The organism is Azospira sp. I13 (assembly GCF_003112695.1).
Classification (GTDB): Bacteria; Pseudomonadota; Gammaproteobacteria; order Burkholderiales; family Rhodocyclaceae; genus Azospira.
The window spans coordinates 14022-96811 of sequence record NZ_BFBP01000004.1; the positions used below are offsets into that span (position 1 = coordinate 14022).

Consider the following 82790-nt stretch of genomic DNA (forward strand, 5'->3'; position numbering starts at 1 on the left):
AAAGCCCGCCGCCAAGGCTGCTGCAAAGAAGGCTGCGCCGGCCAAGGCTGCTGCAAAGCCTGCCGCCAAGCCCGCCGCAAAGAAGGCTGCGCCGGCCAAGGCTGCTGCAAAGCCTGCCGCCAAGCCCGCCGCAAAGAAGGCCGCGCCGGCCAAGGCCGCTGCAAAGCCTGCCGCCAAGCCGGCCGCGAAGCCCGCTGTCAAGGCTGCTGCTCCCAAGGTTGCTGCGAAGCCCGCTGCCAAGCCTGCAGTGAAGAAGGCTGCACCGGCCAAGGCTGCTGCGAAGCCTGCCGCCAAGCCCGCTGCGAAGAAGGCCGCGCCGGCCAAGGCCGCTGCGAAGCCTGCCGCCAAGCCGGCCGCGAAGCCCGCTGTCAAGGCTGCTGCTCCCAAGGTTGCTGCAAAGCCCGCTGCGAAGCCGGCTGTGAAGAAGGCCGCTGCACCCAAGAAAGAGGCCGCCAAGGTCGAAGTGACAAAGGTCGAAGCCCCGGCTGCTCCCGCCGCCGAGCCCGCTCCGGCTCCTACGCCTTCCACCGCGGCCACCCCGGGTCTCAAGACCGCCTTGAACCCTGCCGCTGCCTGGCCTTTTCCTACCGGCTCCCGCCCGAAGTAATCGGCCTGCAAGGCACAACGGACAACGGTCCCCCTGACGGGGGGCCGTTGTTTTTTTTGTCTCTGTTTTTTGGGTGGGCGGGATGTGGCGAAGCCAGGCCCAATGGTCTTCTGCCGGGTGTTCTGCCAGCAGCTACGATGTTGCGAAGCCAGGGGAATTGACAGCAGCCGGGTCGGCAGCAGATGGGGTGGCTAGGGCCTTAGCGGCTGACCAGGCGAGGGATTAACCAATGAGTTGGCGAATGCGTGCGACGCCTTCGGCCAGCCTTTCCCGGCTATTGGTGTAGGCAAAGCGAACATGGCTGGCGGCCAGGTGTTGGCCGAAGTCGATGCCGGGAGTAATGGCGACACCACTTTCTTCCAGTACCCGGCGCGCGAAGGTGAAGGAGTCGTCGGTGAGGGCGCTGCAATCGGCGTAAAGATAGAACGCTCCCTGGGGGCGGGCGGTGATGCGGAAGCCGATGGCCTCCAGGGCCGGAGCCAGGTAATCCCGGCGGGCCTTGAATTCGCTGCGACGGCTTTCCAGCAGGGCAATGGTCTCGGGGTGAAAGGCCGCCAGAGCGGCATGCTGGGCCGGGGTGGAGGCGGAGATGAACAGATTCTGGGCCAGCTTCTCCACATCCCGCACGAAGGCTTCGGGAATCACTAGCAAGCCCAGGCGCCAGCCGGTCATCTGGAAATACTTGGAGAAGCTCTGCACCACGAAGATGTCGTCACCGGCGGCCAGGGCCGTGGGAGCATCGCCTTCGTAAGTGAGGCCGTGGTAGATCTCGTCGATGATCAGCTGGCCGTTGCGCTGCCGCATGAAGTCGGCCATGGCCGCCAGTTCGGCGGCGCTAAGCATGGTGCCGGTGGGGTTGGCGGGGGAGGCGAAGAGGGCGCCCCGGGTCTGGGGCGTCCAGTATCTTTCCAGATCACCCAGGGTCGGCTGGAAGTTGCTTGCCGGGCCCACCGGAATATTCACCGGTACTCCTTCAAAGGCGCGCACGAAATGGCGGTTGCAGGGGTAGCCCGGGTCGGTGAGCAGCCATTCGCTGCCGGGGGCGGCAAGGCAGGCCAGCGCCAGGGTCAGGGCGCCGGAGGCGCCAGCGGTGATGGCGATGCGCCGGGCCGGTACTTCGACGCCGTAGCGTTCCCGGTAGAAGCGGGAGATGGCTTCCCGCAGTTCCGGCAAGCCCAGGGCCGGGGTGTAGAAGACCTTGCCGTCCTCCAGAAAATTGCGGGCGGCGGCGAGGATGGGCGCCGGGGTGGGGAAGTCCGGTTCGCCCACTTCCATGTGGATGATGTCCCGTCCCTCGGCCTCCAGTTCCTTGGCCCGGGCGAGCAGTTCCATGACGTGGAAGGGGGCAATGTCGGCAAGGCGGGGGGCGGAGACGGGCATGGGATATTCCGTGGGGCGGTTGGGGCAAAAGAGTGGGGCAAAAAAGAAAGGCCGCCCGGGGGCGGCCTTCCATCCTAGCGCAGCTGTGCCGGCTTAAGCGACGTCCTTGAACAGGCCCAGTTCAAACAGTTCGCGCTTCAGGGTCAGTTCCTTGGGCAGCTTCTCGCCCAGCTTGTCGAACCATTCCTTGTGCAGTTCCAGTTCCTTCTGCCAGGCATCCGCATCCACGGTGGTCAGGGCATCGAACTCGGCCTTGTTTACGTCGGTGCCGGTCCAGTCGATGTCCTCGAAGCGGGGCATCCAGCCCAGCTTGGTTTCCTTGGCGGCGATGGTGCCCTTGCAGCGTTCGACGATCCACTTCAGCACGCGCATGTTGTCACCGAAGCCGGGCCACATGAACTTGCCTTCTTCGTCCACGCGGAACCAGTTCACGCAGAAGATCTTCGGGGTGGCTTCCACCGTGTGGCCCATCTTCAGCCAGTGGTTGAAATAGTCACCCATGTGGTAGCCGCAGAAGGGCAGCATGGCGAAGGGGTCGCGACGCACCACGCCCTGGGCGCCGAAGGCGGCAGCGGTGGTTTCCGAGCCTAGGGTGGCAGCCATGTACACACCGAAGTTCCAGTTGAAGGCCTGGTACACCAGGGGCACGGTGGTGGCGCGGCGGCCGCCGAAGATGAAGGCGGAGATGGGCACGCCGGCGGGATCTTCCCAGGCCGGGTCGATGGAGGGGCACTGGGCGGCGGGGGCGGTGAAGCGGGAGTTGGCGTGGGCAGCCTTGCGACCGGCCTTGCCGTCTTCCGGGGTCCAGTCCTTGCCCTGCCAGTCGATCAGGTGAGCCGGGGCTTCCTTGGTCAGACCTTCCCACCACACGTCGCCATCATCGGTCAGGGCCACGTTGGTGAAGATGATGTTTTCCTTCAGGGTGGCCAGGGCATTGAAGTTGGTCTTCTCGCTGGTACCGGGGGCCACGCCGAAGAAGCCGGCTTCCGGGTTGATGGCGTAGAAGCGGGTGACGCCGTCGGCATCAACGCGGGGCTTGATCCAGGCGATGTCGTCGCCGATGGTGGTGATCTTCCAGCCGTTAAAGGACTTGGGCGGGATCAGCATGGCAAAGTTGGTCTTGCCGCAGGCGGAGGGGAAGGCGGCAGCTACGTAGGACTTTTCGCCTTCGGGGGATTCCACGCCCAGGATCAGCATGTGTTCGGCCAGCCAACCCTGGTCACGGGCCATGGTGGAGGCGATGCGCAGGGCGAAGCACTTCTTGCCGAGCAGGGCGTTGCCGCCGTAACCGGAACCGTAGGACCAGATTTCCCGGGTTTCGGGATAGTGCACGATGTACTTGGTGGTGGGGTTGCAGGGCCACTTCACGTCTTGCTGACCGGGTTCCAGGGGGGCGCCCACGGTGTGCACGCAGGGCACGAACTCGCCGGAGGTGCCCAGCAGTTCGCTGACGGCCTTGCCCATGCGGGTCATGGTGCGCATGTTCACGACCACGTAGGCAGAGTCGGTGATCTCGATGCCGATATGGGCGATGGGGGAACCCAGGGGGCCCATGGAGAAGGGAATGACGTACATGGTGCGGCCCTTCATACAGCCCTTGAACAGGCCGTTGAGGGTCTCGCGCATCTTGGCGGGCTCTTCCCAGTTGTTGGTGGGGCCGGCGTCTTCCTTCTTCTCGGAGCAGATGTAGGTGCGGTCTTCGACGCGAGCCACATCGGAAGGATCGGAGAAGGCCAGGTAGGAATTGGGGCGCTTGGCTTCGTTGAGCTTGATCAGGGTGCCGGCCGCGACCATTTCGGCGCACAGGCGGTCGTATTCCTCCTGGGATCCGTCGGCCCAATAAACACGGTCAGGCTGGGTAAGGGCGGCGATTTCGGCAACCCATTTCTTCAGGCCCTCGTGTTTCACGTAGTCGGGAGCGTTGATCGGGGCGACGGTGTTGGAAGTACTCATGGTCTCCAGGTCTCCAGGAAGAGGTAAAAAATCCAGAAAGGGGAAAAGAGAAATCAGGACGGGTAAAACGAAAACGCCCGACCTTGGTGAGGGCGGGCGAGTCGAGCGCGTGGTGCGTAGTCCTGGTTTTCCTGAGTGCGGCTCTTCTTGAGGAGCGACCGTTTGTTCGCTGTAGGGCACGCGCGGCGACACACGGCGCAGGAGGCGCCGCTGTCGACGATCGCAGGTGCGTGGAATTTCTCCGCTCTGCGAGGATTTGCCGTGAGAAACATGCTCGGCTTGGTTGTGGCGCGGTGAGCCCTTGACTACAGTGAATGAATCGGCGGGATTCAGGAAAGCGCGGGATTATGCCACAGGATCAGGGCAATAGAAACTCGACTATGGGGGATTACCCTGATATATTCTTTCGTATCGTGAAATCATTTTTTGCATAGTGGATCGAGCCATGGACAATAAGCAGCTGCGCGAAGCCGCCCTCTACTACCATCGGAATCCCAAGCCGGGAAAAATTTCCGTTCAGCCCACCAAGCAGCTGACCAACCAATACGACCTTTCCATGGCCTATTCCCCCGGGGTGGCCGCCGCTTGTGAAGAGATCGTCGCCAACCCTGCCGAAGTCTCCACCGTCACCGCCCGGGCCAATCTGGTGGGCGTCATCACCAACGGCACCGCTGTGCTGGGCCTGGGCAACATCGGCCCCCTCGCCGCCAAGCCGGTGATGGAAGGCAAGGGCGTACTGTTCAAGAAATTTGCCAACATCGACGTCTTTGATCTGGAAATCGAACAGCGCGACCCGGACAAGCTGATCGAAACCATCGCTTCCCTGGAGCCCACCTTCGGCGGCATCAACCTGGAAGATATCAAGGCGCCCGAGTGCTTCTACATTGAGAAGAAGCTGCGGGAACGGATGAAGATTCCCGTCTTCCACGACGACCAGCACGGTACCGCCATCGTGGTCGGCGCTGCCATCCTCAACGGCCTGACCTACCTGGGCAAAGACCTGAAGGACGTCAAGCTGGTCACCTCCGGCGCTGGCGCGGCTGCCCTGGCCTGTCTCGACCTGCTGGTGATGCTCGGCGTGCCGGTGGAGAACATCTGGGTCACCGACATCAAGGGCGTGGTCTATGAAGGCCGTGTCGAAGAGATGGACGAGATCAAGGCCCGCTACGCCAAGCACACCGACGCCCGCACCCTGGGCGAGGTCATCGAAGGTGCCGACGTCTTCCTCGGCCTGTCCGCCGGCGGCGTGCTGAAGCAGGAGATGGTGGTGAAAATGGCCAAGAATCCCCTGATTCTGGCCCTGGCCAACCCCACCCCGGAAATCCTGCCGGACCTGGTGAAGGAAGTGCGCAACGATGCCATCATCGCCACCGGTCGCTCCGACTACCCCAACCAGGTAAACAACGTCCTCTGCTTTCCCTTCATCTTCCGCGGCGCCCTGGACGTTGGGGCCACCACCATTACGGAAGAGATGAAGCTGGCGGCGGTGAAGGCCATTGCCGAACTGGCCCGGGCCGAGCAGAGCGAAGTCGTGGCCGCCGCCTATGGCGAGAAGGTTTCCGCCTTCGGCCCTGAATACCTGATCCCCAAGCCCTTCGATCCCCGCCTCATCGTCAAGATCGCTCCCGCCGTGGCCCAGGCGGCCATGGATTCCGGCGTCGCCACCCGGCCCATCACCGACTGGCCCGCCTACCTGCAGAGCCTCAACGAGTTCGTGTACCACTCCGGCCTGATCATGAAGCCGGTGTTCGCCCAGGCCAAGGCCGCCCCCAAGCGCATCATCTATGCCGAAGGCGAAGACGAGCGGGTGCTGCGGGCCGTCCAGGTGGTGGTGGAAGAGCGCATCGCCCGCCCCATCCTCATCGGCCGCCCGGCCATGATCAACGCCAAGATCGAAGCCGCCGGCCTGCGCATCCGCGAGAGCCTGGACTTCGACATCCTGGACCCGGACAACAACCCGCGCTACGACGAGTTCTGGCAGGAATACCACCGCCTCATGGAGCGCAAGGGCGTCTCCCTCGATTACGCCAAGCGCGAAGTGCGCCGCCGCCACACCCTCTGCGGTTCCCTGGCGGTCAAGCTGGGCATGGCGGATGGCCTCATCTGCGGTACCTTCGGCCGCCACCAGTTGCACCGCTACTATGTGAAGCACGTCATCGGCACCCGCCAGGAGGCGAGCAGCTACTACACCCTCAACCTGCTGATGCTGCCCGGCCGCACCGTGTTCATCGGCGACACCTATGTGAACTACGACCCCACCGCCGAGCAACTGGCGGAGATGACCCTGCTGGCCGCCGAAGAAGTGCGCCGCTTCGGCATCGTCCCCAAGGTGGCCCTGCTTTCCCATTCCACCTTCGGGACCGACGACTCCCCCACCTCCATCAAAATGCGTAAGGTGTTGCAACTGCTCGAAGAGCAGGCGCCGGACCTGGAGGCCGAGGGCGAGATGCATGGCGATGCGGCCCTGGACGAGCAGATCCGCCTGCAGGCCTTCCCCAACTCCCGGGTCAAGGGCCAGACCAACCTGCTGGTCATGCCCACCCTGGATGCGGCCAACATCTCCTTCAATCTGCTGAAGACGGCCGCCGGCGACAACCTGACCGTGGGGCCCATCCTCATTGGTACGGCCAAGCCGGTGCACATCCTCACCCCCACGGCCACCGTGCGCCGTATCGTCAATATGACGGCCCTGACGGTGGTGGATGCCGGCACCGCGCGCTGAGCGCAGCGTCCCGGTTCTTCCCTCGCGCCCCGGAGTGATCCTCCGGGGCGTTTTCATGGGGGCTGCCCCCTGTCGTTCAGTACCTGAAACCGCGGCTGGCCGGAGAGGCCCGTCCCTGCTGCATCGCAACGTGATCCCACGCCGGGGCCGCTTTACACTGGGCCCATGGCTGATGCAGACCCAAACCCCCCGTCCCTATTGCCTTCCGGCGGTGCCGACCCGGCGGGAAGCACCGCCCTGGTGCTCTCCGGTGGCGGCGCCCGGGCGGCCTATCAGGCTGGGGCCCTGCAGGCCATCGCCGAGTTGCTGCCCGATGGCACCCGCAATCCCTTCCCCATCATCTGTGGCACCTCTGCCGGGGCCATCAATGCCGCCACCCTGGCCTGCGGCGCCGAGAACTTCCGCGGTGCCGTGCATCGCCTGGTGGAGGTCTGGCAGACCATGGAGGTGCAGCGGGTCTATCGCAGCGACGCCCTGGGCATCGGCCTGGCCGGCGCCCGCTGGCTGGGCGCCCTGGCCCTGGGCTGGCTCATCCGCCGCAATCCCCGTTCCCTGCTAGACAACGCTCCCCTGGCCGAGCTGCTGGCGGATCTGGATTTTGCCGGCATCGACCGGGCTGTCGGCTGCGGTGCCCTGCGGGCGGTGAGCATCACCGCCTCCGGCTACGGCTCGGGGCAGAGCGTCAGCTTTTTCCAAGGACAGTCCGCCATCGAGCCCTGGCAGCGAGCCCAGCGGGTCGGGGCGCGGGCGCGCCTGAGCGTCTCCCATCTCATGGCCTCCTGCGCCATTCCCTTCATCTTTCCCGCTGTGCGGCTCAACCGGGAATGGTTTGGTGATGGTTCCATGCGCCAGCTGGCCCCCATCGCACCGGCCATCCACCTGGGGGCAGCGCGCATCCTGGTGGTGGCGGCGGGGCGCCTGGGGCAGGAGCAGCAGGCCCGGGGCGGCGGCGACGATTACCCCTCCCTGGCCCAGGTGGCTGGCCATGCGCTGTCCTCCATCTTCCTCGACGGCCTGGCGGTGGATATCGAGCGCCTGACCCGCATCAATCGCACCCTGGCCCTCATTCCCGAGGCCCAGCGCCGGGAATCGGGTTTGGCCCTGCGGCCCTTGCGGACCCTGGTGCTGGCGCCCTCCGAGCGCCTCGACCATCTGGCGGCCCGCCACGCCCGCAGCCTGCCCTGGCCGGTCAAAGCCCTGCTTTCGGGGATTGGCGCCCTGCGCCGCAACGGTGGTGCCCTGACCAGCTATCTCCTGTTCCAGGCCGAATACACGCAGGCCCTGATGGCGCTGGGCTACCGGGACACCCAGGCCCGGGCCGGGGAGGTACGGGCTTTCCTTGATCTGGATTGAAACCTGTTGAATCGCTTAAGAAAAATGCGCCATCCCATTATTTTTCTTGAAGTATTAAGTTCCTTGATTAAACTGGCGTAAAATCTCGGTAACCCGACACCTCGCAGGAGATCCAGATGCGGAAGACGTTCATTCCCGCACTGCTGCTGGGCTTCGCGGCTGTTTCCCTGGCCGTTCCCCCGGCTGCCGAAGCTGCCCAGCCCAAGGCACGCAAAACCCAGAAAAGCACGGCTGGCGCCAAGCCCGCCAAATCCCTCAAGCCTGCCAAGGCGGCTCCCGCTGGCGCGGCCAAACCCAAGGTCGTTTCCCAGGCTGTCCCGTCTTCCCGCGCCGCCAGCGTGCATCGTGCCTCCGCCGTGCCCGCCGACTTCGGCGAAGCCCAGCGCCTGGCCGTGCAGTCCAGCGCCGCCCTGGTGCTGGATCAGGGCAACGGCGAAGTCATCTACCAGAAGAACGCCTCCGCCGTGGTGCCCATCGCCTCCATCACCAAGCTGATGACGGCCATGGTGGTGCTGGATTCCCAGCCGAATCTCGCCGCTTCCGTGACCATCGGCGAAGAGGATATCGACACCCTCAAGGGCAGCCGCTCCCGTCTCTCCGTTGGCACCGTGCTGACCCGGGAACACGCCCTGCTGCTGGCCCTCATGTCGTCCGAAAACCGGGCGGCCCACACCCTGGCCCGGCATTATCCCGGCGGCCTCCATGCCTTCGTCGAAGCCATGAACCGCAAGGCCCGTTCCCTGGGCATGATGAACACCCATTTCGAAGACCCCACGGGTCTCACCAGCAATAACGTCTCCACCGCCAATGACTTGGCCAAGATGGTGGCGGCCGCTCATACCTATCCCCTGATCCGGGAATTCTCCACCACCTCCGGCGCCCTGGTGGAAACCAGCGGCCGCATGCTCGAGTACCACAACACCAACGCTCTGGTGAAGAGCAGCACCTGGGATATCGGCCTCTCCAAGACCGGTTACATCCAGGAAGCCGGCAAGTGCCTGGTGATGCAGGCCCGGGTGGCCGAGCGGCCGGTGGTCATCGTGTTGCTGGATTCTGCCGGCAAGATGACTCGTATCGGCGACGCCAACCGCATCAAGCGCTGGATGGAAAGCGCCTCCCTGGGGCGTCGCACCAGCCGCGCCTGATGCTTGCCTCATGATCAGCTGATCCTCCACCGGATCAGCTGTCCAGCAAAAAGGCCGCGCAATGCGCGGCCTTTTTCTTTGCCTGTCTTCCTGCTTGGCGTTCCCGCCGGCGGGGCCGGTGTTGTCCGGAACCCCGCTCGCCCAGATGGGTGCAGGGCAGGGCGCCGGCCGCGACCAGTTACTTGCGCGGCTTGCTGTAGCCCAGGGCCTGGGCGATGGTGTCGGCGGTTTGGCGCACTTCGTCTACCCAGTCGGGCTTGTGGCGGTCCGTCGGGGCGGAGACCGAGAGGCAGGCGACCAGATGGCCTTCGTCGTCGTGGATGGGGGCGGCGACGCACTTCAGGCCGATTTCCGCTTCCTCATTGTCGAAGGCAATGCCATGGCGGCGGATCTTCTCCAGTTCCTTTTCCAGGGCGGCCAGGGTGGTCAGGGAATGGGGCGTCTTGCCCGGCAGGCTGGTGCGCTTGGCGTATTCCTTCACTTCCTGGGCGCTGGCTTCGGCGAGGAAGAGCTTGCCGACGGAGGTCAGGTGCAGGGGGGCGCTGCCGCCCACCAGATAGACCACCCGCACCAGGGAGCGGCCGCTGGAGGTGCGTTCGATATAGACGATTTCGTCGTCGCGGCGCACGCCCAGGTTCACCGCCTCGCCAATGGTCTCGTGCAGGGTCTGCATATAGGGCAGGGCCACTTCCCGCAGATTGATGCGGGACTTCACCAGATTGCCCATTTCCAGCAGGCGGATGCCGAGGCGGTAAGTGCCGGGCTCCTGGCGCTCGACGAAGCGGGCCTGGGTCATGGCCGCCAGGATGCGGTGGGCGGTGGAAGGGTGGAGCTGGGTGGCCTGGGACAGCTGCTTCAGGCTGGCCGGATCCGGCTGGGCCGCCAGGGCATCGAGCAGGGACATCATGCGCTCGATCACCTGGATGGAGTTGCGGCTCTCCGGCTTTTCCGTGCCGGCCTTGGTGGCCGGGCGGGTCTTTCCTGCGCTGCTGCTAGCATTTTCTGCCATGTTCTCTCGGTCGCTTTCTTTTTGCACCCTGTGGTTGCTGACCAGGGGCACTATAATTCGGCTTTTGTTGCCGTGACGACCAATTTTCGCATTATGGAATTGTGCGCCGCAATATTTTTTTAACTGTCGGGAATTTTCCCCGCTTCTAGAAACGCCTGCCGTGGAAGTCAAATCCCTCCAATTCAAAGCCCGGGCGGCCGAACGCCTGGCCGATCCCGCCCTGCAATCCAAGCTCAAGGGAGCCAAGCAGCTCTTCGTTGGGGGCCGGGCCCGGGTCGTCGCCGAGTTTGATCAGGTCGGCCAGGCCGGCGATTTTGAAACCCTGCGGGGCGTCGGTGCCGATATTCGCGATACGGTGCTGGATGACCTGGATGCCTGGCTGGAGATTTTCGAAGCCCGCGCCACCGCCGGCGGTGCCACCGTGCTGTGGGCCCGGGACGGCCGGGAAGCCCAGAAGCTGATTGTGGACATCGCCAAGCGTCACGGCGTGAAAAAGGTCATCAAGTCCAAATCCATGCTTTCGGAAGAGGCCGGCCTCAACGAAGGCCTGGAGGCTGCCGGCGTGCAGTCCGTGGAAACCGATCTGGGCGAGTACATCCTGCAGCTGGCCAAGGAGCCGCCCTCCCACATCCTGGCGCCGGCCATCCACAAGAACAAGGAAGAGGTGGATGAACTCTTCGCCCGCTACCACGGCCGGCCCGTGACGCCCGCCGGGCAGATCGACATTCCCGCCCTGACCCGAGAGGCCCGGGTGGCCCTGCGGGAGCACTTCCTCTCCGCCGACATGGGCATTTCCGGCGGTAACTTCCTCATTGCCGAAACCGGCTCCGTCGCCCTGGTCACCAACGAGGGCAATGGCCGCATGGTCACCACCCTGCCTAAGGTGCATGTGGCGGTGGTGGGTATCGAAAAGCTCATTCCCAGCCTGGAAGACCTTTCCGCCCTGTTGCGCCTGCTGCCCCGCTCCGCCACTGGCCAGACCATTTCCAACTACGTTTCCCTGCTCACCGGCCCCCGGGCCGAAGCCGCAGAGGAGGGCCCCGAGCACATGTATTTCGTGCTCATGGACAACGGCCGTTCCAGTCTGGTGGGCAGCGACTTTCAGGAAATGCTGCGCTGTATCCGCTGCGGCGCCTGCATGAACCACTGCCCGGTGTACCAGAGCATCGGCGGCCACGCCTACGGCTGGGTCTACCCCGGCCCCATGGGCTCGGTGCTGACGCCCCTCTACAATGGCCTGGAGAAGGCGCCGGACCTGCCCCAGGCCGCCACCCTGTGCGGCCAGTGCAGCGTCGTCTGCCCGGTGAAGATTCCCCTGCCGGAACTGCTGCGCAAGCTGCGGGAAAAGCAGATGGAAGGCGGCCTGCGCTCCTGGCAGGAAAAGTGGTCCCTCAAGGCCTGGGGCTTCTTCGCCGCCCGGCCCCGGCTTTATGCCCTGGCTACCGGCATCGGCGCCCGGGTGCTGAAGGTCATGGGTGGTGACGAGGGGCGTATCGAGAAGCTGCCCGGCCTGGCCGAATGGAGCCGCGGCCGGGATTTTCCGGCGCCCCAGGGCAAGACCTTCCGCGAACTGTACGCCGCCCGCAAGGATCTCCATTGATTTCCCGCACCTCCGTAGTCCCCGCATTCCGCCGTGCCCTGGGCCCAGCGATGCCGGGCACGCCCGGTGTTCCCCCGGCCTTGAAGGGGATCAAAGGTTTCCCCGCCGGCCCGGGCTATGCTGCGGGGCCTGCGCCTGAAGCCGGCCGTGAAGCCGGCTGCCCCCACCCTGAAACCCTTGCCGCTCACTGCGGCGATCCAGATTTTTGAAAATTTCCGAGGACTGCCTCCATGATGACCTCCCCCAACGAAGCCCCGGCCCTGCCCCTGTGGATCGGCGGCCGCGCCTATCTGACCATGGCCCCGGTGTTCCGCGACATCCAGAATCCCGCCGGCGAAGTGGTGCGCAAGGTGCCCCTGTGCGGTGCCGACGAGGTGGCAACGGCGGTGGATAACGCCCGCCTGGCCCTGGCTGCCTGGTCTGCTGCCGATGTGGAAACCCGGCGGGGCTGCCTCAACACCGTGGCCGACAGCCTGGATCGCTATACCGGCCACTTCGCCAAGCTGCTGGTGGAAGAAACCGGCTGCGACCCGGCCGTGGCCCAGGCCGAAGTGGCCGCCACCATCGCCTGCCTACGCCAGATGCCGGCCCCCCACGGTGCCGCCCGCCTGGTGGCCGCCGTCAGCGACAACGTGGCGCCCCTGCTGTCGCCCGCCGCCCTGGCCGCCTCGGCCCTGGCCGCCGGCGCCGTGGTGGTGCTCAAGCCCAGCCCCCTGGCGCCGTCCTGCGCCCTGGCCGTGGCCGAACTGTTCACCCGCGCCGGCCTGCCCGATGGCGCCTGCAACCTGGTGCAGGGCGACGAGGCCGTGCTGAAGGCCATGGCCGAACACCCCGGTGTCGACCTGCTGGCCTTTGCCGGCGCTGCCGATCTGGCCGAGAAGGTGCAGGGCGTGGCCGGCAGCCGGCCTGTGGTGGCCCTGGCCCCGGCGGCCGTTACCGCCACCCTCCAGGCTGCCCTGCAGGGCTGAGGGGCGGCATGCAGCGCATCGTCTATCTGGAGCGGGAATCCATCCGCGCCGAGGTGCGGCGTCCCGCCTTTGCCCATGAGTGGGTGGAATACCCTCGCACCACGGTGGACGAGTTGGAAGCCCGGCTGGCCGGCGCCACCATCGCCATCGTCAACAAGCTGCCCTTCACCGACGGGCTGATGTCCCGCCTGCCCCAGTTGAAGCTGGTGGCGGTGGCCGCCACCGGCACCAACAATGTGAATCTGGACGCGGCCCGCCGCCTTGGCATTGCCGTCACCAACATTCGCGGCTATGCCGCCCATACCGTGCCGGAGCATGTCTTTTCCTTGCTTCTGGCACTCTCCCGCAACCTGCTGGCCTATCGCCAGAGCCTGGCCGCGGGGCGCTGGCAGCGTTCCGAACAGTTCTGTTTCTTCGACCACCCGATCCGCGACCTGCACGGTGCCACCCTGGGCATCGTCGGCAGCGGTAGCCTGGGCCAGGGCGTCGCCCGCCTCGCCGCCGCCTTCGGCATGAAGGTACTGCTGGCCGAGCGCAAGGGCGCCGCCACGGTGCGCCCCGGTTACGTGGATTTCGCCACGGTGCTGGCCGAAGCCGACGCCCTGAGCCTGCATTGCCCCCTGACCGATGCCACCCGCCACCTGATCGGCGCGGCGGAGCTGGCGGCCATGAAGCCCACCGCCCTGCTCATCAACACCGCCCGGGGCGGTCTGGTGGACGAGGCGGCCCTGGCGGCCGCCCTGCGTGAAGGACGCATCGCCGGCGCCGGCTTCGACGTGCTGACGGCGGAGCCGCCGACGGACGACAACCCGCTGCTCTCGCCGGACCTGCTGGCCGCCCCCAACTTCCTGCTCACGCCCCATGTGGCCTGGGCCAGCGCCCCGGCCATGCAGGCCCTGGCCGACCAGCTCATCGACAATCTGGAAGCCTTTGCCCGGGGCGATCTGCCCCCCGGCGCCGGCAACCGCGTCGCCTAAAGGATTCAGGAGTTTTCATGTCTGCCCGCAACGACATTCTCAACCGCCTGGGGCAACGCCTGGGCGCCGACCAACTGGCCGCCCGCCGTGCCCGGGCCGAAGCCGCCCTGGCCGCCCACATCGGCCAGCCCCAGGGCCCCCGGCCGACCCCCGGCGCCGATCTGCTGGCGGAATTCCGGCGCCGCGCCGAATCCCTGGCCAGCACGGTGGAGGTCGTCTCCACCTGGGCCGACGCGCCGGCTGCCCTGGCCCGTTACCTGGCGGAAAAGGATTTGCCGCGCCAGGGCGTGGCCTGGCCTTCCCTGGGTCATCTCGACTGGGCCGGCGCCGGCCTGGAGATCCGCCTCGGTGCTGCCCGGGGCGACGACCGGCTGGGTATCACCAGCTGCTACTGCGCCATCGCCGAAACCGGCACCCTGATGCTGCTGGGGGAGAGCGACACCCACGCCGTTACCAGCCTGCTGCCGGAAACCCACGTGGCCCTGGTGCCCGCCTCCCTGCTGCTGTGGGGCATGGAAGAGGGCTGGGCCAAACTGCGGGCCGAACGGGGCACGCCGCCCCGGGGCGTCAATTTCGTTTCCGGCCCTTCCCGCACCGGCGACATCGAGCAGACCCTGGTGCTGGGTGCCCACGGCCCCTACCGGGTACATCTGATCCTGCTGCAGGATTGCTGAAGCGGCAGGCTGCTGCGTCGGCCTGCGGGATGCTCAGGCCTCCCCGCCGGGTGCCGTCGTTCCTGAAAATCAAATGGGGCGTGCCCGGAGGGGCAAGCAGGGCGCGGCTCTTCCTGGTATTGCCGCGGAGAGCCAAGCAGGACGCCACGCTCCTGGGATGTCCGCGCCCCTGTTGCCGTTCCGGCCGGTTTTGGGGCGGCCCCTGAGCGTCTGCCGAGCGTCCGCGGGCTGACCCGCCCTGAGGCTTGGGGGCGCCCGCTTGGGGCGCTGACCTTGGCACGGTGCCGGTGTGGCGCCGTTATGGCGCTGGTGTGGTGTTGGCGTTGATGGCGCCGCCAGTGGGGCTGCCTGCCCCGCATTCCCTGTGTTCCCCTTCCCCCACCGTGCTTCTCTCTGCCACCCAGGCTGGCGACCCCGTCCCGCCCGGCCTGGGCCGGATGATTTCCCGCATCCGCGGCGTCGGCCTCAGTCCGGGTTGCCGCTGCCGTAGAACTGGTAGTTGTCGCGCCCGGCGGTCTTGGCCTGGTACATGGCGGTGTCCGCCCGTTGCAGCAGGGTGTCGAGGTTTTCCCCATCCCGGGGGAAGAGGCTGATGCCGATGCTGGCGCTGCTGTGCAACTCCAGTTCCCGCAGGTGGTAGGGCGCCGCCAGGGCCTCCTCCAGCCGCGCCGCCATGCGCCCGGCGTCCATCGGGTCCCCCAGCTGGGGGGCCAGCACCACGAATTCGTCACCCCCCAGGCGCACCGCCAGATCCATCTCACGCACCGTGGCCTGGATGCGCCGGGCCACTTCCATGAGCAGGGCATCCCCCAGGTCGTGGCCGTACTGGTCGTTGATGGCCTTGAAACGGTCCAGGTCAATGAAGAATACGGCGGCACCATCGTGGCCCCGCCGGGCCTGGGCCAGCAGGCGCTCGGCCTCGGCCACCAGGGCGGCCCGGTTGGCCAGGCCGGTGAGGGGGTCGTGGTGGGCCTGGTGGGTGATACGGTTTTCTGCCGCCTTGCGTTCGCTGATGTCTTCCAGGGTCCAGATGACGCCCTTGGCCGGTTGCTCCGGGTCGGCCCGGGTGGCGGTCATGCGGCTCCAGAAGCAGTGGCCATCCTCCCGCCGCCAGGGGGCCTCCATGCGGAAGGGGCGGCCGGAGCGCAGGGCCTGGGCGAGGTTTTCCCGCAGTTCCGGCAGGCGTCCCAGATCTTCCAGGGCCGGTTCCCAGGGCTGCTCCAGCAGCTCCCGGCGGTTGCCGCCGATGAGGGCGAAGAAGGCGTCGTTGCCCCAGATCAGGCGGCCATCCTGGGTGAGGAAATGGCCGTCCGGGGCGGTGCGCAGGATGGTCTCCCGCTCCTGCAGGGCGTCGTGCAGGCGCTGGGCCTGGAGCCGGGCGCGGATGGCGCTGGCGGCTAGGCCACCGAAGAGCAGGGTGGCGGCAATGCCGGTGATGAGGAGATACCAGGAGAGGGCGAGGGCGGTGCTGTCCTCCGGGGCGGTGAGGGCGCTCACCTTGAGCCGCCACAGGCGGCCGCCGTATTCGATCTGCTCCTCGTAGGTGTGGGCGCCGGGGGGGCTGCAATTGCGGCCCTGGCGGCAGTTGCTGTAGAGCAGCTGGGGCGCCGCCCGTTCATTGATGCTGCCCATGTCCTCCGCCGTCAGTTGCAGGGGCTCCCGGGCGTCGAGCACCTGGTCGAAGAAGGTGTCGAGGACGAAGGAGGCGGAGACCGTGCCCTTGAGCCGTTCGATGCGGCGGGGGCCGCCCTGGGGCGGCGGGAAGACGGGCATGTTGAGCAGGATGGCGGGCCGGCTCGGGTGCTGGGCCAGGTTGATCGGGCCGGTGGCGCTGAAATCGTGGCGCAGGGCGTAATCCACGGCGTTCTGCCGGGGCCGGTCGGTGTAGAGGTCGCGCCCCAGGGCCCGGGCGTTGTCGATCAGGGGCTCGATGTATTCCACCACCAGATGGTGGGGGGTGTCGCCGGGCGGAAAGACCTGGAAGGGCGGCAGGTGGGGCGCGCTCTGGGCCAGGGATTTGGCGGTGCGGGCGGCGAAGGCCGGCAACTGTTCCGGGGTGACATAGCGGTTGAAAGCCATGGCCCGCAGGCCAGGGTAGTTGCGCACCAGATCCAGGGCGTTGATGTAGCCGGAAAATTCCTCCCGGGTGACCTCGTCGGAAGAGAGGAAGAGGCCGCGCACGGAGTTGAGCCCGGCCCGGTAGAGGTTGAGGTGGAACTGGGTCTGCCGCACCAGGCGCTCGGCCTGTTGCTGAAATTCCAGTTCCTCGTTGTGGCGCAGGCGGTCTGCGGCGGTTTGCCAGAGCAGCAGGGAATAGACGATGCCGACGGCCAGGCCGGTGGCCACCAGGGTATAGGCGAGGGCAGGGCGGAGGATGCCGCGAATGTGGCCGGGCAGGCGCGGAGTGGCGGGCATGGGCGGGCCGGCGAAAGAGATGCCCCATTCTAGGAACGGCCAGGGGCGTGGACAATATGCGAAAGGGCGTACGTCGGCTTTGCTACACTGCCCCCTTTTTTCGACGGGGTTTTGCCATGCGTGTCGTGCTGCAACGGGTACGCTCCGCCGCCGTGCGGGTGGAAGGCGCGGTGGTGGGGGAGACCGGCCCGGGCCTGTTGCTGCTGGTCGGCGTGGAAGCGGCCGACGGCGAGGATGCCGAAGTAACGGCCGCCGGCATGGAGTGGCTGGCCGGCAAGCTGCTGCGCCTGCGCATTTTCTCCGACGCCCAGGGCGTCATGAACCGCAGCCTGGAGGAAACGGGTGGTGGCATCCTGGCGGTCAGCCAGTTCACCCTCTTTGCCTCCACCCGCAAGGGCAACCGGCCTTCCTGGAGCCGGGCGGCGCCGCCGGAGGTGGCCCGTCCCCTCTTCGAACGCTTTGTCGCCCTGCTCGAAAGCCGCCTGGGGCGTCCCGTGGCCTGCGGCGTCTTCGGTGCCGACATGCAGGTGGAACTGGTCAATGACGGCCCGGTGACCCTGCTGCTGGACAGCCGGCAGCCAGAATGAGGCCGCTGCGGGGAGAAGTGGCAGCGCCCTTGATGTTCATCAGAAAAGCCCCTTGGGGGGGCGGTGTTATAATCCGCCCCAGTTTCTGAGCCGCCTGCTTCCCGCCTACCTTTCCCGCACAGCTCCTGCCCATCCCCATGTCCCTGGCCCTCTTCACGCTCGGTATCAACCATCACTCGGCACCCGTTTCGGTGCGCGAGCAGGTGGCGTTTCATGCCGAGACCCTGACCGAAGCCCTGGCCGGGCTGGTGCAGGCCAAGCCGGTCAAGGAAGCGGCGATCCTCTCCACCTGCAACCGCACCGAGCTGTATTGCGCCACGGATACGCCGGAAGCGGCCGCCGACTGGCTGGCCGAGTACCACCGCCTGCCCCGCAGCACCATCCAGCCCTACTTGTACACCCTGCCCCAGCCCGAGGCTGTGCGCCACGCCTTCCGCGTCGCCTCCGGCCTCGATTCCATGGTCATCGGCGAGCCCCAGATCCTGGGCCAAATGAAGGATGCCGTGCGGGTGGCGGAAGAGGCGGGCACCCTGGGCACCATGCTCAACAAGCTGTTCCAGCGCTCCTTCGCCGTGGCCAAGGAAGTGCGCAGCACCACCGCCATCGGTGCCAACATCGTTTCCATGGCCGCCGCCGGCGTGCATCTGGCCGAGCGCATCTTCGAATCCGTGGCCGACCAGCGCATCCTCTTCATCGGCGCCGGTGAAATGATCGAGCTGTGCGCCACCCACTTCGCGGCCCAGAAGCCCAAGCAGGTGACTATCGCCAACCGCACCGTGGAGCGCGGCCAGGCCCTGGCCGACCGGCTCCAGGCCGACGGCATTGCCACCACCGCCATCCGCCTCGATGCCCTGGCCGAGCACCTGCCCCAGTTCGACATCGTGGTTTCCTGCACCGCCAGCCCCCTGCCCATCATCGGCCTGGGTATGATGGAGCGCACCGTCAAGGCGCGCCGCCACAAGCCCGTCTTCATGGTGGATCTGGCCGTGCCCCGGGATATCGAGCCCGAGGTGGGCGAGCTGGACGACGTTTTCCTCTACACCGTGGACGATCTGGCTCAGGTGGTGGAAGCCGGCCTGGAATCCCGCCAGGCCGCCGTGGTGGAAGCCGAATCCATCATCACCACCCAGGTCGGCCAGTTCCTGCACTGGCTGGATACCCGGGACAGCGTGCCGGTGATCCGCGCCCTGCGCGATTCCGCCGAGCGCATGCGCCGCCATGAAATGGAACACGCCCTGAAGCTGCTGGCCCGGGGCGAGAACCCGGAAAAAGTGTTGCAGGCCCTCTCCCAGCGCCTGACCAACAAATTCCTCCATGCCCCCACCCAGGTCCTCAGTCAGGCCGGGGAGGAGCGGGGCGACCTGCAGCATCTCATCACCCGCCTCTTCCACCTGCACCACGGCGAATAGGGCCGCGGGCGCCCGGCGCCCGGCCTGCTGCCGTGGGTGGCTGTCGTCTATTGATTGCCCAGAATGAAACCCAGCATCCGCGAAAAGCTCGAACAACTGACCCGCCGCCTCGAGGAGGTGGATGCCCTGCTGTCCAGCGAGGAAGCCACCAAGGACATGGACCAGTTCCGCAAGCTGACCAAGGAGCGGGCCGAACTGGACCCGGTAGTGGCCCTCTACGCTGCCTTCCGCCAGGCCGAAGGCGACCTGGCCGCGGCCCAGGAAATGCTGGCGGACCCGGACATGAAGGAACTGGCGGAAGAGGAAGTGGAAGCCGCCAAGGCCCGCCTGCCGGAACTGGAAGTGGACCTGCAGAAGCTGCTGCTGCCCCGGGACCCCAACGACGAGCGCAACATTTTCCTGGAAATCCGGGCCGGTACCGGCGGTGACGAATCCGCCCTGTTCGCCGCCGACCTTTTCCGCATGTACAGCCGCTACGCCGAGCGCCAGCGTTGGCAGGTGGAAGTGGTTTCCGCCAGCGAATCCGACCTGGGCGGCTACAAGGAAGTGATCGTGCGCATCGCCGGCAACACTTCCACCGGCCTGGGCGCCTATTCCAAACTCAAGTTCGAGTCCGGCGGCCACCGCGTGCAGCGGGTGCCGGCCACCGAGACCCAGGGCCGCATCCACACCTCCGCCTGCACCGTGGCGGTGATGCCCGAGGCGGACGAAGTGGCCGACGTGGACCTCAATCCCGCCGACCTGCGCATCGACACCTTCCGCGCCTCCGGCGCCGGCGGCCAGCACATCAACAAGACCGATTCGGCGGTGCGCATCACCCACCTGCCCACGGGTATCGTCGCCGAGTGCCAGGACGGTCGCTCCCAGCACGCCAACAAGGCTTCCGCCATGCGGGTGCTGGCGGCTCGCATCAGGGATGTGCAGGTGCGCGAGCAGCAGGCCAAGGAGGCTGCCACGCGCAAGAGCCTGGTGGGCAGCGGCGACCGCTCCGAGCGCATCCGCACCTACAACTACCCCCAGGGCCGCATCACCGACCACCGCATCAACCTGACCCTGTACAAGCTCGACTACGTCATGGACGGCGACCTGGAGGAACTGACCTCCGCCCTCCTGGCCGAGCATCAGGCCGAACAGCTGGCCGCCCTGGCCGCCGAGCAGGGCTGAGATGGCCGCCGGTAAAGCCGCTCCGGCCGCCGCCCCGGGCGACAGCACCGGCCTGACCCGCCGCCAGGCGGTGGAGCAGGTGCGTCGCCGCATCGCCCCCCTGGATGCCCGGCTGCTGCTGCAATACTGCCTGGGTATCAACCATGTGGAGTACCTGACCCGGCCCGACGCACCCATGGCCGCCGCCGACGGCGAGACCTTCATGGCCCTGGTCATGCGCCGGGAACGGGGCGAGCCCCTGGCTTACCTCACCGGCGAGAAGGAATTTTTCAGCCGCAGCTTCAAGGTGACGCCCGATGTGCTGATCCCCCGGCCTGACACCGAGCTGCTGGTGTTGCTGGCCCTGGAACGCCTGAAAAGCCTGACCTGGCCCCGGGTGGCCGACCTGGGTACCGGCAGCGGTGCCATTGCCGTGAGCATCGCCTGCGAATGGCCCGAAGCCAAGGTGACGGCGGTGGATGTGTCCCCTGCGGCCCTGGCCGTGGCGGCCGAGAATGCCGAGCGCCTGGGCGGCCGGGTTGAATTCCGGCAAAGCGACTGGTTCGCCGGCCTGGCCGGTGAGCAGTTCGAGCTGATCGTCTCCAACCCGCCCTATGTGGCGGCCCAGGACCCACACCTGTTGCAGAACGGCCTGCCCTTCGAGCCCAACGGGGCCCTCACCGATGGCGGCGACGGGCTCTCCTGCCTGCGCGCCATCATTGCCGGGGCGCCGGCCCATCTGGTGCCCGGTGGCTGGCTGCTGCTGGAACACGGTTACGACCAGGCGGCCAGCGTGCGCGAACTTCTCGCCGCCGGCGGGTTCCAAGAAGTCGGTTCCTGGCGCGACCTGGCCGGCATCGAGCGGGTCAGCGGCGGCAGGCTCAAGGATTAACCCTCTCAATCAACACTGATCAACATTGAATCATCGACTGGAGTAAGTAGCGTGGACGTACAAGATCTGATCAAGGAACAGGTAACTGGCAACCCGGTAGTGCTCTACATGAAGGGCACGCCCCAGTTTCCCCAGTGCGGCTTTTCCTCCACCGCCGTGCAAATCCTCAAGGCCTGTGGCGTGAACAAGTTCTTCAGCGTGAATGTGCTGGAGAACGCCGATATCCGCCAGGGCATCAAGGATTACGCCAACTGGCCGACCATTCCCCAGCTCTACATCAAGGGCGAATTCGTCGGTGGCTGCGACATCATGCGCGAGATGTACCAGGCCGGCGAACTGCAGCAACTGCTGGAAGGCGTGGCCGAGGCCTGAGCGCCTCCCGCTGCACCGCATCCCCTGAAAACGCCGCCTTCGGGCGGCGTTTTCTTTGCTGTCTCGCCGACGGCATAGGTGATTGTCATGAAGTTTTGGTTTTTACTGCCCGGAATTGATCTGGATTATGTTTTTGTACTATGCCCAGGCGCCAAATGGCCGGCTTGTACAAAAAGAGCAGGAAAACAACATGGCGCTGCGAATGTCGGTCGGAGGACGCCTGACGCTGGGCTTCGGTCTATTTACGGTCATGCTGGCCCTGGCGGTGGTGGTGGCCCTGCAAGCTCTGGCCGATGTAAACAGCCAGGTAGACAAGATGGCGGAGAAGGACTGGCAGAAGGTGGTGATGGCCAAGGACATCGCCAACGCCGCCAACGACGTCGCCCGCACCATGTTTTCCCTCTTCCACGACACCTCCCGTCTGGCGGAGCAGAAGCAGAAGATCGCCCAGTACCGGGACCTGGTGACCCAGCGCCTGGATACCCTGGAAAAACTGCTTTATCGCCCCAAGGGCAAGCAACTGGTGGCGGAGGTGCGGGCTCGGCGCCAGGCCTTTGCCGATACTTACCCCCAGGTCCTGGAACTGCTGGAGGCCGGCCGGCGGGAAGAGGCCACCAAGCTGTTCGCCAGCGAGGGCATGCCCCGGCTGGAAGCCTATGTAAAGACCGTGGATGCCTTTGTCGCCTTCCAGGGCGAGCTGTTCGAAGAATCCGTCGTTGCCGCCCGGGAAACCTATGCCGACGCCCGCAACCTGATGCTGGGCTTTCTGGCTATCGCCGTGGCCCTGGCCACCGGGCTGGCCTTGTGGATCATTCGCAGTGTGACCCGCCCCCTGGGCGGCGAGCCGGAGGAGGCCAAGGCCCTGGTGCAGCGCCTGGCCGAAGGCGATCTGACGGCGGAGGTGCGCCTGCACCACGGCGACCGGGGCGACAGCCTGGTGGGCGCCTTGGCCGCCATGCGGGACAGCCTGCGAGCCCTGGTGGGGGAAATCCAGGACAACGCCAGCCAGGTATCCGACGCCGCCCGGAACCTCTCCGTCAATTCCGTGCAACTGGCCCAGAGTTCCGCCACCCAGAGCGAAGCCACGGCGGCCATGGCGGCGGCGGTGGAAGAGGTGACGGTCAGCATCGCCCAAGTCAGCGATAGCGCCAGCCATACCCATGCCATTTCCGACACTACCGGCCAGCTTTCCGGCGACGGCCACGAAATCATTCATCGCACCGTCGAGGAAATGCGCGGCGTGGCCGAGGCCGTAGGGGGCGCCGCCCAGTCCATCGAGGCCATGGGCAGCCGTTCCGACGAAATTTCCAGCGTCGTGCAGGTGATCCGCGCCGTGGCGGAACAGACCAATCTGCTGGCCCTCAATGCCGCCATCGAGGCGGCCCGGGCCGGCGAGGCCGGACGGGGCTTCGCCGTGGTGGCCGACGAAGTGCGCAAGCTGGCCGAACGNTGCCCTGGCCACCACGGAAATCAGCGAAATGATTGCCGGCGTGCAGGAAGCGGCGCGGCAGGCGGTGGCCGCCATGGGCGGCGCCACCGCACGGGTGGAGCAGGGAGTGAGCATGGCCGAGAAGGCCAGTGGCTCCATGCAGGCCATCCGCGCCAGTTCGGCGGAAGTGGTGGCGGCGGTGAATGTCATTGCCGATGCCCTGCGGGAGCAGAAGCACGCTGGCAGCGACATTTCCGCCAATGTGGAGAAGGTGGCCCAGATGGTGGAAGAGAACAGCGCCGCCACCCACGAAGCGGCCGATACGGCCCAGCGCCTGGAGGAACTGGCCCAGTCCCTCCACGGCTCCCTGCGGCGCTTCCGCCTGGAGGGCGGCCGTGCCTGAGGGGCGTGGGCAGGAGCAAGGCGCGTAAGGCGAAGGTTGGGGAAAAGTAGGGTGAACAGTAAGACGGGAATTCAGGCCGGGAGCGCAGCAGAGGCGGCTTAGGCCTGCAGGCGGGCCGTCAGCTCTTCGTAGGCCCGCACCGCTTCGGCGGCATACATCAGGGTGGGGCCGCCGCCCATGTAGGCGCAGATGCCCAGGGTTTCCATCAGCTGCTCGCGGGTGACGCCGAGGCGGATCAGGGCCTTCACGTGGAAGCCGATACAGGCGTCGCAACGGCTGGCGATGCCGATGGCCAGGGCGATCAGTTCCTTGTGCAGTTCATCGATGGCACCGCCCTTGAGGGCGGCCTTGGCCAGGGCGTTGAAGCCCTGCATGGTGTCGGGGATATCTTCCCGCAGGGTGCCAAGGGCCTTGGATACATCGCTGGTAATGGTGACGAAAGACTTGCTCATGGGGTTCTCCTCAAATATTAGCGTTTGCTGAATTTGAGAATAGCGCCGCCTTTCCAGGCCTGTCTGTGACCTGGGTCACCTTGGCCCCGCCCAGCCTTCCCGGGGAGGATCGAATCTGGTGCCTGTTCACCGTCGCCCTGCACCAGAGCGGGGCTGCCATGGCGGCGGCATCAGGGGTTGGGGCGCCCTGAAGTTGCCAGGGCGGGAAAAAGCAGGGTGGCTAATTCCTTGATGCAGCGCAATAAAACCATATTTTCCCCGCGCTGAAATTGACTTGGCATACGTTGGCATGGGGCTTGCAGAGGAAGGGCATTCAAAAAATAAATCTAGGAGAGCACATGGGCCCGTCCAAACGCCACCTCGCCGCCGTCACCCGGATATCCGTCGCCCGCCTGTTGCGGCTGGTCATGTCCCTGGGGTTTTTCCTGCTCTGGGGCTCGCCGGCCCTGGCCCAGTATTCGGACACCGTGGGCCTGGCCCCCAGTGCCCTGCTGGCCCAGGCGGCGGAGCGCGATACGCCGCCCCCCGCCACGGCAGCGCTGCCGGAAATTCCGGTGCCGCCCAGCCCTGTCCACAGCCAGGCCCGCCAGATTGATGGCGCCAACACCGCCTGGATGTTGACCTCCTCCACCCTGGTGCTGCTCATGACCCTGCCCGGAGTCGCTCTCTTCTACGCCGGCATGGTGCGCAAGAAAAATGTGCTGTCCACCATGACCCAGGTCTTTGCCGTGGCGGCCATCGTTACCCTGACCTGGATGGCCATGGGCTACACCCTGGCCCTGCGCCCGGGCACGCCCTACCTGGGCGGCATGGATCGCCTGCTGCTGCACGGTCTGGGCCTCGACGGCCAGGCGGGCCTGCCTACGGCGCCGGTGCCGGAGACGGTGTATTTCATGTTCCAGCTGACCTTTGCCATCATCACCACCGCCCTGGTGGTGGGGGCCTTCGCCGAACGCATGCGCTTTTCCGCCCTGCTGCTGTTCGCCGCCCTGTGGTCCCTGGTGGTGTATGCCCCGGTGGCCCATTGGGTGTGGAGCGACGACGGCTGGCTGGCCCGCATGGGGGTGCTGGACTACGCCGGCGGCACCGTGGTGCATGTCAATGCCGGGGTGGCCGGTCTGGTGGCAGCCATCGTCGTCGGCAAGCGCCTGGGTTACGGCAACGAGCCCATGATGCCCCATAGCCTGGCCTTTTCCGTGGTGGGGGCTGCCCTGCTGTGGGTGGGCTGGTTCGGTTTCAATGCCGGTTCCGCTCTGGCGGCCGATGCCCGGGCCGGCATGGCCATGGTGGTGACCCAGGTGGCCTCCGCCGCCGCGGCCATGGCCTGGATGGTGGTGGAATGGGTGGTGCGGGGCCGGCCCAGCGCCCTGGGGGTGATTTCCGGCGCCGTCGGCGGCCTGGTGGCGGTGACCCCTGCCTCCGGCTACGTGGAGCCCAGCGGTGCCTTCTTCATCGGTATTGCCGGCGGGCTGACCTGCTATGTGGGAGCCACGGCCTTGAAACGCCTGTTCGGCTATGACGACTCCCTGGACGTGTTCGGCATCCATGCCGTGGGCGGCATCGTGGGCGCCCTGCTGACGGGGGTGTTTGCCAGCCCGGCCATCGGCGGGGTACGGGGCTCGGTGTTCAAGCAGCTGGTGGGCATCAGTGCTACGGCCGCCTTCAGCGTCGTCGCCACCATGCTGGTGCTGATGGCGGTGAGCCTGGTGGTGGGCCTGCGGGTGGATGAGGAAGACGAGCGCCAGGGCCTGGATATCTCCCAACACGGCGAGCACCTGGAATAAGGAGGGGCGGCCATGAGCAGCGAGAGCGAAATCTTCGCCCTGATCGGGCGCGTGCATGTCCTGATGCGCCGCAATCTCAACCGCATCACCGATGTGGACTACATGCAGGCCAACCCGGAATATGCCCGCACCATCCTGACCCTGGCCGAACAGTCAGGGCATGAGGAACTGGCCTTACTGGCCGAGCGCCTGCGGCTGGCCATGGGGCTCTTCGACGGCGTAGCGGAAGAGGCGCCACCGCCGGCGCCGAAGTATCTGTTTACATTGCGCTGAGGCCGGGCGGGTGCCGGGGCCGTTGCATCCCGGCGCCGCCTGGTTCATCCTTGCGCCATGAAACGCCTATTTTCCCCCTTGCTCCTGGCCCTGGCGGCCCTGCTTGCCGGCTGTGCCACCCCTCCTGCCAACCCCTATACCCAACGCGAACAGGTCCTGCGCGCCTGGGGTCCCCCGGCCCAGCGCCAGACCGAGGCCGATGGCGGCGAGCGCCTGTTCTACCCGACAGCGCCCCAGGGCTTCATCACCCGGGTGGTGAGCGTCGCCCCGGATGGCCTGGTGCGGAGTGTCAGCAACGTGCTGGTGGAAGAGGAATTCGCCAAGGTGCGGGCCGGCGATACGGAAGAAGATATCCGCCAGCGCTTCGGCCCTCCGGGCTGGGTCCAGTATTTTGCCCAGCGCGACGAACGGGTCTGGGAATGGCGCTTCTGCGATGCCTGGATGCATCCTTCCCGCTTCAACGTGCTGTTCGACGGCCAGACCCGGCTGGTGCGCAGCACCATGATGTTGCGGGAGGATTACGGCCAGTGGCGCAACTACTGCACCCGCTGACAGCGTGAGGTGAAACAGCGGTCGCCCGGGCAGCCCCGGCAGCCGCTCCCGCCATGAAAAAAGCCGCCCTTGGGCGGCTTTTGCTTTAGCGGCGTCCGAGGCCGCCGAGGAGGGCGGCGACCATGGGCTTCTTCGGCTTGTGGGGGTCGTGCGTGCCGACCGGAGTGTGAGCCACTTCTTCCTTGCTCGGCACGCTGGCCGGCGCGGCGGTGGGCTCGTAAGGCTTGGAAAAATCGAAGCCGTCGGCGGCAATCATCTTGCTGCGCTTGGCCGGAGGCTGGCTGCGGCCGGCCACCGGCTGGGACTTGGCGTGGGTTTCGTGGGCCTTGCGCTTCTTGCCGCTGCCGGGCGGGTACTCGTAGTCGTACTCCGGCTCGTAGCCCGTCACCATGACCTGCTCGATCTGCATCTTGATGAGCTTCTCGATATCCACCAGATAGCCCACTTCATGGGCGCAGACCAGGGAAATGGCGTTGCCCTGGCGGCCGGCGCGGCCGGTGCGGCCGATGCGGTGCACGTAGTCTTCCGGCGTGTGGGGCAGTTCGAAGTTGATGACGTAGGGCAGGTGGTCGATATCCAGGCCGCGGGCCGCCACGTCGGTGGCCACCAGCACCTTGCAGCCGCCGTTCTTGAAGGCATCCAGGGCCTTGATGCGCTCGTTCTGGGACTTGTCGCCGTGGATGGAATCGGCGGCGATGCCGGCCCGCTCCAGTTCCCGGGCCAGACGGCCGCAGCCCTGCTTGGTACGCATGAAGACCAGGGTCTGGGTAATTTCACCGGACCGCAGCAGCTTGATCAGCAGATCCTTCTTGCGCGTCTCGGCCACCGGGTGTACCCGGTGGGTGATGGTGTCGTTCACCTGGTTGCGCCGCGCCACTTCCACCAGGATCGGCGACTGCAGCATGGTGTCGGCCAGGCGCTGGATCTCGTTGGAGAAGGTGGCGGAGAAGAGCAGGCTCTGCCGGGTCTTCGGCAGCATGTTGAGGATGCGCTGGATGTCGGGGATGAAGCCCATGTCCAGCATGCGGTCGGCCTCATCCAGCACCAGGGCCTGGACCTGGTTGAAGGAGACGCTCTTCTGTTCCACGTGGTCCAGCAGGCGGCCCGGGGTGGCAACGACGAACTCCACGCCCTTCTTCATCTCGGCGATCTGGGGCTTGATATCCACGCCGCCGAAGAGGCAGATGGAGCGGAAGTGGGTGTGCTTGGTGTAAGCCTTGACCGACTCGTATACCTGCAGGGCCAGTTCCCGCGTCGGGGCCAGCATCAGGGCCCGCACCGGGTGCTTGGCGGGGGAGGGGCTGGGCGTATCCAGGTGCATCAGGCGCTGGATCAGGGGCAGGGTGAAGGCGGCGGTCTTGCCGGTACCGGTCTGGGCGCAGGCCTTCAGGTCCTTGCCCTGCAGGACCAGGGGAATGGCCTGCTGCTGAATCGGGGTTGCTTCGGCGTAACCCATCTCGGTCACAGCCTTAAGAATTTCGGGCGCCAGGCCCAGTTCGTCAAAACGCAAAGGGAGCGTCTCCGCAGAAAAGTAAATGTGGCATCAAGGACATAGGGCGGGGATTATACACCCTTGAGCGGACCGGGCCGGTTTGGGGAATGGGGCGCTTGCAGGCATTCACCAGGGAGGCAGGCGGGGCGCCATTCTCCGGCATGGTAGGGGTGGGGAAGGCATGGGGATTGGCTTGCAGGGCAGGGGCTTGGGTCGATTCCGGCAGCGCTTGTGGCCGTGGCGGTGCTCACGCCATCCTGGGCTGATGGTGCGGCGCTTTGATGTGGTTACTCGACATAAATCGAGTGGCTCATTATGCTCATGGGCTGAATTTTGCTGGCTGCTGCCATGCCATGTTTTCACTTCTGTTATCGACGCCCATAAATGTTCATGTCGCGGAAAAGGTGGCAACCAGGTGGTGTGTTGCCGGTGTTATACGGCAGTGCGACGACTTATATGGCAGATTGTCGTCTACTTCACATTAGAGCTATGCCTTTTATACCCTTGCTTATCGGCTGTGTCGCTGTGGTTCTCGGGGTTGTTGGCTATGTAGCGATCATCTTTTGCTCACCGATGCCATTCAACGTGATGGATCGCGATAATTCAGGTGTCGTATCCTTGATCGAAGCAATCGATTCTTTAGATGTTGGCCAGAGAGTTGTTACTGGCAAAGAAAGCTGCACTGAGTATTTTTGGTTAAAAGATGGGCTGCCTGCGTATGAAGTCTGCGCTGAAAAGCTCTAACAATTCTGTCGAGAGGTACGTACAAAGCTGCACTTTGGCTTCCCTCCGCACTTCGCACTGCGGCGCCCCTCACATCAAACGTTAGTCCACTCAAAACACCATGTCGAACATCCGGCAATACTTCAACACCGACTTTGATTATGCTCTGAGAGTTAACGTTGCTTTTCCGGATATTGCTTTGCCGTGCGAAGCGGTAATCCTCTACGACGCAAATGCTAGTTCCGCCTTTTTGGCTTGCTACGTTGAGAACCCTACGCTAACACCCCTTGATTTCGAAAGGTTTCTTGGACAACTGAAGTACGGTGAGACGCAGGTATCTCTCAAGGGAGGCATTGTGCTTCCAACCGCCCGAACCTTCCACGGGGCACTGCGTGTGCACAATGTGGATCCCTTCAGAGTTGAATACCAACTTCATGGAGATCCATCTTGGCGTGAACTCCTTCAGATTTCTCCATCTCGAAGGGTTTTCCTCTACGCGGAGACATGCCTATCCGCAGAACAGGTCGCGGCGCTCCAGGTTGCGGCTGCGTCGCTCGGGCACGACCTTCAGTTCCGCGACGTCACCTACGCAAAGGAGCGCGCAATGCGCGAGAAGCCTCTTGCCTTCATCAGCCACGACTCACGCGACAAAGAATCGGTGGCTCGTCCTATCGCGTTAAACCTTCAGAGAAAGCTTTGCCCCGTCTGGTACGACGAATTTTCGCTACCCTTAGGTGCGAACCTTCGTGAATCAATCGAACGCGGCCTGAAAGAGTGCAAGCGATGCGTACTCATCTTGAGTCAGAACTTCATCAATAATCGCGGTTGGGGCAAGAAGGAGTTCGAATCAATCTTCACGCGCGAAATCCTCGAAGATCGAGCCCTTGTTCTTCCCATCTGGTACGGCGTTACGAAACAACAGGTGTATGACTACAGTCCCTCTTTACTCAACATCAAGGGTATTGATTGGGAGGCTCTTGGTGAAGAGGAGGTGTGCCGACAAATCTATCTCGCCACAACAAGTGCTGCCTAACCCTGCGCTCAACCTGACGCCCAACCGCTGAGCCGTTGGGTTCCCTCCGCGCTCCGGCGCAGGTTAGCTCCACGTAACCCCATCCCCCGAAAGACCATGTACTCCTCCACCTTCATTTTCCAGAAGAAGCAGTTTGACGATGCTTTCTATCGTCTCGATAACGCCATTGCCGTGGCGGCCAAGGAGATTCCCGGGTATCTGGGGGAAGAGGCTTGGGAGAATCCGGCGACGGGCCTGGTTTCCAATGTCTATTACTGGGAATCCCTGGAGGCCTTGCAGGCCCTGATTCATCATCCGGCCCACCGGGAGGCCAAGGTGGCCCAGGAGAACTGGCTGGATGGCTATCAGGTGGTCATTGCCCAGGTCATCAAGACGTATGGGGATGGCAAGTTGGTGGGGTTGCCGACTTCCGCCATTCTGGCTTGAGGCCGGATACTGCCACTTCATCCGCGAGCCCCTTCACCCGCGCGGGCAGCGCCAAGGGAATGGCTCGCCTGAGGCTGAACTGCCGCCGACATCGCCAGAACAAAGGGCGCTCCCGTGGGAGCGCCCTTTTGCTTGGATGCCTCATCCAGGCATGGCGGCAGCTATGGCATCTACCGCCGGCCCTCAGCGATGGGCAATGTCCGGCAGGAAGACGGTGAGCAGGCCGATCAGGGGGAGGTAGGCGCACAGTTCATACACCATGCCCAGGCCGGCGCTGTCGGCCAGTTGGCCGAGCAGGGCGGCGCCGATGCCGGCGAGGCCGAAGGCCAGGCCGAAGAAGAGGCCGGAGATGGCGCCCACCTTGCCCGGCACCAGATCCTGGGCGTAGACCAGGATGGCGGAGAAGGCCGAGGCCAGGATCAAGCCGATCAGCACCGACAGTACGCCCGTCCACAGCAGATCCACATGGGGCAGCAGCAGAGCAAAGGGCGCCACGCCGAGAATGGAACCCCAGATTACCCGCTTGCGGCCGATGCGGTCGCCGATGGGGCCGCCGGCCACCGTGCCCACCGCCGTGGCCAGGAGGAAGGCGAAGAGATACATCTGGGCCTGCTGCAAGGGCAGGGCGAACTTCTCCATCAGGTAGAAGGTGTAGAAGGTCTGCAGGCTGGCCATGTAGAAGAACTTGGAGAACATCAGGGCCCCCAGCACCAGCAGTGAGACCGCCACCTGGCGCCGGGTCAGGGCGTGGCCCGGGTGGGCCCGCATACGGGTGCGGAAGCTGGCCACATGGTGGGCCGACCAGTGCCCGACCCGGCTCAGCACCAGCACGCCGGCCAGGGCGGCGAGGGAGAACCAGGCGGCGCTGCCCTGGCCGTAGGGCACGATGATGAGGGCCGCCAGCAGCGGGCCGAGGGCCGTGCCCAGGTTGCCGCCGATCTGGAACAGGGATTGAGCCAGGCCCGGCCGAGCCCCCGCCGCCATGCGCGCCACCCGGGAGGATTCCGGGTGGAAGACGGAAGAGCCGATACCCACCAAGGAAGCCGCCAGCAGCACCAGGCCGAAGCTGTGGGCCTGGCCCAGCAGCAACAGCCCCACCAGGGTGAAGCCCATGCCCACGGGCAGGGAGTAGGGCTTGGGCCGATGGTCGGTGTACAGGCCGATCAGTGGTTGCAGCAGAGAGGCCGTGAGCTGGTAGGCCAGGGTGATCAGGCCCACCTGGGCAAAGGACAGCACCAGGTCCTGCTTGAGCATGGGGTAAATCGCCAGCAGCACCGACTGCATCATGTCGTTGAGCAGGTGGGAGAAACTGATGGCGGCGATGATGGCGTAGGCCGTGGGCGGCACGGCCAAGGGGCTGGCCGGTTGGCCCGCGGGGCTGCCGGGGGCGGTCAGGGTCTTTTCCATGAAATGCCTTATCAAATCAAATGGCTTGGGGGCAGAGGGTTGCGTGTGGGCTGCTGTGTGTTGCACGTGCTTGCCCGTGATGAATCGCTCCTGCCTGTGGGGTGAGGCGCTGCGCCGTTGATCGCCGCAGCACCAACCTGTGGCAGGGGAAAGCAGTCTAGAATGGCGGGATCAAAAATGTCCCGACAACAACTATCGTGAATCAGCCAAGCGCAACCGCCCCGGCGTCGCCGCCGCCCGGTGTGGCCAGCCACGACGATCTGCATCAGACCCTGCCCCATCCGGTCACCGCCAAGGCCCGGGACTACCAGGGCGGCGCCACCCCGGTGCATCGCCACCCCCGGGCCCAGCTCATCTACGCCGGCCGGGGCGTCATGCGGGTGGAAACGGCCGCCGGCTGTTGGGTGGTGCCGCCGGTGCGGGGCGTCTGGATTCCGGCAGAAACCGACCACAAGGTGGTGATGCTGGGGGCGGTGGAAATGCGCACCCTCTACATTCGCCCCGACGCCGCCCCCGCCCTGCCCACCCACTGCTGCCTGATGGAAGTGGGGCCCTTGTTGCGGGCCCTCATTCTCGCCCTGCTCGAAGAGCCCCTGGCTTACGACCTGAGCGGCCGGGGCGGCATGATCGCCAGTCTGGCGCTTCAGGAACTGCGCTTTCTCCAGATTCCCGCCCTGCACCTGCCCATGCCCAGCGAGCCCCGGCTCCTGCGCCTGTGCCGCAGCCAGCTGGCCCGGCCGGATCAGCAGGACACCCTGGAAGCCCTGGCCGAGCGCCACGCCGCCAGTACCCGCACCCTGGCCCGCCTCTTCCAGCGGGAAACCGGCATGAGCTTTCGCCAATGGCGCCAGCAGGCCCGGTTGGTGGAAGCCCTCGGCCACCTGGCCAACGGCCTGCCGGTGGCGCGGGTGGCGGAGCAGCTGGGCTACCGCAGCCCCAGCGCCTTCACCGCCATGTTCCGCCGCGCCCTGGGGGTTGAGCCGCGCCGCTATTTCGACGGCGGCACCTGAGGCCGTCGTTGGTTTTCCGCTTTCCTTTCATTTCCCCGACGTCGCCCCATTTCCTCTTCCTTCCCCATCCTGCGACGCCCAGGCGCCCATGGGCGACGGTGCCCCCGCGCCGGACGGGCAGCTTCGGGCTTGCCGCCTGCCCGGCGGGGATGATGCGGAACGCCTGAAAGTGGATGCCCCGGAGAGGCAATAGGGGCGCCGTTCTTCCTCGTAGCGCCTCTGGCAACAAGCCAGGATGCGGCGCTCCAGGGTGGCCCGCGTCCCTATTGCCTCTCAGGGCGGTTTTACCGGTATTTCGGCTGTGGCCGGAAGATTGGAGGCGGGGCTGGTTTGCCGCAGGCTGCTCTGCCCGAGGATCGGGCGGAGGCCGCTCGACAGGGGGAGGGGCGCTGTTTATGCTGTGCGGGTAACGGCGACGGCTGCGCAGCCAGGTTCGCCCGGGCCTCCGTTAGCCGAGGCTCCTGCCCAGCGGTTTTCGCATTGCCCCCATTGCCACCGTGCCCCGCGCCTATCAAGGAGAAAGCATGTCTGTTGCGTATTACGTGGTCCTGGATGTTGACGATCCCGGCTTCGAGACCTTTGTCAATGGCAAGGCCGTCGCCCGCGCGGCCGATCGGCTGAATGCCCTGTGCGCGGCCCAGGGCCTGCCGCCCCTGGATTCCTTCCTCGGCCAGCCCATGGACGATTTCGCCGATTTCCTCGATGAGGACATTCCCCTGCCCGAAGGGGAGGACGGTGCCGAAAAGTGGTTTGACCCCCAGGAGGGCATCCGCCTCATCACCGCCCTGATTGCCGCCATCCAGGCCAATCCGGCCGCTCTGGGCGGGTCAGCGGAGGCGGTGGAAGAGGTGCTGGAAGACCTGGCGGAATACCAGGCGGTGCTGGCGCAGGCCGCCGCCATCAAGGCCCGCTGGTATCTGGCGCTGGATATCTGATGCCCCTCGCCGCGCCCGTGAGTCACCCCTGAATCGCTGAACCCCGCCGGGACGCGGCTGCGCCCCGGCCCGCAACCCGGAAAGGAATTCCCATGGCAGCAACGCAGCAAACCGAGTCGCCGGCAGCGGCACAGACGGCAGTGGTGGATGGGGCGGAGGTGGAATACACCCTGGAATACGCCGGCTTCTGGGTGCGGGTGGGGGCCAGCCTCATCGACACCGTGCTGATGCTGCTGGTGACCTTTCCCCTGCTGCTAGCGATCTACGGCTGGCAGTATTTCAGCGCGGAGGAAATGATCGCCGGCCCAGCGGATTTCCTCATTTCCTGGGTATTTCCGGCGGTGGCGGTGGTGCTCTTCTGGGTGCATCGGCAGGCCACCCCGGGCAAGGCGGTATTTTCCCTGCGCGTCGTCGATGCGGATTCCGGCGAAAGCCTTTCCGTCGGGCAGAGCATCGGCCGTTACCTGGCCTATTTCGTTTCCTCCCTCCCCCTCGGCCTTGGCCTGATCTGGGTCGGGCTGGATAGCCACAAGCAGGGCTGGCATGACAAGCTGGCCAATACGGTGGTGGTGCGGCCGAAAAAGCGCGGCCCCCGGCCGGTCAATTTTACTGCCCATTAGGGCTGATTTGGCCGGGGTGAGTCGGGCTGTATTGGGTTGTATTGGGTTGTATTGGGCTGAGCCGGGCCGTTCCGCTTTCCCGTAATCCAGCCGAACCGCCGCCGTGTTTGCCGGCAGCGGAAAGGGCCGCCGGCCCCGCAGCCGACACCCCTAGCCGTCATCCGCCGCCGTCATGAAAAAGCCGCCAGGTCGCCCCGGCGGCTTTTTCATTGGCTCCGGCACCCGTCCGGGGCGCCGGGGTTGCGGCGTGGCGCCGTGTCAGCCCTTGAACACCTCGTCCCACAACGCCCGCACCGCGCCGATGCGGTCGGCTACGGTTTCCCGGGGGACGCGGCTCTTGGGGTTGCCGTTGAGGCGCTTGGCGTGTTGCAGGCGGCGGTAGTCCCGGTAGGCGTTCTGCACCGGCTCGGACAGGGCCGCGGGAATCAGGCCGAGGCGGGCGGCGATGCCGAGCAGGGCGATGTTACCCAGGTTGCCGGAAAGTTCCGGGTGGGCGTGGGCGTGGCCCAGCACCAGGTACTGGACGATGAATTCCACGTCGATGATGCCGCCCGGGTCCTGCTTGATGTCGAACTCGCCCCGGGCCACGGTCTCGGCGTCGGAGGCGTTGTTGTCCACCATTTTCTGGCGCATGGCCAGCACTTCTTCCCGGAGCTTGGGCAGTTCCCGCGGCTGGCGCAGGATTTCCTCGCGGATGGCGTCGAAGCCCGCGCCCACGTCCGCGTCGCCGGCAACGAAGCGGGCCCGGGTGAGGGCCTGGTGTTCCCAGACCCAGGCATTCTTCAGCTGGTATTCGCGGAAGGAGGCGAGGGAGCAGACCATCAGGCCCGAATCGCCGTTGGGGCGCAGCCGCAGGTCGGTCTCGAAAAGCAGGCCGGCGGGGGTCTGGGACGATAGCCAGGTGTTCACCCGCTGGGCCAGGCGGGCGTAGACCTCCTCGGCTTCCAGGGCGGTGTCCTTCTTCTCGTCGTAGAGGAAGATGATGTCCAGGTCCGAGGCGTAGCCCAGTTCCTTGCCCCCCAGCTTGCCGTAGCCGATGACGGCGAAGACCGGTTCCTCCCGGTGCCGGGTCTTCAGCTTGCCCCAGCACAGGCGCACCGTCTCGGCCACCAGGATGTCGGCCAGCTCGGTGAGGTGGTCGGAGATTTTCTCGATGCTGTGCAGGCCCGCCAGGTCCTGGGCCAGCAGGCGGAAGACCTGGGCGTGGTGCAGTTCCCGCAGCAGGTCCATCTCCCGTTCCGTGTCGCCGGCGCATTCGTCCAGGGCCCGGCGCAGTTCGCGGCGGAAGCGTTGCCAGTCGGTAGCCACCTCCAGCAGGCGCGGGTCCAGCAGCTCATCGAGCAGGATGGGGTGGCGGGTCAGGTATTCAGCGGCCCAGCTGGAGCCGCCGATGAGTTCAGCCACCTTCTTCAGGGCCTGGGGATACTGCTGCAGCAGGGCCAGGTAGGCGCCGCGGCGGCCGATGGCCTCGAGGAAGGCGAGGCAGCGGGAAAGGGTCAGATCCGGTGTCGGCGTGGCGGCGGCGGCTTCGATCAGGCGCGGGCCCAGGGCGTCCATACGTTCCCGGTTGCTGGCGGGCAGCTGCTGGTAGCGGGCGCCGTCGCGGAAAGCCTGCAGCCGTTCCAGGGAGGCCTGCACGTCGGCAAAGCCGAGGCCGGCGAATTTCTCCTGGGCGCCGTCGCATTCCAGGGCGCCCTGCCACAGGGCGGTGAGGGTCTCGGCCTGGGCGCTGGCCTGGTCGGGCTCGGCGAAGACGGCTTCGAAATGCAGTGAGACCCGCTGGCGATGGCCGTCGAGCACGGCCAGCAGGGCCGGGTAGTCGGCAAAGCCCATGGAACGGGCGATGCGGGCCTGACCTTCCGCATCTTCCGGCAGGCTGTGGGTCTGCTGGTCGGCCACGTATTGCAGGCGGTGTTCCAGGCGGCGCAGGAAATCGTAGGCGGTGGTCAGCTCGGCCACCGCCTCCTGGGCCATCAGGCCCCGTTCCGGCAGCAGGGCCAGCACTTCCAGGGTGGGGCGGATCTGCAGGGCGGTGTCGCGGCCGCCGCGGATGAGCTGGAAGACCTGGGCGATGAATTCGATTTCCCGGATGCCGCCGGGGCCCAGCTTGACGTGGTTGGCCATGTCCTTGCGCGCCACCTCGCGGCGGATCTGGGCGTGCAGGTCGCGCATGGCGTTGATGGCGCCGAAATCCAGGTACTTGCGGAAGACGAAGGGCCGGCCGGTCTGGCTCAGCACCGGACCCCAGTTATTCACATCGTTGGCGCCGGCGTTCATCACCCGGGCCTTGATCCAGGCGTAGCGTTCCCACTCCCGGCCCTGGGTGATGAAGTAGTTTTCCAGGGCGTCCAGGCTGCATACCAGGGGGCCGGAATCGCCGTTGGGGCGCAGGCGCATGTCTACGCGGAAGACCTGGCCGTCGGCGGTGAGGTCCCCCAGGGCGATGATCAGGCGCTTGCCCAGGCGGTGGAAGAAATCATAGTTGTCCACCTGGCCGCCGCCGTCGGCGCGGCCGGCGGTCTGGCCTTCTTCCGGGTAGACGAAGATGTAATCCACGTCGGAGGAAACGTTCAGCTCCCGCCCGCCCAGCTTGCCCATGCCTACCACCAGCAGGCGCTGGGGTCGGCCCTGGCTGTCCAGGGGTTCGCCGTACTGCTGCACCAGGCTGCGGTGCACGAAGTCCAGGGCGAAATTGGTGGTGATGTCGGCCAGCAGGGTCATGGTTTCCACCACCTCCTTGAGGGGGGCGGCGGCCGCGATATCGCGGATGATCAGGTGGGCCATGACGCGCTGGCGCAGGCGGCGTAGCACCGGCTTGAGGGCTTCTTCATCCGCCGGGGCGGCCTGGGCGATCCAGTCCTCCAGGTCGGCGGCGGTGAGGGCCCGCTGCCAGGATTCGATCAGGATGGGCACCAGCTCGCTGCGGCAGGCCAGCAGCTGGCGCAGGTAGGCGCTGTGGTCCAGGGCGGGCTGCCAGGCGGCGGGGAGCGGGGCAGGGCTGGTGGCGGTGTCGGCGGCGTGATCGTTATGCGTCATGGATGGCAATCGGTTTACATCCGTCTTGCGACAGTGGCAGGAGTGGGTGGGAGTGAAGGGGAGTGGGTTAAAATCCCTTCCATCACACCAAGAACCGACCATTGTAGTGACCCCCCCGACTCCTTTGCAAAGCACCGGCGGCTAAGCCATGGCTGAACCCGCTGACTCTCCTGCTGATTCTCTTGCGGACGCCTCCCTGCGACCGGCGCTTTACCACCGCTTGCATCGCCTCCTGCCGTTCGTCGCCAGCCCCGGTGCCCGGGTCTTCTGGCGGCGGGCCGGGCGTCTTTCCCTGTGGGCCGGCGTGGTGGGCTATTTCGCTTTCGCCTTCCTGGTCCTGGCCCTGCGCTACTGGGTGCTGCCCCACGTGGGCGACTACCGGGGCGATATCGAGCGGGCCGCCAGCCGGGCCCTCGGCCTGCCCGTCACCATCGGCCACATTGACGCAGGCTGGCGCGGCCTGCGCCCCGAACTGACCTTGGCCGATGTGCGGGTGGCCGACCGTCAGGGCAACCCGGCTCTGGCCTTCCAGCAGGTGGATAGCGTCCTCTCCTGGTGGAGTGTCCCCAGCCTTTCCCTGCGCCTGCACCTGCTGGAAATCCAGGAACCCACCCTGCTGGTGCGGCGCAACGCCGACGGCAGCTTCGAAGTGGCCGGCATTCCCGTGGAAAGCAGCGGCAGCGATGACGGCGGTGCCCTCAACTGGGTGCTGGCCCAGCACCGCATCCACATCAAGGACGCCACCATCGTCTGGGAGGACCTGCAACGGGGCGCCCCGCCCCTGACCCTGGAGGCGGTGAACCTGCTCCTGGAAAACAGCGGCAGCCGGCACCGTTTCGGCCTTTCCGCCCTGCCGCCGCCGGAACTGGCCTCCCGCCTCGATGTACGGGGCGACCTGCGGGGCGGCGACCCCACCCGCCTGGAAGACTGGAGCGGCCAGCTCTACACCCAGTTCGACAGCACCGACCTGGCGGCCTGGCAGGCCTGGGTCGATTACCCCGTTTCCCTGCCCAAGGGCCATGGCGCCCTGCGCCTCTGGCTGGAGGTGGATGAAGGCCTGCCGGTGGCGGCCACCGCCGACGTGGGCCTGCGGGACCTGCGCCTGCAACTGGCCAAGGACCTGCCCGAACTCGACCTGCTGCACTTGCAAGGCCGCATCAGCGGCCAGCGGCGCAAGGGCGATACCCGCCTCAACGGCCGCCAGCTGAGCCTGGCCACCCGGGCCGGCGTCACCCTGGAGCCCACCGATTTTGCCTTCACCTGGCAGGAAGGCGGCCTCTTCTCCGACCGCCGGCGTGGCAGCGGCAGCGCCAATACCCTCGACCTGGGCGCCCTGGCAGCCCTGGCCGGCCACCTGCCCCTGGGCCAGGAAGTGCGCCAGTGGCTGGAGGAATACGAGCCCCGGGGCCAGGTGCAGGACCTCAAGGCCGTCTGGTCCGACAAGGACGGCGCAGCCCAGGAATACAACCTGAAGGCCCGCTTCAGCGACCTCGGCATCAAGGCCAGCACCCACTTCCCCGGCTTTGCCGGCATGAGCGGCAGCGTGGACGCCGGGGACCGGGGCGGCAGCCTGACCCTGCGGTCCCAGAAAGCCACCCTGGATTTGCCCCAGGTCTTCCCCGAACCCCGCATCGCCGTGGATTCCCTCACCAGCCAGGTGAGCTGGAAGATCGAAGGGCCGAAGCTGGAGGTGAGCCTCGACAATTTCGCCTTCACCAGCCCCGACGCCACCGGCTCCGCCCAGGGCACCTACCGCCTCGGCGGCGAAGGCCCCGGCACTATCGACCTCACCGCCGGCATCAGCAAGGCGGATGGCACCGCGGTGTGGCGCTACATGCCCCTGGCCGTCTCCCAGGACGCGCGGGATTGGCTGAAGACCGCCATCACCGGCGGCACCGCCAGCGAGGCCAAGCTGATCCTCAAGGGCGACCTGGCCCGCTTCCCCTTCCTGGACCCGAAGGAAGGGCAGTTCCTCGTCACCGCCCGCATCCACAACGCCACCCTGGATTACGGCACCGGCTGGCCCCGCATTGACGATATCCAGGGCAGCCTGCGTTTCGAGGCGGCGCGCATGTTGATCGAAGCCAAGAGCGCGCGGCTGCTGGGGGCCCGCCTTGCCGCCGTGAAGGCCGAAATCCCCGACCTGGATGCGCCGGAGGAACTGCTCAAGATCACCGGCAAGGCCGAAGGGCCGACGGCGGAATTCCTCAAGTTCATCGACCAGAGCCCGGTGGGCAACAAGATCGACAACTTCACCGAGGACATGCGGGCCGGTGGCGAAGGGCGCCTCAACCTGGCCATCGACATGCCCCTGCGCCATCTCGTCGATACCAAGGTGAAGGGGGAATTCGAATTCCTCAACAACCAGGTCACCGTGGAACCGGGCCTGCCGCCCATCACCCAGGTCAATGGCCGCCTGCACTTCACCGATGGTGGCATCAGCATCAAGGAAGTCACCGGCCAGTTGCTGGGCGGCCCCCTGCGCCTCTACGCCAGCAACGAAGGCGACAAGGTGCTGGTCAATGCCTCGGGCAACCTCACCGCCCTGGCCCTGCGCCGCCAACTGGATCTGCCCCTCTTCGACAACCTTTCCGGCAGCGCCGCCTGGAAGGGGGAGGTGCGGGTGCGCAAGAAGAGCGCCGAGATGGTCATCGAATCCGACCTCAAGGGCCTGGCCTCCAGCCTGCCCGAGCCCTTCAACAAGCCGGCCTCCCAGACCCTGCCCCTGCGCCTGGAGCGGGCCGCCCTGCCCGACGCCCCGGCCCGCAAGGGGGCGCCGCCCCCGGTGTCCCGGGAGCAGGTCAAGTTCAGCCTGGGCAAGCTCGCTGCCGCCCAGCTCATCCGCCGCCGCGAGAGCGCCGGCCTGGTGCTGGAGCGGGGCGCCCTGGCCCTGGGCGAACCCCTGGTGTTGCCGGAGCGGGGGCTGACACTCACGATTGCCCAGCCCAGCGTCGATGTGGATTACTGGCGCCAGGCCCTGTTGCCGCCCAACGGCAGCAGCAATGGCAGCAGCAATAACAGCAACGCCAGCGGCAGTGCCCAGGAGGCCAGCCTGCCCCTCAGCCAGGTGCTGCTCAAGACGCCCCTGCTGGATGCAGGCGGCCGCCGTTTCCACGACGTGGTGCTGAAGGCCAGCCCGACGGGCACAACCTGGCAGCTGGACCTCCTGGCCAAGGAAGCCTCCGGCCAGATTCAGTGGGACGGCAGCGGCCAGGGCCGGGTGCGGGCGCGGCTGAAGCACCTGATCCTGCCCGAAGCCACGCCCCAGCAGGCCGCCATGGAAAAAATGGGCGAAGCCGAGCGCCAGGATGAACTGCCCGGCCTCGACATCACCGCCGACAGCTTCACCCTGGGCAGCCGCCGCTTCGGCAAGCTGGAGTTGCTGGCCCGCAACGAAGGCCGGGTGTGGCGCCTCGACAAGGTGGCCCTCAACGCGCCGGAAGGCACCATCAACGGCAAGGGCCTGTGGCGCACCGACCCCCGGGGCGCCCACCGCACCGACGTGGAGTTCCGCCTGGAGGCGGGGGATGCGGGCAAATATCTGGACCGCCTGGGCTTCCCCGGCACCCTCAAGCGGGGCAGCGCCACCCTGGCCGGCAAGCTGGCCTGGAACGGCACCCCCACCGGGCTGGATGTGCCCAGCCTCTCCGGCGACCTCAAGCTGACGGCGGAGAAGGGGCAGTTCGCCAAGATCGAGCCGGGCATCGGCAAGCTGATCGGCCTGCTCTCCCTGCAAACCCTGCCCCGGCGCATCACCCTGGATTTTCGCGATGTCTTCTCCGAAGGCTTTGCTTTCGACAGTATCGAGGGCACCTTCAAGGTGCAGAACGGTCTGATGAAGACCTCGGACCTGGCCATCGACGGCCCGGCCGCCAAGGTGGGCATCAAGGGCGACATCAACCTGGACCACGAAACCCAGAACCTGCGGGTGCGGGTGCAGCCGGCCCTGGGTAGTTCCGTGGCCCTGGGCACGGCGGCCCTGGTCAATCCGGTGGCCGGCGTGGCCGCCCTGATCGCCCAGAAAATCCTGCAAAATCCGGTGGACCAGATTTTTGCCTTTGAATACGCCGTCACCGGCAACTGGGAAGATCCCAAGGTGGACAAGCTTTCCGGCGGCGACAAATCCGGGGATAAATCCCCCAACAGCCAAGGTGCCAAGACCGATGAACCCGCCAAGCCCTGAGCGCTCCTCCCCCGAAAACGCCCTCATCGCCGCCGTGCAGATGGTGTCCGGCCCCCGGGTGGCCGACAATCTGGCCGCCGCCGCCCACGGCGTGGCCGAAGCCGCCGCCCAGGGCGCCCGCATCGTCGCCCTGCCGGAGTACTTCCCCATCATGGGCATGGCCGAAGGCGACAAGGTCAAGGTGCGGGAGACCGACGGCCACGGCCCGATCCAGGAATTCATCGCCGCCACGGCCAAGCAGCACGGCATCTGGCTGATTGGCGGCTCCATTCCCCTGGAGGCGAAAGACCCCCACAAGGTACTCAACTCCACGGTGGTCTACGACCCGGCCGGGCAGCGCGTCGCCCGCTACGACAAGATCCACCTCTTCGGCTTCCAGAAAGGCCTGGAGCGTTACGACGAGGCCGCCTCCATCGAGGCCGGCAGCGAACCGGTGGCCTTCGATACGCCCTACGGCCGCATCGGCCTTTCCATCTGCTACGACCTGCGTTTTCCCGAGCTGTACCGCCAGTTGGCGCCGGTGGACCTGATCGTGGTGCCCGCCGCCTTCACCGAGACCACCGGCCGCGCCCATTGGGAAATCCTGCTGCGCGCCCGGGCCATCGAAAACCAGTGCTACGTGCTGGCCGTGGGCCAGGGCGGCAAGCACGAGAACGGCCGTGAAACCCACGGCAACAGCATGATCGTGGACCCCTGGGGTACCCTCGTGGACCGCAAGCTGAAAGGCCCCGGTGTGGTGCTGGGCCTGCTGGACCACGGCTTCATCGCCGAAACCCGCGGCAACCTGCCGGCCCTCAAGCACCGGGTGCTGTGACGTATCCTTTTTCGACGCAGAGCCAGGACTTCACCGGTAAAAGCTCTGTGATCTCTGTGCCCGCTGTGGCAAAAGTTTTTTAAGGCTTTAGGTTTCCCCATGAGCAAGATCATCAAGCAAGCCGAATCCCTGTTGCTGACGCCCTACGACCTGGATCAGAAGCGCCTTTCCGACGTCTTCGGCCAGATCATGAAAAACGGCGTGGATTATGCCGACCTCTACTTCCAGTACAGCCGGGCCGAGGCCTGGAGCCTGGAAGAGGGCATCGTCAAATCCGGCAGCTTCAACATCGACCAGGGCGTCGGCGTGCGCGCCATCTCCGGCGAGAAAACCGCCTTCGCTTACTCCGACGACATCAGCCGCAAGGCCCTGGGCGATGCCGCCGCGGCGGTGCGCGCCATCGGCGCCGCCGGCCAGTCCGGCAAGGCGCCCAAGCTGAAGGGGCGCAAGGGCCACGGCCTCTACCTGGCGAAGGACCCCATCCCCTCCCTCGGGGCGGCGGAAAAGGTGCAACTGCTGGAACGCCTGGAAGGCTATGCCCGCTCCCTGGACAAGCGGGTCACCCAGGTCATGGCCTCCCTCGCCTGTGAATACGACGTGGTGCTGGTGGCCGGCAGCGACGGCCGTCTGGCGGCCGACGTGCGGCCCCTGGTGCGGGTCTCCGTTTCCGTCATCGTCGATGGCGGCAAGGGCAAGCGGGAGCAGGGCTCCTCCGGTGGCGGCGGCCGCTACGACTACGGCTATTTCAGCGAAGAAGTGCTGCAACGCTACGCCCGGGAGGCGGTGCACCAGGCCGTCACCAACCTGGACGCCCGTCCGGCCCCCGCCGGCACCATGACCGTGGTGCTCGGCCCCGGCTGGCCCGGCATCCTGCTGCACGAAGCCATCGGCCACGGCCTGGAGGGCGACTTCAACCGCAAGGGCTCCTCCGCCTTCTCCGGCCGCATCGGTGAGCGGGTCGCCGCCAAGGGCGTCACCGTGGTGGACGACGGCACCCTGCCGGACCGCCGCGGCTCCCTCAACATTGACGATGAGGGCAACCCCACCCGCCGCACCGTGCTGATCGAAGACGGCATCTTGAAGGGCTACATGCAGGATTCCCTCAATGCCCGCCTGATGGGCGTCGAGCCCACCGGCAACGGCCGCCGCGAATCCTTCGCCCATCTGCCCCTGCCGCGCATGACCAACACCATCATGCTGGCCGGCGACAAGGACCCGGCGGAAATTCTCAAGTCCGTGAAGAAGGGCCTCTACGCCGTCAATTTCGGCGGCGGCCAGGTGGATATCACCAGCGGCAAGTTCGTCTTCTCCATGTCCGAAGCCTACATGGTGGAAAACGGCAAGATTCTCTACCCGGTGAAGGGCGCCACCCTCATCGGCAACGGCCCGGACGCCCTGACCCGGGTGAAAATGATCGGCAACGACCTGGGCCTGGACCCGGGCGTCGGCACCTGCGGCAAGGAAGGCCAGTCCGTCCCCGTGGGTGTGGGCCAGCCCACCCTGCGCATCGACGGCCTCACCGTCGGCGGCACCGCCTGAGTACCCGGCCCGGGGGCCGCGGGCGTTGTGGTGTCGCCTGGCCGTACTTGCGTACTGCCTGCGGCGACACGCCTGGCACGCCGCCCCGGGCCTGACGCTCAGGCGGCGTGCCCGGGGTTCCGTCGCTTGGTGTCCGCCGGGCCGGTTCCGCGGAACCTGGGGGCCAGCCATGGGGTCTTCCCCTGATCCTGGCCCCGTAATGGAGGAGAAAGCATCATGACCGTGCATCGCCGCCTATTCCCGCTCCTGCTGCTCCTGGCCCTGCTGGCCGGCTGCGCCACGGCGCCTCCCGACGGCACCGCCACCCCCAGGCTGGCCCGCCTTTCCCCCGAACAACTGCAACGCCTGGCGCCGGATGCACCCAAGATCGGCCTGCCCGAACTGGTGGCCATGGCCAAATCCGGCATGAAGGCCGAGGCCATGATCGAGCGCCTCAAGGAAACCCGCACCCGCCTCGACCCCAGCCCCAGCCAGGTGCTGGACCTGACCCGTCAGGGCGTGCCGGTGGCGGTGCTCGACTACCTCCACGAAGCCCGGGAAAAGGCCCTCCACGACGACGTGGCGGCCATGCTGGCGGAACGGGACCAGCAGCAGGCCAAGCAGGTGGAAGAGGCCCGCCAGCAAGAGCGCCTGCGCACCGCCCCGCCCGTGCTTTACGACCCCTTCTGGGGGCCGCGCTGGAGCCCCTACTACCGCCGGGGCGGGGGGCTTTTCTACGGCTGGTGAGGCCGGGGGTTTATTAGAAATTGGTGGCGCACTGCCGGTGCGCCAGGAGGCAATAGGGACGGGGGTTTCCATCGGGATACGGTGGGGATGCCCGTCCCTATTGCGTTGTGGCGGGGGTGAAGGAGGGAGCCGAAGGGATCTTTGACCGGTTGCCGGCCAACAGCAGCCGGTGACTAGCGGGCTTTCAGGAGTCTTCTTTTCAGTTTTTTCACCCACTCGAGCAGTATTGCTTTTTAGCAGTCGTTTTACCTTACGAGGTGACTGATGCCAGCTTTGTAGGGGGGGACGTAATGGTCTGCGCCTTGATGGACTGATGACATGCCCAAGATCGATATCCGGCTCCTTTTCCCCAACGGAAATCTTAGGAAACGCTATTCTCGGCTTCTGCGACCATCTTAATGTGCCAAAAAAGACGTTCCCTTGAAAAGACATCAAGTGCGCGTTGTCCAGTCAGCATCCCCGAAAAAAATACCGGAACATCGTTGCTGCCGATTTTGTCCATATAGCAACCCTTAGCATTATCGAATCGGGGGGTTCGGTATTGCGAATAGATGTGCGAGGCTAGCGCGTTAGCTACCACAACGACGCGAGGTTTAGCCAATTCAAGCATCTTTTCGAATAAACGATATTGCTTCTCACCGAGGTCGTTGAGCTGGTAATCCTTGCTGGGTTTGAGAAACTTGTCTTTCGCAGTCGATTGATTTGTTTCTCGGTAGGCAAAAAGATCGATATGCTCCCAATGCAAATTCAGGAGGTCGGACAGTTTTCGATGTTGCTCAAAAAACGCGTAGTGTGAATGGGCTAGTCGGTCCAGTTCATGCGCTAGGTCAGCTTTGAAGTCAAGCGGTCTAGGCCAACTGAAAAAGGTGCGTGGGTCGATATCCCGGTGACGAGTGTTTTTGAGATTGTTTTTCCAGCCCTCATCCGAAAATGAAGGATTTAACCCTACAAATACAATTCCGCGTAGTTTTGGTAGGTTGAAGAGAACAGGGGCATATTTCTGCGAATCACTTTGTACGACATCATTCCACATACGCTCCAGTTCTGCATTTAGCTCGTTCAGCTTATTTTCCATGCTTACTCATTCTTATATTGAATCGCCTTGCCGATTGTAGCCACCTAGATCGACTGCTTGTGATTCAGATAGGGCAGTCCTTTGAGTGAAATAAAGCGTTAGCTACGGCCGCCAAGCGAACCTACACCAGTGTCTGATCGAACTTCTCAAGTTCGAAGAAAGGCAATTACCGTTCTGTACGGGTCCAAACCGGGCTTACCTTCTTCTGTCAAGTGCGGACCCTAGTGGTCAAAGCACCCACTACGCCAGAAGATTGTCGACAAGCTCCCCCGCAACCTTAGTCCTGCTAGCAGGAACATTCCTCTTGTCTTCCAGGCCTGGTGTATGGCTGGTTCCCCCTTACCCATCACTGCACCGATTGCTTCACCCCTAGGGCAGCGCTATGATTCGCGTCCTGCCCGGCAAACGGGCAAGCCCATTCCATTTGAGTTAGGTCTGTATGTTGGAGATTGCCGCAATCCGATAACTCCGTCTGGCCCCGCCGGCCGCGAGTTATCGATATGCCCATAGCGTCGATGGCGCCTCTCGGAGGCTGCCGTCGTGTGTGCATTTGATTGCGGAACAATCCAACATGAATCTTTCCAAGCCCGAGCAGCGGACGTTGCACGTCCTCGCCAAAGGCGGCCATATCGAACATCACCGCGATGCTTCCGGCCGCATTACCCACGTCGATTGCTATACCCGCGAAGGTTTCGTCCTCAGCGACTGCACCTTGCCGGTGTTCAAGAAGCTGAAGGCCAAGCGCCTCATCGCCTCCCTGGACGGCCGGCCTTACCGGATCAACCGGGCCGGCCTGGGGGCCGTGCGCGGCCAACTCGACAACCAGTAGTCCGCCCGCGCCTCTGCCCGGTCGCTACTGGAGGCCGGGCGGCACGGCGCCTGCATTGCCGAAAGGAATTCACAGCATGACCATCACCATTCGTTCCGAAGCGCCGGCCGACAGCGCCGCCATTTTCGACCTGACCCGCCTGGCCTTTGCCACGGCGGCCCACAGCGCGGGCACCGAGCAGTTCATCGTTGGCGCCCTGCGAGATAGCGGCAGGCTCAGCCTTTCCCTGGTGGCGGAGGAGGGCGGGCGTCTCCTTGGCCACGTTGCCTTTTCGCCGGTGACCCTGAGCCCGGCTGTTCCCGGCTGGTTCGGGGTCGGCCCCGTCTCGGTGCTGCCGCAGCATCAGGGCTGCGGCATCGGCAGCCGGTTGATGCGGCACGGCTTGGAGGAACTGCGTCGGCGCGGCGCCGCCGGCTGCGTGCTGGTGGGGGAGCCGGCCTTCTACGGCCGCTTCGGCTTCGTCCATGCGGCGCCGCTGCTGCTGCCGGAGGTGCCGCCCGAGTACTTCCGGGCCCTGGTTTTCCAGGGCCCGCTGCCGGCGGCCAGCGTCACCTTCGATCCTGCCTTCTTCGCCACCGCCTAGCCGTAGCGATCCGCCGCCTGGCAGCGGCACCATCGCCACCAACAAGAAGGGACGGGCTTCTCCACCGCTACCGGGTAGGGAGGCTCGTCCTTTTTGCCTTGTGGGGAGGCTGACTATTCTTCTGTCACTTCCCCGCCTGCCGCCGCCTCCACCAGCCCAAGAAAGGCGAGGGCAGCGGGAGTCGGGTGGCGGCCCCAGGCGAAGTAGACGCGGCGGCGGGGGGCGGACTGGACCGGAAGGGTGACCAGCCCCGGGTAGTGGGACGCCGTCGCCAGGGGCACCAGGGCGATGCCGACGTTTTGCCGCACCAGGGCCTCCAGCCATTCCACGTGATTGACCTCCACCGTCACCCGGCGCTCGATGGCGGCGGCTTGGAAGGCGGCGTCGGTCTGTTGCCGGGGGCCGGTGCCGGCCTGGTAGTCCACCAGGGTTTGCCGGGCCAGTTCGGCCAGGCTCAGGCGCTTGCGAGTGGCCAGAGCGTGGTCCGGGTGGAGCAGGGCCACCAGGGGTTCTTCGCTGAGCAGGCGGGCGTCTACGCCGGCCACCGGTTCGCCGGGCCAGACGCCGATGAAGGCGGCGTCGGTTTCCTGCTGCCGCAGTTCCTCGAGCAGGCGGTCGCTCATGCCGGTGTGCAGGCGGATGTCCACCTGGGGGTGGCGGCGGTGGAATTCGGCGAGGATCGCGGGCAGGTCCACCACGGTGAGGGTGGAGATGGTGCCCAGGGTCAAGGTGCCGCGAATTTCGCCGGTGGCGGCGGCCATTTCGTCTTCCAGGCGGCGGGCGGCCTCCAGCACTGGCCGGGCGTGGGTGAGAAAGGCCCGCCCGGCCGGGGTGAGGGCGACCCGGCGGGAGGTGCGCTCGAAGAGGCGGGCGCCCAGTTGTTCTTCCAGGCGGGAAATTTGGTGGCTGAGGGCGGATTGCACCGTGTGGCAACGCTCGGCGGCCCGGGTGAAGCTGCCTTCTTCGGCCACCGCCACGGCGTAGTCGATCTGGCGCAGGTTCATGGCGTTGATCTCGTTTTGATGTGGATTCAATGATAACAATGCATTGGTGTCATTGATGCAAGGGGCCAATACTGGCGGCCATTCGTTTCTGGGAAATCCACCGTGTCTTCTGATGCTCCCCGCGCTGCGGCTGCGCCTGGCCCTGCTGCCGCGACGTCCTGCACCCCCTCACCTCCGCCCGCCCCGGGCCTCTCCACCGGCCTGGTGGGCCTGATGTCCGTGGCCACGGGCCTGGCGGTGGCCGGCAACTATTACGCCCAGCCCCTGCTGCCTTCCATCGCCGCTGAAATGGGCATTTCCGCCGCCACAGCCGGCTCCGTGGTCACCACCGCCCAACTCGGCTACGCCCTCGGCCTGCTGCTCATCGTGCCCTTGGGTGATCTGCTGGAACGGCGCCGCCTCATCGTCATCATGACGCTGCTGGCGGCCGTCGGGCTGCTGGTCACTGCCCTCGCTTCCTCCATGGCCGGCATTTATGTCGGCACGGCCCTGGCCGGGCTGTTCTCGGTGGTGGCCCAGGTGCTGGTGCCCCTGGCCGCCACCCTGGCGGCGCCGGAGCGCCGCGGCAAGGTGGTGGGCACGGTGATGAGCGGCCTGCTCCTGGGCATTCTCCTCGCCCGCACCGTGGCCGGCGGTCTGGCGGGCCTGGGGGGCTGGCGCACGGTGTATTGGGTGGGGGCGGCGGCCATGGCCCTGATCGCCCTGGTGCTGGCCCGCTGCCTGCCCCGCTACCAGCAGAGCGTCGGCCTCTCCTATCCCCAGTTGCTGCGTTCCGTGCTTGGCCTCTTTGGCGAAGAACCGGCCCTGCGCCTGCGGGCCTTTCTCGGCGCCACGGTGTTCGCCGCCTTCAGCGTGTTGTGGACCTCCATGGCCTTCCTGCTGGCGGGGCCGGATTACGGCTACGGCGAGGCGGCCATCGGCCTCTTCGGCCTGGCCGGCGCTGCCGGCGCCCTGGCCGCCAATGCGGTGGGCCGCCTGGCCGATGGCGGCCGGGGGCGTCAGGCCACCCTGGGCGGGCTCCTGGCCTTGCTGCTCTCCTGGGGCGCCCTGTGGTTCGCGCCCCAATCCCTGGAGGCCCTCATCGTCGGCGTGCTGGTGCTGGATCTGGCGGTGCAGGGCGTCCATGTGAGCAACCAGGGGGCGCTCTACGGCATCCGCCCCGATGCCCGCAACCGCCTCACCGCGGCCTACATGACCAGCTATTTCATCGGCGGTGCTTCCGGTTCCCTGGCCTCTGCGGCGGCCTTTCAGCAGGCGGGCTGGGCCGGCGTGTGCGTGGTCGGCGCCCTGGTTTCCGCCGCCGCCCTGGCCGCCTGGTGCCTGGTCCGGTTGCCCGGGGAGGCCGGCTAGTGGCCTAATGGCGCTTTTCCAATGTCATGGATGGCGCCATGGGCCTGCCGACTTTTTCTGCTTCTGTCCTTGCCACGTGCGTCGCCGCCTGGTGTTGCCTGAGCGGGCCCTTGCAGGCGGAGGAGGCGAAGCCGGGGGCTGCCGTCGCCACGGCGCCCGCTCCCGCCGCGGCCGACAGCGCCTTGCGGGCCCAAGGCGAGTGGATGGCCCATTACTACCAGCGGCCCGATCCCGCCGGGGTGGCGGATTGGGTGCGCCAGGGTTCGGCGGCCGGCATGTTCGAGAAGCCCGGCTCCCGCTTCCCGGTGATGGTCTTTCTCGCTGAAATCATGAAGCAGAACCCGGCCCGGCATTCGGCCTGGTGCCAGGCCTGGGGCGAGCTGCCGGCGGAACACCGCCTTTATCTGGCCTGGGCCCTGCGCAATGCGGCTTCGCCCTCCCTGGAGGCGTGCCTGGGCGCCGGGCTGAAGCTTACGGAAGAGCAGCGCCGCAAGCTGCAGGCGGCGCCTCGTTTCGACGCCCTGGCGCGGCCCGCCGCCAGCCCGACGGACCTGGACATGCTGTGGGCCGTCTTCATGGCCACCGGCAATGGCGACGCCGTACAGCGCATCATTGATGTGCTGGCCGGGCCGGAGCCCCGCCAGGGCGAGCCGGGGGCCGTCAATGCCCTGCTGCTGCGGGGCGCGGCCCGCTGGTCCCTGGGTTCCAACATGCGCCAGCACGCCCGGGTGGCGGCCCTGGTGAAGGAACGCCGGGCGCGGGAATCCGGCCCCCTGGCGGCGGTGCTGGATGAACTGCTGGCCCGTCTGGCCACCTCCGCCAGCTAAAGAGGAACGCAGCCAGGGAATGTGACAGCGCCGGGGAGCGGGCACCGCGCACCGTGCCCTGTCCGCCCCATGACGGATGGAGGCGAAGGGAGGATTGGGTGACAATGCAAATATCCTGAACCTGCATTGCCTGCCATGCGCCACGCCGCCCCCCCTTCTTCAGCTTCCCCCGCATCCCCGTCTGCCGCCCAGGCACAGGCGGCGCCCCTCTGGCACAGCCTGCCGGGGGAGGCGGTGGCCGAGCATTGGCAGACGCCCCGCGACTGCGGCCTGGACGAGGCCGAGGTGGAACGGCGGCGCCTCATTCACGGCGAAAACCATCTCACCCCCAAGCCCGGCAAGGGCCCCCTGCTGCGCTTCGCCCTGCAGTTCGCCCAGCCCCTGGTGCTGGTGCTGCTGCTGGCCGGGGCCATCACCGCCTTTCTCGGCGAATGGGTGGATTCCGGGGTGATCCTCGGCGTCACGGTCATTAACGCCCTCATCGGCTTCATCCAGGAAGGCAAAGCGGAGAGCGCCCTGGCGGCCCTGGCCCGCTCCGTCGCCAGCGAAGTGACGGTGCTGCGGGGCGGCGAGAAGAAGCGTCTGCCCTCCCGCGCCCTGGTGCCCGGCGACGTGGTGCTGCTGGCCGCCGGCGACAAGGTGCCGGCGGACCTGCGCCTGATCCATGCCCGGGAGCTGAAGGCCATGGAGGCCGCCCTGACCGGCGAATCCACCGCCAGCGACAAGCACAGCGACACCCTGCCGGCGGCGACCCTGCTGGCGGACCGGGGCAACATGGCCTACGCCGGCACCATGGTGGTGAGCGGCCAGGGCACGGGCATCGCCATCGCCACCGGCGACGCCACCGAGACCGGTCGCATCTCCAAACTGATGGGCGAAACGCCGGACCTGATGACGCCCCTCACCCGCAAGATGGCCGCCTTCTCCAACTGGCTGCTGATGGCCATCGGCGCCCTGGCGGTATTCACCTTTGGGGTGGGCCTGTGGCGCGGCGAAGCGCCCTTCGACATGTTCATGGCGGCGGTGGCCCTGGCCGTGGGCGCCATTCCCGAAGGCCTGCCGGCGGCCATGACCATCACCCTGGCCATTGGCGTTTCGCGCATGGCCAAGCGCCGCGCCATCATCCGCAAGCTGCCGGCGGTGGAAACCCTGGGCAGCACCACGGTGATCTGCTCCGACAAGACGGGCACCCTCACCGAGAACCAGATGACGGTGCGGGAAGTGGTGGCCGGCGGCATCGCCTACCCGGTGAGCGGCAACGGCTACGCCCCGGAAGGGGAGATCGGCGGCCGCCGCCTCGGCGCCGAGGCGCCGCCGGAACCGGCCCTGCGGGAATGCCTGCTGGCCGCCGCCCTGTGCAACGACGCCGGCCTGTTCAAGGAAGGGCGCCATTGGCAGATCAGCGGCGACCCGACGGAAGCGGCCCTGCTGGTGGCCGCGCGCAAGGCCGGGCTGGACGAACACACCCTGCTTACCCTCTACCCCCGTGTGGATGAACTGCCCTTCGACTCGGCGCGCCAGTACATGGCCACCCAGCATGGCCGTGAGCCGGGGGAGGGCGGCGACGTGGTCTACGCCAAGGGCGCCCTGGAAAAGCTGCTGCCCCATTGCCGACGCCGCTGCAATGCGGAAGGCCAGCCGGTGCCGCTAACCCCAGCCGACGCCGCTGCCATCGAGCGCCAGGCCCGGGAAATGGCGGCCCGGGGCCTGCGGGTGCTGGCCGTGGCCCGCCGGGGCTGGGCCGCCGGGACGGTGCTGGATGCGGATTCCCTCATTGCCGGTGAGGGGCTGGACTACCTGGGCCTCATCGGCATGATGGACCCGCCCCGGGCCCAGGCGGTGGCGGCGGTGAAGGCCTGCCGCAGCGCCGGCATCCGGGTCAAGATGATCACCGGCGACCACGCCGTCACCGCCCTGGCCATCGCCCGCCAGATCGGCATCGCCGCCGAAGGGGAGCAGGCCTTGAGTGGTGGCGAACTGGCGGCCCTGGATGATGAAGGCCTGCGGGCGGCGGTACGGAACGTGAACGTCTTCGCCCGGGTCGAGCCAGAACAGAAGCTGCGCCTGGTGCGGGCCCTCCAGGCCCAGGGCCAGGTGGTGGCCATGACTGGCGACGGGGTGAACGATGCCCCGGCCCTGAAGCAGGCCAACATCGGCATTGCCATGGGCATCACCGGCACCGAGGTGGCCAAGGAGGCCGCCGCCATGGTGCTCACCGACGACAATTTCGCCACCATCGAGGCGGCGGTGGAGGAAGGCCGGGGCGTCTTCGACAATCTGGTGAAGTTCATCACCTGGACCCTGCCCACCAACTTCGGCGAAGGCCTGGTGATTGTGGCGGCCATCGTCTTCGGCGCCACCCTGCCCATCACGCCCCTGCAAATCCTCTGGATCAACATGACCACGGCGGTGTTCCTGGGCCTGATGCTGGCCTTCGAGCCCATCGAGAAAGGCGTCATGGCCCGCGCGCCCCGGGCTGCCGATACTCCGGTGCTGGACCGGGCCCTGGTGGGGCGCATCCTGCTGGTCAGCCTGTTGCTGCTACTGGGGGCCTTCGGCCTCTTCCTGCGGGAGCTGGAGCAGGGCCATACCCTGGCCGAGGCCCGCACCGTGGCGGTGAATGTGTTCGTGCTGGTGGAGGCGGTCTATCTCTTCAATTGCCGCTCCCTCTCCCACGCTTTCTGGAGCATGGGCCTGTTCACCAACCGCTGGTTCTGGGGCGGCATCGCCACCATGGCGGTACTGCAACTGCTCTTCACCTACGCGCCGATCATGAACCGGCTCTTCGCCACGGCCCCCATCGGCCTGGAGGAATGGCTGGAAATCGGTCTCTTTGCCCTGTTCTGTGGCGGCGTCATCGGCCTGGAAAAGTGGCTGCGGGAGCGTCTGGCGCGGCGGGCCGGCAGGCTGCGCTGAGCCTGCCCAGCCCTGAAGGTCAGGCTTTCAGGGCGACGTTCACCATTTCGAGAAACTCCAGGGCGACCTGGGGCCGGGTGGTGGCGAATTCCCGGGCCAGGGTCAGGGCGCAGGTGGGCACCAGCTCCTGGGGAATGTAGTGCTTGAAGATCAGCCGTGCCGGTTGCACATGGCCGTCGATCAGGCATTGGCGTATGCCCGCCATGGCCCGGTCGAACTGCTCCTGATCGCTTTCCCGGCGGCTCAGCACGGCATAGAAGGAAGACTGGTTTTCCTGTTGCTCCCGGGGCAGGGCGGCAAAAGTGGCTTCGTTCTCCTGGTGACGCTGGCGAAAGTTGGCCACGTTTTCCGGGGTGCTGGCTACGCCGTTGTTGACGAAGCAGTCGTGTTCGAGAACCGCCATCGAATAGCGGCCGAGCAGCTCGTCCAGCACCTTGAAACGCTCGGTGGTCAGCAGAAAGCGCAGGGAATCCGGCGTGTGGGCGTTGATGTGGCCGTAGCTGGGGCCCAGGAGATGAAAGGTCTCGTTCTTCAGGTTGAAGAACTCCATGGGGATTTCAATCACCTGATGGCGGGAGACCCGCTGAATCTCCCGCAGCAGGGCCCGTTCATATTCCACATGCTCCAGCACGTGGGAGAGCACCACCAGATCAAAGAAATCGTCGGGGAAGGGCAGGCGGTAGCCATCGAACTGCTGGCAGGAAACCAGCCCGGGGATGGGCTGTTGCAGGGTGATGTCGATGCCCGATTGGGAAATTTCCACCCCGTAGAGTTCAGGGCTGAAGCCGCTTTCCCCCAGGCAGCGCAGGATGGCGCCATCGCCGGAACCCACTTCCAGGGTGCGGCCGGGCTTCAGGCCGTTGCGTCGACACAGTTCCACGATGTGCCCCACCTTGTCCTGGGCGCCCAGCAGGCGCCATTGGGTGGGGGTTTCGTAGTTGGTTTCTTCGACGTGGATTTCCAGGGCCAGGGTGGTCATGGGGGCTTTCCTTGCGGGAGTTTCCAGCTGCCTGACCAGGAGGGCCCGGGCCGGGAGATGCTGGGAAGAGGCGGTGGAGTATATACGGGAGCCGACCATCGGGATGAGGCGGGATGAAGCTGGGAAATGGCAGTTGAAGCGGCGGGTGAAGCCTGCCCGTTGCCCCCCGCCGGAATGGCTGCTGGCAGCAGCGCCCGTACTTTCGTTGCCAGGACGTACGGAACTTGCCGGGGAGCGGCAGACTCTGACCTGAAGTAACCTACGGCCTCCAGCATCCCTGCTCCGGGGACGTTTCTGGGGCGCCTTCATGGCGCCCGTCTCGCGACAACAACACAGGCTGTGCGCTGACCGCAGTCCGCTCCCATGAGCGGCGGACCGCCCGGGCGCCGCATTGTGCACTCTGCATGTATTGCTCCGCAGCCGCTCCATGGGAGAACTCTCTATGGACGGAAATGCCTTCCCGTCTTTCCTGCCGGCCCTGCCGCTGGCTCTGGGGCCCGCCGCCCTGTTCGGCAGCCTGCTGCTTGCCGGCCTGCTGGGCGGTGAAATCGCCCAGCGTCTGAAACTGCCCCGCCTGCTGGGCTGGCTTCTGGCTGGCTTGCTGCTGGGCCAGGGGGCGGCCGGTCTCTTCCCCGGGAATTCCCTGGAACCCTTGCTGGGCGAAACTCGGCTGTTCTTCGATGTGGCGGTGGGCCTGATCCTTTTTGACCTGGGCCGCCGTCTTGATCTTTCCTGGTTCCGCCGGGACCGTTCGCTATTGGCGGCGGCGCTTCTGGAGTCGGCCCTGGCCTTCGCTGCCATGGCCGGGGTGCTCTGCCTCTTCGGCTTCAGCCGGCTGGAGGCGGGCATGGCAGCGGCCATCGGCCTCTCTTCGGCCCCCGCCGTGGTCTGGCTGGTGGCCCGGGAATCCCGGGCCGAGGGCCAGGTCACCGAGCGTTGTCTGGCCCTGGTGGCCATCAACACCCTGATGGCCTGCCTGGTCGCCACTTCCCTGCTTTCCGCCGCCCACGCGGAATACCAGGCGCCCTGGCGCACCGCCCTGCTGCATCCCCTCTACCTGCTCCTCGGCTCGGTGCTGCTCGGGGCCGTGGCGGCCCGGCTGGTGCTGTGGGGCGCCCGTCTGCTGGGCAAGGGGCCCCAGGCCCGGCTCTCGCAGTTCGTGCTGCTGGCAGCCTTTCTCCTGGCGGCGGTGGGGCTGGCCCATGCCTTGAAGCTCTCGGTCTTCCTGGCCCTGCTGGTGTTCGGTCTGGCCTGCCGCCAGTGGGACCGGCGCTACGTGTTGCTCAGCGTGGATCTGGGGGGCGCGGCCCAGCTCTTCTACATCGTGCTTTTCGTGCTTACCGGGGCCAGCCTGCCCCTGGCCGCCGTGACCGCCGCCGGCCTGCCGGCCCTGGCCTATGTGGCGGCCCGTAGCCTGGGCAAGACCGCTGGGGTGATGCTGACGGCGCCCTTTTCCCATATCCGCTGGCAGCAGCACGGCTGGCTGAGCCTGGCGCTGCTGCCCATGTCCGGGGTCGCCATCGCCCTGGTGCATGACCTCACCAGCCTCTTCCCCCAGTTTGGCGAGCGCCTGGGCAACCTGGTGCTGGCGGCAGTGGTGCTGCTGGAATTGCTGGGCCCCCTGGCCGTGCATACGGCCTTCAAACGGGCCGGCGAAACCCGCCAGGAAGGAGCGGAACATGCTTGATTTCAAATCCGTGAGCCCCTACACCCTGGGGGTGGAACTGGAGCTCCAGGTCATCAACCCCCATACCCAGGATCTCACCCGGGGCGGCCCTGATCTCTTGCAGGCCCTGGAAAAGGTGGCCCATCCCGGCGAGGTGAAGCCGGAGATCACCGAGAGCATGATCGAGCTGAACAGCAGCCCCCATGCCCGCCACGACAGCCTGCTGGAAGAGCTGCACGCCATGCGCGATGCGGTGGTGCACACGGCCGGCAGCCTCAACCTGGCCATTGCCGGAGGCGGCACCCATCCCTTCCACCGCTGGCACGACCGGCGCATCTTCCCGACGGAGCGCTTTCTCCAGCTTTCCAGCCTCTACGGCTATCTGGCCAAACAGTTCACCGTTTTCGGCCAGCACATCCACGTGGCCTGCGAATCCGGTGACGACGCGGTGTATCTGACCCACCAGCTGTCCCGCTACATTCCCCACTTCATCGCCCTTTCGGCCGCCTCGCCCTTTTCCCAGGGGGAGGACACCTCCTTCGAGACCTCGCGCCTACACGCCGTCTCCGCCTTTCCCCTCTCCGGCCACATGCCGCCGGTTAGCAGCTGGGCCGAGTTCGAGGACTTCTTCGCCAAGATGCTGGGCTACGGCATCATCGGCGGCATCAAGGATTTCTACTGGGACATCCGCCCCAAGCCCGAATTCGGCACGGTGGAGGTGCGCATCTGCGACACCCCCCTGGAGGTGGATACGGCCGCCGCCCTGGCCGCCTTCGTCCAGGCCCTGGCCTTCTGGCTGCTGGTGGAGCGCCCCTACCCGGCGGACCGGGTGGAGGAGGGCCTGTACCTGGTCTACGGCTACAACCGCTTCCAGGCCACCCGCTTCGGCTTCGACGCCACCCTGGTGGACCCGCGCAGCCAGCAGAGCCTGGTGCTGCGGGACGATCTGCTGGCCACCCTGGAACGCCTGCAGCCCTTTGCCGACGTGCTCGGCAGCCAGGCCCCCCTGGCCCGGCTGGCCGCCATGACCCGGGGTGAAGGCAATGGCAGCACCTGGCTACGGGCCTGCCACGAGGAAAGCGGCGCCCTGGAGGATGTGGTGCGTCGCTCGGCACAACGCTGGGCGGGGGGCGCCTAGGGTCGCGACTGAATACTTTTGCCACAGAGGGGGCAGCGTTCACAGAGAAAGTGTTGGGAGTATTCCCCGGTGCTTCTCCGTGCTTTTGCCCTCGCTGTGACAAATTCTTGAAACTCGGATCGAGAGGAGTCATCCATGGCCAAGCGCACCGTCAAGATCGGCATTTCCGCCCGCCTTTACCACCCCCGGCCCGAGAGCGTCGGGCTGCTGGGCAAGACCCTGCAATACCTGGAACAGTCCGTCGCCCACTGGGTCATGTCCCGGGACGTGCTGGTGTTCATGGTGCCCTCCATCGTCCAGGACAGCCCCATGCAGCGCAGCAACATGCGCCTGGCCGACTACGTCGGTGCCCTGGATGGCCTGGTGCTGCAAGGCGGTACCGACCTTTCCCCCTTGAGCTACGGCGAGGAGCCCCTCTCTCCCGAGTGGGCCGGCGACCGGGTGCGGGACGCCTACGAGATGGAGTTGCTGCACGAGTTCATGGAGGCGGGTAAGCCGGTGCTCGGCATCTGCCGCGGCCTGCAACTGATCAACGTGGCCCTGGGCGGCAGCCTGCACCAGGACATTCCCAGTCTGGTGGCAGGCGCCATCGCCCACGAAGCGCCGGAATACGACCGCCACAGCCACCCCGTGCAGTTCACCGAAGGCGGCCTGCTGGCCCGGCTTTACCCGGAGCAGACGGGCGGCCAGGTGGTTTCCATCCACCACCAGGCGGTGAAGGTGCTGGGCAAGGATCTGGCGGTGGAAGCCAGTGCCGCCGACGGCATGGTGGAAGCTCTGCGCTGGACCGGCAAAGGCTTCGTCGTCGGCCTGCAATGGCACCCGGAATTCCACACCCCGGGCAAGGGCGAACTGCTGGATGGGGAGCCGCTGCTGCAGGCGTTTCTGGACGAGGCGAAGAAGCGGCGGTGGTAGGGGGCTGGTGCGGCGACGGCGACTCCTTGGCGGGGCTTGGCCAGGTCTACACGGCCTGGCGGTGGCAATTCCTCTATCCTTGGCGCTTTGGTCATTGCCATTGAGGACAACACGCCATGCCTTATCTGCTGCAAGTCGATTTTCCCTACCCCGGCCCCTGGGGCGACGAGATGACCGCCGCCCTGCGCGGCCTGGCCGAATCCATTGCCGGGGAGCCGGGGCTGATCTGGAAGTTGTGGACCGAGAATCCGGCTGCCAACGAGGCCGGCGGCATCTACCTGTTTCAGGATCTGCCGAGTGCGGAGGCCTATCTGGCCATGCACACCGCGCGGCTGAAGGGTTTTGGCGTCCCCCAGGTGAATGGCAAGATTTTTCAGGTCAATGAGACCTTGTCCCGCATTGACCGGGCGCCCCTGTAGTCCAGCCGGGGATCAGCCAGGGCAGGCCGGTAATGGCCCTTTGTAACCCTGGGTGCGGTACTCCCGGACCTTCCTGACTAGAGGGGTAGCTGTCCCTGAACGGCTTCCCTGCGGGCATCGTGTTCCTCCCGGGGCAGCAGGGTGCTGGCCCGCACCCCCAACAAGCGCAGGCGCTGTTCCAGGGGCACCCGTTTCAGGCATTCGCCGGCAGCCTTGCGGATGGTGCGGGGATCGGCGGTGGGGGCGTTCAGGGTGAGGTCCCGGGTGACGCTGCGGAAGTCGGCGTAGCGTAGCTTGATGCCGATGGTGCGGGCGACGTAGCCCTGGCGTTGCAGGTCGTCGGCGACCCGCCGGCAGAGGTCGGTGAATATTTCCGAGAGTTCGGCCCGGTCCTGCCTGGCGTGGAGGTCCCGCTCGAAGGTGCTTTCCCGGCTTAAGGACTTGGGTTCCCGGCGGGTGGTGAGGGGGCGGTCATCGAGGCCGTGGGCGGCCCGGTGCAGCCACAGGCCGGTGCTGCGGCCGAAGTGTTCCACCAGCAGTTCCGGGGCGGCCGCCGCCAGTTCGCCGACGCTGTGAATGCCCAACCGGGCCAGCTTTTCGCTGGCTTTGGGGCCGATGCCGTTGATCTTTTTGGCGGCCAGGGGCCAGATGCGGCTGGGGATATCCGCCATGCCCAGCAGGGTGATGCCGTCGGGCTTGTCCAGGTCGGAGCAGATTTTTGCCAGGAGCTTGTTGGGAGCGATGCCGATGGAGCAGCTGAGGCCGGTGGCCTGGTGCACTGCGGCCTTGAGGCGCCGGGCCAGGGTGAGGCTGTCTTCCTCGTGCCGGCTGAGGTCGATGTAGATTTCGTCGATGCCCCGGTCTTCGATTTCCGGCGCGATGGTGCGGACGGCGGCCTTGAAGCGGCGGGAGTAATCCCGGTAGGCCTCGAAATTGGCAGGCAGGAGAATGGCGTCCGGCGCCAGGGCGGCTGCCTTCATCATGCCCATGGCGGAGAACACGCCGAGGGCACGGGCCTCGTAGGTGGAGGTGGTGATGACGCCGCGCCCCACGTAGTCCCGCAGGCGGGCGAAACGGAAGCTGCCGTCGGCCAGGCGCTGGGGCCGGTCGGCGCTGCGGCCTCCCACCACCACGGGTTGGCCCCGCAGTTCCGGGTAATGCAGCAGTTCCACGGAGGCGAAGAAGGCATCCATGTCGAGATGGGCGATGCGCCGGGGTATGGCCGAATCGGGAGCTGCAGCGGGCAGGGCAGGCACAGGGGAGGGCATGGTGCGTCGGGCGGCCCTGGGGTTGTCCCAGGTCGCCCCGGTATCAGGGAACGGGGTGGCGGATCGCCATTGTACTGTATAAAAGACCAGTTAATGGATGTGGGGAGGCCGGTGTGCCCGATGGGCCTTTCCCGCCGTTCCCCCTGCGGCGGCCCCAGGGCAGGGGGCTAGCGGTTGATGGGGGTGCAGATTTCCACCAGGGTGCCGTCGGGGCAGCGGACAAAGGCTACGGTTTGCCCCCAGGGCACCTCTTTGGGCGGGGTCACGGCCGTGGCGCCGGCGGCCACGGCCTTGGCGTAGGCGGCGGGCACGTCATCGGTGAACAGGCCGATTTCGAAGGTGGGCACCTGGGCAGTGGCGGCGGAATGGGCCTGGTCGGCCGGCAGCAGTTCGGCGATCAGGGAATGGGCGGCAAAGGCGATGCAGGTGGCGCCGGTCTCCAGTTCGCCATAGACCGCCGTGGGGTCGAGAAAGCGCTGTTGCAGGCCGAAGGCCCGGGTGAAGAAGGCGAGGGAAGCCGGAACGTCGGCAACGTAAATGATGGTGTAGCCGAATTGCATGGCGGTCTCCTGGGGTGGGAAAGCAGGGGGAAGTCAGGGGCGGGGAAGGCTGCGGTAGGTGCTTTGCACGAAGCCGTTGGCGTAGCTGCGGGTTTCCTGGTGAGTCAGGGGGATGTCCTGGGGCGTTGGGCCGAAGAGGGGAATGCCCTGGCCGAGGAGGAGGGGAATGCGGGTGAGGGTCAGGGTGTCGATGCAGCCGGCGGCGAGAAAGCGGCGGATGGTGTCGCCGCCGTCGATGTAGAGGCGGCGATGGCCCCGTTGTCCCAGCCATGCCATCAATTCCACTGGGTCGGCGAGCTGGCTGCCGAGAGCCATGATGCTGTCAGGCAGGCCCGGTGGCAGAGGCAGGGGGTTGCGGCTCAGCACGAAGACCGGCAGGCGGCCGTAGGGCCAGGCGCCAAAGCTGAGTACCTTGTCGAAACTGTGCCGCCCCATGACGAGGCCGTCCACCGTGGCCATGAAGGCGGCGTAGCCGAAGTCTTCCTCCCCCTGCTGCCCATTGGCATTGGCGTCCTCCAGCCAGTCCAGGCCGCCGTCGGGGCGGGCGATGAAGCCATCCAGGCTGGTGGCGATGAAGACGGCGCCGCGGGCAGTGCCGGTGGGCGGGGGAGTGTCGGGCATGGGCGTCAGGCATCAAGGCGGGGAAACCCATTGTAGTCGGCCTGCCTGGGCCTGAAACCCTAAGTGTTTTCCCTACGGAAAGGGCCTAGGGGCGGGTGATAAAATCCGCCGCACAAAAATCAGGAGCAAACCATGCTGTCAACTTCCTCTCGCTTAGGGGTGCGCCCCCTGGCCCTGCTGGCCGCCGGCCTGGCTTTTCCCCTGTCGGCCCTGGCTGCCGGCCCGGTGATGGTGGGGAGCATTCCCCTGGATTTCATCCTCTTCGGCCTGACCTTGCTGGGCGTGGCCCTGTTCCACAACTACACCCTCTACGTCGGCCTCACCGGCGTGACGGTGATCAGCCTGTACAAAATTTTCATCGCCGGCTTCAAGACCGGCGTGGGCTTTGCCGGTTTTGCGGCCCACCTGGGCCATGAGTTCGTCACCCTCTCCAACCTGCTGTGCCTGCTCATGGGCTTTGCCCTGCTCTCGCGCCACTTCGAGAAAAGCCACGTGCCGGTGATCCTGCCCAAGTATCTGCCGGGGGAGTGGAAGGGCGGCTTCGTGCTGTTGGTGATGGTTTTCGTGCTGTCTTCCTTCCTCGATAACATCGCCGCCGCCCTGATCGGCGGTGCCATGGCCCACCAGCTGTTCAAGGGCAAGGTCCATGTGGGTTACCTGGCCGGCATCGTCGCCGCCTCCAATGCTGGTGGTTCCGGTTCCGTGGTGGGGGATACCACCACCACCATGATGTGGATCGCAGGCATCCCACCCCATATCGTGCTGGATGCCTATGTGGCGGCCATCGTCGCCCTGCTCATCGTTGCGTTCGTGGCTTCCAAGCAGCAGCACGCTTACTCCCCCATCATCAAGGGCGGCCACCAGCACACCAAGATCGACTGGGCCCGGGTTGGCATCGTCGGCATGATTCTGGTGTTCGCCATCAGCGCCAACGTGCTGGTGAACATCAACTTCCCGGAAGAGGCGGACCATTTCCCCTTCATCGGCGTTGCCGTGTGGCTGGCCATCCTGATTTCCACCGCCATTCGCCGGCCCGACTGGGAAGTGCTGCCGGAAACCTTCAAGGGCTCGGTCTTCCTGCTCTCCCTGGTGACCTGCGCTTCCATGATGCCGGTGGAAGAACTGCCCGGCGCCTCCTGGCAGACCGCCCTGGGCCTGGGGTTCGTCTCCGCCGTCTTCGACAATATCCCGCTGACGGCCCTGGCCCTGAAACAGGGCGGTTACGACTGGGGCTTCCTGGCCTACGCCGTGGGCTTTGGCGGCTCCATGGTGTGGTTCGGCTCCTCTGCCGGCGTGGCGCTTTCCAACATGTTCCCCGAAGCCAAGTCCGTGGGTAACTGGCTGCGCCACGGCTGGCACGTGGCCCTGGCCTATGTGGTGGGCTTCTTCGTGCTGCTGGCCGTGCTGGGCTGGCACCCCGATGCCGACCATAAGGCCCCTGCCGCCACTGTGGTTGCGCCGTCCGTTGAAACTGCTCCCACTGTTCCCGTCGCCGAGGCTGCCAAGCCCTGACGCCACTCCCGACAGCGGCCCGGGGTTCCCGGGGGCGGCTGTCGGTGCAGTCCCCAATCCGCCATGCCCGACCGCGCCATCCCGTGCGCGGCTCGGGCATGTTGTTTTTTACCCCTCCGTCATCCACCGCACGGGAAACCTGGGCCATGAGTGCCGGTCAAATGTAAGTGCAAATGCGTACGTAGCCCGGCAGACCCGCTCCCACAAGGTTTTCGGGCATCATCCGTCTATGACTTTCGCCCGGTTTTTTCGCCTTCCGCCCACCCCTGCGTTGAGCCCCGCTCGGGCCTTCTCCGTAGGGGCCGTGTACCTGGCGTTCTACCTCCTGCTGGACTGGATCAGTTTCATCCATCCCCTGCCGGCTTTCGAGGTGACGCCCTGGAATCCCCCTCCCGGGGTCAGCCTGGCCCTGCTGCTGGCCTTCGGCATGGAGTTCTGGCCCCTGTCCCTGGTCGCCGTCTGGCTGGGCAACGTGACGGTGCACGGCATGGCGGTGTGGTCCCTGGAAACCCTCCTCTTGACCCTGGTGGTGGCCGGCGGCTACGGCCTGCTGGCGGCCCTGCTGCACCGCTTCGGCGGCGCCGACTTGCGGGAGCGCGGCGGCCTGCCCCGCTTCATCGCCCAGCTGGCGGCGATGGCCCTGGTCCTCGGCGGCCTCTACCTGCTGGTGGTGACCTTCTTCCTCGAAGCGCCCCAAAGCGGTTTCGCCTATGCCCTGGTGCGCTACTGGGTGGGGGATTCCATTGGTGTGCTGGTGACTACGCCCCTGCTGCTGGCAGTGCTGCGGCCCGGCCACTGGGGCTTCATCCAGACCCGGGAATTCGCCCTCCAGGCCCTGGCCGTGGTGCTCTCCCTGGTGGTGGTCTTCGGCCTGCCGTGGACCGATGAATTCAAGTATTTCTACCTGCTCTTCCTGCCCCTGACGTGGATTTCCCTACGCCACGGCCTGGAGGGGGCGTGCCTCACCCTGGCCCTGATCCAGGTGGGCCTCATCGTCAGCGCCCAGTGGCTGGGCTATAAGGGCGGCACGGTGCAGGAGATGCAGTTCCTCATGGCTTCCCTGGCCATCACCGGCCTCACCCTGGGGGTTACCGCCAGTGCCCGCAAGGCGGCGGAATCCGAATTGCAGCGGGCCCTGCGCCTGGCCGCGGCGGGGGAAATGGCCTCGGCCCTGGCCCACGAACTCAACCAGCCCCTGACTGCCGTGGCCAACTACGCCCGGGCCGGCCAGTTGCTGCTGGAGGCCGGCCGCAGCGGCGACATTTCCGACGTGCTCGACAAGGTGGCGACGGAAGCCCGGCGGGCCGGCGCCGTGGTGCGCCGCTTGCGGGATTTCTTCAAGACTGGCCACACCCGCCGGGACCCGGTGGCCATCCTGCCCCTGGTGGTGGAAACCATCGGCGAGGTGGAGGAACGGGCACGGCGTCAGAGCTGTCGACTGGAGTACGCCATTCCCGCCGACCTGCCGCCGGTGCGGGGCGACGGGGTGCAGCTCCAGGTGGTGCTGCGCAACCTGCTGATCAACGCCCTGGATGCCGTGGCCCCCGAATCCATGGGCAGCCTGGACGAGGACCCGGAGGTGACCCTGGCGGCCCATCGGGAAGGCGACGAAGTGCTGATCCAGGTGGTGGATAACGGCCCGGGCATCCTGCCCCAGTTCCGCGACCGCCTGTTCGACCCCTTCGCCACCAGCAAGCCCCAGGGCATGGGGCTGGGCCTGGCCATCAGCCGGGCCATCGTTGAAGCCCACGGCGGACGCCTGTGGGCCGAATCGCCTTCGGCCGGAGGCAGCCGCTTCTGCCTGGCATTGCCGCTGCACCATTCCGTCCACTCTGTTTCTGTAAAACCGCTGCCTGTGAAAGGAGCCCCATGAACCTCAACCTTCCCCCCAACGCACCCACCGTCTTCGTGGTGGATGACGATGCCGCCATCCGGGATTCACTCTCCCTGCTGCTCAATCTGAAGGGATACCGGGTCCAGGCCTACGGCTCCGCCGAAGATTTCCTGGCGGCCTGCAATACCGAAGCCGCCGGCTGCCTCATCGCCGACGTGCGCCTGCCCGGCATGGATGGCCTTTCCCTCCAGTCCACCCTGACCGAGCAGGGCGTGCAACTGCCGGTGATCGTCATCTCCGCCCATGGCGACGCTTCCACTGCCCGCACCGCCTTCAAGGCCCAGGCCGTGGATTTCCTCGAGAAGCCCATCGACGACAACCAGCTCTTCAATGCCGTCAGCACCGCCCTGGCCCAGGATGCAGCGCGGCGCAAGGAAGAGGCCACCGGCGCCGAAATGCGCGACCGCCTGGAGCGCCTTTCCCGCCGCGAGCGGGAAGTCATGCGCCTGGCCGCCGCCGGCAAGTCCAACCGGGAAATCGGCGAACTGCTCGGCATCAGCCCCCGTACCGTGGAGGTCTACAAGGCCCGCATGATGGAAAAGCTGCAGGCCCGCAACCTCTCCGAACTGGTGCGCATCGTGGTGCAGTTCGACAGCCCGGAGCTGGAGGCCGTGGCTGCCTGAAAGCCGCAGCCGGTCTTTCTTTCTGGATTAGTATGGTGCCGTACGCAGACGGACGAATTTCCCTAGAGGAAAGGTGCCACTACCATGGAAAGGCTTGCAACAAGCGATCCTTTAGGTTGTAACCTCGTGCGGCCCGCTGCCGTCTCTCCGGCAGCGGGCATCTCTTTTCCGCTGTTCCCTGGATACCCCGATGTCGGCCCTCGCCCCTAGCCCCGTAGAAATCGCGGCCACGGTTCTCTTCGCCGTGGCCATCGTGCACACCTTTTCCACCAAGTATTTCGAGCATCTGGCCCATACCCAGCCCGCCCATGCGGGGCTCTGGCACTTGCTCGGCGAGGTGGAGGTGGTGTTCGGTTTCTGGGCCCTGGTACTGGTGCTGGTGATGGTGGGCCTGCAAGGGCCGACGGAGGCGATCGCCTATGTGGAATCGGGCAATTACACCGAGGCCCTGTTCGTCTTCGTCATCATGGTCATCGCCGCCAGCCGGCCCATCCTGATCACGGCCGGGGCCTGCGTCCGCATGGCAGCCCGGTTGCTGCCCCTGCCGGAAGGCGTCGCCACTTTCTTCGTCATTCTCTGCCTGGTGCCCCTGCTCGGTTCCTTCATCACCGAGCCCGCCGCCATGACCCTGGCTGCCCTGCTGCTGCGGGACCGCTACTTCAGCCAGCCCATTTCCTCCTCCCTCAAGTACGCCACCCTGGCGGTGCTCTTCGTCAATATTTCCATCGGCGGCACCCTGACTTCCTTTGCCGCCCCCCCGGTGCTGATGGTGGCCGGCAAATGGGGCTGGGATGTGGTCTTCATGATGAGCACCTTCGGCTGGAAGGCCGCCCTGGCGGTCATCGTCAATGCGGTGGCTGTCACCCTGGTCTTCCGGCGTGAGTTGGCGGCTCTGCTGCCGCCGGCTGCCGACCAGGGGGAAAAGCCCGTGCCGGCGGGTGTGGTGCTGGTGCATCTGGCCTTTCTCTGCGCCGTGGTAGTGCTGGCTCACCATCCCGCCGTCTTCCTCGGCCTGTTCCTCTTCTTCCTCGGCTTCTGCGAGGCCTACAAGCACCACCAGGACCGCCTCATCCTGCGGGAAGGCCTGCTGGTGGCCTTCTTCCTGGCCGGCCTGGTGACCCTGGGCGGCCTGCAGAAGTGGTGGCTGCAGGACGTGCTGGCGGGCATGGCGCCCACCGTGCTGTTCTTCGGCGCCACCGCCCTCACGGCCCTCACCGACAATGCGGCCCTGACCTACCTGGGCTCCCTGGTGGAGGGCGTCACCCCGGCCTTCCAGTACGCCCTGGTGGCGGGGGCCGTCACCGGCGGCGGTCTCACGGTGATCGCCAACGCCCCCAACCCGGCGGGCTTCTCCATCCTCAAAGGCACCTTCCACGAGCAGGCCATCAGCCCCATCGGCCTCCTCCTGTGTGCTTTGCCACCCACGTTGGTGGCCGTGCTGGCCTTCCAGCTTCTATAATCCGCGACAATTCAATAACAACAGGGACGGGGGGCAACGGTGACGGAGTCATTGTTCAGCGTGGTACTGCTGCTGTCCCTGGCCGTGCTTTTCGTCGTCATTGCCCGGCAGCTGCGCCTGCCCTCCCTGCTGGCCTACCTGGCCATCGGCCTCATCGTCGGCCCCTACGGCTTCGGCCTCCTGGCGGAGAGTGAGGAGGCCAGCCACTTCGCCGAGTTCGGCGTGGTCTTCCTGATGTTCTCCATCGGCCTGGAGTTCAGCCTGGCCCGGCTCAAGGCCATGCACCGCCTGGTATTCGGCCTGGGGGGCGCCCAGGTGGGGGTGACCCTGGTGGGCACCACCCTGGTCACCATCCTCTACTACGGCCAGGACTGGCGCATCGGCCTGGCCGTCGGCGCCGCCTGCGCCATGTCCTCCACCGCCATCGTCAGCAAGCTGCTCTCCGAGCGCCTGGAGCTGCATTCCCAGCCCGGGCGCCAGACCATGGCCGTGCTGCTGTTCCAGGATCTGGCGGTGGTGCCCCTGCTGATCATCATTCCCGCCCTGGCCGCCGACGCCAAGGGCATGGCCGGCGCCATTTCCATGGCCCTGGGCCAGGCTGCCCTGGCCCTCGCAGCAATGATCCTGGTGGGGCAGCGCCTGATGCGCCGCTGGTTCGACGCCGTGGCCCGGCAGAAGTCGCCGGAGCTGTTCATGCTCAGCGTGCTGTGGATTGTCGTCGGCCTTTCCGCTCTCACCGCCTGGGCCGGCCTGTCCCTGGCCCTGGGGGCCTTCATCGGTGGCATGCTGATTTCCGAGACCCTCTACCGGCACCAGGTGGAGGCCGACATCCGCCCATTCCGCGACGTGCTGCTGGGCCTCTTCTTCGTCACCATCGGCATGTTGCTGGATCTGCAGTTCGTGCTGCAGAACCTGTGGTCGGTGTTCCTCGCCCTGCTGCTGCTGGTGCTGGCCAAGGGCGGTATCGTCTTCCTCATTACCCTGGTGATGCGCAATTCACCGGAGATCGGCGCCCGTACCGCCATCCAGCTGGCCCAGGCCGGCGAATTCGGCTTCGTGCTTCTGGAAATGGCGAAGGACCAGAAACTGCTGCCCACCGATGTCTTCCAGGTGACCATGGCCGCCATGCTGCTTTCCATGTTCGTTGCGCCCCTGCTCATCGGCCAGGCCGGCCGCTGGAGCAAGCACCTGTCGCGGCGGGAATGGAGCGACCGCACCCGGCAGATCCATGAAGTGGCGGTGCACGCCATGGGCATCGAGCAGCATGTGATCCTCTGTGGCTTTGGCCGCACCGGCCAGAGCGTCGCCCGCTTCCTGGACAAGGAGAGCATTCCCTTCATCGCCCTGGATGTGGATGAAGCCCGCATCCGTCAGGCCGTGGAGGCAGGGGAGAACGTGGTGTACGGCAATGCCGACCGCCGCGAGATTCTCAAGGCCGCCGGTCTGGAGCGGGCCCGGGCCCTGGTGGTGACCTATGCGGACCTGCCAGCCACGGAAAAGGTGCTGCACATGGTCCAGGAAATGCGGCCCGACCTGCCCATCATCGTGCGGGCCCAGGACGATCTGCATCTGGAGCATCTGAAATCCCTGGGGGCCACGGAAGTCATCCCCGAGGTGCTGGAGGGCAGCCTGATGCTGGCGGCCCAGACTCTGACCCAGCTGGGCGTGCCGGTGGAACGGGCCCTGGAGCAGGTGCGGGAGGTGCGGGCCCACCGCTATTCCGCCCTGCGCGCCTTCTACCGCGGCGAAACCGACCGCCTGCAACGCCTGGCCCGGGAAAAGCTGGCCTGTGTGGTGGAGCGCCAAGCCTATGCCGTGGGCCGCAGCCTGGCGGAACTGGATCTGGCACGTTTTGATGTGACCCTGGAGGCCCTGCGCCGCCAGCGCACCCGGGACGAATCCCCGGCGCCGGAAACGCTGATCGAAGCGGAAGACGTGCTGATCCTGGTGGGGGAGGCCGCCGCCCTCTCCGCAGCCCAGCACTTCCTGCTGGACGGCCAGTAAGCGGACGGTTCGATCCGGGGTGCCTCCTGCATGTTCGCCGGAGGATGCCCGGCCCGGCCGCCTCCATCGTGATGGCCGGATGGCCCGATAGTCGATTCCACTGCAACAGGGACGATGGGTGCCGTGGCGTGCCGGGCTGCCGGTTGTCCCTGGCGCGGCCCCTTTTTTCCTTCCCTGCACCCGCCCGGCCGGAGCGTTGTCACCGTGTCGCCGACCCCGCCGGCCGTTCCGGCCTCGTCCCCTAGCGGATACCGCAATCCTCGCAGAGGTGGCCCTCGAAACGGCTCAGGTCCCCGACCTGCAGGCCGCCCCGCACCCGTTGTACCACGCCCTCTTGCAACAGCCCCCGTACCGCCCGGGAGAGATGGCCGGCGCTGCACCCCACCCGTCGCGCCAGGACCTGCATGGGCAGGGGGCCCCGGGCTGCGGCCACTTCCCGGAAAGGGGCGCGGCGGCAGGATTCGCCACAGCGCAGATAGCAGATGAGCCGCTCGGTGACGGGCAGGGAGAGAGTGTTTTCCCGTTCCCTTTCCAGGCTCCAGATGCCCGATGCCAGATGGCGGGCCAGATCCAGGCGGAACTTCGGCATGTCGTTGATCCAGCGGTCCACCAGCTCCGGGTGGATGGCCACCACTTCGGAAACGGTGATGGCCCGCACCTGGTAGCCCCCCGGCATCATGGCCGGGTGCAGGCATTCCAGGCCGAAGATATCGGATTCCGACAGCAGGCGCAGGGCACGCTCCCGGCCATCGCTGTCGGTGACCACCAGTTCCAGGCGGCCATGCTGCACGTAGTACAGGCCGTGGCAGCCCTGGTGGCTGTCCAGGCCGATACGGCCGGGTTCCCAGCGTTGGTGATGGAGGTGACGGGCGAGGGTGGCCGAGTCGGTGGTGGCCAGCGCGTCTGCCAGCAGGTCCGAGCGGACGAGCTGACCTAGATGGGTGTGCTGCATTGCTTCTCCTTATTATTTTCTGGATGGGGAATGCGCTACTGCTGCCCCAACGGCGATTGGGGAGCCATGACCCTAACATGGCCTTGGGTCGATTTGCATATCGGCAACGCCGATAGTCAGTATTTCACGGATTTTTTTTTTNGTTCGGCCCCGCCCCGGCCCGGGCAGTGCCGGACTGTCAGGGGCGCCGGCCCTGACTAGAATGGGCCTGTCGGCGTGCTTTCAGCACGTCTTTGCCGTGTTGCCACGGTGCTTCCGCCGTTTGCCCTGGCGCCGCACCGAAGCTCCCTCGGGCAACGCCTTTTCATGACCGGATTTGCCATGAACGTCCTTCGCCATCTGCTCTTCGCCACCGACTTCTCCGCCGCTGCCGACCGGGCCCTGGTCCGGGCCGCCCAGCTGGCCCGGGAGCGGGGTGCCCGCCTCAGCGTGCTGCACGTCATTCCCCAGGGGCCGCTGGCCCTGGCCCGGCGTTTTTCCCTGCAAAGCCCCGAGGTGGCCGAAGCCGAAGCCCGCCAGGGCGCCCGGCAGGAACTGGTGCGGCAGGTGGAACGTCAGTTGCGGCAGTTGCCGGGCATCGCCCCTGGGCTGACCAACAGCGCAGCGCCTGAAACCACGCCTGCCTCCAACGCCATGGCCGGCCTGCCGCCGGTGGAGCTGATCGTCGAGGTGGGCCGGCCCGGGCCGGAGATCGCCGCCACAGCGGCACGGCTGGGGGCGGATCTGATCATTCTCGGTGCCCATGGCGAGCGCTTCATCAAGGAAGTGCTGCTGGGCTCCACGGTGCACAAGGTGCTGCGCCTGGCACCCTGCCCGGTGCTGGTGGTCAAGCAGCCTGTCGCCGGCCCCTACCAGCGTCAGCTGCTGCCGACGGATTTCTCCGCCAATGCCGCCACCGCCGCCCGCATTGCCCGGGCCTTTGCCCCCGAAGCGGAGCGGGAATTCCTGCACGTCTATGAAGTGCCCTTCGAACGCCAGCTCTACTTCGCCGGCGCCCAGGACGGCACCCTGGCCTTCTACCGCCAGAAGGCCGAAGCTGATGCCCGCCAGGCCATGGCCGCCTTCGTCGACGGCTTGGGCTGGCAGCCAGCGCCGGCCACCCGCCTGCGTTATGGCTATGCGCCGGCGGAGATCGAGCGTGTGGTGCAGGATTTCGGCTTCGACCTGATCGCCCTGGCTTCCCAGGACAATTCGGAGTTGACGGCGGCCCTGCTGGGCAGCGTCAGCCTCCATGTGATCGAGGAAATCCAGTGCGACCTGCTGGTGGTGCGGGGCATGGAGTCGCCGGACTGAACGGCGGATAGCGGAATGGCCGGGCCAGGGTTGGCCCGGTTGCCTCGTCAAGGCAGCGGGGGTGGCCTATAGTGGCGGCCTGATACCTCGTACCTTGCGTGTGGGGCGACCGTGCGGCTGCGATGCCGCCCCCATGCTGCCCTTTTTCATCCTGCCGCCGTTCATGAATCTCCCCTTCAAGCCTGCCATGCCCGGCAGCGCCACCCGCTCCCACGCCGACGCCGAACCGCCACCGAACAAGGGGCCGGGTCCAGGGCTGCGTATCGCCCTGTTCCTCGGCGTGTTCTATCTCTGCGTCTGGCCGGCCCTGGCCCTCTATCTGGTTTCCCTGGCGGTGCGGGGCCTCTGTCTGCTGCCGGGGCTGGGGGAATGTGCGGCCTGGTTGAGCCTGGAATCGGCCCTGCCGGCCTGGGCCGCACGGTTGCTGGCCCTGGGGGTGATGCTCACCTTCGCCCTTTCCTTCCTGCTGCCCTTGCGTCGGGGCAGCCTGGGCTGGCTGCTGCTCTGGGTGGCCCGGGGAGTGGTGGTGCTGGCCCCAGCCGGTATCGGCCTGTGGGCGGCCAGCGTGCCCATGCCTTTCCCGGTGGCCTGGGCGGTGGGACTGATCGACCCCCGCTACCTGGGCTTTTCCCTGCGCCTGTTGGGCGCCAGCCTGGGCCTGGCCTGGTTCCTGGCACTGCCGCTGTGGTACTGGGGGGCACGGCGGGTCAAGGCGGGAAAGCGCACCAGGGCCCGGGTAAAAGGCTAGGGGCCGGGATTGAGCAGACTCGGGTTCGGGTTCGGACTTGGACTTGGACTTGGACTTGGGATCACGTTTGCGCTGGCGCTCAATCCCGGAAAATCCCGGCAAGTCCATGGCCTGCGGACGCGGTGAGCGCCTTGGGGCCAGCCGTGCCGGCGTTGCGGGGCCGGGTGGGGAGAAGGCGCGGTTGATGTTGCGAGGAGCGGCCACCGGGAGTGACCGGGCGCTGCCCGGTGCCGCCGGGCAGCGTGGCAAGTCGCCGGTTCAGGCCTGCTTGCCGTAGGTGGCGAACTTTTCCAGGGCTTCGGCCATTTCCGCTTCATTGAGCAGCACCGGGTCGCCCAGCTGACTGGCCCGCCAGAAGTGCTCGCACAGGCTTTCCAGTTCCACCCCCAGGCCCAGGGCCTCGTGCAGGTCCTTGGCGCAGACGATCATGCCGTGGTTGGCCAGCAGGCAGCCCTTGCGCCCGTCCAGGGCGGCCAGGGCGGTGTCGGAGAGGGCCTGGGTGCCGAAGGTGGCGTAGCCGGCGCAGCGCACCGTGTCGCCGCCGAAGCGGGCGATCATGTAGTGGAAGGGGGGGATGTCCCGGCGCAGGCAGGCCAGGGAGGTGGCGAAGGGGGAGTGGGCGTGCAGCACCGCCCCCGTTTCCGGCCGGGCGACGTAAATGTCCCGGTGGATGCGCCATTCGGAGGAGGGCAGGCGGCGCCCTACAGGGCTGCCGTCCGCCAGTTTGACGAAGGGGATGTCTTCCGCCTGCAGGCTGTCGTAGCTCATGCCGGTGGGGGTGACGTAGAAGCCGTCCACCCCGTCCAGCTTGGCCCGCAGGCTGAGATTGCCGGCGGTGCCCCGGTTGAGGCCCTCGGCGGTCATGCGGTGGGCGGCGGTGATGAGGCTCTGGCGCGGATCAGCGGGCATGGTCCTGTTCTTCCGGGTAAAGGCCGAAGAGGCCGTCGGTACTGGCCGGGCAGTGGCCCCGCTCGGTGATCAGGGCGGTGACGAGGCGGGCCGGAGTGACGTCGAAGGCCGGGTTGGCCACGGCCTCGGCGGCGGCGATCTGGCGGATGTGGCCGGGGCTGCCGGCGGCATCCAGGCCGTGCACCAGGCGCAGTTCGTCGCCTTCCCGTTCCTCGATGGGAATGGCGGCGCCGCTGGGGCAGGCGAAATCCACGGTGGAGCGCGGCGCGGCAACGTAGAAGGGCACGTCGGCCACCCGGGCGGCCAGGGCCTTGAGGTAGGTGCCTACCTTGTTGGCCACGTCGCCGTTGGCGGCGATGCGGTCGGCGCCGACGATCACCGCATCCACCTCGCCCCGGGCCAGCAGCAGGCCGGCGGCATTGTCGGCGATGAGGGTGTGGGGCACGCCCTTCTGGGCCAGTTCCCAGGCGGTCAGCAGGCCCTGGTTGCGGGGGCGGGTTTCGGAAACCCAGACATGCACCGGCAGGCCGGCCTCGAAGGCGGCGTAGACCGGCGCCAGGGCGGTGCCGTGTTCCACCGTGGCCAGCCAGCCGGCATTGCAGTGGGTCATGATTTCCAGGCGCCCCGTCTTTTCCGCCAAGGGGCGGAACAGAGTCAGGCCGTGCTGGCCGATGCGGCGGTTCTGTTCCGCATCCTCGTCGGCAATGGCGGCGGCCTCGGTCCAGGCGGCTTCGGCGCGGTCTTCCGGCGGCAGGATCTGCAGCAGGGTCTTCATGCGGGCCAGGGCCCAGTGCAGATTGACGGCGGTGGGCCGGGTGGCGCCCAGGGTGGCGATGGCCTGGAGCAGGGCGGCATCGCTGCCGTCCCGGGTCAGGGCCAGGGCCACGCCGTAGGCGGCGGTGGCGCCGATGAGGGGCGCGCCCCGCACCTGCATGGCGCGGATGGCGTGGGCCGCCTCTTCCAGGGTGGTCAGGCGCAGGGTGCGGAAATGGTGGGGCAGGGCCGTCTGGTCGATGATCTCCACGGCGTGGCTGCCGGGCACGGGCCAGAGGGTGCGGCTGGGAAGGCCGGAATGGGGGGGGCGTGCGGTCGTCATGGGAGGGATTCTAGGCCAAGGTCGGCGGCAGGGGGAGGCGCGGAGCGGCAATTGCAACAATTCGTAAGCCCGGCCCGGGCCGGTCGGCTGGCAGGCCGGGCGGCGCGTTACTACGCTTACCACGCCCAACTAAAGGCTCCATCATGCAACGCTCTCTCTGGACCACCCTGCTACTCACTGGCCTGGCCGGCCTCTACGGCTGTGCCGCAGAACCGGTGAGCCGTCCCTACGGTGGCCCTGGCCCCCGCACCCAGCCGTATAGCCAACCCTATGGTCAGCCCTACAGCCAGCCGTATAACCAGCCTTATTACGGCGACCCGGTGCCCATGGCGCCGCCGCCCCCCGTGGTGGAAGTCATGGGGGTGGCGCCGATGGCCGGATACATCTGGATCGGCGGCTACTGGAATTGGGGCGGCGCGCGTTACGTCTGGGTGCCGGGCCGCTGGGCACCGCCCCGTCCTGGCTACGTTTGGGTGCCCCATCGCTGGGAACCCATGGGCAACCATTGGGTGCACCGGGGCGGCGAATGGAGCCATGGGCCCGACGCCGGCCCGCCCCGGGGCGGCCCTCGCCCCGGTCCTCGGCCCATGTCGGCGCCAGCCCCGATGCCGGCTCCCGCCGCGCCGGTGCAGGTCCAGGCCCCCCGACCTATGGGGCCTTTGCCCACGGCCATTGCCCAGATGGAAAACAACCGTGCCGCCATTCTCGAAGGCCGGGGCCAGGCCTGGCCCCGGGATGGCGAGCGGCGGGGCTGGAATGATGGTCGCCCCGATAACCCCGGGGCGGGGCGCCCTGAGGTTCGCCCCGAGTCGCGCCCAGACCCGCACCCAGACCCGCGCCCCGGCTTTGGTGCGCCTCCCAGCCAGGATTCTCGCCCGGGCTTTCGTGTCGATAACCGTCCCGAAGTCCGCCCCAATGGGGATGGCCGGGTCAACGAGAGTCGTCCCCTCGGCGGCTTCTCCCGGGGCGCGGTGGTCAATCGGGAAAGCCTGAACACCCGCGCTCCGGGAGATGTCACCGAGCAGGAGGCCCGGGCCATCCAGGAACAACGCCAGGGGCGTCGTCAAGGTTGGCGTGGCCCGGAGGGCGGCTTCGGCACGGCCCAGGGCGCCGGTGCCAATCCGGCCGGCGGCAACGGCCCGGGGCCGGATCGCCGGCCTGGCCCCTGGGGGCGCTGACAAAGGCAGCGGCTACGCGCAGCAACGGCATGGCTTGACCATTCCCAGGCCGCGGGGGCCATAGCAGCCCCCGCGGCCTTCTTTCTGCAGCGCCCAACCGGCCCCGTCGGCGTGGCTCGGCAACCCCATCGACAACCCCTTGGAGCAGGGAAAAGGGGGTGGGGCGAGGTGTTAAGATGGCGCCTTTCCGTGATTCTGGCCCCGGCCGCTGCTGAATTCCCATGCCCCACACCCCCTTCACTCCCGATTCCAAGCTGCCCTGGGTGGGCACCACCATCTTCACCGTGATGAGCAAGCTGGCCGCCGAATGTGGTGCCATCAACCTCTCCCAGGGCTTCCCCGATTTCCAGGCCGACCGCAGCCTGTTCGACGCCGTGCACCAGGCCATGCTCGACGGGCGCAACCAGTACGCCCCCATGACCGGCCTGCCGGAACTGCGCCAGGCCATCGCCGCCAAGGTCAAAGCCCTCTACGGCACCGCCTACGATGCCGAGAGCGAGATCACCGTCACCGCCGGCGCCACCCAGGCCCTGTTCACCGCCATTGCCGCCTTTGCCGGGACGGGCGACGAGGTCATCGTCTTCGCTCCGGTCTATGACTCCTACGTCCCCGCCATCGAAGCCGTGGGCGCCAAGGCCGTCTACGCCACCCTCAAGTACCCCGACTACAAGCCGGACTGGAACGAGGTGAAAAGCCTGATCACGGCCCGCACCCGCCTGATCATCGTCAACACCCCCCACAACCCCACCGGCAGCCTGCTGGACGCATCCGACCTGGAAGCCCTGGCGGAACTGACCCGCAACACCAACATCGTGGTGCTGGGGGACGAGGTGTACGAGCACATCTGCTTCGAGGGCGAGCACCAGTCCCTGGCCCGCCACCCGGAGCTGGCTGCCCGCAGCCTGATCGTCTCCAGCTTCGGCAAGACCTACCACATCACCGGCTGGAAAATCGGCTACTGCTACGGCGCCGCGGCGCTGATGGCCGAGTTCCGCAAGGTGCACCAGTTCAACGTCTTCTGCGTCAATGCCCCTGCCCAGGTGGGCCTGGCCGCCTTCATGGCCGACCACTCCCGGCACCTGCAACTGGCCGAGTTCTACCGGCAGAAGCGGGACTTCTTCCGCCAGCAGCTGGCCGGCACCCCCTTCGAGCTGCTGCCCTGCCGCGGCACCTACTTCCAGCTGGCTCGCTACGATGCCCTGCCTGGCCCCGCTGCCGATCTGCCCGACACCGAGTTCGCCCAGTGGCTGACCCGGGAAGTGGGGGTGGCCGTGATTCCCGTCTCCGTCTTCTACCCGGACGGCCGGGACGACAAGGTGGTGCGCTTCTGCTTCGCCAAGCAGGAATCCACCCTGGCCGCCGCCGGCGAAAAACTGCGCGGGCTCTGAAACGGGCGCGCCCCGGGCCTCCATCGGCAAGCCGGCGGCAGCGCCAGGCCCCAAAGAAAAAGCGCGGCAATCGCCGCGCTTTTTTCATGGCCGGGGAATTTTCCGCCGCCCCGGCGGTCTTTGCAGCGGGCCGGCGCGACAGCTGGCGTTTCGATTAACCGCAACATCAGGAGCATCCCCATGCGGGTACAGGAAAATCCGGCCGACATCGGCCGCTGCGGCTGCGGCCGCCGCGAATACTGCGACGGCAGCCACGGCCTGAGCGAAGCCCAATGGCAGGAACTGCGGGCCAAGGAACTGGCGGAAGAAGCGATCTGGAACCGGGCCGCCGGCAAGGCGGAACACTCCGGCAAGTGATTCCGTAATCCGCCTGGCCTGGGAGCCAGGTGGGACGCCATTCTTCGGGTGGTGTGCTTGGAGAGTGGCGTGGATTGGACGCCTCGGTGAGGCAATTAAAAAGGGCACGGTGACGTGCCCTTTTGCTATACGCGACTGCAGATACAAACCACAGATGCTAGGGTTTTTTCCCACCTGAACTAGGCGGCTTCGGTGTCGGCGCTGGCCGGACGCAGTCAACGCTGTCTTTCACTAGGCGCATTGGAGGCGGTGGTGGAGGTGGCGGTGGGGATGTGGGTTTATTGTCATTTGCCATCCTTCTTACCTCCGGACTGATTAGGCGTTGGTGGTGGTGGAACAACTTCAACTCCCTCCCTGATTTGCCGCATTGGAGGTGGAGGAGGGGGCGGTGGTGGGGCGGGCTTAGAAGGAGTGTTTGCCATGTTACCTCCGTTGATAGTAACTGGGGAGATTATGGATACTTCAGTTGCTTTATTAATTTTTGATTTGTCAAGTCCGCCGAGATAAAACGCAATAAATGCCAAAAATGCTACTGCAGCTGTAGTAATCAAAGCCCCACTGGTTTTGTGAAGATATATTGAGCGACGGTCGTTGCATTTAGTGTTCTCAGAAGATGCTTGTACATAGTAATTCATCAAGTAGTCAGAAAAGTGCTCTGCTGCCAGTTGTTCTCCATTTTCATATTGTGCGTACGTCTTCTTTAATGTTTCTCTATAGAGTTCTGTTTCTATTGCCGCAGGAACAAAAGAGTAGGTGTTGTTGTACCAAGATCGAATAAAGAAAAATGTAGCGAATGCTAATGCTGTGGTAGCAAGTCCCAGTAACAGTAAAAACACTATGGCGGCTGTTGAAAAACCTAGGTGCTCATAGTTTTGAAGCATGAAGGCGAGAACGCCAACAAAAGAAACGATGAGGGTCAGAGGAGTCTGCAACCGCGCGTTTAATTTTTCACGAGCATCGATTTCATGAAAATACAGTTTTTCATAAAGAGTAATTGCATCCTTTTTATCCATAGCGGTGACGAAGGTCTCAGGAACTCTTAATTGGTGTGAGATCGATACTCTAAACAAAAAATTTAACTCAGAGTCATATTACTCTTGACTCAGCAACTGATTCGTCGCCCGCAGCCGGTGGGCCATGATGCGCATGACTTCGGTAGCGAAGTGGGGCGTTTGGGCGATGAGGCGGTGGAAGCGCTTTTCGTCGATGGCGGCGAAGGTGCAGTCGCTGACGGCCAGCACGCTGGCAGAGTGGGGCACGTGTTCCACCAGGGACATTTCTCCCAGGATGGCGCCGGCTTCCACTTCTTCCACTGCCCGTTCACCCACCAGCACCCGGGCGTGGCCATCGAGGAGGACGTAGAGGGCGTCGCCGGGGTCGCCGGTGCGGAACAGGAACTGGCCGGCAGGGATGCGGCGTTGGTCGGCTTCGTGGCGGAAGAGGTCGGCAAACAGCATGGGGTGGCTCCTGTTGGTGTTGTTGTCGGGCGTTTATTCGCGCCTTTTTGATGGGGCTAGTCGTCGGATTCCGACAGCAGGTTAGGTTCCCGCAATTCCGGCAGGGAGGCAAGCCGCTGGCTCGCCTTGTGGCCTTGGGCCACGGCCCGGCGCACATCGCTGAGACAGGCCAGCCAGTCGTACATGGCATTGACGTCGGCCCCGGCGGTGCCGGCGTTGAGCAGCCGCGCCTTGGTGGCCTGGTAGATGTCTTCAAAACCGTTGCGGGCTTCGTCGGCGCGCAGGGCGATGCTGTCCGGCGCTTCGCCGGTTTCCGGGTCGGCGGCGATGAAGAAATCCCGGGCGGCGGCGAATACCGGCGCGGTGCTTTCCCGCAGGTCCGCCAGTTCGCCGCTGTGGGCGCTGGCCAGGGCCCGGGGGCCGGCCTGCCCGGCCAGGGCCACGTGGTACATGACCCGCGCCAGGGTGTCGTAGTAGGTGGCGATGCGCAGCAGTTCCGGCAACTGGCCGGCCACATCCCGGTGCATGGGGCGGCGGCTGATTTCGCTGACGAACTTGCCGATCTCTGCCTGCAGGCGCTCCACTACCTCCAAGCGGCGGGTGTATTGCACCGTGTCCGGCGTTTCCTGCCGCTCCACCTGGCGGCAGGCCTGCTCGGCCAGTTGGGTGGCCAGGCGGCCGACCCGTGCCAGCTCCCGGCGCAGGGCCTGGAGCGCCAGGGGCGGCACGCTGGCGACGTTGCGGTCCAGGTAGCGAGGCTGGGCGGCGTTGTCGTCGGTGGAGACGAAACGGCTGAGGAGGAAGGGCACCAGCTGCCGCGACAGCAGGGCCATCAGCAGCACCCCCAGGGCGTTGAACAGGGTGTGGAAAATGACCAGCTGGGTGACCAGGTCGTTGCCGCCGTTGAGCCCCTCGTCAATCTCCCGCACCAGCCACAGCAGGGGTAGCAGGAGCAGGGTGGCGACGACAGCGGTGACGACGTTGAACAGCACGTGGGCCGCTGCCAGGCGCTTGGCGTTGGCCGTGGCGCCGATGGCGGCGAGGATGCCGGTGAGGGTGGTGCCGACGTTGGCGCCGATGATCATGGCCGCCCCCACGGTGATGGAGAACATGCCGCCGGCCACCGCCGTCAGCACCAGGGTGAGGGTGGCGGAAGAGGCTTGCAGCACGATGGTCAGGACAATGCCGATGAGGATGGCCAGGGCCAGGCCCCCGGGGTCGCTGCCGAGGGGCGGCAGGGCATCGGGGCCGAGGCCGGCAAAGCCGTTCTTCAGCAGTTCAATGCCGAGGAAGAGCAGGCCGAAGCCGGCCAGGCTGGTGCCCAGGCCGCTGCGCCGGGTGCCTTCCCCCGTCAGCTTGAGGGCCATGCCGATGCCGATGAAGGGCAGGGCGAAGGCGTCGATGGGCATCTTGAAGCCGATCCAGGCCACCAGCCAGCCAGTGACGGAGGAACCCAGGTTGGAGCCGAAGACCACCCACAGGGCAGCGGCAAAGCTGAGCAGGCCGGCATTGACGAAGCCGATGGCAGCCACGGTCATGGCGGTGGAGGATTGCATCAGGGCGGTGAGGCCGATGCCGGTGATGAGGCCGTGCAGGCGGGTGCGGGTCCAGGCCGCCAGGATGCGTTCCAGGGCCCGGCCGGCGGCCAGCTTGAGGCCGTCGGTGAGCATGGTCATGCCCAGTAGGAAGAGGCCTATACCACCCAGCAGGGCGGTGAGCAGGGCCAGGGGGGATGCGGCAGCGGTCATGGGGCGGCGAACTCCGTCGGCAGCGGATGGGGCGGCGGCGGGGCATGGCTTCCCGGGTGGGAAGACAACCTTTCCCAGAGGGAAAGAAGCACTGCCTGGCGGCGGCGCCGTACCCGTGCCGGGAACAGCCTGCACTGTACGGAAAATTGGGGCGAAAGTCCGAGTCGGGGGAGGGCCTTCCGGTGATTTCCGGACGGCGGGCGGGGCTGGCTGCAGCCCCGCCGGGAGGATGTGGCTAGTGGGTGCGGAAGTGGGAAACCTTCTGCTTCAGGCCGTCTGCCAGCAGCTTCAGGTTTTCTGCGTAGTCGGCGGAATCCTGGGCCATGCGGTGGTTTTCGTCGGCCATGGTGGCGATCTTTTCCACATTGGTGGCGATGTCGGCCGAAGCGCTGGTCTGCTCTTCCAGGGCGGCGGAAATGTCGGCCACTGCATCGGCCACCCGGTCGGCGCTATGGCGGATGTCGGCGATGCTGCTGCCGGCCTGGCCGGCGAAGGTGACGCCTTCTTCCACATGCTGCACACCGGTTTCCATGCTGGCCACGGCTTCCGTGGTGCCGTGCAGGATGCGGCCGATCATTTCCTCGATCTCCCGGGTGGAGAGGGAGGTGCGTTCGGCCAGCTTGCGCACTTCGTCGGCCACCACGGCGAAGCCCCGTCCGGCCTCGCCGGCCCGGGCCGCCTCGATGGCNGTTCAGGGCCAGCAAGTTGGTCTGATCGGCAATTTCCTTGATCACATTGACGATGGCGGAAATGGCCTGGGATTCCTGGCCCAGCTGGGCCACGGCACCGGAGGCATTGCGCACCGTGTCGGCGATGCGGGTCATGCTGCTGACGGCCTGTTGGATAACGGTGGCGCCGGTGTTGGAGATCTCGCCGGAGGTCTGGGAAACATCCTTGGCGGCCAGGGCGTTTTCCGCCACGTGGCCGATGCTGGCGTTCATCTCCTCGATGCTGGCGGCCATGGTGGTGGCGGCGATGCTCTGTTCGTTGGATTGCAGGGCGACGCGGCAGGAAGTCTCGCTCAGATGCACGGCGGATTCCACCAGCTGGTCGGCGGCTGTCTGAATGCTGCCGATGGCCTCGGTCATGCCCTGGGCCATGGTCTGGGTGGCGCGTAGCAGGCGGCCCACTTCATCCTGGCCGCGCTGGTGAATGTGCACCGTGAGGTTGCCGTCGGCAATCTGCTGCATGGCGGCCACGGCCTCGGCCAGGGGCCGGCTGACCCAGTAGCGGGAGCTGAAGAAAACCACCACCAGGACGATCAGCACCAGCACGATGGCGGCAGCCACCAGGCGGTTGCGCACGGCGGCGGCTTCCTCGCTCAGTTCATCCCGGTAGGTGCTGGAGGCGACCACCCAGTTCCACTGGGGAAAGTGGGCAAAGACGGCGATCTTGTCCCGGGGCTTGGTTTCGCCCAGGGAGGCGTTGAGGAACTGGTAGTCAATGGTGCCGTTCTTCTTCTCCACCATTTCGGCGACGAAGGCCAGGCCGTTGGCATCCTTGGCGTCCAGCAGGTTTTTGCCTTCCTGGGCCGGGTGGATGGTCAGGGTGCCTTTGTCCTTACCTGCATCGATGGCGAAGATGTAGCCGGTGCGGCCGAATTTGACGCTGCGGATGCGTTCCTTCAGCGCTTCCAGTTCGGTGGTGAAGTCCAGGCCGATGAAAAGCACGGCCACGACCCGGCCCGATTTGTCCTTCTGGGGCAGGTAGCGAGTCATGTAGTCCCGGCCAAAGAGCCGGGCCTTGCCGGTGAACGCCTCGCCCTGGAGCAGGCGATCGTGGGCCGGGTGGGCCGGGTCCAGGCGGGTGCCGATGGCGCGCTCGCCGTTTTCCTTCTTCAGGGAGGTGGTGACCCGCACGAACCCCTCGCCCTGGCGGGCAAAGAGGGTGGCCACGGCCTGGGTGGTGGCGGTGTAGGCATCCACCACTTCGAAATGGCGATTGAGGGTCTGGCCGCCGGACTTCAGGGTCGGCGTGGCGACGCCGCCGATATCGATACTGCTGCCTTCATCTAGGCTGAAACCGGCGGGGAACTGGGCCTGCAGCACGTTGCCCAGCTTCTCCGCATTCTTTTCCATGGCCGTGCCATAGGCTGTCAGCATGTCCAGGGCCTGCTGGTTGGCCAGGCGTACGCTGGCCAGGCTCTTCTCTTCCAGCACATGGCCCAGCCACAGGGTCAGGGAGGTGATGGCGACGATGAACAGCCCCACCATGGCCAGGGATTGCACCACATTGAGCTTGGCGGCGATGGGCCAGTCGCGGAAAGAATGGGTGGTGGACATAGGATCTCGGTGGCGGCAGGTGGAGGGCACGCTGGCCTCAGCCATCCAGCAACCCTATAGAGGGTGTGGATACTACGTAGTATTGCTGGATATATAAAAGGCATTTATCACGCTTTTATTCCATGGGATTGTGCTAGCCGGCCGGGAATACGGCGTCGAATTTTCCCGCAACGCGCCAGGTTTTGTGGTGAACGTAAAAAAGGCGCGGCAAGAGCCGCGCCTTTTTTGGGAGCCATTTTCAATCAGGTTGCTTATGCCTGGGGCCTGGCCACCTCAGCGTGGCAAGGCGATGAAATCCCGGCCCACCGCCAGATAGGGAATAAGGCTCATGGGCGCCTGGGCGAACTGGGGAATGGCCGGTACCACCGGCAGTTGGGGCAAGCTGGGGCCCTTATCCTCCTCCCGGGTAACCCGGTGCAACTGCCCGCCCCCGGGCACTGCGGTATTGCTGGCGCTGGCCACCGCAGGTGGGTTGCGCAGGGTCAGGCTGCCGTCGACATAGGCGATGTCGTAGTTGTCGCTGGCGAACCCGCTCGGGGTCAGCACATAGCTGCCGGCCTTGCGGGCCCCCTGGCTGGAGCCGCCATAGCTCAGGCTGCCGGACAGATCGTTTGCATCATCCCCATTGAGGAAACCGGCAAAGCTCACCCCCATGCCCCCCTGCCAGGGGCGGGAGCCGACCCAGCCCCGACCGTCCAGGGCCGTGACCGTCAGCAGCGCCTTGGTGATGGAGAGGGTCCCATCCTGGTAAGTGATGGCGTAGTTGTCCGCCTTGCCCTGGGCAAACGCCACGCTGGAGGGCGTCAGGGCGAATTGCCGGCCGGCCCCGGCAGTGACCTCGGCCGCGGAAGACAAATGCGCCTCACCGAGGCTGTCCCCCTGGGCCAGGGAACCCCCGGCTACCACCACCTGACCAGCCAGCGGATTGGCCGCCCCATAGCTCCGGCTCCTATCCGCCGCCTTCACCACCAGGGAGCGGGGCGTGATGCTCAACTGGCCGCCGTGATAGGTCATNAGCATAGGTGCCCACATCCACCGCCCCCTGGGCATTGCCGCTATAGCTGGGCTGGCCGCTCAGCACGCTGCTGTTCTCCCCGTTCACGAAGCCGGCGAACTGCAAGGCCGAAAGCCCGCTCGGGCCGCTCCAGACCTGGCCATCGTAGACCTTGCTGGCATTGCTGGCAGTAACGGTGAGGGGCGCCTTGGCCACATTCAGGGCGCCATTGACGTAGGTGATGGCGTAGTTGCTGGAGGTTAGACCGCTCGGTGCGATGGCGTAGCTGCCGGCATTAACCGCACCGAAGGCATTGCCGCCGTAGGTAAGAGCACCGCCGAGGACGCTGGCGTTCTCGCCGAGGACAAAGCCGCTGTAGCTGACGCCGGACAGGCCGTTCCAGGCCAGGCCGTCGTAGGTCTTGGCGGCGTTGCTGGCGGTGACCAGCAGGGGGGCTTTGGTCACCGTCAGGGTGCCATCCTGGTAGGTGATGGCGTAGTTGCTGGCTTGGCCACTGCTGAAGGCGACGTTGCTGCCCACCAGTTGATAGCTCTGACCGGCCTGGGCGTTGAGGGGTGCGCTGCTGCTCAGGCTGGCGGTGCCCAGGGTATCGCCATTGACCAGGCTGCCGCTGCTCAGGGTGAGGAAGCCGGTGGTGGGGTTGGCCTGGCCGTAGCTGCGGCTCTGGTTGCCCGCCTGGAGG

At 66.3% G+C, this 82790-nt stretch carries 68 protein-coding genes and 2 pseudogenes; 46 read left to right on the forward strand and 24 right to left on the reverse strand.

Features of this window, described 5'->3' with window-relative positions; genetic code table 11:
- Positions 1–607: pseudogene (locus tag AZSI13_RS04815) on the forward strand (hypothetical protein); the annotation flags it as partial.
- Between the two features lie 222 nt (positions 608–829).
- Here the strand turns inward: AZSI13_RS04815 and AZSI13_RS04820 are convergent.
- Positions 830–1987, reverse strand: coding sequence for a pyridoxal phosphate-dependent aminotransferase (locus AZSI13_RS04820; RefSeq protein ID WP_109040051.1), 1158 nt, complete (start codon positions 1985–1987; stop codon positions 830–832).
- A gap of 93 nt (positions 1988–2080) precedes the next feature.
- The gene (locus AZSI13_RS04825; protein WP_109040052.1) at positions 2081–3940 is read right to left on the reverse strand and encodes a phosphoenolpyruvate carboxykinase (GTP); all 1860 of its coding nucleotides are present in this window, start codon (positions 3938–3940) and stop codon (positions 2081–2083) included.
- Between the two features lie 445 nt (positions 3941–4385).
- Between AZSI13_RS04825 and AZSI13_RS04830 the strand changes: the two genes are divergently transcribed.
- The 3 genes from AZSI13_RS04830 (at position 4386) to pbpG (ending at position 9160) form a co-directional block, all read left to right on the forward strand.
- A complete protein-coding gene (locus AZSI13_RS04830; RefSeq protein WP_109040053.1) occupies positions 4386–6662 on the forward strand; it encodes an NADP-dependent malic enzyme in 2277 nt (758 codons plus the stop codon).
- 165 nt (positions 6663–6827) lie between these two features.
- Positions 6828–8015 carry a patatin-like phospholipase family protein gene (locus AZSI13_RS04835; protein ID WP_109040054.1) on the forward strand — a complete coding sequence of 396 codons (1188 nt, stop codon included), beginning with the start codon at positions 6828–6830 and terminating at the stop codon, positions 8013–8015.
- A gap of 116 nt (positions 8016–8131) precedes the next feature.
- On the forward strand, positions 8132–9160 hold the full coding sequence (gene pbpG, locus AZSI13_RS04840; protein ID WP_109040055.1) for a D-alanyl-D-alanine endopeptidase: 1029 nt from the start codon (positions 8132–8134) through the stop codon (positions 9158–9160).
- 178 nt (positions 9161–9338) lie between these two features.
- Here pbpG and AZSI13_RS04845 read toward each other — a convergent pair whose 3' ends face one another.
- Positions 9339–10067 (reverse strand): IclR family transcriptional regulator, encoded by a 729-nt coding sequence (locus AZSI13_RS04845; RefSeq protein WP_235609679.1) that lies wholly within the window; start codon positions 10065–10067, stop codon positions 9339–9341.
- A 262-nt stretch (positions 10068–10329) separates the two neighbouring features.
- Here AZSI13_RS04845 and AZSI13_RS04850 point away from each other — a divergent pair, with 262 nt between their 5' ends.
- The 4 genes from AZSI13_RS04850 to AZSI13_RS04865 all read left to right on the forward strand — a co-directional run bounded on the left by AZSI13_RS04850 (position 10330) and on the right by AZSI13_RS04865 (position 14388).
- Positions 10330–11769 (forward strand): LutB/LldF family L-lactate oxidation iron-sulfur protein, encoded by a 1440-nt coding sequence (locus AZSI13_RS04850; RefSeq protein WP_109040056.1) that lies wholly within the window; start codon positions 10330–10332, stop codon positions 11767–11769.
- A gap of 230 nt (positions 11770–11999) precedes the next feature.
- Entirely contained in the window at positions 12000–12737 is a 738-nt protein-coding gene (locus tag AZSI13_RS04855; RefSeq protein ID WP_109040057.1) for an aldehyde dehydrogenase family protein, read from the forward strand.
- Positions 12738–12745: 8 nt separating this feature from the next.
- Positions 12746–13714, forward strand: a complete 969-nt coding sequence (locus tag AZSI13_RS04860; protein WP_109040058.1) for a D-2-hydroxyacid dehydrogenase — start codon at positions 12746–12748, stop codon at positions 13712–13714.
- A gap of 17 nt (positions 13715–13731) precedes the next feature.
- Positions 13732–14388: a lactate utilization protein C gene (locus AZSI13_RS04865; protein ID WP_109040059.1), complete on the forward strand. Its 657-nt coding sequence runs from the start codon at positions 13732–13734 to the stop codon at positions 14386–14388.
- A gap of 465 nt (positions 14389–14853) precedes the next feature.
- On the opposite strand, the gene AZSI13_RS04870 is transcribed toward AZSI13_RS04865, so the two are convergent.
- Positions 14854–16803 carry a diguanylate cyclase gene (locus AZSI13_RS04870; RefSeq protein ID WP_109040060.1) on the reverse strand — a complete coding sequence of 650 codons (1950 nt, stop codon included), beginning with the start codon at positions 16801–16803 and terminating at the stop codon, positions 14854–14856.
- Between the two features lie 116 nt (positions 16804–16919).
- On the opposite strand from AZSI13_RS04870, the gene dtd reads away from it, so the two are divergent.
- The 6 genes from dtd to AZSI13_RS04900 all read left to right on the forward strand — a co-directional run bounded on the left by dtd (position 16920) and on the right by AZSI13_RS04900 (position 23088).
- On the forward strand, positions 16920–17390 hold the full coding sequence (gene dtd / locus AZSI13_RS04875; protein ID WP_109040061.1) for a D-aminoacyl-tRNA deacylase: 471 nt from the start codon (positions 16920–16922) through the stop codon (positions 17388–17390).
- 143 nt (positions 17391–17533) lie between these two features.
- Positions 17534–18799 (forward strand): glutamyl-tRNA reductase, encoded by a 1266-nt coding sequence (hemA, locus tag AZSI13_RS04880; RefSeq protein WP_109040172.1) that lies wholly within the window; start codon positions 17534–17536, stop codon positions 18797–18799.
- 63 nt (positions 18800–18862) lie between these two features.
- A complete protein-coding gene (gene prfA, locus AZSI13_RS04885; RefSeq protein ID WP_109040062.1) occupies positions 18863–19963 on the forward strand; it encodes a peptide chain release factor 1 in 1101 nt (366 codons plus the stop codon).
- Position 19964: 1 nt separating this feature from the next.
- Positions 19965–20834 carry a peptide chain release factor N(5)-glutamine methyltransferase gene (prmC, locus tag AZSI13_RS04890; protein WP_235609675.1) on the forward strand — a complete coding sequence of 290 codons (870 nt, stop codon included), beginning with the start codon at positions 19965–19967 and terminating at the stop codon, positions 20832–20834.
- A gap of 51 nt (positions 20835–20885) precedes the next feature.
- Positions 20886–21206: a Grx4 family monothiol glutaredoxin gene (gene grxD, locus AZSI13_RS04895; protein WP_109040063.1), complete on the forward strand. Its 321-nt coding sequence runs from the start codon at positions 20886–20888 to the stop codon at positions 21204–21206.
- 190 nt (positions 21207–21396) lie between these two features.
- Positions 21397–23088 (forward strand): methyl-accepting chemotaxis protein, encoded by a 1692-nt coding sequence (locus tag AZSI13_RS04900; RefSeq protein WP_165833325.1) that lies wholly within the window; start codon positions 21397–21399, stop codon positions 23086–23088.
- Positions 23089–23136: 48 nt separating this feature from the next.
- On the opposite strand, the gene AZSI13_RS04905 is transcribed toward AZSI13_RS04900, so the two are convergent.
- The gene (locus tag AZSI13_RS04905) at positions 23137–23490 is read right to left on the reverse strand and encodes a carboxymuconolactone decarboxylase family protein (RefSeq protein ID WP_109040065.1); all 354 of its coding nucleotides are present in this window, start codon (positions 23488–23490) and stop codon (positions 23137–23139) included.
- Between the two features lie 338 nt (positions 23491–23828).
- Here AZSI13_RS04905 and AZSI13_RS04910 point away from each other — a divergent pair, with 338 nt between their 5' ends.
- The 3 genes from AZSI13_RS04910 to AZSI13_RS04920 are packed head-to-tail and all read left to right on the forward strand — an operon-like array spanning position 23829 to position 26099.
- Entirely contained in the window at positions 23829–25274 is a 1446-nt protein-coding gene (locus AZSI13_RS04910; RefSeq protein ID WP_109040066.1) for an ammonium transporter, read from the forward strand.
- Positions 25275–25286: 12 nt separating this feature from the next.
- The gene (locus AZSI13_RS04915; protein ID WP_109040067.1) at positions 25287–25547 is read left to right on the forward strand and encodes a hypothetical protein; all 261 of its coding nucleotides are present in this window, start codon (positions 25287–25289) and stop codon (positions 25545–25547) included.
- A 57-nt stretch (positions 25548–25604) separates the two neighbouring features.
- Positions 25605–26099, forward strand: coding sequence for a hypothetical protein (locus AZSI13_RS04920; RefSeq protein ID WP_109040068.1), 495 nt, complete (start codon positions 25605–25607; stop codon positions 26097–26099).
- Between the two features lie 85 nt (positions 26100–26184).
- Here the strand turns inward: AZSI13_RS04920 and AZSI13_RS04925 are convergent, their stop codons facing one another.
- On the reverse strand, positions 26185–27609 hold the full coding sequence (locus tag AZSI13_RS04925; protein ID WP_109040069.1) for a DEAD/DEAH box helicase: 1425 nt from the start codon (positions 27607–27609) through the stop codon (positions 26185–26187).
- Between the two features lie 366 nt (positions 27610–27975).
- Here AZSI13_RS04925 and AZSI13_RS17225 point away from each other — a divergent pair, with 366 nt between their 5' ends.
- The 3 genes from AZSI13_RS17225 (at position 27976) to AZSI13_RS04935 (ending at position 29773) form a co-directional block, all read left to right on the forward strand.
- Positions 27976–28335: a hypothetical protein gene (locus tag AZSI13_RS17225; protein ID WP_133247267.1), complete on the forward strand. Its 360-nt coding sequence runs from the start codon at positions 27976–27978 to the stop codon at positions 28333–28335.
- Positions 28336–28435: 100 nt separating this feature from the next.
- Positions 28436–29347, forward strand: coding sequence for a toll/interleukin-1 receptor domain-containing protein (locus AZSI13_RS04930; RefSeq protein ID WP_109040070.1), 912 nt, complete (start codon positions 28436–28438; stop codon positions 29345–29347).
- A 96-nt stretch (positions 29348–29443) separates the two neighbouring features.
- Positions 29444–29773 carry an antibiotic biosynthesis monooxygenase gene (locus tag AZSI13_RS04935; protein ID WP_109040071.1) on the forward strand — a complete coding sequence of 110 codons (330 nt, stop codon included), beginning with the start codon at positions 29444–29446 and terminating at the stop codon, positions 29771–29773.
- A gap of 183 nt (positions 29774–29956) precedes the next feature.
- Here the strand turns inward: AZSI13_RS04935 and AZSI13_RS04940 are convergent, their stop codons facing one another.
- Positions 29957–31180 carry an MFS transporter gene (locus AZSI13_RS04940; RefSeq protein WP_109040072.1) on the reverse strand — a complete coding sequence of 408 codons (1224 nt, stop codon included), beginning with the start codon at positions 31178–31180 and terminating at the stop codon, positions 29957–29959.
- A gap of 197 nt (positions 31181–31377) precedes the next feature.
- Between AZSI13_RS04940 and AZSI13_RS04945 the strand changes: the two genes are divergently transcribed.
- From AZSI13_RS04945 to AZSI13_RS04955, 3 genes are all read left to right on the forward strand, one after another.
- Complete coding sequence (locus tag AZSI13_RS04945; RefSeq protein ID WP_201262311.1) at positions 31378–32190, forward strand: helix-turn-helix domain-containing protein; 813 nt, start codon at positions 31378–31380, stop codon at positions 32188–32190.
- 524 nt (positions 32191–32714) lie between these two features.
- Positions 32715–33125 (forward strand): hypothetical protein, encoded by a 411-nt coding sequence (locus AZSI13_RS04950; RefSeq protein WP_109040074.1) that lies wholly within the window; start codon positions 32715–32717, stop codon positions 33123–33125.
- 92 nt (positions 33126–33217) lie between these two features.
- Positions 33218–33745 (forward strand): RDD family protein, encoded by a 528-nt coding sequence (locus tag AZSI13_RS04955; protein ID WP_109040075.1) that lies wholly within the window; start codon positions 33218–33220, stop codon positions 33743–33745.
- Between the two features lie 258 nt (positions 33746–34003).
- On the opposite strand, the gene glnE is transcribed toward AZSI13_RS04955, so the two are convergent.
- Positions 34004–36781 carry a bifunctional [glutamate--ammonia ligase]-adenylyl-L-tyrosine phosphorylase/[glutamate--ammonia-ligase] adenylyltransferase gene (gene glnE, locus AZSI13_RS04960; RefSeq protein ID WP_109040076.1) on the reverse strand — a complete coding sequence of 926 codons (2778 nt, stop codon included), beginning with the start codon at positions 36779–36781 and terminating at the stop codon, positions 34004–34006.
- Positions 36782–36929: 148 nt separating this feature from the next.
- Between glnE and AZSI13_RS04965 the strand changes: the two genes are divergently transcribed.
- The 4 genes from AZSI13_RS04965 to AZSI13_RS04980 all read left to right on the forward strand — a co-directional run bounded on the left by AZSI13_RS04965 (position 36930) and on the right by AZSI13_RS04980 (position 44043).
- Complete coding sequence (locus AZSI13_RS04965) at positions 36930–40964, forward strand: YhdP family protein (RefSeq protein WP_109040077.1); 4035 nt, start codon at positions 36930–36932, stop codon at positions 40962–40964.
- Positions 40945–41778, forward strand: coding sequence for a carbon-nitrogen hydrolase family protein (locus AZSI13_RS04970; RefSeq protein ID WP_109040078.1), 834 nt, complete (start codon positions 40945–40947; stop codon positions 41776–41778). Before AZSI13_RS04965 ends, AZSI13_RS04970 begins: the two co-directional genes overlap by 20 nt.
- Positions 41779–41877: 99 nt before the next feature.
- Complete coding sequence (gene tldD, locus AZSI13_RS04975; RefSeq protein ID WP_109040079.1) at positions 41878–43317, forward strand: metalloprotease TldD; 1440 nt, start codon at positions 41878–41880, stop codon at positions 43315–43317.
- A 216-nt stretch (positions 43318–43533) separates the two neighbouring features.
- Positions 43534–44043: a hypothetical protein gene (locus tag AZSI13_RS04980; protein ID WP_109040080.1), complete on the forward strand. Its 510-nt coding sequence runs from the start codon at positions 43534–43536 to the stop codon at positions 44041–44043.
- A 361-nt stretch (positions 44044–44404) separates the two neighbouring features.
- On the opposite strand, the gene AZSI13_RS04985 is transcribed toward AZSI13_RS04980, so the two are convergent.
- Positions 44405–45118, reverse strand: coding sequence for a hypothetical protein (locus tag AZSI13_RS04985; protein WP_109040081.1), 714 nt, complete (start codon positions 45116–45118; stop codon positions 44405–44407).
- A gap of 571 nt (positions 45119–45689) precedes the next feature.
- Here AZSI13_RS04985 and AZSI13_RS04990 point away from each other — a divergent pair.
- Positions 45690–45947: a YjhX family toxin gene (locus AZSI13_RS04990; RefSeq protein ID WP_014238442.1), complete on the forward strand. Its 258-nt coding sequence runs from the start codon at positions 45690–45692 to the stop codon at positions 45945–45947.
- 76 nt (positions 45948–46023) lie between these two features.
- Complete coding sequence (locus tag AZSI13_RS04995; protein ID WP_109040082.1) at positions 46024–46530, forward strand: GNAT family N-acetyltransferase; 507 nt, start codon at positions 46024–46026, stop codon at positions 46528–46530.
- 113 nt (positions 46531–46643) lie between these two features.
- Here the strand turns inward: AZSI13_RS04995 and AZSI13_RS05000 are convergent, their stop codons facing one another.
- A complete protein-coding gene (locus tag AZSI13_RS05000) occupies positions 46644–47564 on the reverse strand; it encodes a LysR family transcriptional regulator (protein ID WP_235609676.1) in 921 nt (306 codons plus the stop codon).
- A 72-nt stretch (positions 47565–47636) separates the two neighbouring features.
- Between AZSI13_RS05000 and AZSI13_RS05005 the strand changes: the two genes are divergently transcribed.
- From AZSI13_RS05005 to AZSI13_RS05015, 3 genes are all read left to right on the forward strand, one after another.
- Positions 47637–48884, forward strand: a complete 1248-nt coding sequence (locus AZSI13_RS05005) for an MFS transporter (protein ID WP_268807504.1) — start codon at positions 47637–47639, stop codon at positions 48882–48884.
- A gap of 38 nt (positions 48885–48922) precedes the next feature.
- Positions 48923–49711, forward strand: a complete 789-nt coding sequence (locus AZSI13_RS05010; RefSeq protein ID WP_133247268.1) for a hypothetical protein — start codon at positions 48923–48925, stop codon at positions 49709–49711.
- Between the two features lie 135 nt (positions 49712–49846).
- A complete protein-coding gene (locus AZSI13_RS05015; protein WP_109040086.1) occupies positions 49847–52627 on the forward strand; it encodes a cation-transporting P-type ATPase in 2781 nt (926 codons plus the stop codon).
- Positions 52628–52646: 19 nt separating this feature from the next.
- Here AZSI13_RS05015 and AZSI13_RS05020 read toward each other — a convergent pair whose 3' ends face one another.
- A complete protein-coding gene (locus AZSI13_RS05020) occupies positions 52647–53606 on the reverse strand; it encodes a class I SAM-dependent methyltransferase (protein WP_165833327.1) in 960 nt (319 codons plus the stop codon).
- Positions 53607–54033: 427 nt separating this feature from the next.
- Here AZSI13_RS05020 and AZSI13_RS05025 point away from each other — a divergent pair, with 427 nt between their 5' ends.
- The 4 genes from AZSI13_RS05025 (at position 54034) to AZSI13_RS05040 (ending at position 57744) form a co-directional block, all read left to right on the forward strand.
- Positions 54034–55293: a cation:proton antiporter gene (locus AZSI13_RS05025; protein ID WP_109040088.1), complete on the forward strand. Its 1260-nt coding sequence runs from the start codon at positions 54034–54036 to the stop codon at positions 55291–55293.
- The gene (locus tag AZSI13_RS05030; RefSeq protein WP_109040089.1) at positions 55286–56410 is read left to right on the forward strand and encodes a YbdK family carboxylate-amine ligase; all 1125 of its coding nucleotides are present in this window, start codon (positions 55286–55288) and stop codon (positions 56408–56410) included. Before AZSI13_RS05025 ends, AZSI13_RS05030 begins: the two co-directional genes overlap by 8 nt.
- Before the next feature lie 135 nt (positions 56411–56545).
- Positions 56546–57325 (forward strand): gamma-glutamyl-gamma-aminobutyrate hydrolase family protein, encoded by a 780-nt coding sequence (locus AZSI13_RS05035; protein WP_109040090.1) that lies wholly within the window; start codon positions 56546–56548, stop codon positions 57323–57325.
- A 116-nt stretch (positions 57326–57441) separates the two neighbouring features.
- Positions 57442–57744: a monooxygenase gene (locus AZSI13_RS05040; RefSeq protein WP_109040091.1), complete on the forward strand. Its 303-nt coding sequence runs from the start codon at positions 57442–57444 to the stop codon at positions 57742–57744.
- 77 nt (positions 57745–57821) lie between these two features.
- Here AZSI13_RS05040 and dinB read toward each other — a convergent pair whose 3' ends face one another.
- From dinB to AZSI13_RS05055, 3 genes are all read right to left on the reverse strand, one after another.
- Positions 57822–59012: a DNA polymerase IV gene (gene dinB / locus AZSI13_RS05045; RefSeq protein WP_109040092.1), complete on the reverse strand. Its 1191-nt coding sequence runs from the start codon at positions 59010–59012 to the stop codon at positions 57822–57824.
- A 167-nt stretch (positions 59013–59179) separates the two neighbouring features.
- Positions 59180–59572 carry a VOC family protein gene (locus AZSI13_RS05050; RefSeq protein ID WP_109040093.1) on the reverse strand — a complete coding sequence of 131 codons (393 nt, stop codon included), beginning with the start codon at positions 59570–59572 and terminating at the stop codon, positions 59180–59182.
- A gap of 33 nt (positions 59573–59605) precedes the next feature.
- Positions 59606–60193, reverse strand: coding sequence for a dihydrofolate reductase family protein (locus tag AZSI13_RS05055; protein WP_109040094.1), 588 nt, complete (start codon positions 60191–60193; stop codon positions 59606–59608).
- 132 nt (positions 60194–60325) lie between these two features.
- Here AZSI13_RS05055 and AZSI13_RS05060 point away from each other — a divergent pair, with 132 nt between their 5' ends.
- The 5 genes from AZSI13_RS05060 (at position 60326) to AZSI13_RS05080 (ending at position 67685) form a co-directional block, all read left to right on the forward strand.
- Positions 60326–61705 carry a citrate transporter gene (locus AZSI13_RS05060; RefSeq protein ID WP_235609677.1) on the forward strand — a complete coding sequence of 460 codons (1380 nt, stop codon included), beginning with the start codon at positions 60326–60328 and terminating at the stop codon, positions 61703–61705.
- Between the two features lie 304 nt (positions 61706–62009).
- Complete coding sequence (locus AZSI13_RS05065) at positions 62010–63578, forward strand: ATP-binding protein (protein ID WP_165833330.1); 1569 nt, start codon at positions 62010–62012, stop codon at positions 63576–63578.
- On the forward strand, positions 63575–64222 hold the full coding sequence (locus AZSI13_RS05070; protein ID WP_109040096.1) for a response regulator transcription factor: 648 nt from the start codon (positions 63575–63577) through the stop codon (positions 64220–64222). Before AZSI13_RS05065 ends, AZSI13_RS05070 begins: the two co-directional genes overlap by 4 nt.
- A gap of 190 nt (positions 64223–64412) precedes the next feature.
- Positions 64413–65681, forward strand: coding sequence for a putative Na+/H+ antiporter (locus tag AZSI13_RS05075; RefSeq protein ID WP_109040097.1), 1269 nt, complete (start codon positions 64413–64415; stop codon positions 65679–65681).
- 60 nt (positions 65682–65741) lie between these two features.
- Positions 65742–67685 carry a monovalent cation:proton antiporter-2 (CPA2) family protein gene (locus tag AZSI13_RS05080; protein WP_235609678.1) on the forward strand — a complete coding sequence of 648 codons (1944 nt, stop codon included), beginning with the start codon at positions 65742–65744 and terminating at the stop codon, positions 67683–67685.
- A gap of 241 nt (positions 67686–67926) precedes the next feature.
- Here the strand turns inward: AZSI13_RS05080 and AZSI13_RS05085 are convergent, their stop codons facing one another.
- On the reverse strand, positions 67927–68637 hold the full coding sequence (locus AZSI13_RS05085) for a Crp/Fnr family transcriptional regulator (protein WP_109040099.1): 711 nt from the start codon (positions 68635–68637) through the stop codon (positions 67927–67929).
- A gap of 321 nt (positions 68638–68958) precedes the next feature.
- Between AZSI13_RS05085 and AZSI13_RS05090 the strand changes: the two genes are divergently transcribed.
- Positions 68959–69930, forward strand: a complete 972-nt coding sequence (locus tag AZSI13_RS05090) for a universal stress protein (protein WP_165833332.1) — start codon at positions 68959–68961, stop codon at positions 69928–69930.
- A gap of 133 nt (positions 69931–70063) precedes the next feature.
- Positions 70064–70678 carry a hypothetical protein gene (locus AZSI13_RS17445; protein ID WP_165833333.1) on the forward strand — a complete coding sequence of 205 codons (615 nt, stop codon included), beginning with the start codon at positions 70064–70066 and terminating at the stop codon, positions 70676–70678.
- A 258-nt stretch (positions 70679–70936) separates the two neighbouring features.
- On the opposite strand, the gene AZSI13_RS05105 is transcribed toward AZSI13_RS17445, so the two are convergent.
- Both AZSI13_RS05105 and mtnA read right to left on the reverse strand, forming a co-directional pair.
- The gene (locus tag AZSI13_RS05105) at positions 70937–71587 is read right to left on the reverse strand and encodes a class II aldolase/adducin family protein (RefSeq protein WP_109040103.1); all 651 of its coding nucleotides are present in this window, start codon (positions 71585–71587) and stop codon (positions 70937–70939) included.
- On the reverse strand, positions 71577–72683 hold the full coding sequence (mtnA, locus tag AZSI13_RS05110) for an S-methyl-5-thioribose-1-phosphate isomerase (protein WP_109040104.1): 1107 nt from the start codon (positions 72681–72683) through the stop codon (positions 71577–71579). Before mtnA ends, AZSI13_RS05105 begins: the two co-directional genes overlap by 11 nt.
- A 143-nt stretch (positions 72684–72826) precedes the next feature.
- Between mtnA and AZSI13_RS17700 the strand changes: the two genes are divergently transcribed.
- The 3 genes from AZSI13_RS17700 (at position 72827) to AZSI13_RS17450 (ending at position 75606) form a co-directional block, all read left to right on the forward strand.
- Positions 72827–73861, forward strand: a complete 1035-nt coding sequence (locus AZSI13_RS17700; RefSeq protein ID WP_201262312.1) for a YXWGXW repeat-containing protein — start codon at positions 72827–72829, stop codon at positions 73859–73861.
- A 221-nt stretch (positions 73862–74082) separates the two neighbouring features.
- Positions 74083–75249 (forward strand): pyridoxal phosphate-dependent aminotransferase, encoded by a 1167-nt coding sequence (locus tag AZSI13_RS05120; RefSeq protein WP_109040105.1) that lies wholly within the window; start codon positions 74083–74085, stop codon positions 75247–75249.
- Positions 75250–75429: 180 nt separating this feature from the next.
- Positions 75430–75606, forward strand: a complete 177-nt coding sequence (locus AZSI13_RS17450; RefSeq protein ID WP_165833335.1) for a hypothetical protein — start codon at positions 75430–75432, stop codon at positions 75604–75606.
- 284 nt (positions 75607–75890) lie between these two features.
- On the opposite strand, the gene AZSI13_RS17455 is transcribed toward AZSI13_RS17450, so the two are convergent.
- From AZSI13_RS17455 to AZSI13_RS17915, 7 genes and pseudogenes are all read right to left on the reverse strand, one after another.
- On the reverse strand, positions 75891–76619 hold the full coding sequence (locus tag AZSI13_RS17455) for a hypothetical protein (RefSeq protein ID WP_165833337.1): 729 nt from the start codon (positions 76617–76619) through the stop codon (positions 75891–75893).
- A 78-nt stretch (positions 76620–76697) separates the two neighbouring features.
- The gene (locus AZSI13_RS05130; protein WP_109040106.1) at positions 76698–77063 is read right to left on the reverse strand and encodes a Crp/Fnr family transcriptional regulator; all 366 of its coding nucleotides are present in this window, start codon (positions 77061–77063) and stop codon (positions 76698–76700) included.
- Between the two features lie 56 nt (positions 77064–77119).
- Positions 77120–78811, reverse strand: a complete 1692-nt coding sequence (locus AZSI13_RS05135; RefSeq protein ID WP_109040107.1) for a Na/Pi cotransporter family protein — start codon at positions 78809–78811, stop codon at positions 77120–77122.
- A gap of 235 nt (positions 78812–79046) precedes the next feature.
- Entirely contained in the window at positions 79047–79454 is a 408-nt protein-coding gene (locus AZSI13_RS18150) for a methyl-accepting chemotaxis protein (protein ID WP_369406657.1), read from the reverse strand.
- Between the two features lie 58 nt (positions 79455–79512).
- A pseudogene (locus AZSI13_RS05145) lies at positions 79513–81138 on the reverse strand (methyl-accepting chemotaxis protein); the annotation flags it as partial.
- A gap of 228 nt (positions 81139–81366) precedes the next feature.
- Entirely contained in the window at positions 81367–82107 is a 741-nt protein-coding gene (locus AZSI13_RS17460; RefSeq protein ID WP_165833342.1) for an MBG domain-containing protein, read from the reverse strand.
- Positions 82043–82790 (reverse strand): MBG domain-containing protein (locus AZSI13_RS17915; RefSeq protein WP_268807506.1); only part of this gene is annotated, 748 nt, incomplete at its 5' end. The genes AZSI13_RS17915 and AZSI13_RS17460, both read right to left, overlap by 65 nt.

Coding starts and splice junctions, on each gene's coding strand:
- AZSI13_RS04935 (WP_109040071.1), top strand. CDS start 29,444: ATGTACTCCTCCACCTTCATTTTCCAGAAGAAGCAGTTTGACGATGCT.
- AZSI13_RS05040 (WP_109040091.1), top strand. CDS start 57,442: ATGCCTTATCTGCTGCAAGTCGATTTTCCCTACCCCGGCCCCTGGGGC.
- AZSI13_RS05085 (WP_109040099.1), bottom strand. CDS start 68,637: ATGCAGCACACCCATCTAGGTCAGCTCGTCCGCTCGGACCTGCTGGCA.
- dtd (WP_109040061.1), top strand. CDS start 16,920: ATGCGTGTCGTGCTGCAACGGGTACGCTCCGCCGCCGTGCGGGTGGAA.
- AZSI13_RS04955 (WP_109040075.1), top strand. CDS start 33,218: ATGGCAGCAACGCAGCAAACCGAGTCGCCGGCAGCGGCACAGACGGCA.
- AZSI13_RS17450 (WP_165833335.1), top strand. CDS start 75,430: ATGCGGGTACAGGAAAATCCGGCCGACATCGGCCGCTGCGGCTGCGGC.
- AZSI13_RS05060 (WP_235609677.1), top strand. CDS start 60,326: ATGCTGTCAACTTCCTCTCGCTTAGGGGTGCGCCCCCTGGCCCTGCTG.
- AZSI13_RS04915 (WP_109040067.1), top strand. CDS start 25,287: ATGAGCAGCGAGAGCGAAATCTTCGCCCTGATCGGGCGCGTGCATGTC.
- AZSI13_RS05070 (WP_109040096.1), top strand. CDS start 63,575: ATGAACCTCAACCTTCCCCCCAACGCACCCACCGTCTTCGTGGTGGAT.
- AZSI13_RS04940 (WP_109040072.1), bottom strand. CDS start 31,180: ATGGAAAAGACCCTGACCGCCCCCGGCAGCCCCGCGGGCCAACCGGCC.
- AZSI13_RS17460 (WP_165833342.1), bottom strand. CDS start 82,107: ATGACCTATCACGGCGGCCAGTTGAGCATCACGCCCCGCTCCCTGGTG.
- AZSI13_RS05025 (WP_109040088.1), top strand. CDS start 54,034: ATGGGAGAACTCTCTATGGACGGAAATGCCTTCCCGTCTTTCCTGCCG.
- AZSI13_RS05015 (WP_109040086.1), top strand. CDS start 49,847: ATGCGCCACGCCGCCCCCCCTTCTTCAGCTTCCCCCGCATCCCCGTCT.
- AZSI13_RS04930 (WP_109040070.1), top strand. CDS start 28,436: ATGTCGAACATCCGGCAATACTTCAACACCGACTTTGATTATGCTCTG.
- AZSI13_RS05135 (WP_109040107.1), bottom strand. CDS start 78,811: ATGACCGCTGCCGCATCCCCCCTGGCCCTGCTCACCGCCCTGCTGGGT.
- mtnA (WP_109040104.1), bottom strand. CDS start 72,683: ATGACGACCGCACGCCCCCCCCATTCCGGCCTTCCCAGCCGCACCCTC.
- pbpG (WP_109040055.1), top strand. CDS start 8,132: ATGCGGAAGACGTTCATTCCCGCACTGCTGCTGGGCTTCGCGGCTGTT.
- AZSI13_RS05105 (WP_109040103.1), bottom strand. CDS start 71,587: ATGCCCGCTGATCCGCGCCAGAGCCTCATCACCGCCGCCCACCGCATG.
- AZSI13_RS17455 (WP_165833337.1), bottom strand. CDS start 76,619: ATGGATAAAAAGGATGCAATTACTCTTTATGAAAAACTGTATTTTCAT.
- AZSI13_RS05075 (WP_109040097.1), top strand. CDS start 64,413: ATGTCGGCCCTCGCCCCTAGCCCCGTAGAAATCGCGGCCACGGTTCTC.
- tldD (WP_109040079.1), top strand. CDS start 41,878: ATGAGCAAGATCATCAAGCAAGCCGAATCCCTGTTGCTGACGCCCTAC.
- dinB (WP_109040092.1), bottom strand. CDS start 59,012: ATGCCCTCCCCTGTGCCTGCCCTGCCCGCTGCAGCTCCCGATTCGGCC.
- AZSI13_RS04835 (WP_109040054.1), top strand. CDS start 6,828: ATGGCTGATGCAGACCCAAACCCCCCGTCCCTATTGCCTTCCGGCGGT.
- AZSI13_RS05050 (WP_109040093.1), bottom strand. CDS start 59,572: ATGCAATTCGGCTACACCATCATTTACGTTGCCGACGTTCCGGCTTCC.
- AZSI13_RS04985 (WP_109040081.1), bottom strand. CDS start 45,118: ATGGAAAATAAGCTGAACGAGCTAAATGCAGAACTGGAGCGTATGTGG.
- AZSI13_RS04830 (WP_109040053.1), top strand. CDS start 4,386: ATGGACAATAAGCAGCTGCGCGAAGCCGCCCTCTACTACCATCGGAAT.
- AZSI13_RS04980 (WP_109040080.1), top strand. CDS start 43,534: ATGACCGTGCATCGCCGCCTATTCCCGCTCCTGCTGCTCCTGGCCCTG.
- AZSI13_RS04860 (WP_109040058.1), top strand. CDS start 12,746: ATGCAGCGCATCGTCTATCTGGAGCGGGAATCCATCCGCGCCGAGGTG.
- AZSI13_RS04950 (WP_109040074.1), top strand. CDS start 32,715: ATGTCTGTTGCGTATTACGTGGTCCTGGATGTTGACGATCCCGGCTTC.
- AZSI13_RS04910 (WP_109040066.1), top strand. CDS start 23,829: ATGGGCCCGTCCAAACGCCACCTCGCCGCCGTCACCCGGATATCCGTC.
- AZSI13_RS04865 (WP_109040059.1), top strand. CDS start 13,732: ATGTCTGCCCGCAACGACATTCTCAACCGCCTGGGGCAACGCCTGGGC.
- AZSI13_RS04990 (WP_014238442.1), top strand. CDS start 45,690: ATGAATCTTTCCAAGCCCGAGCAGCGGACGTTGCACGTCCTCGCCAAA.
- AZSI13_RS17700 (WP_201262312.1), top strand. CDS start 72,827: ATGCAACGCTCTCTCTGGACCACCCTGCTACTCACTGGCCTGGCCGGC.
- AZSI13_RS05020 (WP_165833327.1), bottom strand. CDS start 53,606: ATGACCACCCTGGCCCTGGAAATCCACGTCGAAGAAACCAACTACGAA.
- AZSI13_RS04905 (WP_109040065.1), bottom strand. CDS start 23,490: ATGAGCAAGTCTTTCGTCACCATTACCAGCGATGTATCCAAGGCCCTT.
- AZSI13_RS05055 (WP_109040094.1), bottom strand. CDS start 60,193: ATGCCCGACACTCCCCCGCCCACCGGCACTGCCCGCGGCGCCGTCTTC.
- AZSI13_RS04825 (WP_109040052.1), bottom strand. CDS start 3,940: ATGAGTACTTCCAACACCGTCGCCCCGATCAACGCTCCCGACTACGTG.
- AZSI13_RS17445 (WP_165833333.1), top strand. CDS start 70,064: ATGCTGCCCTTTTTCATCCTGCCGCCGTTCATGAATCTCCCCTTCAAG.
- AZSI13_RS04965 (WP_109040077.1), top strand. CDS start 36,930: ATGGCTGAACCCGCTGACTCTCCTGCTGATTCTCTTGCGGACGCCTCC.
- AZSI13_RS05010 (WP_133247268.1), top strand. CDS start 48,923: ATGGGCCTGCCGACTTTTTCTGCTTCTGTCCTTGCCACGTGCGTCGCC.
- AZSI13_RS05030 (WP_109040089.1), top strand. CDS start 55,286: ATGCTTGATTTCAAATCCGTGAGCCCCTACACCCTGGGGGTGGAACTG.
- AZSI13_RS04970 (WP_109040078.1), top strand. CDS start 40,945: ATGAACCCGCCAAGCCCTGAGCGCTCCTCCCCCGAAAACGCCCTCATC.
- AZSI13_RS04845 (WP_235609679.1), bottom strand. CDS start 10,067: ATGATGTCCCTGCTCGATGCCCTGGCGGCCCAGCCGGATCCGGCCAGC.
- AZSI13_RS04920 (WP_109040068.1), top strand. CDS start 25,605: ATGAAACGCCTATTTTCCCCCTTGCTCCTGGCCCTGGCGGCCCTGCTT.
- AZSI13_RS04870 (WP_109040060.1), bottom strand. CDS start 16,803: ATGCCCGCCACTCCGCGCCTGCCCGGCCACATTCGCGGCATCCTCCGC.
- AZSI13_RS05120 (WP_109040105.1), top strand. CDS start 74,083: ATGCCCCACACCCCCTTCACTCCCGATTCCAAGCTGCCCTGGGTGGGC.
- AZSI13_RS05090 (WP_165833332.1), top strand. CDS start 68,959: ATGAACGTCCTTCGCCATCTGCTCTTCGCCACCGACTTCTCCGCCGCT.
- prfA (WP_109040062.1), top strand. CDS start 18,863: ATGAAACCCAGCATCCGCGAAAAGCTCGAACAACTGACCCGCCGCCTC.
- AZSI13_RS04820 (WP_109040051.1), bottom strand. CDS start 1,987: ATGCCCGTCTCCGCCCCCCGCCTTGCCGACATTGCCCCCTTCCACGTC.
- AZSI13_RS04995 (WP_109040082.1), top strand. CDS start 46,024: ATGACCATCACCATTCGTTCCGAAGCGCCGGCCGACAGCGCCGCCATT.
- AZSI13_RS05130 (WP_109040106.1), bottom strand. CDS start 77,063: ATGCTGTTTGCCGACCTCTTCCGCCACGAAGCCGACCAACGCCGCATC.
- AZSI13_RS17225 (WP_133247267.1), top strand. CDS start 27,976: ATGTTCATGTCGCGGAAAAGGTGGCAACCAGGTGGTGTGTTGCCGGTG.
- glnE (WP_109040076.1), bottom strand. CDS start 36,781: ATGACGCATAACGATCACGCCGCCGACACCGCCACCAGCCCTGCCCCG.
- AZSI13_RS04855 (WP_109040057.1), top strand. CDS start 12,000: ATGATGACCTCCCCCAACGAAGCCCCGGCCCTGCCCCTGTGGATCGGC.
- prmC (WP_235609675.1), top strand. CDS start 19,965: ATGGCCGCCGGTAAAGCCGCTCCGGCCGCCGCCCCGGGCGACAGCACC.
- AZSI13_RS05035 (WP_109040090.1), top strand. CDS start 56,546: ATGGCCAAGCGCACCGTCAAGATCGGCATTTCCGCCCGCCTTTACCAC.